Source organism: Pseudomonas sp. EA_15y_Pfl1_P101 (assembly GCF_963970835.1).
GTDB classification, from domain to species: Bacteria; Pseudomonadota; Gammaproteobacteria; order Pseudomonadales; family Pseudomonadaceae; genus Aquipseudomonas; species Aquipseudomonas tritici.
Genome location: NZ_CAXAPA010000004.1, coordinates 230,687 through 338,455 on the forward strand (window position 1 = coordinate 230,687; position 107,769 = coordinate 338,455).

At 57.5% G+C, this 107,769-nt stretch carries 128 protein-coding genes, 1 tRNA gene and 2 pseudogenes (2 of these 131 only partly in view); 72 read left to right on the forward strand and 59 right to left on the reverse strand.

What is annotated here, in order from left to right:
* Both pvdQ and AACY36_RS07830 read left to right on the forward strand, forming a co-directional pair.
* On the forward strand, window positions 1–1,200 hold the 3' portion of the coding sequence (gene pvdQ / locus AACY36_RS07825; RefSeq protein ID WP_339416076.1) for a bifunctional acylase PvdQ. 1,107 nt of this gene lie to the left of the window's left edge; the window shows 1,200 of its 2,307 coding nt (coding positions 1,108–2,307); its start codon lies off the left edge, out of view; it ends in the stop codon at window positions 1,198–1,200.
* Window positions 1,201–1,391: 191 nt separating this feature from the next.
* Window positions 1,392–1,465, forward strand: a tRNA-Cys gene (locus AACY36_RS07830).
* 101 nt (window positions 1,466–1,566) lie between these two features.
* On the opposite strand, the gene AACY36_RS07835 is transcribed toward AACY36_RS07830, so the two are convergent.
* From AACY36_RS07835 to AACY36_RS07865, 7 genes are read right to left on the reverse strand one after another with little or no spacing between them, the layout of a single operon-like run.
* Window positions 1,567–2,616: a phage integrase gene (locus AACY36_RS07835; RefSeq protein WP_339496867.1), complete on the reverse strand. Its 1,050-nt coding sequence runs from the start codon at window positions 2,614–2,616 to the stop codon at window positions 1,567–1,569.
* Between the two features lies 1 nt (window position 2,617).
* Complete coding sequence (locus AACY36_RS07840; RefSeq protein WP_339496868.1) at window positions 2,618–2,860, reverse strand: DUF4224 domain-containing protein; 243 nt, start codon at window positions 2,858–2,860, stop codon at window positions 2,618–2,620.
* A gap of 2 nt (window positions 2,861–2,862) precedes the next feature.
* A complete protein-coding gene (locus AACY36_RS07845; protein WP_339496870.1) occupies window positions 2,863–3,084 on the reverse strand; it encodes a hypothetical protein in 222 nt (73 codons plus the stop codon).
* Between the two features lie 36 nt (window positions 3,085–3,120).
* Entirely contained in the window at window positions 3,121–3,618 is a 498-nt protein-coding gene (locus tag AACY36_RS07850; protein ID WP_339496871.1) for a hypothetical protein, read from the reverse strand.
* A gap of 49 nt (window positions 3,619–3,667) precedes the next feature.
* Window positions 3,668–4,768, reverse strand: coding sequence for a DNA-methyltransferase (locus AACY36_RS07855; RefSeq protein WP_339496872.1), 1,101 nt, complete (start codon window positions 4,766–4,768; stop codon window positions 3,668–3,670).
* Entirely contained in the window at window positions 4,765–5,400 is a 636-nt protein-coding gene (locus tag AACY36_RS07860; RefSeq protein ID WP_339496874.1) for a hypothetical protein, read from the reverse strand. Before AACY36_RS07860 ends, AACY36_RS07855 begins: the two co-directional genes overlap by 4 nt.
* A gap of 49 nt (window positions 5,401–5,449) precedes the next feature.
* Entirely contained in the window at window positions 5,450–6,037 is a 588-nt protein-coding gene (locus AACY36_RS07865) for a hypothetical protein (protein ID WP_339496876.1), read from the reverse strand.
* A gap of 96 nt (window positions 6,038–6,133) precedes the next feature.
* Between AACY36_RS07865 and AACY36_RS07870 the strand changes: the two genes are divergently transcribed.
* On the forward strand, window positions 6,134–6,655 hold the full coding sequence (locus tag AACY36_RS07870) for a hypothetical protein (RefSeq protein WP_339496878.1): 522 nt from the start codon (window positions 6,134–6,136) through the stop codon (window positions 6,653–6,655).
* A 61-nt stretch (window positions 6,656–6,716) separates the two neighbouring features.
* On the opposite strand, the gene AACY36_RS07875 is transcribed toward AACY36_RS07870, so the two are convergent.
* A complete protein-coding gene (locus AACY36_RS07875) occupies window positions 6,717–8,810 on the reverse strand; it encodes a DNA cytosine methyltransferase (RefSeq protein WP_339496879.1) in 2,094 nt (697 codons plus the stop codon).
* 6 nt (window positions 8,811–8,816) lie between these two features.
* Window positions 8,817–9,305 carry an HNH endonuclease gene (locus tag AACY36_RS07880; RefSeq protein WP_339496880.1) on the reverse strand — a complete coding sequence of 163 codons (489 nt, stop codon included), beginning with the start codon at window positions 9,303–9,305 and terminating at the stop codon, window positions 8,817–8,819.
* Window positions 9,306–9,929: 624 nt separating this feature from the next.
* Between AACY36_RS07880 and AACY36_RS07885 the strand changes: the two genes are divergently transcribed.
* The gene (locus AACY36_RS07885) at window positions 9,930–10,238 is read left to right on the forward strand and encodes a hypothetical protein (protein WP_339496882.1); all 309 of its coding nucleotides are present in this window, start codon (window positions 9,930–9,932) and stop codon (window positions 10,236–10,238) included.
* A gap of 36 nt (window positions 10,239–10,274) precedes the next feature.
* Here AACY36_RS07885 and AACY36_RS07890 read toward each other — a convergent pair whose 3' ends face one another.
* Complete coding sequence (locus AACY36_RS07890) at window positions 10,275–10,988, reverse strand: hypothetical protein (protein ID WP_339496884.1); 714 nt, start codon at window positions 10,986–10,988, stop codon at window positions 10,275–10,277.
* 116 nt (window positions 10,989–11,104) lie between these two features.
* Between AACY36_RS07890 and AACY36_RS07895 the strand changes: the two genes are divergently transcribed.
* Entirely contained in the window at window positions 11,105–11,443 is a 339-nt protein-coding gene (locus tag AACY36_RS07895) for a hypothetical protein (protein WP_339496885.1), read from the forward strand.
* A gap of 37 nt (window positions 11,444–11,480) precedes the next feature.
* Here AACY36_RS07895 and AACY36_RS07900 read toward each other — a convergent pair whose 3' ends face one another.
* The 12 genes from AACY36_RS07900 to AACY36_RS07955 all read right to left on the reverse strand — a co-directional run bounded on the left by AACY36_RS07900 (window position 11,481) and on the right by AACY36_RS07955 (window position 18,801).
* Window positions 11,481–11,969 (reverse strand): hypothetical protein, encoded by a 489-nt coding sequence (locus AACY36_RS07900; protein ID WP_339496886.1) that lies wholly within the window; start codon window positions 11,967–11,969, stop codon window positions 11,481–11,483.
* 72 nt (window positions 11,970–12,041) lie between these two features.
* On the reverse strand, window positions 12,042–12,563 hold the full coding sequence (locus tag AACY36_RS07905) for a hypothetical protein (RefSeq protein WP_339496887.1): 522 nt from the start codon (window positions 12,561–12,563) through the stop codon (window positions 12,042–12,044).
* On the reverse strand, window positions 12,560–13,327 hold the full coding sequence (locus AACY36_RS07910) for a lambda exonuclease family protein (protein WP_339496888.1): 768 nt from the start codon (window positions 13,325–13,327) through the stop codon (window positions 12,560–12,562). Before AACY36_RS07910 ends, AACY36_RS07905 begins: the two co-directional genes overlap by 4 nt.
* Window positions 13,324–14,082, reverse strand: a complete 759-nt coding sequence (locus tag AACY36_RS07915) for an ERF family protein (RefSeq protein WP_339496889.1) — start codon at window positions 14,080–14,082, stop codon at window positions 13,324–13,326. Before AACY36_RS07915 ends, AACY36_RS07910 begins: the two co-directional genes overlap by 4 nt.
* 10 nt (window positions 14,083–14,092) lie before the next feature.
* A complete protein-coding gene (locus AACY36_RS07920) occupies window positions 14,093–15,253 on the reverse strand; it encodes a hypothetical protein (RefSeq protein WP_339496890.1) in 1,161 nt (386 codons plus the stop codon).
* A 156-nt stretch (window positions 15,254–15,409) separates the two neighbouring features.
* A complete protein-coding gene (locus tag AACY36_RS07925) occupies window positions 15,410–15,757 on the reverse strand; it encodes a hypothetical protein (RefSeq protein ID WP_339496892.1) in 348 nt (115 codons plus the stop codon).
* Complete coding sequence (locus tag AACY36_RS07930) at window positions 15,750–15,947, reverse strand: hypothetical protein (RefSeq protein WP_339496894.1); 198 nt, start codon at window positions 15,945–15,947, stop codon at window positions 15,750–15,752. The genes AACY36_RS07925 and AACY36_RS07930 overlap by 8 nt, the downstream gene beginning before the upstream one ends.
* Window positions 15,944–16,135 (reverse strand): hypothetical protein, encoded by a 192-nt coding sequence (locus tag AACY36_RS07935; RefSeq protein ID WP_339496895.1) that lies wholly within the window; start codon window positions 16,133–16,135, stop codon window positions 15,944–15,946. Before AACY36_RS07935 ends, AACY36_RS07930 begins: the two co-directional genes overlap by 4 nt.
* Window positions 16,132–16,569 (reverse strand): hypothetical protein, encoded by a 438-nt coding sequence (locus AACY36_RS07940; RefSeq protein ID WP_339496896.1) that lies wholly within the window; start codon window positions 16,567–16,569, stop codon window positions 16,132–16,134. Before AACY36_RS07940 ends, AACY36_RS07935 begins: the two co-directional genes overlap by 4 nt.
* 296 nt (window positions 16,570–16,865) lie before the next feature.
* Window positions 16,866–17,063 carry a hypothetical protein gene (locus AACY36_RS07945; RefSeq protein WP_106804567.1) on the reverse strand — a complete coding sequence of 66 codons (198 nt, stop codon included), beginning with the start codon at window positions 17,061–17,063 and terminating at the stop codon, window positions 16,866–16,868.
* Between the two features lie 526 nt (window positions 17,064–17,589).
* Window positions 17,590–17,850, reverse strand: coding sequence for a hypothetical protein (locus tag AACY36_RS07950; protein ID WP_339418978.1), 261 nt, complete (start codon window positions 17,848–17,850; stop codon window positions 17,590–17,592).
* Between the two features lie 699 nt (window positions 17,851–18,549).
* On the reverse strand, window positions 18,550–18,801 hold the full coding sequence (locus tag AACY36_RS07955) for a DUF1654 domain-containing protein (RefSeq protein WP_339496898.1): 252 nt from the start codon (window positions 18,799–18,801) through the stop codon (window positions 18,550–18,552).
* 290 nt (window positions 18,802–19,091) lie between these two features.
* On the opposite strand from AACY36_RS07955, the gene AACY36_RS07960 reads away from it, so the two are divergent.
* The gene (locus AACY36_RS07960) at window positions 19,092–19,349 is read left to right on the forward strand and encodes a hypothetical protein (RefSeq protein ID WP_339496900.1); all 258 of its coding nucleotides are present in this window, start codon (window positions 19,092–19,094) and stop codon (window positions 19,347–19,349) included.
* Window positions 19,350–19,423: 74 nt separating this feature from the next.
* Here AACY36_RS07960 and AACY36_RS07965 read toward each other — a convergent pair whose 3' ends face one another.
* From AACY36_RS07965 to AACY36_RS07990, 6 genes are all read right to left on the reverse strand, one after another.
* Window positions 19,424–19,642, reverse strand: coding sequence for a hypothetical protein (locus AACY36_RS07965; RefSeq protein WP_339496901.1), 219 nt, complete (start codon window positions 19,640–19,642; stop codon window positions 19,424–19,426).
* A 569-nt stretch (window positions 19,643–20,211) separates the two neighbouring features.
* On the reverse strand, window positions 20,212–20,538 hold the full coding sequence (locus AACY36_RS07970; protein WP_339496903.1) for a DUF2388 domain-containing protein: 327 nt from the start codon (window positions 20,536–20,538) through the stop codon (window positions 20,212–20,214).
* Between the two features lie 104 nt (window positions 20,539–20,642).
* Window positions 20,643–21,512: a DUF7946 domain-containing protein gene (locus AACY36_RS07975; protein WP_339496904.1), complete on the reverse strand. Its 870-nt coding sequence runs from the start codon at window positions 21,510–21,512 to the stop codon at window positions 20,643–20,645.
* Between the two features lie 107 nt (window positions 21,513–21,619).
* Complete coding sequence (locus AACY36_RS07980; protein ID WP_339496905.1) at window positions 21,620–21,841, reverse strand: hypothetical protein; 222 nt, start codon at window positions 21,839–21,841, stop codon at window positions 21,620–21,622.
* A 22-nt stretch (window positions 21,842–21,863) separates the two neighbouring features.
* A complete protein-coding gene (locus tag AACY36_RS07985) occupies window positions 21,864–22,172 on the reverse strand; it encodes a hypothetical protein (protein ID WP_339496906.1) in 309 nt (102 codons plus the stop codon).
* Between the two features lie 92 nt (window positions 22,173–22,264).
* Window positions 22,265–22,924: a LexA family protein gene (locus AACY36_RS07990; protein WP_106578009.1), complete on the reverse strand. Its 660-nt coding sequence runs from the start codon at window positions 22,922–22,924 to the stop codon at window positions 22,265–22,267.
* 109 nt (window positions 22,925–23,033) lie between these two features.
* Here AACY36_RS07990 and AACY36_RS07995 point away from each other — a divergent pair, with 109 nt between their 5' ends.
* The 34 genes from AACY36_RS07995 to AACY36_RS08160 all read left to right on the forward strand — a co-directional run bounded on the left by AACY36_RS07995 (window position 23,034) and on the right by AACY36_RS08160 (window position 42,728).
* Window positions 23,034–23,213 carry a Cro/CI family transcriptional regulator gene (locus AACY36_RS07995; RefSeq protein ID WP_099547985.1) on the forward strand — a complete coding sequence of 60 codons (180 nt, stop codon included), beginning with the start codon at window positions 23,034–23,036 and terminating at the stop codon, window positions 23,211–23,213.
* A 50-nt stretch (window positions 23,214–23,263) separates the two neighbouring features.
* Window positions 23,264–23,878, forward strand: coding sequence for a hypothetical protein (locus tag AACY36_RS08000; RefSeq protein ID WP_339496907.1), 615 nt, complete (start codon window positions 23,264–23,266; stop codon window positions 23,876–23,878).
* Between the two features lie 65 nt (window positions 23,879–23,943).
* A complete protein-coding gene (locus AACY36_RS08005) occupies window positions 23,944–24,801 on the forward strand; it encodes a replication protein (protein WP_339496909.1) in 858 nt (285 codons plus the stop codon).
* Window positions 24,791–25,597: an ATP-binding protein gene (locus AACY36_RS08010; RefSeq protein ID WP_339419002.1), complete on the forward strand. Its 807-nt coding sequence runs from the start codon at window positions 24,791–24,793 to the stop codon at window positions 25,595–25,597. Before AACY36_RS08005 ends, AACY36_RS08010 begins: the two co-directional genes overlap by 11 nt.
* A 1-nt stretch (window position 25,598) precedes the next feature.
* A complete protein-coding gene (locus AACY36_RS08015) occupies window positions 25,599–25,871 on the forward strand; it encodes a hypothetical protein (protein WP_339496910.1) in 273 nt (90 codons plus the stop codon).
* Window positions 25,868–26,104, forward strand: coding sequence for a hypothetical protein (locus tag AACY36_RS08020; protein ID WP_339496912.1), 237 nt, complete (start codon window positions 25,868–25,870; stop codon window positions 26,102–26,104). Before AACY36_RS08015 ends, AACY36_RS08020 begins: the two co-directional genes overlap by 4 nt.
* Window positions 26,097–26,573 carry a hypothetical protein gene (locus AACY36_RS08025; RefSeq protein WP_339496913.1) on the forward strand — a complete coding sequence of 159 codons (477 nt, stop codon included), beginning with the start codon at window positions 26,097–26,099 and terminating at the stop codon, window positions 26,571–26,573. Before AACY36_RS08020 ends, AACY36_RS08025 begins: the two co-directional genes overlap by 8 nt.
* Entirely contained in the window at window positions 26,566–26,769 is a 204-nt protein-coding gene (locus AACY36_RS08030) for a hypothetical protein (protein WP_339437058.1), read from the forward strand. Before AACY36_RS08025 ends, AACY36_RS08030 begins: the two co-directional genes overlap by 8 nt.
* Entirely contained in the window at window positions 26,762–27,232 is a 471-nt protein-coding gene (locus AACY36_RS08035; protein WP_339496914.1) for a hypothetical protein, read from the forward strand. The genes AACY36_RS08030 and AACY36_RS08035 overlap by 8 nt, the downstream gene beginning before the upstream one ends.
* The gene (locus tag AACY36_RS08040; RefSeq protein ID WP_339419013.1) at window positions 27,229–27,507 is read left to right on the forward strand and encodes a hypothetical protein; all 279 of its coding nucleotides are present in this window, start codon (window positions 27,229–27,231) and stop codon (window positions 27,505–27,507) included. Before AACY36_RS08035 ends, AACY36_RS08040 begins: the two co-directional genes overlap by 4 nt.
* Window positions 27,504–28,100, forward strand: a complete 597-nt coding sequence (locus AACY36_RS08045) for a recombination protein NinG (RefSeq protein WP_339496915.1) — start codon at window positions 27,504–27,506, stop codon at window positions 28,098–28,100. The genes AACY36_RS08040 and AACY36_RS08045 overlap by 4 nt, the downstream gene beginning before the upstream one ends.
* Entirely contained in the window at window positions 28,097–28,642 is a 546-nt protein-coding gene (locus tag AACY36_RS08050) for a hypothetical protein (protein WP_339496916.1), read from the forward strand. Before AACY36_RS08045 ends, AACY36_RS08050 begins: the two co-directional genes overlap by 4 nt.
* 138 nt (window positions 28,643–28,780) lie before the next feature.
* Window positions 28,781–29,080, forward strand: a complete 300-nt coding sequence (locus AACY36_RS08055; RefSeq protein ID WP_339496917.1) for a hypothetical protein — start codon at window positions 28,781–28,783, stop codon at window positions 29,078–29,080.
* Between the two features lie 199 nt (window positions 29,081–29,279).
* Complete coding sequence (locus AACY36_RS08060; protein ID WP_339496918.1) at window positions 29,280–30,122, forward strand: hypothetical protein; 843 nt, start codon at window positions 29,280–29,282, stop codon at window positions 30,120–30,122.
* A 119-nt stretch (window positions 30,123–30,241) separates the two neighbouring features.
* Complete coding sequence (locus tag AACY36_RS08065; RefSeq protein ID WP_003218335.1) at window positions 30,242–30,580, forward strand: hypothetical protein; 339 nt, start codon at window positions 30,242–30,244, stop codon at window positions 30,578–30,580.
* Entirely contained in the window at window positions 30,577–30,921 is a 345-nt protein-coding gene (locus AACY36_RS08070; protein WP_099547976.1) for a hypothetical protein, read from the forward strand. The genes AACY36_RS08065 and AACY36_RS08070 overlap by 4 nt, the downstream gene beginning before the upstream one ends.
* Before the next feature lie 56 nt (window positions 30,922–30,977).
* Window positions 30,978–31,421, forward strand: a complete 444-nt coding sequence (locus tag AACY36_RS08075; protein WP_339497002.1) for a crAss001_48 related protein — start codon at window positions 30,978–30,980, stop codon at window positions 31,419–31,421.
* A complete protein-coding gene (locus AACY36_RS08080; RefSeq protein WP_339496995.1) occupies window positions 31,333–31,524 on the forward strand; it encodes a hypothetical protein in 192 nt (63 codons plus the stop codon). Before AACY36_RS08075 ends, AACY36_RS08080 begins: the two co-directional genes overlap by 89 nt.
* 33 nt (window positions 31,525–31,557) lie before the next feature.
* Window positions 31,558–31,980 (forward strand): hypothetical protein, encoded by a 423-nt coding sequence (locus AACY36_RS08085; RefSeq protein WP_339496921.1) that lies wholly within the window; start codon window positions 31,558–31,560, stop codon window positions 31,978–31,980.
* A gap of 12 nt (window positions 31,981–31,992) precedes the next feature.
* Window positions 31,993–32,601 carry a putative metallopeptidase gene (locus AACY36_RS08090; protein WP_339496924.1) on the forward strand — a complete coding sequence of 203 codons (609 nt, stop codon included), beginning with the start codon at window positions 31,993–31,995 and terminating at the stop codon, window positions 32,599–32,601.
* A gap of 31 nt (window positions 32,602–32,632) precedes the next feature.
* Window positions 32,633–33,094, forward strand: a complete 462-nt coding sequence (locus AACY36_RS08095) for a DUF2280 domain-containing protein (RefSeq protein ID WP_332847555.1) — start codon at window positions 32,633–32,635, stop codon at window positions 33,092–33,094.
* Window positions 33,081–34,382 carry a terminase large subunit domain-containing protein gene (locus AACY36_RS08100; protein WP_089042296.1) on the forward strand — a complete coding sequence of 434 codons (1,302 nt, stop codon included), beginning with the start codon at window positions 33,081–33,083 and terminating at the stop codon, window positions 34,380–34,382. Before AACY36_RS08095 ends, AACY36_RS08100 begins: the two co-directional genes overlap by 14 nt.
* A complete protein-coding gene (locus AACY36_RS08105) occupies window positions 34,379–35,797 on the forward strand; it encodes a DUF4055 domain-containing protein (RefSeq protein WP_339496930.1) in 1,419 nt (472 codons plus the stop codon). Before AACY36_RS08100 ends, AACY36_RS08105 begins: the two co-directional genes overlap by 4 nt.
* Window positions 35,772–36,857, forward strand: a complete 1,086-nt coding sequence (locus AACY36_RS08110) for a minor capsid protein (protein ID WP_339496931.1) — start codon at window positions 35,772–35,774, stop codon at window positions 36,855–36,857. Before AACY36_RS08105 ends, AACY36_RS08110 begins: the two co-directional genes overlap by 26 nt.
* A gap of 81 nt (window positions 36,858–36,938) precedes the next feature.
* Window positions 36,939–37,667, forward strand: coding sequence for a hypothetical protein (locus AACY36_RS08115; RefSeq protein ID WP_029295015.1), 729 nt, complete (start codon window positions 36,939–36,941; stop codon window positions 37,665–37,667).
* Between the two features lie 12 nt (window positions 37,668–37,679).
* Entirely contained in the window at window positions 37,680–38,645 is a 966-nt protein-coding gene (locus AACY36_RS08120) for a major capsid protein (RefSeq protein ID WP_017528141.1), read from the forward strand.
* 47 nt (window positions 38,646–38,692) lie between these two features.
* Entirely contained in the window at window positions 38,693–39,277 is a 585-nt protein-coding gene (locus AACY36_RS08125) for a hypothetical protein (RefSeq protein ID WP_339419034.1), read from the forward strand.
* 59 nt (window positions 39,278–39,336) lie between these two features.
* Window positions 39,337–39,840: a DnaT-like ssDNA-binding protein gene (locus tag AACY36_RS08130; protein ID WP_339419035.1), complete on the forward strand. Its 504-nt coding sequence runs from the start codon at window positions 39,337–39,339 to the stop codon at window positions 39,838–39,840.
* Between the two features lie 17 nt (window positions 39,841–39,857).
* Window positions 39,858–40,229 carry a hypothetical protein gene (locus tag AACY36_RS08135; RefSeq protein ID WP_339419037.1) on the forward strand — a complete coding sequence of 124 codons (372 nt, stop codon included), beginning with the start codon at window positions 39,858–39,860 and terminating at the stop codon, window positions 40,227–40,229.
* Between the two features lie 17 nt (window positions 40,230–40,246).
* Window positions 40,247–40,882 carry a hypothetical protein gene (locus tag AACY36_RS08140; RefSeq protein WP_339419122.1) on the forward strand — a complete coding sequence of 212 codons (636 nt, stop codon included), beginning with the start codon at window positions 40,247–40,249 and terminating at the stop codon, window positions 40,880–40,882.
* Window positions 40,879–41,298, forward strand: coding sequence for a phage tail terminator-like protein (locus AACY36_RS08145; RefSeq protein ID WP_339496933.1), 420 nt, complete (start codon window positions 40,879–40,881; stop codon window positions 41,296–41,298). Before AACY36_RS08140 ends, AACY36_RS08145 begins: the two co-directional genes overlap by 4 nt.
* A 72-nt stretch (window positions 41,299–41,370) precedes the next feature.
* Window positions 41,371–42,018: a phage tail protein gene (locus tag AACY36_RS08150; protein WP_339496935.1), complete on the forward strand. Its 648-nt coding sequence runs from the start codon at window positions 41,371–41,373 to the stop codon at window positions 42,016–42,018.
* Window positions 42,019–42,021: 3 nt separating this feature from the next.
* Entirely contained in the window at window positions 42,022–42,402 is a 381-nt protein-coding gene (locus tag AACY36_RS08155; RefSeq protein ID WP_339419042.1) for a phage tail assembly chaperone, read from the forward strand.
* Window positions 42,403–42,449: 47 nt separating this feature from the next.
* Complete coding sequence (locus tag AACY36_RS08160) at window positions 42,450–42,728, forward strand: DUF1799 domain-containing protein (RefSeq protein WP_339496937.1); 279 nt, start codon at window positions 42,450–42,452, stop codon at window positions 42,726–42,728.
* 157 nt (window positions 42,729–42,885) lie between these two features.
* Here the strand turns inward: AACY36_RS08160 and AACY36_RS08165 are convergent, their stop codons facing one another.
* The 5 genes from AACY36_RS08165 to AACY36_RS08185 form a co-directional block, all read right to left on the reverse strand.
* The gene (locus AACY36_RS08165) at window positions 42,886–43,113 is read right to left on the reverse strand and encodes a hypothetical protein (RefSeq protein WP_339419045.1); all 228 of its coding nucleotides are present in this window, start codon (window positions 43,111–43,113) and stop codon (window positions 42,886–42,888) included.
* 141 nt (window positions 43,114–43,254) lie between these two features.
* Entirely contained in the window at window positions 43,255–46,317 is a 3,063-nt protein-coding gene (locus tag AACY36_RS08170; RefSeq protein ID WP_339419046.1) for a metallophosphoesterase, read from the reverse strand.
* Between the two features lie 238 nt (window positions 46,318–46,555).
* On the reverse strand, window positions 46,556–46,843 hold the full coding sequence (locus AACY36_RS08175) for a hypothetical protein (protein ID WP_339419048.1): 288 nt from the start codon (window positions 46,841–46,843) through the stop codon (window positions 46,556–46,558).
* Between the two features lie 251 nt (window positions 46,844–47,094).
* Complete coding sequence (locus AACY36_RS08180) at window positions 47,095–47,562, reverse strand: hypothetical protein (protein WP_339419050.1); 468 nt, start codon at window positions 47,560–47,562, stop codon at window positions 47,095–47,097.
* A gap of 157 nt (window positions 47,563–47,719) precedes the next feature.
* Window positions 47,720–48,172 (reverse strand): helix-turn-helix domain-containing protein, encoded by a 453-nt coding sequence (locus AACY36_RS08185; protein ID WP_339419052.1) that lies wholly within the window; start codon window positions 48,170–48,172, stop codon window positions 47,720–47,722.
* A 379-nt stretch (window positions 48,173–48,551) separates the two neighbouring features.
* Here AACY36_RS08185 and AACY36_RS08190 point away from each other — a divergent pair, with 379 nt between their 5' ends.
* The 18 genes from AACY36_RS08190 to AACY36_RS08275 all read left to right on the forward strand — a co-directional run bounded on the left by AACY36_RS08190 (window position 48,552) and on the right by AACY36_RS08275 (window position 65,502).
* On the forward strand, window positions 48,552–49,430 hold the full coding sequence (locus AACY36_RS08190) for a BRO family protein (RefSeq protein ID WP_339419056.1): 879 nt from the start codon (window positions 48,552–48,554) through the stop codon (window positions 49,428–49,430).
* A complete protein-coding gene (locus AACY36_RS08195; protein WP_339419058.1) occupies window positions 49,427–49,645 on the forward strand; it encodes a hypothetical protein in 219 nt (72 codons plus the stop codon). Before AACY36_RS08190 ends, AACY36_RS08195 begins: the two co-directional genes overlap by 4 nt.
* Entirely contained in the window at window positions 49,642–50,217 is a 576-nt protein-coding gene (locus AACY36_RS08200) for a hypothetical protein (protein WP_339419059.1), read from the forward strand. Before AACY36_RS08195 ends, AACY36_RS08200 begins: the two co-directional genes overlap by 4 nt.
* Window positions 50,210–50,668, forward strand: a complete 459-nt coding sequence (locus AACY36_RS08205; RefSeq protein ID WP_339419061.1) for a hypothetical protein — start codon at window positions 50,210–50,212, stop codon at window positions 50,666–50,668. The genes AACY36_RS08200 and AACY36_RS08205 overlap by 8 nt, the downstream gene beginning before the upstream one ends.
* 231 nt (window positions 50,669–50,899) lie before the next feature.
* Entirely contained in the window at window positions 50,900–51,307 is a 408-nt protein-coding gene (locus AACY36_RS08210; RefSeq protein ID WP_339419062.1) for a hypothetical protein, read from the forward strand.
* 70 nt (window positions 51,308–51,377) lie between these two features.
* Window positions 51,378–54,614, forward strand: a complete 3,237-nt coding sequence (locus AACY36_RS08215) for a phage tail tape measure protein (protein ID WP_339496938.1) — start codon at window positions 51,378–51,380, stop codon at window positions 54,612–54,614.
* A 2-nt stretch (window positions 54,615–54,616) separates the two neighbouring features.
* Complete coding sequence (locus AACY36_RS08220; protein ID WP_339419065.1) at window positions 54,617–54,955, forward strand: phage tail protein; 339 nt, start codon at window positions 54,617–54,619, stop codon at window positions 54,953–54,955.
* A 10-nt stretch (window positions 54,956–54,965) separates the two neighbouring features.
* On the forward strand, window positions 54,966–55,715 hold the full coding sequence (locus AACY36_RS08225) for a phage minor tail protein L (protein ID WP_339419067.1): 750 nt from the start codon (window positions 54,966–54,968) through the stop codon (window positions 55,713–55,715).
* Window positions 55,716–55,718: 3 nt separating this feature from the next.
* Window positions 55,719–56,474, forward strand: coding sequence for a C40 family peptidase (locus AACY36_RS08230; RefSeq protein WP_339496940.1), 756 nt, complete (start codon window positions 55,719–55,721; stop codon window positions 56,472–56,474).
* The gene (locus AACY36_RS08235; protein ID WP_339496941.1) at window positions 56,471–57,049 is read left to right on the forward strand and encodes a tail assembly protein; all 579 of its coding nucleotides are present in this window, start codon (window positions 56,471–56,473) and stop codon (window positions 57,047–57,049) included. Before AACY36_RS08230 ends, AACY36_RS08235 begins: the two co-directional genes overlap by 4 nt.
* Before the next feature lie 57 nt (window positions 57,050–57,106).
* Window positions 57,107–60,661, forward strand: coding sequence for a host specificity protein J (locus AACY36_RS08240; protein ID WP_339496942.1), 3,555 nt, complete (start codon window positions 57,107–57,109; stop codon window positions 60,659–60,661).
* 823 nt (window positions 60,662–61,484) lie between these two features.
* On the forward strand, window positions 61,485–61,652 hold the full coding sequence (locus tag AACY36_RS08245) for a hypothetical protein (protein ID WP_339496944.1): 168 nt from the start codon (window positions 61,485–61,487) through the stop codon (window positions 61,650–61,652).
* A gap of 108 nt (window positions 61,653–61,760) precedes the next feature.
* Window positions 61,761–62,588: a hypothetical protein gene (locus tag AACY36_RS08250; protein WP_339496946.1), complete on the forward strand. Its 828-nt coding sequence runs from the start codon at window positions 61,761–61,763 to the stop codon at window positions 62,586–62,588.
* On the forward strand, window positions 62,588–62,923 hold the full coding sequence (locus AACY36_RS08255; RefSeq protein WP_339496948.1) for a hypothetical protein: 336 nt from the start codon (window positions 62,588–62,590) through the stop codon (window positions 62,921–62,923). Before AACY36_RS08250 ends, AACY36_RS08255 begins: the two co-directional genes overlap by 1 nt.
* The gene (locus AACY36_RS08260) at window positions 62,920–63,285 is read left to right on the forward strand and encodes a phage tail protein (RefSeq protein WP_339496949.1); all 366 of its coding nucleotides are present in this window, start codon (window positions 62,920–62,922) and stop codon (window positions 63,283–63,285) included. Before AACY36_RS08255 ends, AACY36_RS08260 begins: the two co-directional genes overlap by 4 nt.
* Window positions 63,286–63,338: 53 nt before the next feature.
* Window positions 63,339–63,872: a glycoside hydrolase family 19 protein gene (locus AACY36_RS08265; protein ID WP_339496950.1), complete on the forward strand. Its 534-nt coding sequence runs from the start codon at window positions 63,339–63,341 to the stop codon at window positions 63,870–63,872.
* Window positions 63,869–64,372: a lysis system i-spanin subunit Rz gene (locus tag AACY36_RS08270; RefSeq protein ID WP_339496952.1), complete on the forward strand. Its 504-nt coding sequence runs from the start codon at window positions 63,869–63,871 to the stop codon at window positions 64,370–64,372. Before AACY36_RS08265 ends, AACY36_RS08270 begins: the two co-directional genes overlap by 4 nt.
* 176 nt (window positions 64,373–64,548) lie before the next feature.
* Window positions 64,549–65,502: a hypothetical protein gene (locus AACY36_RS08275; protein ID WP_339496954.1), complete on the forward strand. Its 954-nt coding sequence runs from the start codon at window positions 64,549–64,551 to the stop codon at window positions 65,500–65,502.
* 35 nt (window positions 65,503–65,537) lie between these two features.
* On the opposite strand, the gene AACY36_RS08280 is transcribed toward AACY36_RS08275, so the two are convergent.
* The 4 genes from AACY36_RS08280 to AACY36_RS08295 all read right to left on the reverse strand — a co-directional run bounded on the left by AACY36_RS08280 (window position 65,538) and on the right by AACY36_RS08295 (window position 69,373).
* On the reverse strand, window positions 65,538–66,245 hold the full coding sequence (locus AACY36_RS08280) for an SOS response-associated peptidase (RefSeq protein ID WP_339496996.1): 708 nt from the start codon (window positions 66,243–66,245) through the stop codon (window positions 65,538–65,540).
* 28 nt (window positions 66,246–66,273) lie between these two features.
* Window positions 66,274–66,612: a hypothetical protein gene (locus tag AACY36_RS08285; protein WP_339496956.1), complete on the reverse strand. Its 339-nt coding sequence runs from the start codon at window positions 66,610–66,612 to the stop codon at window positions 66,274–66,276.
* Between the two features lie 92 nt (window positions 66,613–66,704).
* Complete coding sequence (locus AACY36_RS08290; RefSeq protein WP_339496957.1) at window positions 66,705–66,914, reverse strand: hypothetical protein; 210 nt, start codon at window positions 66,912–66,914, stop codon at window positions 66,705–66,707.
* A gap of 803 nt (window positions 66,915–67,717) precedes the next feature.
* Window positions 67,718–69,373, reverse strand: coding sequence for a methyl-accepting chemotaxis protein (locus AACY36_RS08295; RefSeq protein ID WP_339416142.1), 1,656 nt, complete (start codon window positions 69,371–69,373; stop codon window positions 67,718–67,720).
* Window positions 69,374–69,992: 619 nt separating this feature from the next.
* Between AACY36_RS08295 and AACY36_RS08300 the strand changes: the two genes are divergently transcribed.
* Entirely contained in the window at window positions 69,993–70,205 is a 213-nt protein-coding gene (locus AACY36_RS08300; RefSeq protein ID WP_339416143.1) for a hypothetical protein, read from the forward strand.
* Window positions 70,206–70,790: 585 nt separating this feature from the next.
* Here the strand turns inward: AACY36_RS08300 and AACY36_RS08305 are convergent.
* The 4 genes from AACY36_RS08305 to AACY36_RS08320 all read right to left on the reverse strand — a co-directional run bounded on the left by AACY36_RS08305 (window position 70,791) and on the right by AACY36_RS08320 (window position 74,796).
* Complete coding sequence (locus AACY36_RS08305) at window positions 70,791–71,333, reverse strand: hypothetical protein (RefSeq protein ID WP_339416144.1); 543 nt, start codon at window positions 71,331–71,333, stop codon at window positions 70,791–70,793.
* A gap of 190 nt (window positions 71,334–71,523) precedes the next feature.
* A complete protein-coding gene (locus AACY36_RS08310) occupies window positions 71,524–72,225 on the reverse strand; it encodes a S1 family peptidase (RefSeq protein ID WP_339416145.1) in 702 nt (233 codons plus the stop codon).
* 327 nt (window positions 72,226–72,552) lie between these two features.
* Window positions 72,553–73,545, reverse strand: a complete 993-nt coding sequence (locus AACY36_RS08315; RefSeq protein WP_339496959.1) for an alpha/beta fold hydrolase — start codon at window positions 73,543–73,545, stop codon at window positions 72,553–72,555.
* A gap of 36 nt (window positions 73,546–73,581) precedes the next feature.
* The gene (locus AACY36_RS08320) at window positions 73,582–74,796 is read right to left on the reverse strand and encodes an MFS transporter (RefSeq protein ID WP_339496960.1); all 1,215 of its coding nucleotides are present in this window, start codon (window positions 74,794–74,796) and stop codon (window positions 73,582–73,584) included.
* A gap of 115 nt (window positions 74,797–74,911) precedes the next feature.
* Between AACY36_RS08320 and AACY36_RS08325 the strand changes: the two genes are divergently transcribed.
* Window positions 74,912–75,529, forward strand: coding sequence for a TetR/AcrR family transcriptional regulator (locus AACY36_RS08325; RefSeq protein WP_310190979.1), 618 nt, complete (start codon window positions 74,912–74,914; stop codon window positions 75,527–75,529).
* Between the two features lie 130 nt (window positions 75,530–75,659).
* Here the strand turns inward: AACY36_RS08325 and tnpC are convergent, their stop codons facing one another.
* The 6 genes and pseudogenes from tnpC to AACY36_RS08355 all read right to left on the reverse strand — a co-directional run.
* Window positions 75,660–77,186 (reverse strand): IS66 family transposase, encoded by a 1,527-nt coding sequence (tnpC, locus tag AACY36_RS08330; protein WP_339427546.1) that lies wholly within the window; start codon window positions 77,184–77,186, stop codon window positions 75,660–75,662.
* 61 nt (window positions 77,187–77,247) lie between these two features.
* Entirely contained in the window at window positions 77,248–77,583 is a 336-nt protein-coding gene (tnpB, locus tag AACY36_RS08335) for an IS66 family insertion sequence element accessory protein TnpB (RefSeq protein WP_157831304.1), read from the reverse strand.
* Window positions 77,580–77,903, reverse strand: a complete 324-nt coding sequence (gene tnpA, locus AACY36_RS08340; RefSeq protein WP_339427545.1) for an IS66-like element accessory protein TnpA — start codon at window positions 77,901–77,903, stop codon at window positions 77,580–77,582. The genes tnpB and tnpA overlap by 4 nt, the downstream gene beginning before the upstream one ends.
* 59 nt (window positions 77,904–77,962) lie before the next feature.
* On the reverse strand, window positions 77,963–78,148 hold the full coding sequence (locus tag AACY36_RS08345; protein WP_339416156.1) for a hypothetical protein: 186 nt from the start codon (window positions 78,146–78,148) through the stop codon (window positions 77,963–77,965).
* 142 nt (window positions 78,149–78,290) lie between these two features.
* Entirely contained in the window at window positions 78,291–78,557 is a 267-nt protein-coding gene (locus AACY36_RS08350; protein ID WP_339416158.1) for a hypothetical protein, read from the reverse strand.
* Between the two features lie 119 nt (window positions 78,558–78,676).
* A pseudogene (locus AACY36_RS08355) lies at window positions 78,677–79,052 on the reverse strand (SDR family oxidoreductase); the annotation flags it as partial.
* A 259-nt stretch (window positions 79,053–79,311) separates the two neighbouring features.
* On the opposite strand from AACY36_RS08355, the gene AACY36_RS08360 reads away from it, so the two are divergent.
* The 4 genes and pseudogenes from AACY36_RS08360 to AACY36_RS08375 form a co-directional block, all read left to right on the forward strand.
* Complete coding sequence (locus tag AACY36_RS08360; protein ID WP_339416160.1) at window positions 79,312–79,458, forward strand: hypothetical protein; 147 nt, start codon at window positions 79,312–79,314, stop codon at window positions 79,456–79,458.
* A 265-nt stretch (window positions 79,459–79,723) separates the two neighbouring features.
* Window positions 79,724–80,332 (forward strand): LysE family translocator, encoded by a 609-nt coding sequence (locus AACY36_RS08365; protein WP_339416162.1) that lies wholly within the window; start codon window positions 79,724–79,726, stop codon window positions 80,330–80,332.
* A gap of 312 nt (window positions 80,333–80,644) precedes the next feature.
* On the forward strand, window positions 80,645–81,652 hold the full coding sequence (locus tag AACY36_RS08370; protein ID WP_445261711.1) for a GlxA family transcriptional regulator: 1,008 nt from the start codon (window positions 80,645–80,647) through the stop codon (window positions 81,650–81,652).
* 34 nt (window positions 81,653–81,686) lie between these two features.
* Window positions 81,687–81,800 (forward strand): annotated as a pseudogene (locus AACY36_RS08375) (ADP-ribosylglycohydrolase family protein); the annotation flags it as partial.
* Window positions 81,801–81,842: 42 nt separating this feature from the next.
* Here AACY36_RS08375 and AACY36_RS08380 read toward each other — a convergent pair.
* The 11 genes from AACY36_RS08380 to AACY36_RS08435 all read right to left on the reverse strand — a co-directional run bounded on the left by AACY36_RS08380 (window position 81,843) and on the right by AACY36_RS08435 (window position 97,937).
* Window positions 81,843–83,771, reverse strand: a complete 1,929-nt coding sequence (locus AACY36_RS08380) for an avidin/streptavidin family protein (protein WP_339416163.1) — start codon at window positions 83,769–83,771, stop codon at window positions 81,843–81,845.
* Window positions 83,772–83,922: 151 nt separating this feature from the next.
* Entirely contained in the window at window positions 83,923–85,281 is a 1,359-nt protein-coding gene (locus tag AACY36_RS08385; RefSeq protein ID WP_339416165.1) for an MFS transporter, read from the reverse strand.
* Between the two features lie 20 nt (window positions 85,282–85,301).
* Window positions 85,302–86,123, reverse strand: a complete 822-nt coding sequence (locus tag AACY36_RS08390; protein ID WP_339416167.1) for an aspartate/glutamate racemase family protein — start codon at window positions 86,121–86,123, stop codon at window positions 85,302–85,304.
* 30 nt (window positions 86,124–86,153) lie between these two features.
* The gene (locus AACY36_RS08395; protein WP_339416169.1) at window positions 86,154–86,900 is read right to left on the reverse strand and encodes a hypothetical protein; all 747 of its coding nucleotides are present in this window, start codon (window positions 86,898–86,900) and stop codon (window positions 86,154–86,156) included.
* Between the two features lie 191 nt (window positions 86,901–87,091).
* Complete coding sequence (locus AACY36_RS08400) at window positions 87,092–88,750, reverse strand: hydantoinase B/oxoprolinase family protein (protein WP_339416171.1); 1,659 nt, start codon at window positions 88,748–88,750, stop codon at window positions 87,092–87,094.
* Window positions 88,751–88,762: 12 nt separating this feature from the next.
* Window positions 88,763–90,841 carry a hydantoinase/oxoprolinase family protein gene (locus AACY36_RS08405; RefSeq protein ID WP_339416173.1) on the reverse strand — a complete coding sequence of 693 codons (2,079 nt, stop codon included), beginning with the start codon at window positions 90,839–90,841 and terminating at the stop codon, window positions 88,763–88,765.
* A 165-nt stretch (window positions 90,842–91,006) separates the two neighbouring features.
* Window positions 91,007–93,649, reverse strand: a complete 2,643-nt coding sequence (locus AACY36_RS08410; protein ID WP_339496962.1) for a LuxR C-terminal-related transcriptional regulator — start codon at window positions 93,647–93,649, stop codon at window positions 91,007–91,009.
* A 222-nt stretch (window positions 93,650–93,871) separates the two neighbouring features.
* On the reverse strand, window positions 93,872–95,776 hold the full coding sequence (locus AACY36_RS08415) for an FAD-dependent oxidoreductase (RefSeq protein WP_445262851.1): 1,905 nt from the start codon (window positions 95,774–95,776) through the stop codon (window positions 93,872–93,874).
* Between the two features lie 61 nt (window positions 95,777–95,837).
* The gene (locus AACY36_RS08425; RefSeq protein ID WP_339416177.1) at window positions 95,838–96,785 is read right to left on the reverse strand and encodes a dihydrodipicolinate synthase family protein; all 948 of its coding nucleotides are present in this window, start codon (window positions 96,783–96,785) and stop codon (window positions 95,838–95,840) included.
* A gap of 42 nt (window positions 96,786–96,827) precedes the next feature.
* Window positions 96,828–97,754, reverse strand: coding sequence for a 4-hydroxyproline epimerase (locus AACY36_RS08430; RefSeq protein WP_339416178.1), 927 nt, complete (start codon window positions 97,752–97,754; stop codon window positions 96,828–96,830).
* A 12-nt stretch (window positions 97,755–97,766) separates the two neighbouring features.
* The gene (locus AACY36_RS08435) at window positions 97,767–97,937 is read right to left on the reverse strand and encodes a hypothetical protein (protein ID WP_339416343.1); all 171 of its coding nucleotides are present in this window, start codon (window positions 97,935–97,937) and stop codon (window positions 97,767–97,769) included.
* Between the two features lie 187 nt (window positions 97,938–98,124).
* On the opposite strand from AACY36_RS08435, the gene AACY36_RS08440 reads away from it, so the two are divergent.
* The 4 genes from AACY36_RS08440 (at window position 98,125) to AACY36_RS08455 (ending at window position 103,246) form a co-directional block, all read left to right on the forward strand.
* Window positions 98,125–98,892, forward strand: coding sequence for an AraC family transcriptional regulator (locus tag AACY36_RS08440; protein ID WP_339416179.1), 768 nt, complete (start codon window positions 98,125–98,127; stop codon window positions 98,890–98,892).
* Window positions 98,893–99,041: 149 nt separating this feature from the next.
* Window positions 99,042–101,105, forward strand: a complete 2,064-nt coding sequence (treS, locus tag AACY36_RS08445) for a maltose alpha-D-glucosyltransferase (RefSeq protein WP_339416180.1) — start codon at window positions 99,042–99,044, stop codon at window positions 101,103–101,105.
* 210 nt (window positions 101,106–101,315) lie between these two features.
* Window positions 101,316–102,095, forward strand: coding sequence for a GNAT family N-acetyltransferase (locus AACY36_RS08450; RefSeq protein WP_339416181.1), 780 nt, complete (start codon window positions 101,316–101,318; stop codon window positions 102,093–102,095).
* 32 nt (window positions 102,096–102,127) lie between these two features.
* Window positions 102,128–103,246, forward strand: a complete 1,119-nt coding sequence (locus tag AACY36_RS08455; protein ID WP_339416183.1) for an acyl-CoA dehydrogenase family protein — start codon at window positions 102,128–102,130, stop codon at window positions 103,244–103,246.
* On the opposite strand, the gene ppk2 is transcribed toward AACY36_RS08455, so the two are convergent.
* Entirely contained in the window at window positions 103,243–104,160 is a 918-nt protein-coding gene (gene ppk2 / locus AACY36_RS08460; protein ID WP_339416184.1) for a polyphosphate kinase 2, read from the reverse strand. The genes AACY36_RS08455 and ppk2 overlap by 4 nt on opposite strands.
* A gap of 184 nt (window positions 104,161–104,344) precedes the next feature.
* Between ppk2 and pstS the strand changes: the two genes are divergently transcribed.
* The 4 genes from pstS to pstB form a co-directional block, all read left to right on the forward strand.
* Window positions 104,345–105,373 carry a phosphate ABC transporter substrate-binding protein PstS gene (gene pstS / locus AACY36_RS08465; RefSeq protein WP_339416185.1) on the forward strand — a complete coding sequence of 343 codons (1,029 nt, stop codon included), beginning with the start codon at window positions 104,345–104,347 and terminating at the stop codon, window positions 105,371–105,373.
* Window positions 105,374–105,447: 74 nt separating this feature from the next.
* Window positions 105,448–106,416, forward strand: a complete 969-nt coding sequence (pstC, locus tag AACY36_RS08470) for a phosphate ABC transporter permease subunit PstC (RefSeq protein WP_339427542.1) — start codon at window positions 105,448–105,450, stop codon at window positions 106,414–106,416.
* On the forward strand, window positions 106,413–107,306 hold the full coding sequence (gene pstA / locus AACY36_RS08475) for a phosphate ABC transporter permease PstA (RefSeq protein ID WP_339416188.1): 894 nt from the start codon (window positions 106,413–106,415) through the stop codon (window positions 107,304–107,306). Before pstC ends, pstA begins: the two co-directional genes overlap by 4 nt.
* Before the next feature lie 76 nt (window positions 107,307–107,382).
* Window positions 107,383–107,769 carry the 5' portion of a phosphate ABC transporter ATP-binding protein PstB gene (gene pstB, locus AACY36_RS08480; RefSeq protein ID WP_339416337.1) on the forward strand. Its footprint extends 375 nt past the window's final position, so 387 of the gene's 762 nt are visible here — the first part of the coding sequence; it begins with the start codon at window positions 107,383–107,385; the stop codon falls past the right edge of the window.

Below are 107,769 nucleotides of genomic sequence, written 5' to 3' on the forward strand. Positions count from 1 at the left end.
AACGACCGCGTGCTGCACCAGTGGTATGCGATGAACCGCGCCAGCAGCCTCAATGAACTGAAAACCTCAGTGCGCACCCTGCAAGGCATCCCGTGGGTCAACACGGTGGCGGCCGATGACCAGGGCCAGAGCCTGTACATGAACCAGTCAGTGGTACCCAACGTCAGCGCGGCCAAACTGTCGCAATGCAGCGACCCTCGCGCCGGCCTGCAACTGATCATGCTCGACGGCGCCCGCAGCGCCTGCGCCTGGGACGTCGACCCACGCGCGGCCCAGGCCGGCATCTTCCCGGCCGACCAACTGCCGCAACTGGAACGCAGCGACTACGTGCAGCATTCCAACGACTCGGCGTGGCTGGTCAACCCCAAGGCGCCACTCACCGGGTTCTCCCCGGTGATCAGCCAAGACCACATCGGCCTCGGCCCCCGCGCGCGCTTCGCGCTACAACGCCTGCAGTCCCTGAATAAACCGATCAGCGTCACCGACCTGCAAAACATGGTGATGGACAACGAGGTGTACCTGGCGGGCCAAGTCATGCCCGACCTGCTCGCGTTCTGCGCCAAACACCTCGGCGCCGACACCACCGCGCTGCAACCGCTGTGCACCAGCCTGAAAAACTGGGACCAGCGCGCCAACCTCGACAGCGGCGTGGGCCTTGTGCACTTCATCAACCTGGTGCAACAGCTGCAGCAAATCCCCGACGCTTGGCGCGTCGCCTTCGACCCGGCCCAGCCTCTCATCACCCCACGTGGCCTGGCCATCGACCGCGCACCCGTCGCCAAAGCCCTGCGAGAAGCGATGCTGACGTCTACCGCCGATGTCGCCAAACTCGGCCTGAGCGCCAACAGCACATGGGGCGATATCCAAGTCTCGGGCCAAACCCCGGTCCATGGCGGCCCGCAAGAATTGGGGGTCTACAATGCCATGCAAACCGTACCCCGCGCCGATGGCAAACGCGAAGTCGTCAGCGGCACCAGCTACCTGCAAATCGTCACCTTTGACGATCAGGGGCCGCATGCCAGGGGCGTACTTGCGTTCTCCGAGTCCAGCAACCCAGCCTCCAAACACAGCAAGGACCAGACCCTAGCGTTCTCCCAGAAAAAACTCAGCCCGCTGCCCTTCACCGAAGCCCAAATCAAGGCTGACCCGCAGTACCAACAGCTGCACATCAAGGAGCAGGGCAGGCACGCAACCCCTTGATGGCAATACGAAATATTTTTGAAATCAAGGGGTTGCACGCACTGGCAAATACGTACATAATGGCGCCCATCGAACGCAATGAGGCATTAAAAACCTCAATGTATTCAATGAGTTAGAGTAGAGGCAGGGTTTTTCAGCCCACTCAATTTTTTATGCGGTGAGTGTTAGTCGTTGAGACACTGATCGTTTGAGGCCGAGTAGCAAAATGGTTATGCAGCGGATTGCAAATCCGCCTACGCCGGTTCGATTCCGACCTCGGCCTCCACTCTTAGAAACCCCGTAGATTAACGTCTACGGGGTTTTTTATTGCCTAGCGAAAAGTGCAGGAGTTCCGAAACTTTAGGGGGGGGGAGTTCCGAAACTATTTCATTTGGATGGCTGGGCGACCGCTCCGATGCGTCGATAGACACGCCTGGTTATCTCCTGTTCTGAGTGGCCGAGGAGCAAACTTGCATCGGCGATATCTGTAATCTCGGACGCGGCTTTGGGGCGGATGTCTTTAAACTGGAATTGCCGAATCTTTTCAGCGTCGCCGTCACGGCCCTCGTTTGCCACAAGAGCTACTGCCTTTTCGCGGGCATCATCCCACCTGTTACGTAACATCTGCTGCGAAACTCGCATCCCCGTCTTGCTGAGCACGAAGTGCTGCGAGATGTGATGCTTGTTCCTGGCGGTGATGTTGTCGATAAGCAGACCCAGGCTGTTTTTCACCCCGTCAGTCTGCATTTGAATCCTCAATCGCTTGCTGGTCTTGCCTTGCTGGACAGTTAAGAAATCTCCTTCAACATCTCCCTTCTTCATTGCGATAACGTCGGCGGGGCGCTGGCCAGTCAAATAGGCCAGGTCCATCGCATCTTTAAGCTCCTGTGGAGCTTGCTCGTAGACCGCCGCCCAGACCATGTCATTCGCGTAATAGTCCCGAACCTTCTCTTTGTTCTTGCGAACCCCAGCGCAGGGATTTTCCCGATCGGTGAAACCCCACTCTCGAGCCATGTTGAATACATGGGACAGCAGAGCAATCTCTCGATTGGCCCGCGTCTTTGCCGTTCTGGCATCGCGATATTGCGCAACCATAGACGGGGTTATCGCATCGATTGGCGCGGCTTCAAAGCCATTGCGCAAGTGCTTCAATTCGGCCTTATTATCTTTCTGTGTCCGCGGTGCCTTCTTCGGGATAATGTCGCGCTCATACCTATCAAAAATCCCCCTCATAATTTTCAGATCAGCCGGCTTTGCCTTTGCTTCCAGTTCTGCCCATTTCAGCCTGGCCTTGTCGAGATCGCCTCCTAGCGAAAGCTCTTTTCCGTTTGCGTCACGGTAGTAATAACCTACCCACACTGTTCCATTCTTGCGAGGGCGCTTGCGTCGAACCATCCCTGGCGGCAAGTCCCTGTTCTCTGTCTTGCGGGGGCGCATATCAGTTCACTCTGGAAAAATCAGGCGTCCAAGCCGGTCTTGCCGGCGGAGGGTTTTGATCGGAGACCGTCGCATTCGCCATGCCCAGTTTCATGCGGGCAAACATGCGACCTACCAGGGGCCGGCCGCCGCGGCTTTCGATGAATACCCAATTGCGGTCCTTCAGCCACTTCCGCTGATGGGCTCTGTGTTTGTAGCCTGTTAGGTCGGCGAGCTCATCGTCCGACAGGATCTCTGCTTCCATGTTTACCTCCCGCCGGACGCCGTGGGCCGAGCTGTCTTGATGATGTGGACGGCCAGCCCGAAGCTGACCAGGAGCCAGCCGCATGTGCCGGCGAAGGCGTAGAGCAATGCCTCGGTGGTGCCGGTGACCACAAGCTCAGGCCCGAGCCAGAAGAACCAGACGAGTGTTCCAGCCAGGTACAGCAAAGCGCCCAGTACAATCAGGGTGAGTTTCATAGCGAACATGGGGTGTCCTTGCCGCACTGGGCGGCTGAAGGTGGGTTATATGGAGAACTTGGCGAGTGCTTCGTCTGCGATCTTCATGGCTGCCTGGGCATCGTTCACATAGGCCGGGTCAAAACCGCCGCACAGGTGGATAGTTGCCTGACATGCGCGCAGGTTCTCGCGGTTCAACTTCAGCGCGGCGATCAACTCTTCCCGCGCCTCGGCTTCACCTCGGCCGATATCCCAGAAGCGCTGACCCCAATGGCCGGCAGGTGGCCGATTGTTTCCCTGCGAACCGAAGGCCATGGCTCCAACAGCGCAGTCGAGCAGGTCGCGCTTGTAGGCGTTGTCGCCGTCGATGCTCAGGCCGTTGCGGCGGAGCGCGTCTAGGGCGTTGTTCAGGTTCGACTCCGGCGAAGGCTGCACCAGGTCAAAGTCTTTCTTGCCTGGGCGGCAGGCCACCACCAGCAGCTCGCAATCGAGCGGCAGGTGCTGCGCCATATCCGAGATCGCTTCGATAGCGGCTTCGCGGAATGCATTCTTTTCTTCGGACATAGGAATACCTCGCCCGCCGCTCACCGGCAGGCATGTAGGGGGATTGGGGTTAGGCTGCTGGGTGTTGCGCTGTGTCGCGGAAGACATCCATCTGCGCCGCGCCGTCGAGCCAGGCGGCCGCGATTCGGCGTTCAGCCATTGCGGCATATTCCGGGTTCAGTTCGCACAGGATCGATTTGCGACCTTCCTGCATAGCGACGACCGCCGTGGTGCCTGCGCCGCCGAATGGGTCAAGCACTACTCCGCCAAGCGGCGCGCCAGCCAGGATGCATGGGCGGATCAGGTCGGGCGGGAAGGTAGCGAAATGGGCACCTTTGAAACTGTGGGTGGGCACCGTCCACACGCTGCGCTTATTTCGTTCCGTTGGCATAACGGCAAGGGCCGAATTCATCGAGTCGTTGTCTTTGATCCGGCCCCGCGCTCTTTCTTCGCCATCGGTTCCGTGACCCCAGCCCACACCGTTTGACTTCCTGGCCACCGCCTTCATGTTGCCGTTGCTCTTCGCACCGCCGTTTGCCCTATCGCTTCCGATCTGCGCGAGAACGTCTTGCGAGAGCCGGTTATGGGTGTTTGGCGAGCAAGGCTCGAGGATTGCCGACTGGTTGTAGTAGTACTTCGGCGACTTGCTCAGGAGAAAGATATATTCGTGGGCTTTGGTGCATCGGTCGCGGACGCTCTCAGGCATCGGGTTCGGCTTGTGCCAGATAATGTCCTGGCGCAGATACCAGCCGTCATCCTGCAGAGCGAAGGCCAAGCGCCAGGGCATGCCCATCAAGTCTTTTTGTTTGAAGCCTTCGTGCGGCTGACGCCTATGCCCTCGTCGCACTGCACCTCTGGTGGATGCGGAGACGATATCGTGCTTGCCGGCTGAACCATTCTGGGCATAGCCCCCGGCGATTGATGCATAGCTGTCACCCATATTCACCCAGGCGGTACCGTCGTCGCGGAGTACTCGACGCACCTCGCGGAAAACCTCAACCAGTCGAGCGATGAATTCAGCCGGCGTTTCCTCCAGGCCGATTTGGCCGTCGACACCGTAATCCCGCAACCCGTAATAGGGTGGGCTGGTGACGCACATCTGGACTGATTTATCTGGCAGCGTCCGCATCGACTCAATGCAGTCGCCGATCAAAACGCGATGCTGTTTCATGGCCTTGGCCCCTTGGATAGTTCATCGGCGGCAATCTCAAAGGCCCTGAGCTTGTCGTACATGCCTTTGACGATTCGGTCATCCAGGCTAAGCGGGTTGAGCAGGTCATCCAGCGCTTGGCCCTTGGCCCGAATCCAGGCTTTGTGCGCATCGATTGCAGATGAGAAAACGCCAAGCGCCTTTCGGTGTCCGCCATTGCTGCACTGCGCGACGTAATTTCCTCTTGCCTTTACGAAGGTCACGCCTATCAGATTCCCATCCTTGCTGGTGCACCTTGTCCAAAACACGTTCACGCTCTTTGGCACAAAGCAGCAGGTGTCCGGAGAGTAGTGGGTGCCGTCACCGAGGATGTCCTTGTCCAGCTCGTTGCCCTTCCAAGGCTGCTGTTCCATCCAGGCCCTGAAAGCCGCAAAGCTTTTCCATTCATCGCAAATCGTTGCCTTTGCATAGGCAGGGTTGCGAGCCCTGAACTTCGCGTTGTGGCACCGCATGAGCATTAATGACCAGCGCCTGTAATAAGGACAGTCGAACTCAACGACTCGACGTCTTACACCGGCGTCCATGCTGGAAGTCCTCGATTGAATCGCGTAGCCGGCGTCGTTGACTCCCCATCCGCAAACCAGTTCGTTCATGGTTTAGGGCCTCGGTAGATGAACACGTAGGCGAACCAGAGGGTGGCGATCATGGCCTCACCCGTGCCGCCGCGATTTCATCGATGAGAGATTGCGGGAGCTGTGCGACATACTCGCCTTCGGACCACGACAAGGGCTCTGACTGGCGGATCATCTCGTTCAGCAGATCGAACGCTGCGAGCAACTGGTCGTCGCGGATCTCGCCGTCCTCCGGCAAGTCATCGCAGAAGTGGTCTGCCGGGTCGATCTGGCTGGGGTAATTTGGTTCGCAGATGCAGAGCTGCAGATCAGCCAGGTCGATATCGCTTTCGATCAGGTAGTCGCGCAGGCTGTCCTCATCGAAGAAGTACTGGTCGCTGTCGAAGAACACCAGCGGCTCCCCTGACCACTCTTTGATGGGCATCTCCGCAAACTTCGCTCGGCGCCTTGCCAGGTGGCATTCCTTGCAGTAGCTGTTCACCTCATAGATTTTATGCTCGGGGTTCACTTCGCAGCGGCGATGAGTCGCACCGGAATAGCGGGCAAGGTCCTCATTGTTGCCGAAAAAACGGCCATCAGCAGAAACCCAGCCGGTTACCGTTTTGAGGCTGGCGGCTTCTGGCGCGTCGTACATGATGATTGGCTTTTGTGCAGTCATGACTTCGTCCTTGCCGCTATAGCGGCAATCTTGGTTAAATGGATCAATAAGTAGCGATTTTGTATGGGCGGGTAATCAGTCTGAAATGGAGGGGCTATGATTTTTGGAGAAGATCGAAGAAAGATAACTAAATTTGTTGATGAGTTTAGGAGTGAGTCAGATCGTGGTTGTGCGGTGCTTGTTCTTTGTGTGTTGGAAGATTTATTGATTGAAACGGTAAAGCATCGCCTACCTGTGTGTAGCAATGAAGAACTACGGTCCATTGCGCCGTTTGGCAGGCTCTCAACCACTGTGAGCAATGCTTTCCTAATAGGCGCTATCTCTAGAAGAGAACGTGATGAGCTTTCTCGCCTGATAAAAATCAGGAACAAATTTGCTCACAAGGCGCTCGAAGGGCTTAGCTTCTCTCATCCTGACATTGTTGATATGTGTAAGAAACTTGAGCTTGCAGATGTGTTTGATGAGTTTAAGTCTGATGTCCCCCGTATTAGATTCAATATTTCTGCTTTGATAGTTTATAGCTCTCTTCACACATCTCTGGGTGCTTTAGATAAGTTAGGTGAGTTAGAAGCCAGAAAGCATGTACTTCAATCCTATTCTGATTTTGAAGAGCAATAATCGACCTCTTCTAATTTGTTGGTGTCTTCTAACCCTGATTCGATCCGGGCGGTTTTATGGCTTATGCGGCGCGCGCCTGGCGCTCTTCGATGCGCCATGGATCGTTGGCGCGTGCCAGCGCTGCCATAGGCGGAGGGCTGACGCTGTTGCCGCACATGTGCACCTGTTGGGTCTTGGTGAATGGCTTGCCGTCGGCACCGTGGCTGATGATGTAGTCGGCGGGGAAGCCCTGGGCCTTGTACAGCTCAGCCGGTTTCAGCATCCGCAGGCAGATGTCGACGATCACGTAGGGCGTGCCCTTCACCATCACGGTGACCATTGCCAGCCGATCCTTGGTAGTGATCGTCGGCGCCGGCGAGTCGCAAGCGCTGATGTTCTCTGTTCCGTAGTAGCTGATCAGGAAGGCAGCGACACGCAGGGCACCTGCTTCGTGCTCAGGCGACAAGGTGAGCGACACCAGCGAGCTCTTGCCACCGCCGCCTGCCGTGATGGTTGGCGCCGGCTCTTCCAGGCCCTGACCAACACTGCCGCCGAATGCCCGCTCTATGAATGCGCTGACCAGCCCGTGGTGCTGGCCGCCGGCGCTGATGGTGTGCAGCGGTTCGTTCACGTCCCGTGCATCGCAGTTTCCCCGCAGGTGCACTAGGTTCGCGACTGCCAGTTGCTGCTGGCTGCCGGTGTTGGTGACCGTCGTCATGGGTTCGTGCATACCCTTGGCGTGCGTGGTGTTGAATCCGCCGTTGGCCTGGATCATCACCGCCGTACTGACGGACTGGCCGCCGCCGCTGGCTGTAACCGTGCCGACCGGGCCGCAGATGTCGTTCACCCCGTGGGAGCGGCGCTTGTTTGCGCCAGAGCCCTCGCCGTGCCCAGCCTGGACGATGCAGGCAGATGCAACCGCACGATGACTGCGTGTCATGAGCGTGCCGATCGGCTGGTCTGCTGATACTGGGTGCCCGGCGTACACCGGCCCGCCAGCTCCCACCAGAATTGAGCTGGTCAGTGCGTGCTTAACGCCGCCAGCGACCACCGTGCCCAGTGGTTGGTCTAGGCCTGGCACTCGTGGCTCTTGCCCTAGGCGTTCGCCGTAACCTGACTGAATCAGCGTGGGGCTGACAACCGAGAAAGCGCCGCCCTTCGGGTAGGAGGTGACGGTACGCAGCGGCTCGTCTGCCGATTGCACCGTCTCGCCTGACCAGTTGGCAATCGGCACAATGAACGGCGCAGGGCTGTCGATGACGAATTTCCTCATGCCCTTGGCGACTCGGCGCAGCGTGGCCTGGGCCAGATCCTTCTTGCGGCCGAAAATGCTTTTCCCCAGGTCGGTGAAGTCAATGCAGTCAGCGGCTGTTTTCCACTTCTGCTGGCCCTTGGCGGGGTTCTTGGCGTGGGTTGGCTCCGGCCACACGATCGGCTGGCCGTCGCACCTGGCGATCATGAACAGGCGTTCCCGGCTGGTCGGCGCGCCGAAGTCGCAGGCCCTGATCACCTTCCACTCAACGTCGTAGCCCATTCCTTCCAGCAGGGCCACAAAGCGGCGCCAGGTCCGGCCGCGCTGCTTAGGGTCGGGCACCAAGAACTGGTTGGATACGGGCACCTGCTCGCCTGGCGCAGCGACCCGGTTGGTTGTCGCTCCCTTCTTGGTAGGGTGCGGAACCTGGTCGAGGGTGACGACGCGGCCGGTGGCCTTGTCGCGCTTGGCGATCAGTCGGCCCCACTGCAGGATCTGTTTCACGTTCTCCAAGCTGATCACCCGGGGCCGCTTCTTGCCTCCCCACTTCAAGCCGATCCACGACAGGTTGCGGATCTCGCGCTTGCGCGGTTGGCCGCCGGCCGCCTGGCTGTGATGGGTGCAATCCGGCGACATGTGGAACCAGCCCACGGCCTTGCCGCCGCATTCGGTGTCAGGATCACCCTCAAACACGTCGGTGGTGAAGTGCTTCGCGCCAGGGTGGTTCACGGTGTGCATGCTGATCGCTTGCGGGCTGTGGTTCTTCGCCACGTTCACCGTGCGGCCCAGGCCCATTTCCAGCCCGGTACCGGCGCCGCCGCCACCACAGAAGAAGTCGACAACGATCTCATCGTCCTGAGGGTTGAAGCCGAGTCCGTATTGGGTTTTGAAATCGAAGGGGTGTTTCTTCTGTTGTGCGGACATAGGGGCTTATCTCCCGTGATTTTCGTGATAGCCGAGACTGTTTTCGAAGGATTTTCTGGCGGCCGCTGCATCAAACTTTGATGAGTAGCGACCGAGGGTTATTTGTTTGCCTGCCAGGTAGCCGAAAGATCGCCATAGGCCTCGCGAATCCCACGAGACACCGGAAATTCCGCTGGAGTTTTTGCAGCTGCGCTTTTGGTTTCTGGCGTTTTCCTCTGGGCTCGCCGCGCGGAGGTTGATCCAGCGGTTGTCAGTCTTCTGGCCGTTGATGTGATCAACGAGCTCGGGCGGGTGCCGGTCGAGCATGTAGACGAATGCGAGTCGGTGCAGGTTGTGGCGCTTCCTGTCGATCATCACCGTCAGATAGCCACTGGAAACCAAGCTCCCGGCTATCGAACCCGCTGGTGTTCGGCTTCTGCTCACCAACCAGTTGAACACACCAGTCTCAGGGGAGTAGGCGAGGATCGACTTCAGGTATTCCGGGGTAATAGGCATGGCTTCGCCTCGCCGGCTGGCGTGATTCGTTGATAGAAGTGATAATCTTTTAGAGTTGGTAGTCGGGGAGAGTGGTAATGGCGGGTAAAAAGCTTGAAGCGTTCCGCAAGTGGTTTACGCCGCGTAAGCGGTTATGGGCAGGCATCGCTTTGCTTGTCACTGCGACATTCGGGCCGCTTTTCTATCCAAGCTTTAATGGTTACTGGGGGTTCATCTTGGGGCCCGGGCTCCTATTACTCTGTAGTACATTGAATCTCGACGCTCACGATAAGCGTTGAGCTCCGTAGGCCGGCACGCGTCATTCGTTGATAGAAGTGAAATTTTTCGAGTTGTTTATCAGGGAGAGTGGCCTTGGCCAGTAAAAAGCTTGAAGCGTTCCGCGAATGGTTCACTCCGCGTAGGAATCTATGGGCAGCAATAGGCCTGTTTGCAATTGCGATTGTGGTGCCACTTGTCTTTCCGGGGACGAGCGTTACTTGGCTCATAGGTCCAGCGAGCGTTTTTTTAATGAGTTGGCTTATTCCCGGTACGAAAGCAAAGCGATAGGGATGCGCCGGCTGGCGCTGTCCAGTGATATGGGGTATTACGGGTGACCGGCATGGAGCCGGATCAAGGAGTAGAGCGATGTACGAAAGGTCTGCTGTTTACTATCAATTTATTAAAGAGTATCCGGACGCTGAATTTCTAGCGGTGCACCACGAAAACGGTCGAATCTCCGAAATCGCACCGGGAAGATTTCGAGGGCAGGCTGAAGAGTTGTTCGTTGGTACCTATGAAGCAGACGGTAGTCGTGTAGGAGAAAGTCGAATTCCTGAAGATATGCTGGTTCTGCCTGAAACCTTGCGTAGTGAGGACCCAATGCACGCCTATCACTTGGGTGCGAGTCAGGCAGTGGGGTACGCAAACAGCCCAATACTGAAAAAACTTTGGTAGTCGCGCCGGCCTTGTAGCGCGACTGGTTAGGGAGTGTCACGCTGCGCTAGCAGTTTCTTTAATAGCCATGATGGCATTTGCGGCGTGGCGCACGTAGTACAGGCGAGCCATCAGGCTTGGGCATGGCTTGCTGATCGTCGACTCCCAGAGGTCGCTGCCACCAATCAGTTCTTCGTGTTCGCGCAGGAAGTCATAGGCCAGCACCACCTCGCTGTCCCGGCCATCGGCGAAGGTCTCGACCTCCTCAACTACGTCAGCCAGGTCAGAGAAAGGAAGGCGCTCGTCTTCCGCTTCCTCGCGCTCGCGCATCCACTCGACCAACTGTTCAGCCTGCTCCAGGGTTGCGCCCTTATCTGGGATATCAGCGAGCCATTCAGGGACTTCATCGCTCGGCAATTCGTAATAAATCCGGCTGGCGACGCACTCGCACACCGTGTCGCGGATCGCGTCGAAGTCGATCACCGCGCGCTTGATGTCGCCGTCCAGCTTCTCATGCAGATAGCCGTCGCTCTGATGGCGCAAGAAGTTGATGCCGTAGCTGGATCCAACGTGGAACACGAGCGGGCCGATATCGCCCATCATGCTCATGCCGAACCGGGTAAAGCAGATGTCGAACCCGTAGCAGCTGCTGCCTGGCCGTGCGCAGCGCCAAACCTCGACGCCGTTATCGTTCACCAGCTGGGTGTATTGGTGCTGGGCCAAGTCTTCTGCCACGCGAGCGGTGAGCGCGGCACTTTCTTGCTCTTTCATGGATTATCTCCAGTCAGGCGCCGCCCTCCGTGACCGGATGCGGCTGTGTATGAAATTTGGTGAAGTAGCGGTTTGATGGCTCTATGATTCGCCACCACCTACAGGGAAAGTTTTAAATGCGTTTTTTACTGGTTACAGCGATAGCTATTGCTATTGCAGGCTGCTCCGGGCCCGGCGTTGTTCCGATGGGCCGCGACACCTACATGATTGCGAAGGACGGTAGCTTCACTACTTTTGGTGGTGGCGCTGTAAAAGCGGAGCTGTACCAAGAAGCCGATGCGTTCTGTGGCAAGAAGGGAAAGCAGTTGATGCCAGTCAAAGAGGCGTCCAGGGATTCGGGGTACGGGCGCTACGCCAATGCTGAGCTGCAGTTCCGATGCCTTGATGCAAATGACCCCGAAATGCGCCGCCCGACCATGGAGTCGGAGCCAACGATGAAAATTAAGGTCGAGTAGCTCCATGCCATCCGCGCTCAAAGAGTAGGACGGGCTATCAGTCGTTCTCACCTTCGTCTTCGGCGTTCATTTGAAGTGATTCGGCAAATCCTGCTTGCCGTAATTTGCGCGCCACGTTTTCTGATACGTCTAAAACGTGGCGCGGAATTTCGAAGAGGAGGGCGGACTTACCGGCGCCCAGCGAGTGCGCATGTGCAATCAGTCGCCAGATGGTCGCCCGGTCTTTCGTCTCGCCCAGTTCGGCAGTCAGCGCTGCCAGTCGGTCACGCATTCCCTGGCGGAAGTAGTGGCGGATGATGTCGGACGGCCCTTTGACTTTCGGCGGCGCCGGCGGCAGATCTTCAGCTTTGGCATTCAGCACCAGCAGCTGCACTGCCTCGCTGACTTCCCCAATCTTATGCCAGAGCATCAGCTCGTCGAGCATCTGCCGGGTGCCATACGGGACCGTGTGCCGCAATTCTTGCTCTCCCAGTTCCTGCCGCTTCTCGGCAAGCCTGGCTGTTCGTTCTTCCTGGGTCACAGCCATGGCCTACCTCTTCTATTCCGCTGGCCGGCAGTGCGAGCCAGGTTTGACGTTTGCGTTGCTGAACTCTCTTCTTCATCGGAAGGCAGGCGCCAGCTTCGGATAGTCGATTCCGTACTCCTTGATCAGCCGATAGAGCAGGGTGGAGCTGATTTTGAGCTGAATGCAGCACTGTTGACGACTGACGCCCGCTGCGATGCACTCGCCTATACGGACAACCAGGAATGCATCCCTGATTGAATCCACCTTGTTCGGCGGGCTTGGCTGTTTCGGTCTGATCGGGAAGGTGATCCCGTACCGGCTGGCAATACCCTTAAGCACGCCCAGGGTGATTCCTTCCTTCTCGCAGATGTCGCGCCGGCTCATGGTTGGGGCCATATTTCGGATTCTCGCCACCTGGCGTTCGATGTCGGTCTTGACTGATGGCCGGTGAAAGGTAGGAGGTTGCTTGAGTGCAGCGAGCACTTCGGGACGAGGTTTGGACTGGCCTGATGTATCGATCTTGCCGCCACGCGCCACATACTCAGCCATCTGTGCGGCAAGTTCTTCCTGGGCCGGGCGCAGCCGTTCTACTTCGTTACGGAGGATGCTGATCATGCTGCTTTACTCCGCAATTTCTCCTCGTAGCCGTCTACCAGCAGCTTGAACTGCCAGAGGTCTTCTTCGAGTTTTTCGATGTAGTCGTCATCGCGCTTGAATTCTTGCAGCCATAGCTGGCGGCCGACAGGTTTCAGGAGAGGGCAGTACATTCCGATATGCCACCACTTGCGACCGGTGATCCACATACAGCCCTGCACCTGGTCTATTACCTCACTGGCGTCATTGTCGATGTGGAACGCGCGAAGCTTGTCAGGGGCCAGGAAGCACTTATATTCGGAGCCGCCGTCGTCGCCGATGAATCCGTCCGCGCTGGCGCCGAACACGCCGTCATCCGTTTTGACCAATCCGACCTGGGTGACGATGAGCCCGGTCTGGATCTCATGCTCCATTCGCGCCTCGGGCTCCAGATCATGCCCCCGGCGCATCTGCCAAGTCTCAAACCCGCCATCCAGTGGTGCGCCACCGATCCGTTCGACGGCCAACTCAAACGCGTAGGTGAGCGCCGCGCCAGATGGCTCGCCAACAGTCTCGCCATCTAGGGCGCGCTGAACGACTTCGGCCTTTGGCCCTGCCTTGTACCCGGCCAACTCCATTGCTTTCGCTTCACCTTTCCCAGCGAGCATGGCGTCGACATATTTTTTCTGCTGTGCGTTCAGCCCGTTCACTTTGGAGCGAGCCGTGCTGAACATACTTGCGGTGATTACCCCGGCGCGGCCTTGCAGCCACTCGGGGGAGCCTTGAGTGCAGCTGACGATAATCATTGGGGCGCCTCCAGCTTTGCCTTGTGGACAGTAACCGCCGTCTTCACTGTGGAATATCCGTTGGTGTCACCTGACGCCTGCAGGACTTTTAGGCTTGCCTGCCAAACATCCTTCAGCTCGTCCGGCGTCGTGGTCTGCCCGACACGCTCAAGGATGTCCGCGACGACTTGGGCACGCATATCCTCTGTTTCGGATCCGTCTGACGACTGCCCGTCGTCGTCTCGGATATCGCCGGTCGTGATATTCAGCAGTGCACACATCACGTAGCGCTTTCCGTAAGTCGTGGACGAACCAACCGCTTGAACGTCGTTGCGGCCTTTTCCGATGTCGGCCGGAAGGGTCATGGTCGTTTGCTCGCGGTGTCCTCCGCGATGCATCAATATTCCCGTGACGCTGATCACCTTGTCCGCGTTTTCCACCTTAAACGTGATGGCGAAACCGTGCTGCTGCATGATCGGCTTAAGGGTGTGGGTGATGTGGTCGAGGGTGGCGTACGAGTTGCCGGTGTGCAGATTTACCGCACCCTCAAACACGGTTGGGATGTTGCACTGCATCTCAGCCATCGCCGCGTTGAATGCTTGCTCGGCATCCTTGGCCTGCATGCGCTCATGCATGGCCAGCAGACGCTCCATCTTCTCGATGTCGCAGGTTGGATCGGCGGCAGCACGGCTGATGACAGCCATGATGCTGTTGTCCGTGGAGATAGGCGCCACAGCCTGGCGCCGCTGTTCGGGAACGATGATTTGGCCGCTCATGCTGGCTTCCTCAGAAGTGGATGGTGATGTTTGGGACTTCGCGGCGCGCGATCTTCAGAACAATGGCTTTGGCCAGTTCCTCGGTGATGTTCATCGACATCAGCGCCTCTTTGGCGGCGCCCATGATCTTCACCTTGTGAGCCTGATCCGCTTCGCGGGCCTTCTGCTGGCGCTGCGCTTCTGCGGCCTCCGCCGTCTGCCGGGCAATCTCCGCCAGTCGCGCCTGCTCTACCGCTTCTTCCTGGCGGCGCACCGCGTCGATGCGTTCTTGCTCGGCGCGCTGCTCAGCGGCAACCCGGTTTGCTTCTGCCTGGGCCGCCGCTGTGCGTGATTGTTCTGCTTGCAGCTCCAGTTGAAGGCGCTGGCGTTCGGCGGCTGCCTCGGCGTCGAGCGCCGCCTGCGCGGCGGCGCGCTGAGTGGCGGCAGCCTGGTCCAGCAGTTCTTGTTCACGTCGTGCGGCAGCTTCGCGCTCGGCCTGAGCCTGCTGTTCGGCCTGGAGCCGGGCTTGTTCGGCGGCGGCTCGGGCAATTTCTGCATCGCGGTCGCGCTGGGCCTGCGCTTCTGCCTCGGCACGCAGCCGGACCAACTCGGCTTGTTCGGCTTCGTACTGTTCGCGCTTTTCCAGCGCAGCCCGCAGCGTTGCCAAGGTATCCGCCTTCAATCGAAGCGCCTCGGCTTCGTACTCGCCCAGCCACTCGCCGTCGATCACGACGCCATCAAAGGCTCCGATGCTGATCTTCAAGTATTCGGAGTCGGCAGCGCTGATGATCTGCGGGTCGAGGCGCAGCTCGCCAACCCATGCTTCGATCTCTCGTTTCTTGGCAGTCTCGGCCTCTTCCCACTCCGTCAGCGGCTGTCTGGTGGCATCGCGCAGGGCATCCATCTTGTTAACGAACTCGCGCAGCTCGGCCTCGACGACCTTCGGCATTTCCTTGAGGCGTTTCAGGTAGTCGCGGCCTGGCTTCTCGACTGCCGTCTTCGACTTACTGACGGTGGCTGCAAGGCTGGCAATGCGGGCGCGGCCTTTAGCGGTTTTTAGGTCTGGCACCTCGCCGGTTACTTCGGCTTTCACCGCCTCGAAGAACTGGCCCAGGCCGCCAGCTACGTAAATAGCCGGCGCGTTGTCGGCGCTGATGTCGTCGATAGTGATGACTTGCTGTTGTGCGGACACGGTGACTCCCTGCCGCGATGCTCGCAGCGATTGAAGGTGTTGGTTATTGAGTGATTCGATCAGCGAGGGCGCTGAGCAACATCAGGAAGGTGAAGAGGGCGAGGACCGGGAAAGAGTCGCGCCAGATGAGTAGGCGCCGGGTGCGCTGGCGGGCAGTCATGACCGCGACTCTCTGATTGCAGCGGCAGCCCTTACTATGGCCCTGCATATCGCAGACTCCGCACGCCCACCCGTCACGTCCTCGCAAGCCTGGCCATCGTCGTGATAAGCCTGAACCCACCCCGTCTGGAAGCCGCGCTCAGTCACCACGTTCATGTCGATGCTTATTCCCAAACGCGCCTGAAGAATCAAAGCGTGGCCGGTATTGAAATCGAGAGGGCTAAAGTAGCCAGACGAAAATGTATGGCTGCTCAAGCACACGTAACCATTCTTGTCGGGGTAATGGCCGTTGCAACGAAGGCCAGCAGCTTCGGCCGCCAAATAGAGCATTTCACGGTCATCCATGACGAACCCTCACCGCGATCCGCCCGCCTTTCATGGTCGGAGCCAAGCGCTGCGGCAGATCCCGCACCAAGTCTTCACGCTTGCGACCGATCAGTTCATTGAAGGGAAGGCCGAAGCCGAGGATGGCGATGCTGCGCTCGATATCGTCGAGTTGCTCATCAGCCAGCGATTTCACGATTGGCGTGGTCATGCAGCCTCCTTGCGGTGCCTGGTGATTTTCAGCAGGCGCTGGCAGTAGTGGGCGAACTCTTCGTTGGTGATGGCGTTGCCGGTGAGTATATTGGTGATCATGTTCAGGACGACTCGCTGGGCGCCGGGCTCGCTGGCTGGGTGCTCCAGGGCCTCGAGCGCCTCATCGATCAGGATGTGAGGGCTCATAGATCGGAATCCACGTCGTCTTCTGCCGCTTCCCGCTCCGCTGCTACTGCGTCGGCGGCGTAGGGCCGGAGTAGGTCCATGGCGATCCTCTCGGCGGCCTCGATAGGGCGGGGCTGGCCGATCAAGTCAGCAGCGTGGCCGCGCGAATCTGCCTGACTGCTCAGGATCGACGACAGGAACAATCGGGCGAGCGAATCACGCTGATCCAAGCCGTCAATCTGGCGCTGATTCAAGATGCCTTGCAGGTAGGTGCAGTACCGGTCGAAGGTCACCACCTGCGGCTGGCCGTGGCGGCGCTTCCACTTGATGTCCATGCCGCACACCAACTGTTCCGCCGAATGTTCAAGCCATTCCTGTTCCGGGCCCGCCTCGCTGATCTCTGGAGGCAACTTAGCGTCGTAACGCTCCTGGCATAATTTCAATACTGCGCTCATGCTGCCTCCGGCCAATGGCGTTCGATGCTCTCTTTTGCGTAAGGCGACAGGCGCCGGTATCCGTCCACCGAGCCGCACCCCGGCATGGTTCCTTCCAGCTCGACGCAGGCGCGGATATCGCAGCGGCGCGAGCAAACCCAGCCGCCGTAATGGCAGCGATGTACCTCACCTTTGGGCTCAGGGTGGTAAGCAAGCCCGCCTTTCCATGAGGGCGAGCCCCGCAACTTGAGGCCGCATCCTCGGCACACCGCTTGAGTTTCAGTACAGTTATGCATGGCGACCTCCAGTGTTTGGGGTTAGGCGGAGACTGCGACCGGAACAGCTTCACGAAAGCGCGATGGGCTCCAGTCGCACGATTCGTCAGCCGGGATATGCCCGAACATCGCGGTGCAGCGCTTGCAATGCACGCAGTCGCCGCAGGTTTTGCCTTCGGGCAAATTCATCTGGTCGGCGTTGTCAGCCGACCTTGGGAATGGCGCTCTTTGCTCGCTCATGACTCTCTCCATTCGTTGGTTCACCCGGTTAGAGGGCGTAAAAAAGCCCAGTCGAAACCGGGCTTTTCCCTCTTTACGTACAAGCCTGCCGGGCGCATGTGGCGTCGGGCAGCTATTGGCTAGTCCATGATGAATACCTCCGCTGTTCGCTCACTAGGGAAGGCAGTGGCCACCTATTGAATGGGTGATGCAGATGGCCGGAGCTGATCCCGGCACGACTATTAGCGGCCTTAGTGACACCGGAGTTTCACCGGGGCGAAGGTTTCAGCCGCTTATTCTTGGACTCGCCGTGGCCATCTGGGCGCTTACTCACTTTACCGGCCACGATTCCCGCGATCCCTCAGGTCTTACACTTGCCCACCAGCCTGGGCATTCATCTGCATCGGACTGCTCTCAGGCTTCCGGTGGAGGTTCTTGAACAATCTCAAGCCTGCCGTGAAAGGTGGAGAGCAGTCCGATGCAGCCTGGTGCTGGGGAGTACCAGGGCGTCGGGCAGTTAACGACAGGCTGTCGTGGCGCTGGTTGTTCAGCCGATGATGATCGGATCTGAAATGAAATCGTTGAGTGCCTTCTGCTGAGCGTCATCACTATCGAGGAAGCGAATCAGGTACGGCATCACCGTATCGACTTTACCGTCAGGGAATTCGACGATCCCTACCGTGTAATTACCTGGGCCGCTTTCAAACTCCTCGTAGCCAGAACCCCAGCCGTGAAACTTGCCTTCGCGATCATCATCAAGCCCTTCGAGTCGCCGCCCGAGGGAGTCATGAATCGTCTTCATCGTCATTACTGGTCGCATCGTCTTGCCCTCGGTTGTTTTCCCGCTGCCCACCGCACTGGATGGGCATCAGTGAAAAGGTCCGTCATGCGGCAGCCTTGCAGTCAGCCGCCGTCATTCGATGGCCGTCTGCGCACTCAACAACACGAACGCCACTGGTTAATCCACGCTCAGCGTTGAGCCTGTTCGCCTCTCGAATGCAGGCGGCCAGGCTCTCGTCCGCAAATACCTGCAGCTCACCACGCCCTGTGATGTGAATTACTTTGTTCATCGTCTTGCCCTCGGTTGTCATCCCAAGCAGCCCTCGCAAGAAGGCTGCTCAGTGATGCTTTCCGCCGTGACCCGCTACTGGCGTCGGTCACCGGCTTGAATCTAATGTCACTCCAGCCGCGGGCCTTTCGGCTTGTTCTCCCGCTGGATAACTGTTCTTGGCGCTTTACGCTGCACGCCCGGGTCAGTTGCCAACCCTCTGAACCGTTTAGGCCGGTTCATCGCTGCCTTTGAATCTGGGCCGGTGGTGATCCGGCAAGGGTGAAGCTGTGCGACTAAAGAGCGGTTCAGGCCGTGAGGCCCTGGCGAGTCCCTGTTGGGTGACTCGATGGAGTGGATTTAAGCAAGCTGAAATTAAAGTGTCAAGCATGCTGAATAAATAAATTCAGATTGCTGAAATTAACGGGCAATTAAAAGCCCGCTCACTGGCGGGCTCATTTAGGAATCGCAGTATTCGCGCCAGCCGATCCTGACGGCGCCGTCATGCAAATGCTCAATCTTGATCCCGGCGGTGTCGCCGATATCCTGGATGACCTGGTGCCAGGCTTCAGGGCTTTCATCGTCGCGCCTGGATACTTCCACCAACTGAATCCTCTGGACCCGAGGAGAGGCGATCAAGCCTTGCAGGCGGCGGCCAACAAGCTCGTAGGAGTTTCGTGGTTTTGATGTGGGGTAGGCTGTCTGGATCATGCTCCGCTCCTTCCGAGTACTGTATGTGTGTACAGTATTTGGGCTGGTATATATTGGCAAGAGGGGAGCAAGAAGTTTCATGCATAAATGCATATTTTTGTCGGCGGAGAGTTTGGGGGGCAGGGTCGCCCCAGGCAAATCGCAGGCTTAGAGAAGCTTGCTCACTGACTGGCCTGGATAGAAAGCCAGTAGCGACCTAAGTGGGATCGTAGTACGGTCCGCCTTCAACAAGTCGCCCGGTCCGTCGCTTGGAAGACCACCGATCGGGACACTCATGGCATGGAGGTCAAATGGACGTTGCTCGACAGATCAAGAAAGAAGAATTGGATGCAGCCCTGGTAGCGTTTGCCCGCTACAAAATCGGAGAGATAAAAATCTTCGACCTGGAGCAGGCAATGAGCTTTGAAGTAGGCGAGGCCCTATCCAGAAGCGGGCTGGTCAGGTTTTCAATTGCGAAGATGGGGTCCGGTCGTTATCGCATCAGCGATGAAGGGGAGAATGCGATCACAGATGCAGGCCGGGATCGCCTCGAGGTGATCCGAGGGTGACGTAGATTTTTGGCGATCGATAGGCAGCAAAAGCCCACTCAATGAGTGGGCTATGAATCAGATCGGGTAGGGCGTCAGTCCGGCCCTTGGGCCTTCAGCTTGGCCAAGCCTTGCTTGATGTGCCCAGCGTTCTCGCCAATCGTCTCCAGCGCTCCACGCACGTTGCTGCCAACCACGGTCTTGCCTTGGCTTTCGGCGAACAAGTTCAGTTCCATAAGTGCAGCCTCCAGGGCGAGTTGGTTATCGTAGAGACGTTCGAGAGTGTCAGGGAGCGAGTATTCGGGGGATGGCATTGCTTGGTCTCCCGTAGAGGGAATGGAAAGCATAGCCGTGGGCAAAAAAATGGCCCGCTTATCTGCGGGCCTAAAGGGAATTCTTCAAAGGAGTAGGTCGACCTTACCCCTCGTTCTGTAAATGCCAGGTGAAAAGGATGTCGCAAAAGCAGAAAGCCCTTAATTGGATGTCTCCCGTAATTGAGCTCGCACTCTGCCATTCATGGCGTACAGCCACCATTGGTCGCCATAGTGCAATCATACTGAATGCGCCCCCTGGAACCTGATACATACTCTCGTATCTCACCATTAGGGGCCCTCAATGAGAGAGGCGCAGCGAAGACTGGCTATGACAGCTTGGAGAGACCTGTTTGCACTTGCCGGAAGTCAGGTGGACGCAGAGGTTAAGTATTTTGGATTGCTGCGGCGCGCTGACGCGATGGAGCTTGCCGAGCTCATCACCCGCGACGAATGGGTAAGACTTGTAAAGGAGGCGGGAACATTACTTGCCAGTACCGCCGAGTGCATGGGCGGACCAGGGTAGGGCAGATACGAGCAGCCCGCCGCGGGGCACGACTAGGAAGTCGCTTTCACCGGGAAGTTGCTATAGCCTGGGCCAACTGCATATCTGACATCAGTGGAGAGCTGTAATTGGTGCGGTAGTACCTGGACGCCTGCTCAAACTCCGCGCCGCGAATCTCGCCGCCTGAACCAATGAAGGCCAGGGCGTCGGTCTTAGCTGACTTGAAAACCTTTGGCGGCTCGGTCGTGAGAGATGTGGTCGCACCAATCAAAATGGTTGGTGCGGAAATTGTGAGAAATATCGCGGCAGCGATAGGGTTGGCGCCATCACCTGATACGGCCTGCGTGCTGACCGATGCCAGCAGGGCGATCGCCAGTGTCTTCCATGAGTCCATTCTTCGATGCTTCCATTGCGTCCAGAGAGCGCCACAATAGCAGTGCAGGGCACTATCCAAAAATAAGAAGCCCGGCGCTTGGCTGGGCCCTCGATTGTTCGGAATCAAGTTTCTGTAATGAATAGCCTGTGCAGCTCCCCGTCCTTGAAGACCGGACGCGCACGCACCTTGAGGCTCGCGTGACTGCCCATAGCTTGTGTGTATGCGTTATTTGGAAAGGACAAGGCGACGTCAGTGATTTTGCCATGAACAGATCCTGAAAAACCTTCGATCTGGACGCGGCACACCCCTGTATCAACGCTAAGGGCGTAAATCCGAGAAATAACATAGTCGCCCGGATCGCCAACAGAAACTTCGCCATTTGATCGAATGGCTAGGGCCTCCGGCTCAGTAATCTCAACTGGATGATCGGAGTCCGCAAATTGCGTGATTTGATCGCAAGACTTACCAATTGGTGCCAAGGCATTCCGCATGGGAGACCTTGCTGCCTCAACCAATAACGGGAGCGTCGCGAGCAATTTCTCAGTCAGCCTTTCAGAGGAGAGATGGGCATTATCGTTTGCCTTGATCAACCCGTTCGCCATCACGTGATTGAGGTCTGAAGACTGCTTAGCTTGCTCCCTTATGACCTCTACCAGCTCTTTCACGTCCGAGTTTCCCGATAGTGCTTTCTTGACATAGGCCAGAACCTGAGCGGTTAACCAGTCGAATGCCTTTTTATAGACATCCGCAAAAGCAGGCATCTGGTGAGTGATGCCTGTAAGTATAACCAGTGTTTGCTCAAAAGATCCTTCTTTAGGAGGTGCTGAGAAGCACCTTATGTCGGACTGTTGGCGTGATGCCAAAACCTCGCCATAAATGCAGTAATGGCTGATGAGTCTATATAGCCTGGATGCTCCATCCACCGACTTCGCATACTGCCCGGCTTCCAGTAAATGGCGGTTGGCGTCTAGCCCCTCGTACTTCATGTTCATGTGCCCGGTAACACCAGTCATCTCATTCCAACCGACCATTGCACATCCCTGAATTTGAAATGACTTATTCCGATTGTGTTATTTCGTTCACGTGTTTCGTCCCGCCTTCACCTCACCCTCACTCCATAGAAGTGGTTCAGCGCTATCAGCTCAACCACAGCCACGAAAACGCAGAGCACAAAGAAACCAGGGCTGAAGACTCGCTTGCGGTTGGATGAACCATCACCCAGCCAGAACGCGCCGGTGTAGCTGGTAAAGACGGCCATGAACGCCAGCCAAGCCCAGACCCCAACCTTGCTCCAGAAGCTCTGATTTCGCCACGCGGTCATTCGCTCACCCTAGGCAGCAGCGTCAGGAAAACCAGCCATACCCAGGACACTTCATGGCTCTGAGGCGATTTCTAAGAGCCCGAGTCTCGGTATATTCAGGATCCGAGGCGCCCAGCTTGGAACGCTGTGCGTATTGCAAAAAATCCTCAGCCTGCTGGCGATCTGCGGCTAGCTTGAAGGTGCGACATTGCTCTATACGCTCAGCTTCCGTAACAGGCATCGGTACTGCGTCGATCTGTTTTTCGTACTCAGTTTTTTCTTTTGGCGTGCTGTAGCAGCCGGAGACAAAAAGCTGCGCGATGACCAGAATCGCTATCCGAAAGACATTCATAACCACATTCCTTTGTGAATGCGAGCGCTAGCCAGCTCGCGATATCTCGATTTTCCAGCAATCCAGGCGATTAGGCATGGCGAGGATGCTGATCAGTAAAACTTCTGCAGCGCCTGCACAACTACGCCAACGATCCGGCAATTTTCGTCGACGGCCTCGATTGGGTAGCTCGGGTTAAGCGGTTTTAGGAACAATCGACCGCCGTCGCTGACCAGCTTCTTGAATGTCGCTTCGTTGCTGTCCGGCAGCTTGGCCACCACCAGCTTACCTGGTGCAACTTCAGCCTCAGTGTCTACCAGGATCAGCGTGCCTTCGGTAATGCTCTGGCCGGCAGGCGCTGTCATCGAGTCACCTTTGACCGTCAGCCAGAACGCCGGGCCTTTGGAGTCGTACTCCGAAAACTCGTAGGTGTCTGAAAAGCCAGTCGGGTAGGGCTCAACAGCCTCGGACCAGGCGCCGGCAGCAACCCAGCTGATTACCGGGTAGCGAAACTTCTGCTCCTGCATATTTGCATCTGCCAAATTTCCAGTCTCACCGCTTTTTCGCTCTGGCCCTCGACCAACTCCAAGCCATTCAGCTTCAAAGCCGGTGGCATCCGCCAAGGCGTATAGATTCTCTGGCCGGAGGCTTTTGCTCTCACCAGTGATCCATTGAGTGACGGCAGAGTTTGCAACACCACATAGCGCTGCAATCTCGCCCTTCTTTTTCCCGCTGAGCTGTATGGCTCGGGCAATACGTTCGTGTCTTTCCATGGACTCAATATTAAGTTAACTGAATTTAAGCATGCAGTAGGCAGAAAACGCCGTTGACTCGATAACTTAAGCATGCTGAAATTGCGTCAGAGTCGAACGAGGATGCGCAATGAATACGCATGAAGTCGCCGAATTCTTCGGCAGCAAGACAAAGCTGGCACTGGCCCTGGGCATCCGCCCGAGCGCAGTGACCATGTGGGGGGAAACCATTCCCGAATCCCGGCAGTACCAGATTCAGGTTCTTTCCAAGGGCAAGTTCAAGGCAACAAAGAAGGCCCAGGCCGCCTGACATCCCTGTCCGCCGTTCCATTGAAGCCAGATTAGAAGAGAGCAGTGCCCATGCAAACGTCCAGTTCCAGACACACCTTACAAACCCGTGATCAGGTGCTGGTCGCCCATGCTCAAAACCAGATCGCGCGCACCAGCTTGAGCCAGGACGACTTCGCCCAGGCGCTGAGCCGCGAACTGCATCTTTCGATACCAGATCGCGCCAAGAAGAAGGAAGTGCCTGATTTTAACTCGCCAGAACTGACAGCCGAAGTCGGCGAGTTCGTGAAGGCGACCAGCCGCTGGCTCAAGCGTGTGCAGCGCTGGCTGAACGGCGATCAGGAAATGCCGTCCTGGCTGGAGGAATCGTGGGTCAACGCCCTTGAGCCTGAATTCCGCGATCACTGCCTGAATGAACTTGCCAGCCGCCACGGCTTAACCGGTGCCCGCCAGATGACCAGCGACCAATGTGCCAACAAGAGCTTTGGTGCGCTGATCCGCGCGCTGGGTGACGTCATCGACACCGGCAGCGAAGTATTTGACGACCAGGTGATGTGCGAGCAGGACCTGCCGCACTTGCCAGCGTTCGCCAAGCAGTGCCGCCAGGTTGAAGCAAAGGCGGGGGAGTTGCGCCGCAAGGCTGAGGCTTTGCTCGCCGGCAAGCCAGCACTGAAATCAATCGCCTGAATTCCAGGCACAAAAAAGCCGACGTACGAGGTCGGCTTCTTCTACAGCTGTAAGCGAGAGAAATCATGCCAAACATTTTGCCGATACACAACCCTCGGGGGTTCACCCGAATGGACAACAATTTGATGGAGTCTCTGGCGACAGTTGATCTGCCAGCAAGAGAGCTTCGCGTTGTGATGGCTATTGCCCGTCAAACGATCGGCTTCCAGGTCGAGACACGCCGCCTGACTGCTGATGACCTGGGCAAGCTGACCAACATGCGCCGCGACGTTACCTCGAAGGCGATCAGCCACTTGCTCGAGCGCAAGATCATCTACCGCGTTGGTGGTAGCCGCGGTGAGATTGGCATTTCGCCCACCCGCGAATGGTCCTTTTACGAAGAAAAGCCAGCAAATCTCACTGAGACCAAAACGTCTCACTCAGCCCAAATCGTCTCACTGAGACCTAATGCGAGTGAGACCAAAACGGCAACTTCCCTTCTTTATACAAAGAAAGAACCCCTATTAACTCTTTCTTCGAAAGAGATTAATCCGCCCCAACCAAAAACCGAGCCACCGAAGCCTGATCGCAAGGCTCCGTTCGGCATGGCCCAGTTGCTGGCCGACAACCCGCACAACGTCCCTGAGCAACTGCTCGCTGACTGGCTGACCCAGCGTAAGGCCAAGCGCGCCGCTGTGACCGCCACCGTCTGGTCAACCGTGAACACCGAGCTGGCCAAGTGCGCCGAGGCCGGGATCACCGCCGACGACGCAATCACGGAAGCGTTGAATTCTGGCTGGCAGGGTTTCAAGGCGTCCTGGGTGATCAAGCGCCTGGCGGAATCTGTACCGGTCCCGGCGCCCCAGTCTCGCCACACCGGCTTCGCTGAACGCGACTACACCGCCGGCCTGATCCAGCGGGAGGACGGTACTTATGCGCTCTGAGAAGACGGTATCCGTCTCGGACGGCGTATTGCCGATCCGCACCCAGCCAGCGGAATGCGAGAAACACGGGAAATTCGACCAGAAGGTCACTGTGATCCTGGGTCGCGAGCTGAAGGGCGGCTGCCCTGAGTGCCTGCGCGCTATTGCCATCGAGCGCGAGGAAAGCGCCAAGGCCGAGAAAGCCTACGAACTGCGCCTGTCCCTGGCCCGCAAGCTGGGGGACGCGCTGATCCCGAAACGTTTCCTGAGTCGCAGCCTGGATAACTACCAGGTCGAGCACGAAGAGCAACGCCGAGCCCTGAAGTTCTGTCGCCACTACGTCGCCACGTTCGACCAGATCCGCGAAGTAGGGCGCTGCATGGTTCTGATCGGCAAGCCCGGTACTGGCAAAACGCACCTAGGCGTAGCTATGGCGAACGAGCTGCTGCACAAAACCCCACGCACGGCCGTGTACCGCACCGTCGGGGCAGTCCTGCAGGCCATCAAGGCAACCTTTGACCGCAAGAGCGAACTATCCGAGTCGGACATCCTGTCCAGTCTGATCAATCCAGACCTGCTGGTGCTGGACGAGATCGGCGTGAGCAAGGAGCAGCCGAGCGACTTCGAGCTGACCACTCTGTTCGCAATCATCAATGGCCGGTACGAACGTGAAGCTCCGACGGTGATCATCTCGAACCTGGGCGCCGGAGAGTTGGGCCGGGCTATGGGAGACCGCTGTGTCGACCGGCTGCGGGAGGGCGGTTTGATCGTCGTTCCGTTCGAATGGGAATCGCAGCGCGGCAAGGAGGGCTTTTGACATGGCAGTTACCAGCATTCGATACAGCACCGCACAGGCCAAACCAAAACCGCAGGCTGGTGACGAGCGCTTCCTGAAGGGCCGTGGCGTCCAGCAAATCCGCCAGCAGCAGTACAGCAAGATGTACCGGGCCTACATGGTCAGCAACGGCCGTCCGGTGTGGGAATGGGTCGACAAGGGCAGCGAGAAAGATCGCACGTCTGAAGCCTGGCTCCAGGCTCGCAAGTTGGAGCGCATGGCATTGATCGCAGAAGCAGCGGAGCAGCGGACATGATCGACAAGATGCGTGAAGAGTTCGAGACCGCTGTTGCTTTGGAAGCTAAAGAGCCCGTGCTGGCGGTGTACCTGAGCCGCCGTGACGACACCTACAGCACCAGCACCCTCCATTTCGCGTGGTGGGCTTGGAAAGCCTCCCGCGCGGCGCTGCTGAAAAAGCAAGTCAAGGAGCAAGAAGAGTTCCTTGACCACCTTGCCGACTTTGAGCACGAGGACACTTTCCATGACTGACCGCACCGAACTGAAGCGGCTGGCCGAGGCTTTCCCGTCCGATCTGGATTGGGATAGCAACACCGAGCCGTTCTTCAATGGCCCATCCGGCGAATCGCTAGGCGGCGGCGCGACTGGTTTTTACTCTGTCTACGGCAAGCCATTCCGTCTTGAGGGTGAGGACTACGACTACGATGGGCCGACCTACGTAGAGGCATGTACCGCTGATTTCGCGAAGTTCATGGTTGCGGCGCGCGAAGGCATCCTGGCCCTGATCGCCGAGAACGATTCGCTTCGAACCAAGCTGATCGCCGAGCAGGATCAGCTTGAAAAGGATGCGGCGCGTTATCGGTGGCTGCGCGACAAAAGCCAGGCGATTAATCAGTTCTACCTGAGCGTGCCGCTCTGGTTTTCCGGTATCCGCTTTCGCAAGGAAGACGTGGACAGCGGCATCGACGCCGCCATGGGCAAGGGGAGCGGTCATGACTGACTTCGACCAATCCGTGCTCGCGTACTACCAAGAGCAGGGCGGAGCTACTGCCTGGATCTGTTCGGGAGCACTGAATGTTCCTCGGGAGGACGTGAGCAAAGCTCTGCAGCGCCTCAAGCGCAAAGGCGTCATGAAAAACAAAGGTCCGTTCTGGGAGTGGAAGGCACCATCGCGCCAGGAGGTCGGTTATGACTGATCGAATCAGCGTCAACTGCCGCTCCATGCTCACTGAGGCCATCACCCGCATGTCCAAGATGTTCGAGGACAAGCACTTTGTGGTGGTGAGCCTGCGCCCTGGCAAGGACCGCACCTTGGACCAGAACCGCCTTTGGTTCGCGATGTACAAGCGCATCGCCGAGATGACCCAGATTGGTGACGCCGCCGACGCCCGCCAGTACTGCAAGTTGCACATCGGCGTGCAGATCCTTTTGAACGAGGATTCCGGGTTCCAGGCTGAGTGGTACCGGGTAATGCGCCACCTCCCGTACGAAACCAAGCTGGACATGATGGGCGAGTGCCACCTGTTCGGACCGGACGGCTTCCCGGTGACCAGTCTTTTCAATCGCGCCCAGGGCATCGCCTACACCGACCGCATCGTCGCGCGCTTTGCTCCGCAGGGCGTCTACTTCTCTGACCTGCTTAGCCAGGAGGCCGCATGAGCCAGAAATTCAGCATGCGCTACATCGCTTGGCAGGCCGCCACTGGACTGCTTGACAGGGACATGTACCTGGAAGCCTGGAAAGGTATCTACCGCCTCGGCTTCGCACTAACCGCGTTCGTGATTCGACTGCTGATGCTTGTCGCTTTTCCGATATCGGTCCCGCTCCTGTGGGGAGTCCTTCGCGTTATGGAGCCGATCAACCAGAAGCGGAGAAAGGCACGTCACGACAAGATTGTGAAAGCTCACCGCCAGCGCTTGGAGGAGGCCGAATGACTATTGAGCGGAAGCAGCCCAAGCCGAAGAAGTGCCGCGTTGCTACGTGCAGGGCCTCATTCGTGCCTTCGCGCATGGGGCAGGCGGTGTGCAGCCCAGCCTGCGCCATGATCGACGCGCCCAGGCATGAGCCGAAGGCCCGTAAGGCCCTGGCCGATATCGAGCGCAAGGACATCAAGGTCCGCAAGGAGAAGCTGAAGTCCCGCGGCGACCACATGCGCGAAGCACAGCAAGCATTCAACGAGTACATCCGCGCCCGGGACCAGGCCGCCGGCCACCTCTGCATATCCAGTGGCAATCCATTGGACTGGAGCGGTAATGCAGTAGATGCCGGTCATTACCGCAGCGTCGGCTCCGCTCCGCACCTGCGCTTCGATGAGCGCAACTGCCACGCACAGAGCAAGCAGGACAACCGGTTCCTCTCCGGCAACGCGGTTGACTATCGGATCGGCCTGATTGCTCGCATCGGCCAGGAGGCGGTCGACGCCCTGGAATCTGACCAGAGCGTGCGCAAGTACACCGTGGATGAGATCAAGGCCATCAAGGCTGAGTACCGGGCAAAGACCAGAGAATTGAAGAGGGCTGCAGCATGACCTATCGCAACGTTGTTTCAGCAGTAGTTCGCGCCCTTGCGGCCGAGACCATTAGTTCCGCCGGCGGCTGCGACTTCGAGCCCAAAGTGCAGTGCGCCAAGCAGAAGGGGGAGATCGTCGGCAAGGAGGCTGCGTTTCTCCAGGACTGCTGGGTGTTCGGTCGGCTGCACAAGTCGCTATCACCGGCACATTGGCGCGCGCTGGTCGCCAAGTTCTCAACGCACACCGAGCGGAAACACGCAGCAATCGCGGAGCTGACCAAGGTTATGCGGTCTCCAGCTCCCGAGCGATTCCTTCACTGCGCTGTCGTCACCTGGGCGCTACCGAAGCTTGCGGGAGCGGACGGGAAGCGGTCTACCAACGTCCTGCCCTCCGGCTGGTATGAGATGGACAACTGGTCCAACGAGCCACACCCGATCAAGACTCAGGAGCGATGGAGACGGGATATTCGTAAGGCACTGGAGAGCAGTGTAGACCTGGCCCTAGTCGAGGCTCAGCACATCCTTGAGCAAGAAGGCCTTGTGATATCAGAAGTCGCTTGACGTACGGTGAGCCAATGAGCCATTATCCACCCATCCTGTCGTACTTGCGCATTTAGGTGATGCAAGCGACAAACAAACCCGGCCACCGCGCCGGGTTTTTTATTGCCCAAAGAAACCCACCGAAAGGAATGCCGAATGATGAAGCGAATGTCCGCTTACCTGGGCCTGGCGCTTGCCGCCTGCTTGTCCTGTTTCTCCATGTCGGCATTCGCCGAGCCGATCGCCAGCGCCTACCATGCTGCCAACCGAATCGCCTATGTCATCGGTGAGCCTCAGGGTGTCGCCATGCAGCGACTGGAACTGACCCTCGCCATGTGGCGAACGGGTAGCCAGGCCACTGATGAGAGTTTGGCCTCCAATCTGCGCGCATCCAGCAACCACTTCGTAATGGCCTCGGCTAAGCCTGCTCCCGATGGCGTTGGCTTAGTCCCCTGCTGAATACGCCTGGAAGCAACAGAAAAAGCCCGGACATAAGCGCCGGGCTTTTTTGTACCTCCGAGGAAAACCGCTACCCAAGTGGATGTTTTCCCGGATGTATTTCCCCAAGCCCTCAGAGCCTCTGACTTGTCACGCTGATGAGGGACCTATTCAGGGTCTCTGCACATGCGGGGGCTTTTCTCGTTATGAGGCACAGCAAATGTCCCGCACGATTCAATCCGCCGACTACGTGCCGGGCGTTTCCGGCTGGAAGCTAAATACCCTCACCGGTGAGTTCGAGATTAACTCTTGCACCCTCGGCAGCGCGGCCAATGCGCCCGAGCGCCAGATGGTGTCGGTCGAAGTGGCCAGCTGGAGCAAGTACGACTTGCCCAAGAACGCCGCCAACCTGCTCCAGTTCATGCAGGCCGAGCTGCAGAAGGTCCCCGAGCAGTATCGCCATGCCGCCGAATTCGAAGAGTTCGATGCGAGCTACGGCGATGAGTCGTTCAATTCCCGCCTGTTCCTGAGCTACGCCCGACTCGAAACCGAGGAAGAGCTGGCCGATCGCCTGGAGAAGGCTAAGGTTGCCGGCACACGGGTCAGCATCAAGAACGGCTTGACGACTGTAATTCACGATGGCGTTGTACGGTACAAGATCGGCAAGCTGGACCAGCCAGATCCTGAACAGCCTAAGCCCTTCAAGGTTGATGGCGACCAGGTCTACATCAGCGAGGCCGCGATCAACGATGCCACCATCCGCAAGGATTTCGTCGCCAACTGGCTGCTGCGGGTGAAGGGGTGCGCTGACGGTCACCCGTACGCCGCAGGGTTCTGTTTGGGTTATCCGTCGCAGGTTCTGGTTTTGGCTGATCGATTCGCCATTAACGGGCGTAGCGCCTCGGACATCCTTCAGGACATTGCCGTCAAGATCGGCGAGACCAAGCTTGGCCAGGATCTGAAAGAGCAGGGTGAACTGCTGGGCTCTAATCTCGCTGACCAGATCAAGGCAGTGATCCGCAAGGAACTCATGCCTGGCGGTCTGCTGCACCGCTCGCGATAACTTCCGGCTCGCCACTGTGCGGGCCTTTTCGTTTTCGGCCCCGTCACACCCATTGCTCCGAGCTGGGAGTGCTGTGTGAGCCGATTCAATTTCCAAACATGCCCCACGGAGTCGAGCGCATGGAGTATTTACAGCGCCTGCTCGACAAGATCGACAGGTTCGAATTATTGATCGCGGGCCTCGTTGGGGCTGTGATCGCCAGCTGGTGGCACAAGGACGACTTGAACGACTGGCGTGCCTGGATGATCTTTCTCATCACCGGTATGGCCTGCTCGATCTACCTCACGAGCATGGTCAGCACCTACCTCGGTGTGACCGAGCCGAAGATCGTCGCTGGCATCGGCTTCCTATTGGGAGCATTCGGCGGTTCGCTCCTGGCGGCCATCAATCGAGCCATTAAATCCGCTGACCTCTGGGCGCTCATTCGCCAGCGGTTCGGGGGAGGCAATCCACCATGAATCTTGAACTGATCAACTCCATCGCCTGCGGCCTTATCGCGCTGTGGGCAGCCTGGTGCGTACTGAGCGGGAAGGTGAGGGACGGCATTCTCGGGAAGCTGATCTACTCGGCCATCGCCATCAGTGGTTTCGTCGTTATGGCGCGTAGTCAGAACATTTTCTTCGGCCCGACCAGCGCCGGCCTGACGTTGCATGTGTCCCTGGCCCTGGCCGGAGCCCGGCATGTCTTCATGGTCACGTACTGGCAGCCGGTAAAAGCCTGGCTGTGCCGGACGCTGAACTGCGAGCACTGCATGAGCTGTGACAAGGCACCTGGTGGTGTCGAGCGCCGGGGCAAGTAATCCGCGCCACGTTTTCGAATGCGCCAAATCGTGGCGCGCAATCATGAGGAATCGGCATGTCCCAAGAATACATTGGTACCAAGCAGATCACTGGCTGGCCATTCCCGAAAGACGGGGAGGAAGGCTACAAGGTTCAGTATGAAGACGGCTACACCAGTTGGAGCCCGAAGGATGTCTTCGAGAAGGCCTACATCGGGATCGGCCAAGTTAAGCAGCTTCCGCCGCACGTCCAGCGGATGATCGGCGAGAAGGCGCAGAATGATGATCGCCTGGCCAAGCTGAGCGCCTTCATCAAAACTCCGGGCTTCCGCGAACTGAGCGCCAAGTCGCAAGAGTTACTGACGACTCAAGCCGGCGCCATGGGTGAGCTATCCGAAATTCTGGCTGAGCGTATCGCTCTCCGAGGCGTACATGAGCAACGTCACCCGCCTGCGTCACGCGTTACCGTTGGGCTCGGACATCAACGCAGCGGTAAGCGATCTCGACAAGGCCATTGCTGATGCCGTGGACGCCGCCAAGGCTGCCGGTTTGCCTCAGGGCCTGATCGTCAGCCTGCTCCACGGTCACGCCCATGCACAGACACACCAGATGGTGGCACGGTAACATCCCTATTCCATCAATAGGGAGAGTGCAGCAATGGCTGAAGATCCAAGAGTGACAGCGCTAGATGATCACTACTACAAAGGAAACCTGAGCTTTGACCAGTTCGTATTGGGTGCAACCTTGGCGGCGTCTGCCTACCTGGCGCAGACGCAGAAATACGCGAACTTCGGCTGGAATGAGCCAACTCTTCTGCTCCTCCCGCTCGTAGTGCTGGTCATATCGGCCTGGCTCGGCTTCAAGCGCATCGAGATAACGATCCATCTCCTCAAGATGAATGCTCGGTATCTAGAGCTATGCAGTACCTATCCAGATCGAGACTTCACCAAGCAGCTCGCGGCCGCCAAACAAATTGGTGATGAGACTGGTTTTTTCTACCGATGGCGTAACCGGGCAATATTCGCTGCCTTTGCCTCCCATATTGGGGTGAGGTTGGCGTCAACCTATCCAATATTCTGAGGGCGGATGACGATGAGCAGACCAATGCCGCCGGCCGATCTGCTCGAGTCACTGTGTCTCAATCTACTTCCTGCGCCTGAAGTGTGGGAATGGCTCCAAGCCGAGATCCTTTCCGAAACCGGCAGCATTCACAACGAAGACCATGCCCATCTACTGGATGCAGACATCCGTGTCATGTGGGCGTCGTCCAGCTTCGAGAAGCAGGGCAGAACAGTCCTTGGCCAGGCCGAACAGGTAGCGTTCCGCGCAGGCGGATGGCAGAAAGCCCGGATGGAGCAACAGATGCGTGATTGGTTCGGCGATGTGCCGGCCTTCATCATCACGTTGGCTGCTGACTACTGCTCCCAGTGCAGCGACCTTGAGTTCTGCGCCCTGATCGAACACGAGCTTTACCACCTGGCTCACGCGACCGACAAGTACGGTCAACCAGCATTCACCCAAGACGGTGCACCGAAGATCAAGCTGCAGGGCCACGACGTCGAAGAGTTCGTCGGTGTGGTCCGCCGCTATGGTCCAAGCGCTGACGTTCAGGTGCTGGTGGATGCTGCAAACAAACCCGCTGAGGTGGGGAAAATGAACATATCGAGGGCTTGCGGAACCTGTCTGCTCAAGCTGGCCTGATTCTTGACAGGCTCTAGACGGATGAGAACCTATGGCGAACCTGAAAAATGAGGTGAAGAGCTTCATCGTTCAGGCGTTGGCGTGCTTTGACACACCGTCCCAGGTAGTGGAGGCCGTCAAGAACGAATACGGGATTGCGGTGAGCCGTCAGCAGGTGGAGACGCACGACCCAACCAAGTCTGCCGGGAAGGGGCTTGCCGTGAAGTGGGTGACCCTGTTCCAGGACACCCGTAAGCGATTCCGTGAAGAGACGGCAGAAATCCCGATCGCCAACCGCGCGTTCCGCCTTCGCGCCATGAATCGGTCTTTCGAGAGAGCTGATAGCTCGAAGAACATACCGCTCGCCATGCAGATCCTTGAGCAGGCCGCAAAGGAAACCGGCGATATGTTCGTCAACCGGTCCAGGAAGGAAGAGGCTGGCGACGAACCGGTGATCCCGACCCGTATCCAGGTCGACGTGGTGGATGCGAGGAAGCCGAATGCCGAGCCTTAACGTTCCGCAGGCTCAGTTCCTCACGCTGCCCCACAAGTTTCGTGCGTTCGTTGCCGGGTTCGGTTCAGGCAAGACCTGGGTGGGATGCTCGGCACTGAGCAAACACTTCATGGAATGGCCCGGCGTCAACGCTGGGTACTTCGCGCCGACCTACCCGCAGATCCGCGACATCTTCTATCCGACCATGGATGAAGTGGCCTACGACTGGGGGCTGAAGACCAAAATCAACCAGGCGAACCACGAGGTTCACATCTACAGCGGCCGGCAGTATCGCGGCACTGTGATCTGTCGGTCGATGGAGAAGCCGCAGACCATTGTAGGCTTCAAGATCGGTCATGCCCTGGTGGATGAGCTGGACGTTCTGACCGCGGTCAAGGCGCAGCAGGCCTGGCGCAAGATCATTGCCCGGATGCGGTACAACCTGCCCGGGCTGAAGAACGGGGTGGACGTCACCACAACGCCGGAAGGCTTCAAGTTCGTCTTCCTGCAGTTCGTGAAGCAGCTTCGCGACAAGCCGTCACTCAAAGAGATGTACGGCCTGGTGCAGGCCAGCACGTTCGACAACGAGCTGAACTTGCCGGATGACTACATCGCCTCGCTGATGGAGTCGTATCCGCCACAGTTGATCATGGCGTACCTCAAAGGCCAGTTCGTCAACCTGACGTCCGGCACGATCTACACGGCGTATGACCGCAAGCTCAATGGATGTTTCGACACCGTGCAGCCAGGCGAGCCGCTGTTCATCGGAATGGACTTCAACGTCGGCAAGATGGCCGCGATCACACACGTCAAGCGTGACCAAGGGCTGCCCAGGGCGGTGGACGAGCTCATCGACGGCTACGACACGCCCGACATGATCCGCCGCATCAAAGAGCGCTACTGGCAGCACGACGGCAACGACTTTAAGAAGACGTGCGAAATCAGGATCTATCCGGATGCCTCGGGCGATTCGCGCAAGTCGGTGAACGCAAGCATCACCGACCTTGCCATGCTCAAGCAGGCTGGGTTCGCGGTCATCGCTCCAGCGGCAAACCCGCCGGTGAAGGACCGAATCAACGCAATGAACGCCGTCTTCTGCAATGCGCAGGGCGAGCGCCGCTACCTGGTCAACCCGTTCACATGCCCAACCTACGCCGACGGCCTGGAGCAGCAGGTGTGGGGGGCGAACGGGGAGCCAGACAAAACCGCCGGCATCGATCACGCGAACGACGCTGGCGGCTACTTCATCCACCGCGAGTACCCGATCATCAAACCGGTCACCGCTATCAAAATGGGATACGCCCGATGAGCAACGACGTCTCCTTCAAGCGGGCGGAATACACAGCAGTGCTGGACCGCTGGGCGACCGTTCGCGACGTCTGCGCGGGCCAGCACCGCGTTGTCGATCGGCTGCCGTACATCAACGCGCACGACAAGTCGCCTGAGAATCAGGACCGGAATCGGGCTTACCGTGAGCGCGCAGTGTTCAAGAACGCCACAGGCCACACCCGAAACGGTTTGCTTGGCCTGGCCTTCCACAAAGACCCGACGCTGACCGTTCCGGCGAAGCTGGAATACCTGCAAGACAACGCCAACGGCTCCGGGGTGAGCATCTATCAGCACTCCCAGGGCACGCTGGAAAAGGTGCTTGAGGCTGGCCGCCATGGCTTGTATGTCGACTATCACCAGGACGACGGTATCGGCGGGCATGCGGTGATCCTCACCTACTGCGCCGAAGAAATCATCAACTGGCGCACTGGTATGGTGAACGGTCACAGCGTGCTGACGCTGGTGGTGCTGAAGGAATCACCGGAAATCCCTGATGGCTTCGGCTTCAAGACGGTTGAGCAGTACCGGGAGCTGGCCTTGGAGGAAGACGGCTTCGTTTGTCGAGTATGGCGCCGTTCAGGGCCAGAGACTGGCGGGCCACTGGCGGTTACCGAAGAATTCCGCCCGACAGGTGCCGGCGGCCGACTGAGGGAGATCCCGTTTACCTTTGTTGGTGCACAGAACAACGACCCGAGCATTGACGAGTCGCCTCTCTACGACATCGCCATGATAAACCTGGGCCACTACCGGAACAGCGCTGACTACGAAGACAGCGTGTTCTGGTGCGGCCAGGCCCAGCCGTGGATCAGTGGGCTCGACGAGTCCTGGCGCGACTGGATGGAGAAAAACGGTATCTACGTTGGCTCCAGGGCCCCGATGATGCTGCCCGTTGGGGGCGCATTCGGGTACGCGCAGCCCACGCCCAACACCCTGGTCAAGGAGGCCATGGCCGACAAAAACCAGATGATGATCGAGCTGGGCGCGCGGATGGTGGTTGCATCACTTGCGACCAAGACCGCTACAGAGTCCCGCGGCGATCAGTCGGCGTCGACGTCAGTTCTTGCCGGGTGCGTGGCGAACGTCAGCGAAGCCTACACACGGGCCATCATGTGGTGCTGCGCCTACATGGGCATCACCGACAAGAAGGTCGCCTATCAGGTGAACCAGGAGTTCGTCGAACTCTCGGCTGATCCGCAGATGATCACAGCCTTGGTTGGCTTGTGGCAGAACGGCGGATTCGCCAAGGCTGACTTGCGGGCTTACCTGCGCAAGCTTGGGCTGATCGCACCAGAGCGCACGGACAAACAGATCGACGGCGAGCTGGAAGAGCAGGGCGATGGCCTTGGGCTGGATGACGAGGGCAAAGTAGATGGCAGCGAACCAGGCAATACTTGACGCGACCATCCGGCACGCCGTCTTCCTCGAAAAGCTCAAGGCTGGAGAGGTGGGCAAGTTCGCCCCTTTTCTCAAAGAGATTGACCGTTCGATTCGGGATCGGCTCACCCAATCGGACCTGACCGAGTACAACGTCAAGCGCCTTGAAGCGTTGCTGAAGGAAGTAGATAGCCTACTGTTGGGCATCTTCGATCGTTACAGCGCGCAACTGAACCTCGACCTGGTGGGCATCGCCAACTACGAGGCTGAGTTCGAGGCGACCAGCCTTGCCAGGTCGGCACCGGTTGGCGTTTCGCTGGATGTCGTCGCGCCGACGGCTGCCGCGATCCGCACAGCCGTGCTAACGAATCCACTCAGCGTGCGCGGTACCGGCGGCGGGAAGCTGCTGAAGGCTTTCATCAAGGGCTGGACTAGCGCCGAGCGTGAGCGTGTCACCGGAACTATCCGGCAGGGCTTCTTCGAAGGACAGACGAACTTCCAGATCATCAAGAACATTCGAGGCACCAAGGCCGCAGGGTACAAGGACGGGATTCTCGCTACCACCAATCGCAATGCCAGCACGGTCGTACACACCGCGATTCAGCATGTGTCGTCCCAGGCACGGATGGAGGTGGCCAAGGCCAACGCGGACATCGTTGAGGATATCCAGATAGTCGCAACGCTGGACAGCAAGACCAGCCAGCAATGCCGCTCAATGGACAAACGTAAGTTTCCAGTGGATTCCGGCCCAAGGCCGCCGTTTCATCCGAATTGTCGAACCACCTTCATTCTGCTGACCAAGCTAAGCGCGATGTTCGCCAAGGGCGCAACGCGTGCCTCGGTGGGCGCAGACGGCGGCCAGCAGGTGAGTGCCGACCTTGATTACTACCACTGGCTCCAGCAGCAGCCGGCTTCGTTCCAGGACGTCGCCATCGGCCCCGTTCGAGCCAAACTGTTCCGGGAGGGCGGGCTGACCGTCGAGCGCTTCGCCGAGCTGCAGCTTGATCGCAACTTTGCGCCGCTGACTCTGGTGCAGATGAAGGGGCTGGAGCCGCTGGCCTTCGAGCGAGCAGGGATCTAACCGAACAAATTCAATCAGCCGCCTCCGGGCGGTTTTTTATTGCCTGCAAAGCGGGCGAACAAACCCAAGGGGTGCATCAACGTGGCAGAAGAAAACGAAATCGACCTGGAAAACCCGGCAATCAAGGCCGCTATCGCGACTGCCGTTGAAGCATCTGTTTCCGGCTTGAAAACCAAGAACTCGGAACTGCTGGGCAAGCTGAAGGAAACCTCCGGCAAACTGACTCAGTTTGAAACCCAGTTTGAAGGCATCGACATCGATGCTGTGAAAGGCCTGCTCAGTCGTGCGGGCCAGGACGAAGAAACCAAGCTGCTGACAGAGGGCAAGGTCGACGAGGTCTTCAATCGCCGTACTGAGCGCCTGCGCGGCGACTACGACAAACAGTTGAAAGCCATCAGCGAGCGTGCCGAAAAGGCTGAATCCTTCGCGGCCAAGTTCCAGGGCAAAGTCCTGGGCGACTCGGTGCGCGGTGCAGCACTGAAGGCTGGTGCGCTCCCTGAAGCGACAGATGACATCATCCTGCGCGCCAAAGGCGTGTTCACCCTTAACGAAGATGGCGATGCGGTCGCCGTTGATGAATCTGGCCAGGTCATCCTCGGTAAAGACGGCAAGACCCCTCTGACTCCGCTCGAATGGGCGGAATCTTTGCGTGAAAGCGCACCTCATCTGTGGCCAAGGGCTTCAGGGACATTTGCCCCGGGCGGGGGCGGCGGCAAGGCTGCATTCAAGCGCTCCGAAATGACGTCCGAGCAGAAGCGCGATTTCCAGCGCAAGCACGGCCAAACCGCATACCTCGCATTGCCCAAGTAAGGGGAAAGACCCATGGCTACAACTGTCAACAGCGACCTGATCATCTATAACGATGAGGCGCAAACTGCATACCTGGAGCGTGTCCAGGACAACCTGGATGTGTTCAACGCATCGTCCAACGGCGCGATGGTGCTCGACAACGAGCTGATCGAAGGCGACTTCCGCAAGCGCGCCCTCTACAAACTGAACGGCTCCCTGGAACACCGCGACGTCAACTCTGAGGGCAAGGTAACTGCCAAGAAGATCAGCGCCGGCGAAGCTGTCGGCGTCAAGGCTCCCTGGAAGTACGGCCCGTACCAGACCACCGAAGAGGCGTTCAAGCGCCGCGGTCGTCCGGTCGAGGAGTTCTCCCAGATCGTCGGTGCCGACGTTGCTGACGCGACCCTGGAAGGCTTCATCCAGTACGCAACTGCTGGCCTTCGTGCCGCCATCGGCTCCAACGCTGACATGGTGGTTTCGGCCAACATCGAAACCGACGGCAAGAAGACGCTGACCCGCGGCATGCGCAAGTTCGGCGACAAGTTCGGCCGGATCGCTCTGTGGGTCATGCACTCCAGCGCTTACTTCGACATCGTCGACGAAGCGATCACCAACAAGATCTACGAAGAGGCCGGTGTCGTGATCTACGGCGGCCTGCCGGGCACGCTGGGCAAGCCTGTACTGGTGACCGACACCGCGCCGGCGGACGTGATTTTTGGCCTGCTGCCAAACGCAGTGACCATTACCGAGTCGCAGGCCCCAGGCTTCCGTTCCTACGAAGTGAACGACGAAGAGAACCTGAGCATTGGCTACCGCGCTGAAGGCACCGTGAACATCGATGTGCTGGGTTACAGCTGGAAAGCCACCACTGGCGGTTCCAACCCAACCCTGGCTGCGGTCGGTTCCGCTGCCAATTGGGTCAAGCACGCGGGCAGTAACAAGGTCACCGCTGGCGTGATGATCCAGCTGACTGCAACGCCTCCTGCAACTGGCGGCTAAGCCAAAAACTCAACGCGCGGTCAGCGATGGCCGCCTTGGAGAAACACATGGAATTGACTTACAGCAACCAGCTCAACGGCTTCGACCCGGAGAAGCGCTACCGCAATCCGGAACACTTCGATAAGCCTGAAGCCGGTGTTACCAGCGTGCTGGTGATTGGCGATTGGCCAAACGTGGTCGACGCTTATGAAGCGGCCGGTATTGACGTGTCGGTGAGGGAGGCTAAGCGTGTGCAGATGGTTGGTGTCACCAACCAGGCCGAACTCGAAAAAGTCATTGCGGCTTTGCGTGCTGAGCATGGATCGATCGAGATCCTGATTGGCGGCATGGAAGCTGGCGAGATTCACCGTCCCGAGTCAGGCGAACTGGCGTTGCGCTTGTTTGATCTGCTCGGAACCATCCATACCTCGGTTGGCACTCTGACCACTGAACGCGACGGCCTGCTCTCTACCGTTAAGGCGCTGCGTGAAGAGTTGGAGGTGCTGAAGACGGCGACCATTGCACCGCCGGCTGACGAGGCGAGTGAAATCGTGGCGTTGAAAGCGAAGCTGGACGAAGCCAAAGTGCCGTACCGGGCAAACGCATCGAAAGAATCCCTGGAAAGGCTCGTCGCTGAGCTGGCCAAGGAGTGATACTGCTGGCTGCCGGTGACCCGGCGGCCAATCTTCAAACCATTCCAGCGAGTTGACGCATGACACTCATTATCGAGGATGGGACTGGCAAGCCTGACTCCGAAAGCTACGCGAGCGCCGAGGACCTGGCCTTGTATGCTGCGAAATTCGGCACGGTCATCCCCGCCGGTGTTCCCGCGCAGGAAGCGTTGCTGCGCCGGGCCGCCTTGGTGATGGATGGCATGACCTGGAAGGGTCGCAAGTCGAATAGCGAGCAGGCCCTGTCCTGGCCGCGCCGGGAAGTGCTGCTGGATCGCGAGATCAAGCCGGACAACTATCTGCCAGCGCGCATTCAGTACGGGCAGATGGCCCTGGCCGCCGAGATACATCAGGACGACATCGACCCAATCGACAAGCGCAAGGGTGCTGTGACACTTGAGCGCGTCGAGGGCGCGGTCACTCGCGAGTACGCGACGATCTCCAACACAAGCAATCGGCTATTGCCTGCTGCACCGGATCGTCCGAGTGCAACGCAGTTTGCCGACTACCTAAAAAAGCGCGGTCTCTTTGCGGTGCGCGCATAGCTTCAACGGAGACCACCATGGCCACCTTCTACGACGAAATGGCCGTGATGGCTCTGGAGATGATCACAGAGTTCGGCCAGCCCGTGACGATCAGCAAGACGGAGCCGGGCGAGTACGACCCGGAGACGGGCGGCGAAGCGCCAGGTGCCACCGTCGAGCAGATCGCCCAAGGCATCCTGCTCGACTTCACCGGCCAAGAATTCCAGAACAACAGCCTCATCAAACAGGGCGACAAGAAGCTCAAGATCGCCGCGCAGGGATTGGCCTGGGTGCCTGGTCTGCTCGACAAAGTGGTTGCTCAGGGTCGTACTTGGTCAATCGTGCCGCCGCTGAAAGAGGTCAACCCTGCCGGTACGCCGATCCTGTATGAGTTGCAGGTGCGGTCGTGACGAACAAGTACGCGAGCATGAACGGTAGCTTCGCCGAGAACATTCGCGACTTCGCCGAGCGGGCGAAAGGTGGCATAGAGGCGACCATCCGCGAGATCGTTATCGAGATCGGTAGCAGCGTGATCCGGATGTCTCCCGTGGGTAGCCCGGAGATCTGGGCTGCGAACGTCATACACCGCCAGGCTAACAAGCGATCCGCCGACGACTATGACTTCAAGGTCGCGGTGCGTAACACGATCATCAACCTCAATGAATCGAACTTCACCAAAGCCGGCAAACTGCGAAAGGGTATTAAGTACGCCAAGCCCCTGACCAAGACCGAGCGCGACCAGAACTTCAACGTGAACGGTTTGGTGGCAGGCAAGGGCTACGTCGGCGGGCGGTTTCGCGGGAACTGGCAGTTTTCGATTGATGCACCTGCGGACGGCGTACTTGATCAGGTCGATGTCAGTGGTAACGTCAGCATCGCTGTGCTCAAGGCGCAGGTTCAATCCCTGACAGCAGGGCAAACGGCCTACATAGTGAATAACCTGCCCTACGCAATCCCGCTTGAGTACGGGCACTCGACCCAAGCACCCGGCGGCATGGTCCGGATCACCCTGGCCCGCTTCCAGCAGATCGTCGACGAAGCCACAAGGAACAACCAGGTATGAGCCACGCCATTATCGCTTCAATTTACGAGGCCAAGCTGATTGCCTGGAGCAAGGCGCGGACGGAGCCGATCAAGGTGGTGTTCGAGAATGTCCAATATGATCCGGCGGACGGCGAGACCTATCTGCGGGCGTTCATGCTCCCAGGCGACACCGCAAGCAGCACACTTGCCGGCGACCACCGCGTTTTCATCGGCGTCTACCAGGTCAGCATTGTGGCTCCGGCGAACACCGGGAAGACAAAGACGAACCCACCGGTAGCTGAGCTGACCGCACTGTTTCCGCTGTACGCGAGAGACACGAAGGCAGGCGTCACCGTCGTTACGATGTCGCCAGTTGATCCTGGTCCGGGCATTCCTGATCCGCCCACATATACCGTGCCGGTGTCGTTCGAGTATCGAGCTGACATCGCCACCTGAATACGCCCGTTGGGCAAACCCCGAAACCCGCCTCTGTGCGGGTTTTGTCATTTCTGAAAAGAGGAAACACCCATGCAAATGCCCAACGGCGCCACTCTTGAGATCGCGTCCATCTACGGCACGGCGATCCCATTCACCGCTCTGACCAACGCCAATCCAGCCGTCGCGACTGCTGCTGCGCACGGCTTGGCCGAGGGCGACGTCATTGCCGTGAATTCTGGCTGGACCCGACTGGATGGTCGCGGCGTTCGAGTTGGGGAGATCGCCAGCGGAACGTTCGCGATGGAGAGCGTCAATACGACCAGCATCCAACAGTATCCCGCGGGCTCGGGGATTGGTTCCGTTCGCGAGGTAACAGCCTTCACCGAGATCTCGCAGATTACTGAGATGAATTCCAGTGGTGGTGATCAGCAGTTCCTAACCTTCGGCTTCCTGGCTGACGATGATGATCGCCAGATGCCGACCACCAAGAACCCAATCACGCTGACCTTCACAGTCGCTGATGATCCGTCCAAACCTTACGTGGCGGTGTGTGAAACTGCTGACGACGACAAGCAGGCTCGCTTGCTGCGCCTGAACCTGCCGGGCGGCAGCAGCATCATCTACAACGGCTACGTGTCCATCACGTCGACCCCGACCATGTCCCGTAACAACCTGATGACCCGTGTTATCAGCCTGGCGCTGACCGGCCGCCCAACCCGTTACGCGGCTGCGGTGTAACCCATGGCTAAGTTCAAGTTGATTCAGAAACCGACCTTCAAAGCGCCGGTGATGATCCAGCGTGCCGGCTACAACGCCGAGAAGGTGGAATTCGAGTTCAAGTACCTGGACCGCACCGCGCTTGCCGAGCTGTATACCGGCTGGAACGAGCGGCACGACGAGCTGAGTAAGCTGGTCGGCGACATGGACCTCAAAGCTTTCACCGCCGCCCAGATCTCCCTTCAAGCAGACCAGCTGCTGGATGTGGTTGTGGGCTGGGACATCGAAGAGGAGTTCACGCCTGAAAATGTGCGCATCCTCGTCAACTCGATCAACTCCGCCCCGAAGGCGGTGCTGAATGCTTACGCAGAGGCCTTCAACGAGGCCCGCCTGGGAAACTCCTAAGCGCCTCCCGCGCGCTGTATGAGCCAGGGCCGTCAGATGCAGATCTGATGGCCTTCGGCTTGTCTCGCCAGGACATCCCCGACAAGGAAGTCGGCATCTGGCCCGACAACTGGGACGCCTTCAAGGTCTTCGAGGCCATGAGCACCCAGTGGCGCACGGGCGCGTGCGGCGCGACTGGCATGGACTACAGCGTTCTCTCCGGGGTGATTCGGATGTGCGGCCTACCGATCAGCCAGCGACAAACCATTTTCAGTGACTTCCGGCGAATGGAGGCTGAAGCCCTGCAGGTGATGGCTGAGCAGCGGGAGAGTGCGAGGGGCGCCTGATCCTCAGGCACAAAGACGTAAAACAACCTACATGACGCGGCATGGCCGCAGGAGAAGCGCGTGAGCGGAAATCCAGCTAAGCACGATATCGGAATTGAAAGTGAGTGCACTGAAAGGGCTGCGGCAGACGTTCGCCTATCAGCCCAGACAAACAGTTTCAGTCAGAAGCGCCCTTTACCCGAGAAATGTCATCGACATAACTCTGCAGCTTAAGATTGAAAATTTCCTTGCTCTCTGCCAGCGGGTAATCGCCGGACATATGAGATTTGAGCCTTGCTACGTAAAGCTCCTCGTCAAGAACCCCGGCATGCTTCAGGCTTGCAGCCAGGCAGCGAAAAGCCAGATCAAGAGCCACAATTTCACTTTGAGTTACGATTTTTGTCACATTGACCTCCAGGTCATAAACGCGCCGATATTGGCGCAACTCCAGTCCTTGGGTTTGCAGGCGAAGGACTGGGGTAATCCGTGATTCGCTTAATATGCTTACTTTTCAGATGATCGATCTGCATTAGAATTAAAATATCGATTATTTAAAGTTCAGCGCTCTTTTATAAATTTTACTGGTCACTGTGTCGTCGCACTTATTGATTTGACACTCCTTCATAAGCTCTATTGCTTTTTCTCGGTCGTTCATTGTGTCAAGTTGATACGCTGCTTCATCATTATAAATAAATGCGTTTCTAATTCCTGCGCTTATTAGTTGCTTGCGCAAGATTGAAGCTTCTGGCCCACGGCCGAGTTTTTGTAAAGCTTTACACCGGATAATAGCTGAGTGTGTATTTGAGATGCCTGCCGTGACGGCTAAATCAAGTATTTTTAACGCGCTTTCAGGGTCTTCATGATTGAGGAGTGTATGGTTGGCTTCTTCATTATAGTAGGCAGGATTAGTGCTTCCAGACCTTATGGCTTCTAAGCGCTGGATTGATGCAGTATCCTCATCTATAACTAGCTGGATACAACTGTTTTGAATGGATTGTACATAGTTATCTATCGCTCTTGGATAATTGTGTTTGTAGGTTTCGAGCATGGCTAGGAAGTCGTTCGCGCTTTTCTTTCCGCGCGAAAGCATCGCTTTTCCTAAGTTTGCCAAATAGGGAGCATAACTCGGGCTTAGTGATAATGACCGTTCAAAAGATTTCAAAGTATCATCACTTTCGAGGCCTTCCGTTTTTTGCTGGCATTCACCTAAAAAGCGCCAAGCTTTGTGATCTAGAGGCCAAACATTGACTAGTAGCTGTAATATTTCCTGTTGCCGTTGTACCGATTCATTTGTTTCTCTACGTGAATTGTATACGCTCCATAATCCCTTTTTCGTCCAGCCAATATCCTGCCCGGTTAAATGTTCGATCCAGCTATCAATTTCTCCCAGTTCTCCCGAGCACAATAAGTGGTAGAAGGCTTCGTTGGCTCTTTGGAAGTTCAGAAGTTCTTTTTGTCTACCTATCTGTTTCTGCCAGCATTTTGCTATAAGGGAGTGCGACGAAGAAACTTCTGCTGGTATGGTTTTTTCATAGTCGTCCTGTATGTCGACGTCGGTCAAGCCTAGTTGCTTTTGTCGAACCCAACTAGAAACAAATCCGTGTAGAAAATGGTCTTTATTGCTATCAATTGGCAGTAAGCCAAGCTTTCGTAATTTCTGCCAGCCGTTAGTTGAACCCACGCCATCTTCAAGGTCGTCGGCATGATCTTGAGGGATCGCGTACCTGTATAGAGCCAAAATTTTTATAAGTTTTTTGCTGGCATCGTTAAGAACTTCATCGTAAATAACTGAGAGCAATCTTTCGTCTAATCGATCAATAACCTTGTGGCGCTGAATTAAATAAACTTCTAAGGGGGAGACGTTTTGTTCTTTTGCAATGATAGAAAGTAGCTCAGCTGCCAGAGTGTGTGCCGTACCGCCATGACCACCTCCAAGCCATTGGTAGATAGCGTTGAGGTCACTGCTTTTGTACTTCCACTTTTCTTCCATGCCCTTAGGTGTTGTAGCATTGAAAAACTCAGCTAATGCGTGTTTGGTTAACCCAGGTACCTCTACTAATGGACAGCTGCGACCAAAGTAGTCCAGCTGAGGCTTCTCGTTCAACTCGTATACAAAAATCCAATTAGGAAAGGCTTCGATTAAAGCATCTAGCAGTACTGCTAAATCAGCGTTTCGCCAATTACCCTCATCCGTAAGTAGGTGCGCGTTATTGAGCCAAATAAAAGATTTCTCAGCGCTTGGATATAGCGATTTGAGTTCTTCGATCTGTTGGTTCAACGTTCCTGTTGGAGGCTGAAGTTCCTCGCTACGGTTCTGTAAAACGTCAACGAGACGACGGAATAGCTCGTTTGTCGTCATTTGGCGTCCACAATGGATATCAACAAAACGCATGTCTTTGAAAGTCGGTTGTTTATGTAGCTCTTTTATAAGTGTTGTTTTGCCGTTTCCACTTATTCCGTAAAGAGCAAGATTGTTTCTGTGGGTCAGCTTTTCGCATATGGCTGTTAATAAATCAGCTCTACCAAATAATCTTTGGTTTGAAATATTGGTTCGTGTCGGTTGTTTTTGAGCGCTTTTATTGACTTGGGTTTCGACCGTTTTGCGCTGGTCATCAGTAGTATCTGGCGGTCTCGCGCTAGTCGTAAAATGCCATTTCGCATCGGGTGCTAGTTGAGGGACTGGACGGATAACCCAGCCTTCCCGGTAACCAAAGAGATGTACGCAGCAACCGCCATCATTTTTGTTAAACGTTACCAAGTTAACACCAAACTCTTCTGGTGAGCCTGCACCTACCGCTCCTGCAGCCAAGACAGTACAATTCATAGATGGCTTGACCCAAGCTGAGTGCGTATGTCCGTGCAAAAGAAAATCTAAGCTCTTACTTGATTGTTCTTCAGCATATTGGCGCTCGCTCTCGTTTAGCCAGTCGAAGGGGTGATGGATGAGTCCTATCTTTATGTTCGATTCGTGGAGCTCTTTCTCCATGTGTTTGAATTGCCATTTAGCGGCCAGCCAGATGTGTCGATCATCTTCAGGACCTGCACAACTCCAGGCAGAGTTAAACCCCGCAACGCCTACTCTATATCCATTTATATCTACGGTCTTTGCATAGATGTGGTTCTTTTGGTTGTGTAATTCAGGTCGATATTTTTTTATAAACTCTCCGTAATTTTGTAGGCGTTCCATAGCTGATCTATGGTCGCGGCTATTGTCGGCAAACCGTTGGTTGATTGCGCTCACATGCTCGCGAGAGCTTCCCGCCATTTCTACTAACCTAGCCTGTTGATCGTCGGATATCTCTCGGCGGTTGACGTCGTGATTGCCTGGAACCAAAAATAGTCTGTCCGCGCTAAGTTCACAGCAGGCAAGTAGTTCGTTGAAGAAGGTTATAGCTGTGTCATATTGCTGACTCATAGGTGCGTCCTTTGACTCACCAAATGCTATATCTCCTGTGCAGAAAACTAAGTCAGGCTTAGGAAGGTCTTTGGAGAATCGCGAACGTAAATAAGATATAAGTTCATTCTGAATGCCCTCGTCGCGCCACCCCGTTTTGGGATGGAAGTGAATATCTGAAAGGTGAAGCCAAGTTAACTTATTATCTATGATCATATTGGTCTGTCGCGAATTGAATTTTTAGGTCGGAAGCTAAGAGATATGCGATATTCTTAGCGCCTGAATAGATGGGATTCTTATTCTCTATAGCGTCAGAGATATTCACCCCGATGTGCTGTTTCAAGTAGCTCCAGCGGGCTGACAAATTGAAGGGAGTTTCCACCACGACATTCAACGCTCCTTGCTAGCTTGTCCGGCAGACGATTTTGAAAGCCCGGCGGGCCGGGCTTTGATTTTAGTCGGACGCTGACTCCAGGGTGCCAAGCTCTCCTTGCGCCCATACTCTGTGGGCTTCGGATGAGTGCCCGTTGGTCTCGTCGAAGCCAAGCGCAGCAGCTGAGTGCCAGCGGACACCGATTGCTTTCTCTTTAGCGTAACTGTTGAGGCGCTCGTCATTGTCGAGGTCCTCGACCAAGCCCCGAATGGCAGAAAATAGCGACGCACGTTCAAAGATTGTTTTTGCGTTCTTGAGTTCGTCGACAAGCATTCGGAGAGATTCGATGCGGGCTTTGATATGGCTCATCGGTCGCTCCAGTAAATGATAGTCACTTGGACACGTGCGTCTTTAGTTTTGTCGCCATCAAGGATTTTGATGGGGTGGCTAGGTGGTGTGACGTTTACAGAAACAAGGTTTTCCTCTGTCACGCCAAACTCACCCGCGCGCTCATTGAACTCGCTGAGGATCTCTTGAACGCTCAGTCCGACTGTTTCGATAGACCTTAATTTCCGCATACAAATTTCCTTATCGATGGTGGATTCAGGCAGGAGGGAACGCTACCGCTTTCGCTGGACGCACTTATCAAGCAGGGGGCCGGCGCCGCTATGTTTGGCTATGAAGTAGCCGTGGGAATGTCCCTGACGTCCCTTGCCTGTGGTCATGGCCTCGACGGCCTCAAGTTTGTTGTTGTAGGTGCCCGGCCCTTCGTAGATCCGCCGAACATCCATGAGGAAATTCAAGTAGTCGTTGAAAGCCAGGTCAAGCTGCCCGATGTCAGACCCGGTATGGATGCTGTCGATGTTTCCATTCTGATCCAAAGTGACAAACGTCCCGGCCGGGAAGTACAGGTCGCACTTCAGCTTTTCAATTCGCCGAAACTCTTTGTCGCCGTATTTGCAGAGGGTGCCTACCAGGCCGAGGTTAGCCAGTGTGTTGGCGGCAAACGCCCTGGGTACGAAGCACACTGTGACTGACGAAAAGGCGCTGGCGTTATCGGGTTCTGGCACTGGCTCTTTGGATGACATCTGACTCTCCTTGTCGGACAAATCACTTCTTTGGGTAGCGCTGCGAGGCTTGGGCCGAGTTTGGGGCACTCGATCCGGTTGTCCCGATCATCGTGATGACTGGGGGGGTGTTGACAGTGGCAATACCCCCCTCTTACGGCTAAATTTAAGTCAGTGTTTAGTTCAGCGGTGGTAGCGAATCGTACTCAGCAGCAATTTCGGCAACGATCTCATCAAGACTATTCGTTCTACCCTCATCTCGTGAGCGGGCATGGCTCAATGTAGCGGCCAGTATGACCTCAAGAGAAACACCTCGGCGACTAGCGTCTGCTTGCAACTCCTCCACCAATGATCTAGGAAGCGTGAACATTGTGCTTGGGTGGCCGTCGGTGAGCATTTCAAGCTCAACAGTCTCAGGTTCATCCTCAGAGTTTTCCAGCTCTGACACGTCTACTTTAAGGGCTTTTGCCAACTTAACGAGCGCAGTCATGCGTGGTGTGGACGTACCCATCTCATAACGGCCAATTTGCGGAACGCTTAAACCGCTTGCCTTTGCAAGATCGCGCTGGGTCATTCCTGCGTCTGCGCGAAGGCGGACGAGGCGGGAAGGAAAGCCTTTTGGGTGATGCATGCTCATTCCACAGTTTTGTATAGAAAGCATGATGTTCGGGAAATATGCTTCCCGCAAGAAAATGATGGTAAATGATGTTGACTGGGATGCGGGAGTGATGCTTAATGATGTCAAATGATGAGTAAAGAGGTTAAATGATGGCGACTAAAAGGGCGCGATATCCGCTGAGCTTAGAGTTGGCAGTTAAGGGTTTGGCGGAGCTTGAAGCAAAGAAAAACCGTCGTAGCTTGAATGCAGAGCTTGGCCTGCTGATTGAGGAGGGATTGAGGTGGCGAGAATCACAAAGCAAACAGGCAGTAGCCTAGAAACGAAGAAGCCCCAGTGCGGGAACACTGAGGCTTCGGGAATCAACGCAGTCAACGGTCAGGAAAACAACGTCATGGCGAATAATAGCACAAACGTAATCTCGTTCAATTTCGGAAAGCAGCAAGTCCGCACTTTACTGATCGAAGGCCAGCCTTGGTTCGTAGCCGCAGACGTGTGCGCCTCTCTCGCAATCGGCAACGTATCTCTCGCCGTGAATGGTCGTGCGGACCGCGACACCGACGGACTTGACGAGGACGAGAAGGGTATTGCCACTGTCAATACTCACTCCGGCGCCCAGGAAATGCTTGTCGTAAACGAGTCCGGCCTTTACGCGCTGATTTTCAAAAGCCGTAAGGCAGAGGCCAAACGTTTCAAAAAGTGGGTTACCGCAGAGGTTCTTCCAGCCATCCGCAAACAGGGGAGCTACGAAGACTCAAGCAACAAAATGAAGACGCTGATGGACGATCTGGTCGACATGACCGAGACATGTACCCTCAAAGGCTTGGCGCGCCACAAGGTGGCACATCTTCCAGCCTCCATTCAGCGCAGTGCTTCCGCTCGTATTTATTCGGCGGTGCATACACGCTTCAACGTACCGCGCCTTGAGTTGATCCCTGCAAGCCAGTTCGAGTCGGCGTGTAATTTCATCGCGGCCTACGCAGTCCTTGAGGGTGAATTCATTCCGAAGGGGCAGGGCAAGTCCTTCGATATCCCGGAGAAGCTTGGCGAGTGTGAGCGATATCTCGTCAGTGCTGACCATCACGGCAATCGACAGGTCGCGCCCGTGCCAATGGGTGCATTCGTTTTGACCCGGCAGCAGTTCATGCAGGCAATGCTCGTGGACAGGGATATGTACGTCTCCACGGCGGAAATGTTCGAGTTTGTAGCGCTGGCGACCGAAAATCTTCGCTGCCGGTTCCTTTCCCAGGCTGCCCGGAGGGACGCAGCATGAACTTCACCCTCAAAGCTGGCGGTCGCGCCCTGATCCTGATGCCGGAGCGGCCGAGCTTGGTCGGTCGCTCCGGCCAACTGATCCGCAAGGTCGAAGAAAACTGGCTGATGATGGTCGAGGGCAAGCGCTACTCGGTCAGCGAGAAAAGCCTGATGCCTCTGGACGGCTTCAATCCTGGCGCAGCGGCGTCGGTTGAGTGGAGGAAAACCGCATGAGCATGGAACTCGTCACTCTGAGAATTACCGGAACCTCGCCGCTGATGATGCACAGCGACAAGCTGGCCAACCCTTTGAACCCTGCAACCAAAACTCATAAAGAGTTGACCGGGAAGCGCAAGAAGACGGACGACGATCACCTCGCCATTGCTCGCTCCGAGTTCATTGCTGGCGCTTACTACGACGAAAAGCTCGGCTTCTATGTTCCGGGTGCCAACTTCGACGCGACGTTTCTGGCCGGCGCGAAGCTCCAGAAGCTGGGAGTTCTATGGAAGCGAGGCGCCGTGGTAATGAGCGATAAAGTAAAAATCGAGTTTTCCGGCCCCTCAACACCAGAGTCCCTTTGGGAGGATCAGCGATTTGTTGATTGTCGCGGCGTAAAGGTTGGTCAATCCAAGATCATCCGTTACCGGCCGATATTTCTTGAGTGGGGCGCTGAGCTGGAGGTCGCAATCAACGCTGACGTGATAAACATCGAAGATGCCAAAAAAGCTATTACTGATTCCGGTCTGCTGATAGGTGTTTGCGAATACCGTCCACGCTTTGGTCGTTTCGGGGTGGAGTATGTCTGAGCTAACGAAACACCCAAGCTACAAACAAGCTGTCGACGACTTCCTCAAGGAGTTCAAGTACGGTGATTTGGTCGGGCATGAGTGGCTGGAGGCTCGTTTCGGCATGCCGTCAATGACCGATTCGAAATCGATGACTGTTGAGAAGTTTCGCGAGCGTCAGTTCGAGTGGCTGGCGAACGTCGAGGCATTCAAGTCGGACTTACTCAAGCATCACCAGGTCTGCCTTCAGTCAGTGAGAGGGCGCGGTTACCGCTGGGTGCCGCCTCATGAGCAGACAGAAGTTGCGGTAAGTGAGCTGGGCCGGAATGTCAGGAAGGCTTTTCGCGGGAGCGGAGAAAAGCTTAGGAATCTGAGGATAACGGAGCTTACCGATGATCAGCGACGGGCAAACCTTGACGCTGTCGCAAAGTTTTCCGCGCTGCAAGGCATGACGCGGAAGGCCTTGGCCTAATAGCAGCGTAATGTCCTTTCGATGAGAGGGCATTGCGGTGCGAAGGCACCCAAGGTAAGGCTTGGTGCGACATGATACGGCGGGGTAAGGTCTGGCTCGGCTTGGTTCGTTATGGGCTGTAAACAGCGTAATGCCTCCTCATTGAGGAGGTATTGCAGTGTTCGCTAGCTTTCTACTATGCAACAAAACCGTGTGATACATTTTCGCCATCATTGATAGCGGAGATGGGTGATGTTCAAAAGGATGTGTTTTGCTGGACTTATTTGCATTGCAGCCCCTGCTTTGCTCCAAGGCTGCGCGCCTATTCCGACGCAGCAGGAAATCAACTCTGCTGATTACGGCTACCCGATATCCCAGGATGATGCGGTAAGCCAAGCAAAAAGCGCATTCGGCCTGTACTTGAAGGATCCCGAGTCCGCCAGATACTCTTTCGGGTCAGTCTACAAAGGTTATTTTGTAGGAAGTGCCTTCGAAGGGAGAAAGCTTCAAGCAGGTTACTTGCTTGACGTGACTGTTAATGCAAAGAACAGCTATGGCGGGTACGTTGGCGCAAAGCCTTACAAATTCCTGTTTCGTAATGGGAAAATTGCAGGTGCTTGGGAAGTAGGATCTAGCGGTATTTTCGTGAAAATTATGTGACGGCTAATTGCCGGCACAGCACACCCAAAACAGACCCGCCCAGGCGGGTTTTTTTATGCCCGGAGAAAACATGGCCACCAACTTCACTTCCTTGGGCATTGAGGTAAATTCCTCGCAGGCCGTTAACGCTGCCGGCGACTTGGATAAGTTGGTCGACTCGGCAGAAGGTGCTGAGAAGGCGATAGTCGATCTGGGTAAAGCTGGTGACGGCTTGGCCAACACCGGAAAGAAGATCACTCAAGCTGAAAGTGAGGTGACCCAGGGCGTCGACAAGTCCACTGCCGCGATAGACCGCAAATCTGGTGCAAGCCGCAAAGCCGCCGACAGCGCGGTGGCTGAGATCAATGTTATCAGCCAGCTCGACAGGGCAATGACCGGCAACATTACCAGCATGGAGTCGCTGATTCAGGCTGAAGGTCTGCTTGAGCGCGCCCGCAAGGGCGGGCTGGTCACCATTGAAGAGCAGGCGAAGTACCAAGAGCAGTTGGGCAAGGCTTTCGACAAGATCGAGAAGGCCGAAGCTAAGGAGCTAGCTCAAAAGCAGCGCCTCATTGAGGCAGAAAACCGACAAATTGAAGCCTTGAAGCGGACGGTCAATGGGATCGACCCAGTGACCGCTAAGCTGGCCAAGCTCGAGTCGCAGGAGAAGGCTGCGCACGAAGCGTTCCGTGTTGGAGCAATTGATGTCGAGGCCTACAACGCCGCCCTAGCGAAGGTCGGCAAAGATCGAGCGGGCGTTACCGAGGTAGGCGGCACCTTCGAGAAGCTGAAGCTGGGAACCCGACAAGCCCAAGAAAATGTTATGCAGCTCAGCAATGCTATTCAGTCGGGCGATTGGGGTAGTGGAGCGCGTGCAATTGCGCAGTTGGGCGCCGGTGCGGGCGCATCTATGAGCAGCATGCTTGCCATCGCTGCGCCAATTGGAATTGTCACCGCCGCCATAGGCGGTTTGGCATACGCCTACTACAAGGGCAGCGAAGAGCAGGACCGCTACAACAAATCGCTGATCCTTACCGGCAGTTACGCGGGGACGACATCCTCAGCCCTTGGGGCAATGGCGGGCAAGATTGGCGACACTGTTGGCACTACTGGGACGGCAGCGGAGGTTCTTGCGCGACTGGCTGGCTCTGGCAAGATCGTGAGCAGCAGCTTCGAGCATATCGCGGTTGCAGCCCTGTCATTCGAGAAAGCTACCGGCAAAGCAGCGTCCGAAACCGTCGATGAGTTCGTCAAGTTGGCGGACGATCCTGTGAAGGCAGTCGTTGCACTCAATGACAAGTACAACTTCCTCACCGCCGCGACTTACACCCAGATTCGTGCCTTGCAAGAGCAAGGTGACACCCTGGGGGCTCAGCAGTTGGCAGAGACAGCCTACGCCGATGCTCTGATTGTACGTGCCGACACCATCACCAGTAACTTGGGCACAGTAGAAAGCGCATGGAATGCAGTCAAGGGGGCCGCCAAAGACGCCTGGGACGCAGTGCTTGATATTGGGAGGGAAGATACATTTGATCAAAAGTTCGAAAAGCTTGCGGACCGCCTGAACACGCTGCGCAACGCCAAATCGAACCCGGTGATCCTGGGCGACAACCCAGACATGATGATGCTCAGTCGTGGTGAATCGGGCGCCCAAAGCGACATCACCGCCATGCTGCAGAAGGAAGTGGATGACCAGGCAGAAGCTCGACGGAAAATGTTTCAGGGCCAAGATATCCAAGCGGGTACGAAGGCCTATGAAACGCTGCAAAACAACCTAGACGCCACCGCCTCAAAGTCCACGAAGCTGACCAAGGCGCTCGAGGAAAATCAAAGGCGTATCACTTCAGCGCGACAGGCAGGCTACACGTTCACTGCTGCAGAGGAGGCAGCTCTAGAAAAACAGACTCGAGACAAGTTTAAGGATACAAAAACCGCTGCTACCCAGCTCGATCTGACCGCATTCAACAGCGCCAAAAACAACCTGGCTGACATCGTAAACGACTACAAAAACGCCCAGAAGGAACTGGAAGCGGCGCAGAAGGCAGGCTTGGTATCGCAGGGCGACTACGCCACGCGCAGCGCCGCCCTGATCAAGCAGGAAAGCGTGGATGTGGCAGCCGCCTACGGTGCCGAGATCAGCGCGCTTGAGGCGACCAAGGCCAAGAAGTCCACCAGCGCCGCCCAGGGCATCCAGCTTGACCAGAAGATCGCCGACGCACGGCAAGGGATGGTCAAGGCACAGAAGGATGCAGACAGCCAGCTGGCGGTTATCGCTACAAACGAGAAGGCTCGACTGGAGCAGCTGACGGCCGCCTCGGAGGCGTACGTCAACCAGCTAGAGCGTCAGCGTGCAGCGCTTGCGGCTGCAGGCTCCCGCGCAGCAAATGGGCTTGGGCTCGGCAACCGCCAAGCAGGTCTTCAAGCCAATCTCGACGCAACCGCGGACAAGTTCAACGACGAGCGCGCCAAACTTCTGGATCGCCGCAAGACCGCACCTGACAAGTACAGCCAGGAAGACTACATGCGCGACCTTGGCAGCCTGGAGGATGCGGAAAGGAAGTACCGCGACACCGTTGTCGACAACTACGACAAGATGTCTGAAGCGCAAGGTGAATGGCGAAACGGGGCTACGTCCGCTTTCGAGGATTACCTTCAATCAGCCAACGATGTCGCCGGCCAGACAAAGAGGCTCTTCGCTAACGCCTTCGGAAATATGGAGGACGCCCTTGTGAGCTTTGCGATAAATGGCAAGGCCACATTCGCAGATTTCACTAAAGCAATCTTGGCTGATATAGCGCGAATTGCCATTAGGCAGGCAGCCTCTGGGCTTTTTTCGAGCTTGGCGGGTAGCGCCTTGGGTGCTTATTTCGGCGGCGGCGCGGCAGCTGCCGGCGCGGGGAGCTTTGGCTCAAGCATCGGCACAGCCATCACCGCCAACGCCAAGGGCGGCGTGTACGACTCACCGAGCCTGTCGAGCTTCAGCAACCAGGTGCACGACAAGCCGCAGATGTTCGCCTTTGCGAAGGGCGCGGGCATCTTCGCTGAGGCCGGGCCTGAGGCAATCATGCCGTTGACCAGGACGGCCGGTGGTGAACTTGGTGTGCGCGCGCTGGGCGGCGGCGGTGGCGGGGCGGGCGGTGGAAACACCTACAACTTCCCCGTCTCGGTATCCGTGCAAACGGCCGGCGACGGCGGCAATGCAACTCAGGAAGACACCACCCAGGCGGGTAGAAACATCCAGCAGGCCACCAAAGCGGAAGCTGAGGCAGCCATCGCGCGGGGTGTACAGCCTGGTGGCGCTATCTGGCGAGCCATCAACGGGAGGTAACCATGGCGATTGAAACGTTCACCTGGCCCACCCAGAACGGAGAAGCGCCCGATATCACTTATCGGGTGCGCACCTCTCAGTTCGGGGACGGCTACAAGCAAGAGGTCGGGGACGGGATCAACAACAAAGTCGATTCCTACCCGATCACCCACACGGGCGGACAGGCAAGAGCGCTGGAAATTATGGCGTTCTTCGACCGGCACCAGGGCGCCAAGGCCTTCCTGTGGACCACGCCATTGGGCCAGCTTGGCCTGTTCACCTGCAAGAACCCAACCCCAACGCCCATGGGCGGGGGCGTATTCAAAGTGACAGCGACGTTCGAGCGCGCTTTCCACCCGTAAAGGTCAATCCATGTCGCTGATCAATGCTATCCAGACTCTTGAGCCTGGTAACGAAATCATGCTGTTCGAACTGGACGGCAGCGATTACGGCGCCGATGTCTTGCGCTTCCATGGCCATGCGATACCGCACACACCTGCCGAACTGATCGCCGCCGGCGTCGACGCCGACCAGTTACCGGCTAAGTCGATCTGGTGGAAGGGCGAAGAATACGGCGCCTGGCCCATGCAGTACGAGGGCAGCGAGGCGAACGGCGACGGCACGGCGGTACGGCCAAAGCTGTCGGTCGGCAACGTCAACGGGCGAATCACCGCACTTTGCCTGGCATTCGAGGATCTGCTCGAGTTCAAACTGACCATCCGCAACACGCTCGCCGAGTTTCTCGACGCGGTGAACTTCGAGGGCGGCAACCCCACGGCCGATCCCACCCAGGAATCGATCGAGGTCTGGTATGTCGACCAGAAGACCAACGAGGACGGCGAGACGGTCAGTTGGGACTTGGCCAGCCCGGGCGACGTCGGCGGCGAAACGATTGGGCGGCAGATGACCACCCTGTGCCACTGGTGCCTCACCGGTGGCTACCGAGGTCCAAACTGTGGCTACACCGGCCCCTACGTCACAAAGGACGGGGTTGTCACAGATGACCCGGAACTCGACGAGTGCGACGGAACGCTTGGCAAAGGCTGCGACCCACGCTTCGGCGTAGGAAACCCCGCCTCATTCGGTGGATTTCCAGCTGTGTCACTTATTGCTCGGAGCTGAAAAATGCGCAAACACATCATTGCGGCCATCCAGTCGCATGCAGCGGCCGAGTACCCGAAAGAGTGCTGCGGGCTGGTACTGGCCGTGGGCCGGGCGCAGAAGTATTTTCCGTGCCGGAATATCGCCACGGAGCCGAGCGAAGAGTTCCGGCTCGATCCCGAGGACTACGCCGCGGCGGAAGACCTGGGCGAGGTGATCGGCATTGTCCATTCACACCCGGACGCAACCAGCAGGCCTTCACCGCACGATCTGGCCATGTGCGAGGCGACGGCGCTGCCCTGGCATATCCTGTCCTGGCCCGAGGGCGACATGCGCACGATTACGCCCTCTGGCGCCGTGCCGCTGCTCAAGCGACCATTTGTTCATGGTGTGTGGGACTGTTGGGCTGTATGCGAAGAGTGGTACCAGCGCGAGTGGGGCCTTAAGTTCGAGAACTTCAAGCGGGCTGATGGCTGGTGGGAGAGCGCAGACAGCGCCAGCTTGTATGAGGCGAACTACGCCGCCGCTGGTTTCGAGCAAGTGGATAGTCCGCGACGTGGCGACATGCTTGTGATGGAGGTAGGCCGCACGGCGCATCCAAACCATGCAGGGATATACCTGGGCACTGACGCAACACTGCCAGGCGAAGATTCAGGCGTGTTCGGTCCTGGACCCTTCGTCCTGCATCACCTGTACGGCCGGCCATCAGAAGTAATCGTCTATGGCGGCCCGTGGCTTCAGCGAACCCGCTTAATTCTTCGACACAAGGAGGCCCGATGAGCGCCATCGCCTATTCGCCGATGACCACCATCAAACTGTCCGGCTCGCTGGCCCAGAAGTTCGGCCGGCTGCATCGGCGCCAGGTCGCATCGGGCGACACGTGGGAAGTTTTCCGGGCGCTTAAGGCCACCATTGACGGATTTGAGGCAGAGATCCGCCGCCTTGATCGACTGGGCCTTCGCTTTGCCATCTTCCGCAACCGAAAAAACGTCGGGGCGGAAGAGTTTGCCATGGGCGGGGCCAGGGAGATAAGGATCGTTCCAGTGATCGAGGGCAGCAAGCGCGGCGGCATTTTGCAGATTGTGTTGGGCGTGGTGCTGATCGCAGCGAGCTACTTCGGCGCACCGACAGCGCCCGCGGGTATCGCTCTGCTGGCCGGCGGCGTTATCCAGATGCTCAGCCCACAGGCCGCCGGCCTCAAGCAGAGCGCATCCCCAGAAAACATGCCCAGCTACGCATTCGGCAGCGCGAAGAACACTACGGCCAGCGGCAACCCTGTCCCTATCTGCATCGGGGAGCGCCGTTGGGGCGGGGCGATTATCTCGGCATCGATCTACGCCGAAGACAAGACATAACCACGACGCATCGAGCAAGCCGCCCAAGAGGCGGTTTTTTATTGCCTGGAGGAAAGTATGGGCGCAGCACAGAAGCTGGATATTCACGGTGCCAAAGGTGGTGAGAGCAGGCCGAAGTCTCCGGTAGAGGCGCCCGACAGCCTGCGCTCCACCAACGTGGCCAAGATCCTGATCGCCGTGGGCGAGGGTGAGTTCGACGGCACCCCAACCGCGCGCGACATCTTCCTCGATAACACCCCTATCCAGGATGCCAGCGGAAACTACAACTTCGCCAACGTGAAGTGGGACTGGCGCCCGGGCTCGGTTGATCAGACCTACATTCCAGGCATCCCGTCTGTCGATAATGAGACCTCGCTGAATATCGAGCTGCGCAGCGGCACGCCGTGGGTTCAGTCAATGACCAATCTACAGCTGTCGGCAGCACGCATCCGCCTGGCCACGCCTCGACTGGCAAGCCAGGACAGTGAAGGAAACATCGGTGGTTACAGCATTCAATACGCGGTCGATGTGGCTACCGACGGAGGGGCGTATCAGGAGGTATTGGTTGGAGCCATTACAGGCAAGGCCACCACCCGCTACGAAAAGTCCATGCGTATCGATCTCCCACCGGCGAATAGTGGCTGGCTGATTCGGGTTCGCCGCATCACCCCAAACCAGAACACCGACAAGATCTCAGACAGCCTGTTCATCGCCGGCTACACCCAGGTGATCGACGCAAAGCTGCGCTACCCCAACACTGCGTTGTTGTTCGTCGAGTTCGACGCCGAGCAGTTCACCAATATCCCGGCCGTGACCGTGAAGTGCAAAGCGCGCCGCTGGCAGGTTCCGAGCAACTACGACCCTGTGGCGCGGACATACACCGGGGCCTGGGATGGCACGATGAAGGAGGCCTGGACCAATAATCCGGCCTGGGTCACCTACGGCATTTGCACCCAAGACCGGTTCGGCCTGGGCCGCCGCATCAAGCCATGGATGGTGGACAAGTGGGAGCTTTACCGCATCGCGCAGTACTGCGACCAGATGGTGCCGAATGGTGCTGACGGCGTTGAACCGCGCTTCCTGTGCGACATGAACCTGCAGGGCAAGGCTGATGCATGGTCCTTGCTGCGCGACATCGCCGGCATTTACCGCGGTATGACGTATTGGGCCCAGGGCCAGCTGGTCATGCAGGCTGATATGCCGCGCGCGCAGGACATGGACTACGTCTTCACCAGATCAAACGTTATCGACGGGAAGATTTCCTACGGTAGCGCATCGGCGAAGACCCGCTTCACGCGCTGCCTGGTCAGCTACGACAACCCGCTGAACAACTACGACACCGACGTCACCGTGTATTCCGATTTGCCGCTCCAGCGCCGCCTGGGCGACAAGCCGACGGAGATCAGCGCCATCGGCTGCACCCGTGTGTCTGAGGCTCAGCGTCGGGCTAAGTGGCTGGTTTTGAGCAACAATCAGGACAGGACGATCAGCTTCAGGACTGGCATGGAAGGCCGCATTCCGCTGCCTGGGTTCATCATCCCTGTCGCCGACTCGCTGCTGGCGGGTCGGGAGATCGGCGGGCGCATTGCAGCGGCGGCTGGGAAGGTCATCACGTTGGACCGCGACACTCTTGCCAAGGCAGGCGACCGGCTGGTGATAAACCTTCCAAATGGGCGCGCAGAGGGGCGCACCGTGGAAAGCGTGAGCGGCCGCAACGTAACCGTGACCGTTGCTTACAGCGAGGCGCCGGCCGCACAGCTTCAATGGGCAATTGATGCTGACGACCTGGCAATCCCTCTATATAGGGTGATGAGGACCGCACGGACGCCAGAAGGCGATTACGACATCAGCGCACTGCAGTACGAGCCGAGCAAGTTCCCAAGCATCGACACCGGCGCTCGCCTGGAAGAGCGCCCCATTAGCGTGATTCCGATCACCGTGGTACCGGCTCCGGCGAGCGTCGATATCACGTCGAACTACTCCGTGGACCAGGGCCTGGCCATCAGTACCATGAACATCTCATGGCCCGCCGTGGCTGGCGCTGTCGCGTATGACGTGGAGTGGCGCAAGGACAGCGGCAACTGGATCAAGCTGCAGCGCACGGGATCGACGAGCGTGGATGTCACCGGCATTTACTCGGGCGCCTACCTGGCCCGGGTGCGATCGGTGAGCGCCTTCGAGATATCTTCGATCTGGAAGAGCTCCAACCTGACCAACTTGGTAGGGAAGGTTGGCTTGCCGCCGGCGGTGGCGTTCCTGACTGCCACCAGCGAGCTGTTCGGCATCGGTTTGAAAGTTGGTTTCCCACCAGGTGCAGAAGATACTCAGCGGACGGAGTTTTGGTATGGACAGGCCAATGACCTGTCGGCGGCTACCAAGCTGACCGATCTGGCGTATCCTCAAGCGGATTACAGCATGCAGGCCCTACAGGCAGGCGCGCAGTTCTTCTTCTGGGCGCGCCTTGTGGATCGCACTGGCAACGTGGGACCGTTCTATCCGGTTGTAAACGGGGTGATGGGCCAGGCCAGTTCGGATGCTGGTCCAATCCTTACCATGCTGGCTGGGAAGGTCAGCAAGACGGAACTGGGCGAGGACTTGCTCAGTGAACTCGAAGGCCTTCAGGACCAGATCGACAGCCTCGACGGGCTTGGCGCCTACGTTCCTGCCCAGGTTTACCTGAAAGGGCAGATGGTGGTGGCGGGCGACCGCATCTACCAGGCGAAGGTTGAGGTTCCGGCCAACAACCCGCCGCCGAATATCAATTACTGGCTGGACGTAGGGCAGTCGCTGGAAACAGCCGATGGGCTGGCGCAGCAGGTCAGCACCAATACCACCGATATTTCCAAGATCGATGGTGTGGTCGCTGCGCAGGCCGGTACCACAAATGCGTTGCGCGCTGCGGCGCGTGATGACAGCGGTAGCGGCGCTAAGGCTGACGCCTTGAAGGGCTGGGCCAGCACCGCAGCAATCTCCGTTCAAGAAAAGGTCATCGCATCAAACGAAGAGGCTTCTGCGCAGCGCGTCACAACCTTGGATTCAAAGGTTAACCAGAACGCTGCCAACGTGACGCTTCTGGAAAGCACGGTAGCCAACAATAAAGAGGCGTCGGCGCAGCAAGTAGCCCAGGTCAGCGCGGAGGTTTCCAGCAACAAGTCAATTATCCAGCAGACGACGTCAGCACTGGCGAATACCAACGACAAGCTGTCGACGCTCTGGTCGGTGAAGATGGAGACCGCAGCGGGCGGCCAGAAGTATGCAGCCTCGTTCGGCCTTGGCCTTCAGGTTGATCCGTCCGGGGTTTCGTCTCAGTTCGTGGTCAGGGCTGACACGTTCATGCTTATGAACCTGGCGAACGGTGTGCCGGTTTCGCCGTTCGCTGTGACTGGTGGGCAGACGTTCATCAGGTCTGCCTTCATCGAGGACGGCAGCATCAGCATGCTCAAGATCGGGCAGGCACTGCAATCTGACAACTACGTCGCCGGCGTCCAGGGATGGCGCCTTGATAAATCGGGCAACCTGGAGTTCAACGGGCCAGCACCTGGTGGTGGGCGCCTGACGATGACCAATCGCGCGATCAAGGTTTACGACGAAAACGGAGTTAAGAGGGTCCAGCTTGGAGATCTAACAGCATGAACTTTGGAGTGAGAATTTGGGGGGCTACGGGCTTCCTTGAAATGGATGAGAACTCGTTCACTGTGAGGCTCGCCTATACTTCCCTTATTCAGAAAGCCGCGGGCGAAGATAGAACCAGGTTTATATCAATACCAGGGATATCGCCTGCCACGCACAGCGCGGTGTGTTTCCCTGTTAATTTTTATGATCCTGCAAATCAAACCTATAACAATATTCAATACATCCCAATTGTTTCTGCCGGGGGTGTGACTATTTATTTTGGTCAGCCCGGCACAAACGCAAGCGCTCCCAATGGCATAGGCCTGCAAAGGCTTATGGTTATGAGGTATCGCTAATGAACTTCGGATTGACCTTCGTAAATAATAATGATGTGGTCACGCTAGACTCTGAGTTTGCAAGACTTGTGGTACTTCACAAAGGAAGTTTTACAAATGGCGGGACTGGAGCTAGCGTTTCATTTCCGTCAGTCATAACTTCATCTGAGCCACCACTTGTGTTTGCAAGGCCGAGTTCATCGTGCACAATGTGCTTCTGCTTAATAAATGGGTCACCCGGAGCATGGACTGGATTTTCGTTCAGGGGGCTCGTTGGCCAAGTTTACTCGGGTAGCTACTTCGCTGCAGCCTTTAAGGCTTCACCTGTTGGAGCTTACGGGCTGGGGCTGTGGGATGGAGCAGCAACACTTTTATTTGATAGTTCTAATCCTTGTGCACAGTTCACGAAGACTATTACGTCATGGAGTTATCTTGGCTCGTCGTCGACAGGCCAAGGGACGCTCATGCTTAGCTGGACTGCTTACACCCCGCTTAACACTGGTGAGTTCATGTTGATTAATAACATCGCTATGGATGTTGCAGGCAGTACGTCTAGGCAAGGTAACCAGTATGCTGTCTGGCAATATGAAAATAATAGAATGGTCATGCAAGTAGTTGGGGTTGATATTCAAACAACACTATATACGCCAGTCGTTTGGGCTAAGCCAGTTTCCTAAAGTCTTGTGATCCATATATAGCCGCCTTGAGCGGTATTTTATTGTTTGGAGAAAACTATGGTTTGGCAAAGAACCGGGACAGTCGCTGTCCAGAACGGAAGCACGACAGTGACCGGGACCAACGTGGATTTCGCTGCTTCTTCCAGAAATGGCGACTCCTTCGTCGGCCCAGATGGCGCAACCTACGAGGTTGCAAACGTAGCCAGCGCTACGGTGATCTCCATCCTGCCTGCATATAAGGGGCCGACAGTCAGCGGAGCGGCCTACGCCATCATGCCTGTGCAGGGCTACGACAAGCTGCTTTCTGACGCTTTCAACGCCCTGGTAAATCAATTCGGCGCCAAACTCGCAGCGCTTGGGACCACTGGCAACTATGACATTTTGCCATTGGGCAAAGGAGGAACCGGCGGCACCAATCAAATTACTGCTCGCGATTCGCTTGGTTTGGGGGCCGTAGCTGTAGAGAACGTACTGCCATTGAACAAGGGCGGCACCGGCGGCAGCACCCAAGCTCTCGCGCGCAACGGCCTCGGGCTGAGTAATTCGGCGATCGCTCCAATTATCGGTGCTGTGTCCCAGTCCGGCGGGGCCCCGACAGGGGCTTTGATGGAATACGTCTCAAGCGCTAACGGTGAAGCTTGGAAGTTTGCTTGTGGGTTGATGATATGTACCAGATCGAGGTCATACGGACTTGTGATTGGTGACTTCACTATTTACGGGAGCATTTGGTACTACTACGGCAATTGGACGTTTCCCGTGTTTTTCGCGGCGCCCCCAGTGGTGACTGGCGGGGCGCGAGGGGCTGGCCGAGTCAATGGCTTGAACGCCGATGCGAACACCACCGTCTCCGCATGTAACTTTTTTGTTATCGACTACACAAGCCCCGCAGCTACCACGGTTTCTGAAAAGTTAGTTGCAATTGGGAGGTGGTTCTAATGGTTATAAATCTTTCTCCGCAACAACGGAGCGATACGCTCACCGTCGTCAGGGCCGGTGACGCATTGATCGTGAACGGTGAAACCTTTGATTTTTCCGCAATGGGCGATGGCGACACGCTGCCGCGCGCGGCAATCCAATCTAAGTGGTTCGACGGCGATGCTGAGAAAAAAGACGGTGAGCTCATCCTGACATTGTTGTTCCCGATGCCTTGGAACTACAGCCCTGAACAGGCGTTCCCGGTACCGCTGGAGAACGTGCCCGACGGACCTGTTGTTTTTCCAGGCCCTTTGCCGCAGCGCGCAACGGAAGCTCCACCCGAGGAAGAGCAATGAATATCGACTGGTTCCAACTCATAACCAGGGCAATGAAGGACGCCGCCACACATGCGGCCCAACTGGCTGCGGCCAAAGCTGAGTTATCAACCAAGAACACGAAAGCACTTGGGCAGATATCCCGCATCCAGGCCCGAATCGACACGATCAACTTCGGAATCGACATCGGCGAAGCGACCGAAGAGGACGAAGCAGAGCAGAGCGCGCTACTGATCAACCTCAAGGCATGGAAGGCCTACAAGTTCGCTCTTGGAAAAGTAACGAGCCAGCAGACCTGGTATTCCGCGCCTGTGTGGCCCATTGAGCCCGCAGTGCCGGTAATTTTGGCTGATCCACAGGGCGTGTCCGGCGACCTGATTTAACATCACATATGCATCTGCCCGCCACGAGCGGGCTTTTTTGCCTGGAGAAAAGCATGCCCATTACCGAGCAGCAGTTGCTGCGGATTCTCCCGAACGCCGGCCGCCAAGCCGGCGTTTTTGTTCCTGCCCTGAACACGGCCATGAACCGTTACGGCATTGTCGGCTCGCTTCGGGCTGCCGCATTCATCGCCCAGGTCGGACACGAGTCTGGACAGTTGAGGTGGGTGCGCGAGATATGGGGACCCACGGCGCAGCAGGCCGGGTACGAGGGTCGCGCTGATCTGGGCAACACTGTGCCGGGTGACGGCTCAAAGTACCGTGGACGGGGCATGATCCAGATCACCGGCCGGGCGAACTATGCGGCGTGCGGTGAAGCGCTCGGCTTGGACCTGGTCAATCAACCCGCACTGCTGGAGCAGCCGCAGCACGCCGCGATGTCAGCGGCCTGGTTCTGGTCTACCCGTGGGTTAAACACGCTGGCGGACCAGGGGCAGTTCGTGAAGATCACCCGGCGCATCAATGGTGGGCTCACCGGCCAGGATCACCGCCAGGCGCTGTACGACAAGGCATTGAAGGTGCTGGCATGACGCCCGGTCAGATCCTGGCCGCGATCCTGCTGGCGCTCGCCATCGGCTTTGGCGGTGCCTGGAAGATTCAGGACTGGCGCATGGGCGAGCGTCTGGCCGTGCAGGCCGGCTTGCACCAAGCGGACCTGACAGCGATCAGCAATGCCGCCGAGGCCCAAGCCCGCACAGAGCAAGACAAGCGCTTGGCCACCGAGCAGAAGCTCGCCATCCAAGACCAACAACACACCAAGGAATTATCCGATGCCCAGCGCAACCAGGCTCGCCTGCGCGATCGCCTTGCCACTTCTGATTTGCGGCTGTCAGTCCTTCTTGCCGAGGATCCAGCCAGTAGCTGCAACGTGTCTGCCGCCCCCGGCGCCGCCGGCGTGGTTCATGCAGCCCGTCGAGCCCAACTTGACCCAGCGCATGCGCAACGAATTGTCGCCATCACCGGTGACGGAGACCAAGGATTGATAGCGTTACGTGCGTGCCAAGCTTATGTGTTGACGATTACCAGGTGACGTGCAAACCGAAAGTAATATGTAGGTAGATCGACCTGCATCGCTGAGGAGGCAGGTCTACGTCTATATAAAAATATTATCAATCTCCACTGTAATATTTAACCTAGGAGTATTAAGCTAGCTAGCAAAACCTTGCAGGCTTGACAGGCTATTAAATATAAAAATAGGAGTGTGGAATGGAGCATTCGATCTTAAAGGACTTGCCAGCACTTCACGCTACTTTTATTGGTCTCGGTGGTTCATTGTTTGGTGTCTACGCTCTACTTTCAACTGAGCGGAATTACGAGGCAGAAGAGCAGCGGGAGCTGGATTTACAAGAGCTTATAAAGCTTACTCAATATATTGACAGGATTAACATTTCCAACAACTATTTTCAGGAGGGGGGAGAGCCTGACTGGAAGGCTATCTGGAGTATGCGACACAAATTGCTGCGAGATAATGGTAGTTTAGACAATATCAAAAATTTATTTGATTTTTTTAGCGCACTAAGCAACCTTTTATTAAAATATCGTTTTGGTGATTTGCGCAGTAATGAGGGGTTTTTTAAATTACTGCCAGGTGATGGCCCGCATTGCAGCGGTATTATGTACGTACTAGATACAATGTCCGTTTTTATAAATAATAATAAAAGTTTTTTGTTGGCTTTAGCCCGTCAATGTGATGAATGTAGGGTTAATTACTCCAAGGTGGGAGCGGATGCAGCCATGGAGTCACTTCAGAGAGGAGAAGTTCCGAGACGAGCTGAGAGTTATGAAGGTCGCTATGGGATGCTAAATGTTGAATATTCCAATACGTTGAACGGGTTCGTCGATCTCATTAATGCATATCGCGCTCTAGTTCCAAGGCTGCAAACCTCTCTTGTTAAGTGTGACGTTTGGAATAAAAGGCTTCCACTTAAGCGATATGCTATGGTCGCATTATTTTCAGTAGCAGGCCTTATGCTTTTGGGTATAATACTGCCATTGATATTGTTTTATATTTCAGAGCAGAATTTGGGTGTCTGCGAAAAGTATGGTTTGTGCTGGAATATCTGGTATGAGTATTCGGTGCTTGGTATAACTTTTTTGCCGTACTTTATTTTCATTGGGTTTGTTGTCAATAAGGTTCGAAAAATTAAGGGTAGAATATGAGATGTAATACTTTTTGATGATATCGAACCATCAGGCTAAAGCTTTAATTCACGAGCATTAGGAGCGATGACTGGCTCAATGAGCTCAGGCCCTTTATTTCTCACGTTGCCCACAGCCGTATCGACCTTGAACCACTCGAACACCTCAGAAGGTTCCCCCTGGTGCAGCACCATCTGCTCGGCTCGCTCCTTGGGCGTGGCTGGGTCCAACCATTCCCGGGCTAGGTCCGGCGTCAGCACCACTGGCCTCCGGTCGTGAATGTCCACCATGCCGCCGGCGCTATCGGCGGTGATGATTACGAAGCCGTCATTCTCCCCAGGCCCATCATCAGCATCGGGCAGGTGCCCAATGGCTGCACAGAATATCGGTTCTCCGTCTCTCCGCCGGATCAGGTATGGCTGTTTCTTTGGTCCGCCTTCATCGACCCATTCAAACCAGCTGTCTATGGGGGTGATGGCTCGGTGCGGCCAGATCGCCCTGAAGAACGGGCCGTGGGCCACCTTTTCAACGCGCGCATTGATCGGCGCGGCGCGATCCTTGGCCCAGTGCGGCCGCCATCCCCAGCGCACCAGATCGGCGCGCAGCAGGTCGCCCTGCAGGTGGAGCAGGGCGACTTGGGTCGTCGGGGCGACGTTGTAGCGCTCGAGCGGCAATTCACCGGCGGAGTTCGCCAGTGCATTGGGCATGCTCAGCGCTGCAACGAAGTCATGAATGCCGCTGTACTGGGAAAGTCTTCCACACATGGCCGGGCCCTCAATCTGAAACCTGAGCTTAGACGATGGTTTTTGGTCGAGTGATGAGGCCATCGAGCAGCTCTTTCAGCTGATCAGCGCGTTTCTTGTCAGCTCTTGATGAGGTCGTCAGGTCGTTGATCTGTTTGCGCATGGCGGCGGCTTCAGTACTTCTCTCGGCGAGGTATCCCCGGAACTGCGTCTTGACCGCCTCGGCCTCAGCCAGCATCTGCACCAATCCGTGAATGTCCTCCCTCGCTTTGCGCAGTTGCAGGTTCAGTTCCTGAATCTCGTTCTCCAGGAGGCGGGCGTGCTGTTTATGCATTTCGAGAGGCGAGGGGATGCCAAGCCACCCGCAGGTGTCTTCATCGATGTTCATGGGAGGTATTCCGAATGCTGTATGTGTATGCAGTATTCGAGATTTGATTAAGCGGAACGCTTGAGGCGACGAACTGCAGGTTTACCCGACGATCAGTCAGGCGCCGTGATGACGGCCAGGGTCAGCTTGATGAACTCTTCGTTCTCGTCGATGGTGTGCAGAGCGCCGCGCACGTTCTCAGCCACATCAGCGGAGCCACGCTGCTCAACCCAGTTCGATAGCTCCATGATGGAAGCCTCAAGGGCGAGCTGGTTTTCGTACAGTTTTGAGAGCAGGGAAGGGAGTAGGTCTGAGTTGGGCATAGCTGTTCCTCCTTAGATTGAACAGCGTAGCAGGCAATGAAATAGGGTATTTGATTTGAGTCGGCAGAACGCCGAAGGAGGGGTAAAAACCGTTCCGAAACAAAAAGGAAGAACCGCATTCTACGCGGTCTCCAGGGCATAAAATTATTCGGGGTTTCGGAAATGAATAAGGCTATAAGCCGCAGCCCGCTTGCGTTTCACGTACGGATTGCAAATCCGCCTACGCCGGTTCGATTCCGACCTCGGCCTCCACTCTTAGAAGCCCTGTAGATTAACGTCTACGGGGTTTTTTATTGTCTGCGGTTTGGTCATCACTTCCGCAATTTTTCGGATCGCTTCCGCATCCCTACCTTTTTTCGGGAAATTTAAGACGCCGTTATCGTTATGCCTCTCCCGATTGGACGTGGGATTGTGATCGATACTACGGAGCCTGAGCGGCTACTAATGGCCGATTCTGTTGAAAAAGTCGGCTTCGAATTCCACGGCAGAAAAGTAAGCGCCTGAGATTGAAATCTGAAATATGGGCAGAAGGTTCAGGGCTCGAATTTGACGTAGCAGCGTGCACCAGGGGTGTTTTCAACCATCAATATTCGAGCGTTTTGGGAAACCGACTTTTTCAACAGAATCGGCCAAAAGCAGACGCTCAAAAATGGCAGGTATTGCAAAAATGGGGTCAGACCCTAGGGTTGCTAGGGAAATGGCCCCCGATGTTGTGGCAGGACTCTGACCATTACCTGCGTCCTGCGTCTAACTGGGGGGCATTTCTCGCAGCAACGCGGCTCGCGATGAAACGGCAACAGACCCTAGAGCTGAAAGCGCGAGATGTTCTCTCGCAATGTGACGCTGGTGCGTGCCAGTCCTTCGCTTTCCTGCTGAGCGCTGCGGAAGGCTGCAGCGGATTGCTCGGCGCTTTCGCTGACGGTCACGATGCCCCGGCTGATCTGCTCGGCAACGGTACTCTGCTGTTCGGCGGCAGCGGCGATTTGGTGGTTCATGCCGTTGATCCGCTCGATCATGGTTACGATCGTGCTTACCGCGTCACCGGCCTCGGAAACGCCGGACACCGACTGCGCACTGGAGCTCTTGCAGCGTTGCATATGCTGCGAGGTCTCGTCGGCAATTTTCTGCAGACTGGCGATCAGCCCTTCAATCTCTGAGGTGGCCTTCTGGGTACGCTGTGCCAGGCTGCGCACCTCGTCGGCTACCACCGCGAAGCCGCGTCCGGCCTCGCCAGCACGAGCAGCTTCGATGGCCGCATTGAGGGCCAACAGGTTGGTCTGGTCGGCCACCGACTTGATCACTTCAAGCACGCCGCCGATATTGCCGGTTTCATTCTTCAGCCGGCCCATGGCCATGTTGGACTGTTCGATTGTCTCGGCCAGCTCGCCGATCATGTTGACAGCATCTTTGGCCTTCTGCTGGCTGTAGAGGGCCGCGCTATCGGCCTCGCTGGCGGCACTGGCAGCGGATTCGGCGTTGCGCGCGACATCCTGCACGGTGGCGGCCATTTGGTGAACGGCGGTGACGATCTGCTCGACCTCGCACTGTGCCATGGCCACGCTTTCGGCGTTTCTCAGGCTCGATTGGCTAAGCTCCTGGCTGGATTCGGCTACGGTCTGTGAGGACAGGTTTATCCCCTTGGCCATGTCCCGCAGGTTCTCCTGCATACTCAGCAGGGCGGCCATGATGCTGGCTTGTGGTGGCTCAATCGTGCGCTCGCTAGCGCGCAAATCGCCCTTGGCAACCCGTTGGGCGAGCTGGTTGAGTTCACTCGGTTCGGCACCCAGCGCGCGCAGCAGGTTGCGGCTGATGACGTAGCCCAGTACCGCTGCTAGTAAGACGGCCAGCGCAGTAATGGCGAGCAGAAGGTCGCGTTGTGACAGATAGTGTGCGTCATTTTCGCTGACCTGCAGGTCTGCCTTCTGGTTGGTGTAGCGCAGGTATTCGCCAATTGCCTGGGTCAGCTCGGCCAGTAAGGGTGTGCACTGCTCGCTGACCATGCGCAGGGCCTCATCGTTTTCACCCTTGAACAGGTGTTCGGCAATGGTGTGCGCTACCGGTTTGTAGCGGCTCTCGACTTGCTCGAAGGTTGAAAACAGTTCACGTTCTTTGGGCGACACATCATCATGGTTATCAATTGCCTGGCGTAGCGCGGCGAGGCTGCTGGCCACCATTTGTTCGTTGGCGGCAATAGCACCCCGCTGCTGTCCTCTCGCGGTGATATTGCTGTTCAAGGCGATGTTACGCAGGGCAATCGCGCGCTGGGCGGCGGCGTCGTTCAGTGTGTTGGCCAGGCGGGTGCGTGCATCAACGCCATTAATGTAGAGGAAAAAGTCCTTATTGCTGTTAGCCAGGGCGTACAGCGAGATAGCGGCGATCAGCAACATAAACGCTAGCAGGCTGGCATAGCCGGCATAGAGACTGGTCCGTGTAGAGAGTCGCGGAGTCTGCGATGGCATGATGAACCTGCGTAATGGGAGGGGCAATTGGGGTCACCTGCAAGGGTATGTATTCGCCCTTGGTCCGCATCCTGCGCAGGTATTCTTTTGTTCGACAGCAACGAGTAGCGGCGTCATTTCCTGGCTGGTTTAGTCTTGTACAAGTTTTTATGTTTGTACAAGTCTTGTACAACCATATCGGCGTGATGTCGTCATGACATCATGCAATCCAGATGAACGGTCGGTAACCTTCGGTTGCTGGCAGGCGCGAGAAATAGAGGCCTGGCTATCGGGCTGACTACTGTTTGGCGGCGATACAGCCCAAGGCCATCTTTGGGCCGATAGAATCCTGAGAGCGCTGTAAAAATGCGTAGCGCTATTTCTGTACAGGTATTTTGTATGGGAGAGCGCTAGGGCGTGCTAATTGTGGGCAGGCTTTTCGCTAGGGGCTGTTGCCGTTTCATCGCGAGCCTCGTTGCTGCGAGAAATGGGTCCCGGTTATGGGGGGCGAGTTCATTATCGGATCTCCATGCGCGATGGCGGGGCAGGTTTGCCCAACGTGCGGCGAGGGGGTTATGCAAATGGCGAGCGATGGCGTTGACCGCCCCACTTGCGGGACATTCATGCCGGCTGGAAGAGCATGAGAGGGACTAGCGGATTGATCAGTGTCTCGACCCGAGCGATCTACGCCATTACCTCGCCGATGCTGGCGTGGATGGTGGAGGAAAAATACATCGAGCCGCACGTGGCTGAGCAGAACAATCTGTCTGTGCAAGATCTTCTGCGCACCAGCAATGATTTGAATCAGTTGGCGATAGGACTTAAACAGGAAGTGCGTTGGTTTCGCTTGTAACGGAGAGTCAGAAATTGTTGTTCGGTTTGAGTCGCAGCTAATTCCCTAGATTGAATCGCCGATCACCGGCAGGCCCGTAGCGGGATTGTAGTTACTTGCTCCGATATCTGCTGTTACAGCCGGGCACGGTTGGTATGGAAAGCTGATCTTTCCAGAGGCTATTGAGATCAGTTCAGACTAGTGTCTGCACGGACGCAGGTCGGCGGGCATCGCGGACCTCGGCGAGGTTGAGGCTGGGCAGCCGGTCGTGGGGCACTCAAGTCAATCCGTTTCACGGGGAGTCCGGGTCATTTCCGGGCGGTGGGCGGATTGATTTGAACTGCTGATTCCTCCAGGTGCCGAAATAGCACCATCCAGAGGACATAGCAATGACTGAAGAAAAGAAGAAAGAACCTGAACAACAAACTCCAGCGCACTCCACCGAGGAAGAGCGCGAGCGCCTGAAGGACTTCAACAAAAACGGCATTCCGCCCGGCACTTGCTGAGTATTACGCGATCCGTGCCGTAAGGCGTGAGAGGACGGCGGATGTAAATCCGCCTCCTACTCGATCTGTGATTTGGGATCGTGCGCGCAACCGTGATCCTTTACGGAACAAGGCTATCGTCGAAGTCTTCACGCTCGATGGTTGTGTAGGCCTGCTCGCGAATGCCGCCTTCGGAATAGGTGCATAGTCGACTTGTCGCTTTTTTACCCGGCAGACGCACGACGATGCCCTCGCTGAATTCGGTGTCGTTAGGTTCTCCTGGGGTAGAGTTTGTGCGCACCGTGCGGTCGAAAACGGCGTAGGTTACGCCATGATTGGTGAAGCGCAGATGTGCCTCGGCGCCACCTGAGTAGCCCGTAGAGCTGAGCCAGAAATGACCGTTTGGTGGACTCAGCTTCTGGGGGTAGCTCAATTCAATTTTGCCGGGCGTACCAAATCGATATTGCACGTGGCCTGTTGTCGCTGAGAAGCCTGGCGATGCGCACACCGAAATCATCTTTGGGCCGGAGTTGCATCCGAATAATAGTGTTTCTTGCGTCGAACATAGAAAGCGCTGTTCCGACGTCGCAGCGAGCGAGTCGAGCGCTATGGCACTCATGGTCAGGAAGCAAAGGCCCTTTAGCATCGTGACTTTAATTCCCATGAGGGTTCCCGTTTTATTCGATGAAAATTCATCCGTATTTGTTTGTGTTGTCGCAAATGCAGGATTTTGGGTGCAGATATCGGAAGTGTGTCGCAGTCTACAGGCCCGTGTAACCGTAGTGCCCCCACACCTACACATCCGCCAAAAATCATCCAGTCATGGCGATTCACTCATTGTTTCGCGAATAAAGTCAGCGATCTTCGGGTGGGACAAGCGTGCAATCAAGACGCTTTGACTGACGACGCCGAGTTGCAAATCCTCTTTTGGGATGTTTGGTGAATACAGGGCCACCGGAGTCGCCGCTGTCCGGTATCAAGCCATCAGCCCCCACACAGAAAGTGTTTTGCAGGTTCACGTTTGGCGCGAGTGATGTGCACAGTGCGTCCGTCATTCTGGGCAAGTGTGCGCGCTGCAGATGGTCCGGCTGTGCGTCGGGGGCTGGGTTGCGCGCCGTGTTTCCCCAGCCGAGGGCGGTGGGGCGCTTGATGCGATCTTCAAGCCCTTCTTCGCGTGTTACCAGCGTGATGGCCTGGATGTCGGTGATGTCGCGATCGAGTTTGAGTAGCGCGACATCAAGGGTCAGCGAGCGCAGGAATTCAGGGTGAAGGGCGATTTGTTGTACGCCGACGGTATGCCCCTGCAGTGTATTGCTCAACTGGGTGCGCCCGAGGATCACCTCGACGTCAGCCGGTTGCGTGTTCACCAGGCAATGGGCCGCGGTCAGTACCCATCGAGGTGCTACCAAGGCCGCGCCATAACCGTGACGCTCCAGCGACGTCGTGCCTGCCGCTTTGAATTGGAGCGAAGCCATAAACGGAGTAAGCGTCCGGTAGATACACCTTGACCACACCATTTTCCCCTCAGTGACCTCCGTAAGCCTAGGGTTGCTCATCGCCGCCTCGTACGTAAGGTGATTGTGGCAAGCGGAGCATGCAGGCGCGAGACTGGAAGCCGGAAGGGTCAAGACAGCGGCGAAGTGGTGGTTTGGTTCACGACACCCGTGCGGGGGCGTGAGCGTCAACCTCGATTCATGGAATCATTTCAACCGCCGTCGTCGCAGCTAGATCCCCAGATAATCTCTGAGATCGGCCATCGCTTACAGTGTCATAAACGACAGCCACGTCAGAGTCTGCGCGCAGAAATCAGGTTGCCGCGGTGTCCGGAAGCGTGCCGACACGATCCATCCCTTTTACACTACCGGAAACTGCGACATCTTCTCTCAGGGCCGAGCCAGGAAGGAAGAGATCAATGGGTTGAGCGCTGATGCACACTCCTCTGGAACCCAGTGGCCGCAACCTGGCAAAACGTGCGATTCAACGTTGGTGGCGTAGCGGCGGATGTTTTCGGGCTGCTGGGCCCCGAATCCGCCATTACCACCACCGCCAACCGCGAGGACAGGCAGTGTTAATTTGGTCGCTACCAACTTCTCGTTCTGCGCGATCGATTGTGGCAGCGCGCGATAGTATTCAAACGCGTGGTGGAAGGTCTGGGGCTTAGAGTATGACCGCACGTAACGGTCTACCAGTTCATCAGTGAACACCGCTTGGTTACCGGCATGGTGACGAATGAAATGCGTCAGGAACAACCGCTCGTTTCCTTTGACCATTGCGTCAGCCAACTGACCTGAGGCTGCGAAGAAACTGTGGTGCCATCCCGGTGCTTCTCCGGTCGCGACAAAGGCTGGCAGCGAATAGAGCGTGTCGTCAGGAATTGTCGCTTCGATGAAAGCGGCCTTCACAATATCTTCTGGATGGCGGGCCACCATTGGATAGCTATTCCAGATACCAATGTCGTGGGCGACGAGATAGAAGGGCTTGTTCGCACTAATCCGCTTGGCTAGCTTGTGGAGATACTCAGAGATATCCACGCCAGTGAAGGTAGTCTGCGGCGGCGCTGACAGGCCAAGACCTGGTAGATCGACTGCTACGACCGTATAGCGTTCCGCGAGTTGCGGCATGAGGTTATTCCACTCATACCATGTCTGGCCGAAGCCGTGGACAAGCAGCACTAGGGGGCCTTTGCCGCCACTTACGAAATGCAGCTTCACACCGTCAACAGTTTCGTAGGCGCTGGTAAAACCTTCGGGTATCGGAAACTCCGCCTGTGTGGCGCTGACAGCTGGAGGCAGCGCAGGATTGATCTGTGTTGCGTGGGCCTGAGTTGCACCCATAGCGAGCGCAGCAACGGCTAGTGCAATTGCATGGAGCTTCATGTTTTTCACCTGGTGGGACGATAAATGATTGGGCAATCAGCGATTTTGTTGAGCGCGACTACCGGGAGGAAATGCGTAGCGCCGTGCTGCTAGTGCTATTACAAAAGCGAGGAATGCGAGGATGGCCACAGTGGGCGGCAGCGTGGACGTACCACCTTGAGTGAGGAGCGCTCCGCCAACAGCTCCGCCAGCCGCGATCGCCATGTTCCACGCAGTGGTTACCATTGCCTGGGCCAAGTCCACGCCATCGCCGGCGGCATCAGCTGATGCAGTCTGCATCATGGCGCCCGCTCCACCAAAACCCAGTCCCCAGACAACGGCGCCCAGATAGACCGCGATACTGTGTTCTCCAGCGATACTCAAGAACGCAGCGGTTAAAGCGAATGAGCCGATCGCTGCAAGCACCATCAGACGGAGCATCCGGTCAACCCAACGCCCGACTACCCATATGCCAACAAGCGAACTGATTCCGAACGCCAGCAGGACTAGATCGACCCGCGACTGCGACGCTGTTGAGAACGGCGCGATGTAGGTGTAGAGAATGTTGTGGGCAGTCATCCAGGCCAGGATGACAAGCAGGATCGGTATGACGCCCTTCGTTCTGATGACGCCAGTGAGCGAGGGACGGTTGTTGCCTGTTCGGCCAGGAGCATCGGGGACTTTCACGATGATCCAACCGATCAACATGACAGCAAGTGCCGATAGAATCAGAAACGATCCGCGCCACCCCACCAGGCTTCCCAGGAACGTCCCCAACGGCACACCCAGCGACAGCGCCAGGGGCACACCCACCATCGCGACCGCCATTGCCGCCCCTGTCTGTTCGGGACGTACGATGCTACGTGCGTAGCCTGCAAGTATTCCCCACGCTAAACCTGCCGCACATCCTGCTATGAACCGTGCGATCAGCACGACACCGATTGACTCAGCCATCGCGGTCAACGTGTTGCCGATAACAAAGCAGATGATCGTTGCAAGCAGGACAGGCCTGCGGCGCAAGCCTTGCGTGAGACTCGTGAGTGGGATTGCAGCCAACAGCGATCCAAGTGCGTAAACAGCGACAAGCTGCCCCGCAATAGCCTCAGTGATCTGAAGTCCAGAGGCGATGCTGGGCAACAAACCGGCGGGTAATGTCTCGGTGACGATGCATAGAAAGCCAGCGGCCGCTAGGCCAGCCAGTGCCGCGATGGGTAGTCCGGAGATCGTGGTAGGAGCCTCATCGGACAGACTCTGTGATGGGGAGGGCTGCATGATTTTCCTTGCGATTGGCGTACGGGCTGCCGTGTAGAGCGCCACCTGACGACGTGGATATTTACGTTAGTAGTCACTATAGTATTCACAAACCCCAAAGTAAACGGTTTCTGTAATGGTCATTAACGTAAATAAGAGATCCCGCGGGCGACCGCGTCAATTTGTCCTTGAGGACGCCATCCAGGTCGGGCTGCATCTGTTCCACGAGCATGGCTATGAGAATGTCAGCGTCGCATCGCTGACCGAAGCGATTGGGATCACGCCGCCGAGCTTCTATACGGCCTTCGGCAGCAAGGGTGCGTTTTTCAACGATGCTTTGAGGCATTACTCCGCGACTGTTGTGCCACTCGACACCTTTTTGATCCCAGACAAATCACCGCAGACTGTACTTAGGGACATGCTTAGGGCTGCGGCACATGCATACGCCGCTCATCCGAACCGCCGAGGTTGTTTTATTCTGGAGCATGCGAAGGCCGGAGCCACTGAGTCGGGAATAGCTGCTAAGCAAATCGCAGACGAGAATCGTGCAAAAGTGATGGCGTTTCTCGAAGCATCTGGCATCTCCGCTGCTAGCCACGTCGTAGACTATGTCTCCGTGACCATGCTTGGCCTGTCGGCTGCGGCGAAGGAGGGTTGGGAGGAAGAGAGGCTGAATGCAGTTGTGGAGACCGCCGCGGTAGGCCTCGGCAAAATAATAGGCAGCGCCAAGGATATACCTGAAGAATCTTCCTGAGACTTCCACGCACGAGGCTTTAACTCCTGAAGTCATGACGCCGGCCTCGCTGGCGTCGTCCGGCTATTGCCTGGTTTCTCTCTACACCCGCACGCCTTCCTGGCCAACCCAATGTATGAGTCTTGCGCGATTAATCCGATTGCCACGTATGCGGCAGCAACTGATCGATTTCACTCGCCCGCTGCGTCGGCAACCGCGTCAGCACATCCTTGAGATATGCATACGGATCATGCCCATTCATACGTGCAGACTGAATCAGACTCATGATCGCCGCCGCGCGTTTCCCACTGCGAAGCGACCCTGCAAACAACCAGTTGGAACGCCCCAGTGCCCACGGCCGGATCTGATTCTCGACCGAATTATTGTCTATGGGCACAGCCCCATCCTCCAGATAGCGCGTCAGCGCTATCCAGCGTTTAAGACTGTAATCAAAGGCTTTCGCCGTCGCTGATCCGTTGGGCACAAGATCGCGCTGGGTCAACATCCATTCGTGCAGTGCTTTGGCCAATGGTGCTGCTTTTTCTTGTCGTATTCGCCAGCGATCCTCGTCACTCATGTCTCGCGCTTGGCGCTCAACTTCGTACAAGCCACCAATCGAGTGCAGTGCTTGTTCTGCCAACTGGCTTTTATTCGCTGCGTGCAGATCGAAAAACTTACGGCGAGCGTGGGCCATGCAGCCAATTTCGGTCATGCCCTTCTCGAATCCGGCTTTGTAGCCAGCAAAGTCATCGCACACCAGCTTGCCGTTCCATGAGCCGAGGAAGTTTCGCGCATGCTCACCGGCGCGGCTCGGACTGAAGTCATAGACCACAGCCTTTAGCGCTGAAAACGGTGTGGTGCAGTAAGCCCATACATAAGCTCGGTGCGTTTTCTTCTGTCCGGGCGCAAGCATTTGCACCGGCGTCTCATCGGCGTGGACAACTTGCTGCGCCAGAACGGCTTCTCGCAAGGCATCAACCAGCGGCTGAAGCTGTACACCGGTTTGCCCAACCCATTGAGCCAGTGTGGAGCGCGGTATCGCCAAACCGGCGCGGCCGAACATTTTCTCCTGCCGATACAGCGGCAAATGATCAGCGAACTTCGCCACCATCACATGAGCCAGCAGACCTGCGGTCGGGATGCCCTTGTCGATCACTTGGGCCGGTACCGGTGCCTGGATCAGCGTTTCACACCGGCGGCAGGCCCATTTCCCACGTACGTGTTGCTCGACGGTGAACACGCCCGGCGTGTAATCGAGCTTCTCGCTGACGTCTTCGCCGATGCGCTGGAGCTGGCAACCGCAAGTGCACTGGGTGTTTTCTGGTTCGTGATGAATGACGGTACGTGGAAACTGCTGCGGCAGCGGTGCGCGCTTTGGTTTTTGGCGCACCTCTTTTGGAGCCGGAGCCGGCTGGAGTGCCGTCAGCTCAGCGTCGATAGCCTCAAGATCAGTGTTAAGCAGATCGTCGAGCAAGCTGCCTTGCTCAGGGCTGATCTGCTCGCTGCGCTTGGCAAACCTGTGCCGCTTGAGGATCGCGATCTCGTGAGTCAGCTGTTCGATGATGGTTTGATCGCGATGGATCTTTCTGCCCATGGTGTCGACCTTCGACATCAACTGCGCAGCGAGCGCGCGCAGTTGGTCGGGGGTCATTTGGTCAAGGTTGGGCAAGGAAGTCATGCCGTGGATTTTACCAAAGCAGACCGCCTACGGCAGCAGGCTCAGACGCTAATTACACTTTTTAAAGGATCGTGATTGCACCGCCAGCCCCAACGCGCTGCCACGGCAGACCAAGCACCAAGGCTTGAAGTTGTTCAGTATCCAGTTCCAGCTCGCTACCTTGTCGAGTGCCTGGCCAGTGAAATTTGCCTTGATTCAACCGCCGAGCTGCTAACCAAACCCCAATCCCGTCGTGTACCAGCACTTTCATCCGGTTGGCCCGTCGATTGGCAAACAAATAAGCGCAGTGCGGCTTCGCCGCACCAAATACCGTAATGACTCTGGCCAAAGCAGTCTCGGTACCGGCGCGCATATCCATGGGCTCAGTAGCGAGCCAAATGGCGTCGATGCGGATCATTGAGCAAGCTCACGGATAAAACGGGCACACCCCACAGGGTCTGTAGATGGCCACTTCACGGTGAGGTTCTGCTGGCCGAAAGGCACCTCGATGGTGACGAACATTTGCTGATCGGGCAGTGGTAGGGATGGTAGTTTGATCGGAACGAAAGCGGGCAACGCCAGCGCCTGGCAATCACGATAAACAGGTAACCACTTTCGAACCAAGTTGGCGTTGATGCCGTGGCGCTGGGCTACGCTGGCTAGCGACACGCCGGGTTGCAGGCATTCCTGGACGATCTGGGCTTTAAGGGGTTTGGGGTAAGAGGTTCTTTGGCGCATGGCGATCCTGATGATTAGGGCAATGGTGTCCACGTATTTTTAAGTGGAGAACATCGCCCTTATTGCAGGGGATTGGTAGGTGACTTCGCCGGGCGCTTACTAAACGGATAGCGCCCATCCTGCGCATCCGCGCCGCCCACGATGGCGAAAGCGGCCATTGGAACGATCAGCAGGGCGACGACACAGGCTTTTTGCAGGAAGCGGGTTATCGGTTGTAATACGGAGTAACAGCTGCTGTCGAACATAGCGACCTCTTTAAAGGCTATTGAGAAGAGGTCAAGTAGCCCATGGGCGATGGCACCTGCAAAATGAGAAGAGGGCTAAAAAGTTGAGCGATGTTTCTGTGGTTGGATAGCGAAACCTCGACAGTCCTCCCGCTGCCTATGGTCACAACTGCATCGGGCTATCGTCAGTCCTGACGATCCTCTTGTCTTTGGCCTCATTCGAATAGGCGCCAATTTTTTCCTGTTGCGCGGCCAGCAGTGCGCATATTTTCATCAGCGTCACGGCCTCATCCGGCGTCCTGCCGCTGGCCGCCATAGCGGTCAACTCAACCACCGACCAGCCAATAACTGCCGCCGCATCTTCCAGGTCGTAAAACAATTCCTGCTGGGCAGTCCTGGGACCATCGAGCCCTTGTATCAAGTCGTCCACTCAGCCCTCCAGCTGCTTCAGTTCAAAACCCATGGCGTTCATCCCGATTTATGCCAAGTTCGTGTGCTCGACGAGGCAATGTGTCTTCCACACCAAGCATGTGTAAAGAGGTCACTTGCCCCAGTCACATCCAGAAACGTCCAAGTAATAAACGACGCCTCTGCACCGGCCAACCACAGCACGGCCCGCGCCACCTCTTCGGGCTCTCCTCCACGGCCCATCGGGATGCTGTCCTTCACGCGATCGACGCGGCCAGGTTCTCCGCCGCAGGCGTGCATTTCTGTGTAGATGTGCCCCGGGCGTACGCAGTTGATGTGTATGCCTTCGCGCGCGACTTCCTTGGACAGCCAGCCCGATGGTGAACGTCTCCAGGGCGCCTTTTGACGCTGCGTAGTCCACATACTCATTCGGGCTGCCGAGGCGGGCGGCGCCCGAGGATACGTTGATCACACTGCCGCCTTTGACGATGCGACGAAACGACATGCGTTTGACGGCTTACTGCGCGCAACAGCGCATTCCAGCTTGCGTGCAAGAGGGCGGCGAAGAGAATGAGTAACACAATAGGAAAAGGCGTGCGCCATGTTAAGCAACACAGTGGCCAGACGGAAGTCGGTTGTTACTCATGACGTGACGCCACGTTGTACCGTCACGCATACAAACCCTACCATCAGGTTACACGATAGCCGTGACGCACTTCCTCTTGCACTGTCCTATCAAACGAGAAGTTAATCTCGTCAAGTAAGAGAGTGATCTCATGAAGTTGAAGTGTCTAACCAAGGCGGCTGTTGTCGTCGCGCTGTTGTCGAGCTTGTCGGGCTGCTGGATATTCATGCCGCCGGGTGGTGGCGGCGGTGGTCACGGTGGCGGACATGGTCAGGGCGGTGGCCCAGGCCCGCGTTAAATCATTAGCGCCGCAGGCAAGTCATGAACAATGGCTAGCCTGTTTTTTTGCCTGCGATAAACCCCAGGCAAAGAAAAGCCCGCGTGGGGCGCGCGGGCTAAAAGGATGTTCATTAGGAGCTGGGTCCACCATAGGGGGTCATCTGTGAAAGGTTTGTGAAAACGTTGGCAAAAAAGTGTATGCCTCAATCGTGCCGTTGCTGTACGGGGCAGGGTGCGCCATAACTCTTTAATGTCGCAGGCATACCCCCGTTGGATGCCGCATCATGTACATGTCTACCAGTCTGTTGTCAGCGTTCGTGCTGTTCGCCTTCGTGTCTTCGATCACGCCAGGGCCCAATAACACCATGTTGCTCGCCTCGGGCGTGAATTTCGGGTTCCGTCGGTCGATGCCCCATGCGTTGGGGATCAGCATCGGGTTCATGGTGCTGGTGATCGCGGTGGGCCTTGGCTTGGGCGAAGTGTTCAAGGTGTTTCCATCGGCTTATACGCTGTTGCGCTACGTGGGCGCGGCGTACCTGCTGTACCTGGCGTGGAAAATCGCGACGGCGGGCGGCCTATCCGACAGCAACGATGAGCAGGGCAAGCCCATGACTTTCCTCGGCGCGGCGGCGTTCCAGTGGGTGAACCCCAAGGCCTGGATCATGGCGCTCGGGGCCATCACCACCTATACGCCGGCTGAAGGCTATGTCACCAATGTGCTGGTGATTGCGCTGGTGTTCGCTGTGGTCAACTTGCCCAGCGTGTGCGTGTGGGTCGGCTGTGGCAGCGGCTTGCGCAGTGTATTGCGTGAGCCGCGCTGGCTAAGACTGTTCAACGGGTCGATGGCCGGCTTGCTGGTGTTGTCGCTGTACCCGATGCTGTTTGCCGGCTGAGTGTCAGACCGGCGAGATGGTCGCCAGCAAGCCAATGCCGATGGTCAACACCAAAAAGCCGAACAGGAAAAGTGCCATCTTGGCCATAAGGCCTCCGAAGAGTGGGTTGGGAATGGGGCCATTGTCCGCCTCACCCGCACTTCAATACAGGCGCAGATAGCAAAGAAAAAACCGTATCAGATGGCTCGCCCCCTGTTCTGCCACGGGCTTTGAGCGTTTGCGGTTTTCTCAAGATCAGTGCCTGAGACAGCCATCGCGTTTCCCCCTAAGATGACACCCACTGCATCAACAATAAGAGTGGGCCAACCCTCGATGGAAAGACGTCAATTCAGCGGAGGCATGAAAGGCAAGAACCTGCGCTACCTCAATGAAACCCGGCAGCCAGCGTCGGTGACCCGTGTCGGCTTCTTGCTGCTTGAGCACTTTTCCCTGCCCGCATTCACCCAGACCCTCGACACCCTCGTCACCGCCAACCTGCTGCGTCCGGAATTATTCGCTTCGCGCACCTTCGGCTGGGACGCTGGCGAAGTCAACAGCGACCTGGGCCTGGTGATCCGCCCCGACGCACGTCTCGACATGGCGGCCCTGCAAGACCTGGCGTTGCTGGTGATCTGCGGCGGTTTTCGCACTGAACTCAAGGCGAGCGAAGACTTCATCCACCTGCTGCGCAGCGCTGCCGAACACGGCGTCGGCCTCGCCGGCCTGTGGAACGGCGCCTGGTTCCTCGGTCGCGCCGGCCTGCTGCAAGGCTATCGTTGCGCCATTCACCCCGAACATCGCCCGGCCCTGGCGGAAGTGTCCAAGGCTGCCCACGTCACCAGCGAACCCTACGTGATCGACCGCGACCGCCTCACCGCGTCAAGCCCTTCCGGCGCCTTCCATATGGCGCTGGACTGGATCAAGGGCCTGCACGACAAAGCCCTGGTCGAAGGTATCGAAGACATCCTGGCCTTCGAAGAATCCCGCTACCGGCGTATCAAACCCACCGAAAACGTCAGCGTCAGCGCGCCCTTGCGTGAAGTCGTAAAACTCATGGACGCCAACCTCGAAGAGCCCCTGGAACTCGACCAGTTGGCCGTCTACGCCGGCCGCTCCCGCCGCCAGCTTGAGCGGTTGTTCAAGGAACAACTGGGCACCACGCCGCAGCGTTACTACATGGAACTGCGTGTCACCGAAGCGCGCCGGTTGCTGCAACACACCGAGTTGTCTCAAGTGGAGGTGCTGGTGGCGTGCGGGTTTGTCTCACCGAGCCATTTCAGCAAGTGCTATAGCTCGTATTTCGGATATCGCCCCTCCAAGGAGAGGCGGTTGGTCAAGTAGAGTTACGCCTGACTCCTTTTTTCAAGGAAGAGCTATGTCTCTTACACGTTTGGACCGTTACCGCGGCAGCTTGCTGGGCCTGGCGTGCGGTGATGCAGTGGGCACTACCGTTGAATTCATGCCGCGCGGCACATTCACGCCGCTCACTCGCCACAACAGCCGGTGCGCCTGCTTTCCTGACATCATGCGCCTAAGCGGTCCGCAAAAGACGTAAAGATGAAATTTGTGTCGCCAGGTAAGCATGCGCAGGGGCAACGGCTGAGCTGGTCAGTACCAACAAGCTCAACGTGTCAGCCATCAAATCCAAGGTTCCGCAGAGCGTACAGACCGTATTGTCCCGAGTAAGGGTGGCGGTAAGGCTCACGGATTGGAGCGAGAGTTTGCACTTCAGCGTATTGATATCAGTAAACCCGGCGACCTCGGCGCTGGTCTCCTGACATTTGAAAGAGCCCCGGACGATACCAAAGCGTTGCTTGCTGTCGCTGTACACACTCAACACTAAGGAGGTCCCATCGGCTGTGACCCAATGGCCTGCCAGGGTATTTTTGACGGGAAAGGGTTCGATGCGCGTACTCGGCCTGGTCTGCACTTGCTGTTCAGCCCGCGTATACACCAACTTGTCGATATAGCTGCCCTGGCGTGCCAGCTCCGGAAAGTCGCTGGTCGCGACTAACACGTGGTTCAATGTGAGCACGTTGCCTTTCTCCGTCACACTCAGTTGGCCACTTAAGCCCGAGGCCCAGTTCCAACTGGGATCCTTTGTTTCGTCACCAAGGTCATGCCATTCAATGGCCAATGCCAGTGGCTGGTTTGTAGTGCGGGTTGCACCCGTGCCCGATACGCATCCAGTGATCGAGTACTCACCCGTTGAACCGGTCGATGATCGATAGGTGCCTGTGACCTGCCGCCCCGAAACTTGCAGGGTCATTACCGAGCCATAGTCGTTCCGCCAGGTTCCGGCAACTGTGAATGTTTCGCTAGCCGGGCCCGGCAGGGTGAGTTTTCCATTCAGCAGCGCTCTTGCATCAGGCGCAAAAGGCTTCGACGAAGACCGCGTGATGATCTGCGGACCATCAGGACGATTGAATAGCCAGATCCCCACTGGGGCCAGCGAGTAAACCTCGCGGCTGCATTTCACCACTTGATACTCATAGACGGTGTAGCAGTAATCCATGACCACCGATCCCACCACTACCAGGTCAGTCAGGCCCAATGGAGCGAACTGAGGGAGTATGTGGCCTTGTTGTGGACCCGCTTCGATCAGGCATTCATAGAGTTCGCTGCCCAGGGTCATTTGGCCGTCTGCAAATTCCAACAGGATGTCAGGCTGGTTGCTGTGGGAGATACGGGCCAGTGTTTCGCGCATGAGCGCAGAGTCACCTTTGAACTGCGATGAGCCAGAGTCGAGGGCAAACTTGATATTGGAGCGCAGGTGTTCTGAACCGACTGAATATGACTTCAACTCGGTTGACCAGATGTATTCCACTCCGGGCAATGCGCTATAGACGGACCAAGGCAAGAACAGATGCGGACCCTGGGCTTTAGATGAGTCGACAGCGCCCATTCGACAGTCGCCGCTTCTCCTCTGGGCATCCCAATCAAACGCAACGAAGGGGTGGGCAGGGTCGAGTTGACCTTCGCGCATCAACGTCTGGAGCACAAATGAGCTGCGACCCTCCACATAGGCGCTGCTGCACGGAAGGCCTAAGCCACCATCCCAGTTCAACTGCTTGAATTGGTTAACTTCGTAAGCCGCTGCCAGAAACAGTTGGCTGTTAAAGTGCGCGTCGTTAGGTAGGGTGAGCACGTCCGACGCTGACTCCACCTGCATCGTGCCCCATGGCCCAAAACTGTAAGGTCGACGCAGGCAATCGGTAAAAGCAAAGGTGCTGGAAGCCTGGATGTCAAAACGGCCACCTGCAAAATGCTTGCATTGGTCGGTGGAACAAAGCGTTGAGGTGACCCAGCTCATATTTGTGCCTGAGTCGAGGGAGAACTTGAGCGATTGAGCAGGGGTACCCAGTTTGATTGTGCAATACCAGGGCGATGCCCCATTGTTCTGAAAGGGCCCCCGTTGTATGGGGAACACCAGGGTGTTCTGTAGTGGTTCACTGTTCATGAAGACTCCATCCTTGAGGGGAATGCAGGGCTACTGGAAAAGTGCGGGAGCCCTGCAGTTTGCGACTTCATATTCATCCTGGCTTTCCTGTCGGTGACTGCCAGTGGTAGCCGATGAGAGCGGTCGGATTTGACGATCGGGCACGCCAGCTTCAACGCAACGCTTCGCCCTCGGTTTCGGGAATGAACACGACGAGTATTACCGTCACCATCAGGAATGCATTAATGATGGTGGTCGTCAGGTTGAACGATGACCCGTAGGCAATCAGCGCTCCGATCAGCGAAGGTGCCAGTACGTTTGCCACCCGTTGCGCGAAAATGGCCCATCCGTAACCCACTGTTCGAAGTGGCGTGGGGTACAATTCGCCGATCCAGGCGCCCCACACGCCCCAAGCCCCCAGGCTGAAAAATGCCAGGGCAAAGTTGCTCAGGTAGAGCATCTCCAGCGTATGGGCATTAGCGAAGCCGTAACCGGCCAGTACTGATGCGCCGATAAAGCCGACGATGATTTTTTTACGTCCCAACCGTCTCGTCAGGTACGACGCGGCCATATACCCCGGAATCATGCACAGTGCAGACAGTGCAATAAAACCGTAGCTCTGAGGCAGGCTCAACCCGCGCTGCTGGAGTAACGTGGGCAGCCAGGTCTGTAAGCCCCAATACCCCCAGGAAAACGTGAAGTTGACGGTAATCTGCAGGAGGCTGACTTTGAGCAGTGGGCGGCGGAACAACTCCCGTTGGTGGCCTGACACGCTACGGTCTACTTGCAACGTCTGATCTTCGGGAATTTGCACCCTGCCACGGCTCAGCGTATTGATCGTTGCCCTAGCGTCAGCCTGCCGATTCATAGAGGCCAGCCAATAGGGTGACTCCGGGACCCAGCGTGCCACCGCAATCGCCCACAGACCGCCAAGTGAACTCAATACGATAACTGCGCGCCATCCATAGGGGAGCAGCCACACGGTGGCGCCTAATGCCAGCAGCATTCCAATAGGCCAGCCAGAAGCGAGATACACTGTCAACGCACCGCGATAGCGAACCGGTAACAGCTCCTGGAAGTGGGCAAATGTCACCACCATCATGCCTACTGCAGCGACCCCGGATAGCAATCGCAGGGCATAAAGCGTTGAGTAGTCAGGCGCAAACGCGCTCCCCAGAGAGATCAACCCGTAAGTGCCCAGGCTCCAGATAATTGCACGCTTACGGCCGATACGTTCGGCGACTTTTCCCCAAGGCAGCGCCCCCACCAGCATCCCAATGAACATCGCGCTGATCAGGTGGCCCACGGCAAGTGCGTCCAGGGAAAACTGCGCCGCAATCAGTGGTGCGGTATAGACGATGATCATCATCTCCCAGGCTTCAATCGCGAATACAAAAAACAATACCAGGCAGCATTGCAGGTGGGTGCGGGTCAGGGGGAAGCCCCTGAAAACATCCCCGACTTCGCGAGTGCTCGCACTGGCATCGGGTATCGGTTGGGCAGGGTGGAGCGTCGAGGGTATATCACTCATGGTGGCTATCCTTTTCGAAGTCAGGCTTTTACACGGTTGCCGATTGGCGCAGCGCCCTGGAATAAACCGAAGCGTTGGATTTCGGCCTCAGGAGGCGGCTCACAGCTGCCTACACGGCTTGGTCGCCAACCAAATCTGCGTTTCATGCCGGCCATGGATTCGGCCACTTTGAAGGCCGCTACCACGGGGTCTATCACCGGTACGCCGACCTCACGCTGCACTTCCTCGAAAAATCCAAATTCGATGGTGCAGCCCAGGATGATGGCCTCGGCACCGTCGTCTTCCACTGCACGATGAGCCTGTTCGATGATCTTGCGCCGGGTCACAACGTGATCCAGCTGGAACTCATCCACGCCCATCCCCAGCGGCCTTAACGAAGCCAACCGGTCACCCGCGCCATAACCCTGGACACGGGTACGCATCTGCTCGATCCACTTGGTGCGCCCAACAATGATCGAAAACCGATTAGCCAGGTGTTCTACCACTTGCAAACTCGCCTGGCAGGGCGCCACCACCAGCGTTTCTCCGGAGATTTCCCGTGCATCTTCCAGTGCTGGGTCGTAAAAACACCCGAGTACCAAGGCGTCCACGCCCTCCTGTGCACAATCGCGCGCAATGCGCACCGTGCGCTCATAGGTGAGAGCCTCATAAGCACGGTACTCCAAGTGTGTCGGGCTATAGGGCATGTCAAACGACACCACTTCAACCTGGGTGGAAGGCTGCTTGATGCTGTGCAACAGATGGGCGATGGGCTCGTCAAACGTCGGGCACCCAATGGGGTTGAGCCAACGCACGGTGACCGGCATATCTTGCGGCGCGATGTTGAAGTCAGAACTGTCCATACGGTATTCCTTGATAGAGGCTCAGAGGCCTTAGAAGAATTTCACCAGGACCATGGTCAAGCTATTGGAATAGGGCAGGTTGTCGCTGTGGTAGTAATCGAAGTTCAGGTTCGCCGAAACGTAGAACTTTTGTTTAGCGAAGCCGGTGTAGGTCATCGCGGGGCCGATCTTGCCTTCACGGGATTCCTTGAAGTCCGACGCCGAGCGGTTGTTGATGTGGTAGGAGTGATGCAGACCGAGCCATAAATCATCGGTCACCAAATAGCCGGCGGCGATGTCCGCCATCCAGAAGCTGATACCGCCACGCAGGTTTACGGGATCGCCATCGCCAATGTCGGTGCTATGGCGGTTGCGCGATGCGTAGTGGATACCGATCGGCGTAAACGTCGCAGCGAAGCGCCCTACGCGTAGGTAGTTGGCAACGCTGAAGCTGGCGCCATATCGGTTGGCAAAAGCGCCGTACCCCGTCCCCTCATCGTTACCGTTGGGGAACTCCAGCGAGAGCGTCGGGTTGACCCAGAACGTGGTGAAATCATCAGCGCCGTACGCGCTGGTGGGCTCGACCACGTTGTAGTAATAGGCCAGGCCCAGGTTTGGAGAGGCAACTCCCCATGCACCATTGTTGCGTGAGGCATTGCTGCCGGTATAGCCGGCGTCGGCACCGACCCAGAACTGCAGCTGATCGCGCTGTGTTCCGGTAACGCCGGTCTCGGAGAAGTACGCCAGTACCGTGTTGCTGCCTGCGCGCACGTCGCCGTTTGTGGTACGAGTGAACACGGGGAACGATTCCAGGGCCCACTTCCCAGGTTCGCCAGGTTGGGCGAAACCGATGAATTGTTCGCCTTGTGCCGGGGCTGTGAATCCCAAAACCAAGGCAAGCGTAGGCCCTACCCATAAACGAGATGAGTGCTGAGTCTTCATGATGGCGCTCTCTTTTTGTTGTTGTTTTGGACGGCTGAGCGTCAGTGTCAGATCGTCAGCCCGTACACGGATTGCGCGGTTTCGGCATCGACATAACCGTTCTTCACGTCTGCGCGCACTGCGTGAGGGTCACGTTGGCGGGCGGGGCCATAACCGCCGCCGGCACCGGTACGCACCCTGACCAGATCACCGGCATCCAAGGCGACACCGCTGGCCATGCTGTAGCGTTGGCATTCGCCATCGCTTCTGACGACTTCTACATAGTTGGGCGTACCGTCTCCGCCTTGCTCCAGGCCCCAGGGCGGAATGACCGAGCGGGTGTAGCCGCAGGTCATGAAGCTGCCATCGGCGCGAATCCGATAATCGATACAAATGCCGCGACCGCCCCGGTACTGGCCATGCCCACCGGGCTCGTCATTCAGGGCGAGCTGTTCGACATACAGCCCATAGCGGGCTTCGCACACCTCAACGGGGCAGTTGTAGGTTTCTCCATGCAGCCCGGAATACACGGCGTTGTTGCCATCGCGACCAGGCTCGGCGCCCCAGCCGCCGATCTCCGGTTCCACGAGGGTGAACATGCGCCCGGTGTCGGGGTGAACGCCGCCAATGATCGTGGCGCACACCGAAGCGAAATTGCCGGCGGGCAAACGGTCCGCAAACTGTTGAGCCAGGCAGCACAGGATCAGGTCGTGAACCCGAATCAGGTTCTCGAAATAGAAGCCTTCGGCAGCGGGCAGTTGGGCATCGAACAATGACCCCGGACGGGTCAGTACCCTGAGGGGGCGAAAGGTGCCGCCATTGGTGATTCCTTGCGGTGCAGTGAGCGCCTTGAACGCCATTTGCGCCGCTACGACTGCTCCGTCACGGCTAAGGTTTGTGGGCCCCAGGCATTGGTCGGGATTGTCGCGCAGATCGATTACCAGCTCGGTTTCGCGGATGTCTATCCGCACCTTGAACACGCTGCCGTCGTCTTGCAGCTCTTCGAGGTTGAACTGCCCTGCGGGTAATGCTGCCAGTGCCTTGAGCGACACTTTTTCGCCCAGGTCCATGAAGTCTTTCATCGCCAATAAAAACAGGGCGCAGCCGTACTTGTCGTTCAGTTCGTGCAAGCGCGTCGCACCGTTACGTACTGCCGCTACGCCGGCCCACAGGTCACCCTCCATGAAGTCCGGCATGCGTGTGTTGGCGCGCAAAATCTGTAATACCGAGCGGATCGGCTGGCCTTTGCTGATCAGCTTGACCGACGCCAGGCGCAGGCCTTCCTGGAAAATATCCGTGGCGTCCGTGGACAGCGATCCCGGTACTCGGCCGCCTACATCATTCCAATGGGCGATGTTGGCGGTCCAGGCAACCAACTGGCCGTCTGCAAATACGGGCATGGCCAGCACTACATCGTTGAGGTGTGTCACGGCGCCATCATGGGGGTCGTTGCTGATGAAAACGTCGCCGTCTTCAATGTCTTGGGGCAGAGGGTGATGCAGTAGGATCTTTTTTACCGCTTTGTCCAGTACCCCCACAAAAGCCGGAATGCCTGCGCCGGAGCTGGCGATCTCGCCCTGGGCATCGGTGATGCCGGTGCCCATGTCCAGCACTTCATAGATCACCGGGCTCATGGCGGCATTGCGCATTGAGGTGAACATCTCGTCGGCGATCGCCTGGAGCGAGTTCTGGATGATGTCTCGGGTGAAAATGTCGAGCGTAGTCATGGCAATGTTCCTTCAGCCGTTGATCATGATGTGCAGGTTGCCAAGGCGATCCACGTGCACGCGATTGCCGGGATGTACCACCACGGTGGTTCCGGCATCCTCGACGATGGCCGGACCGGAAAAGGTCATCAGTGGCTCAAGCAAGTCGTAGTCGTAGAGGAGCGCTTCATGGATGCCCTCCTGCGCGTAGTCCACCCGCCGCAGGCCTTTACAGGCCTCGCTGACCAGTCGACCAGTGATTGGCAGCGCCGTGGGTTGTAACTTGCCAATCTGGGCGGCAGCGACCAGGTGAAAGCCGATGATTTCCAGCGGGGCTTGCAGTTGGTAGGTGTAGTGCTGCTCGTAAACGCTGTGGAAGCGTTGTTCGATGGCTGCCCAGTCTGCGTCCAGGCGCTCTTGTGGGTTGAGCAACACCTCCACGGAATGCTCCTGGTTCTGGTAGCGCAATTTGCAATGCACTTGAAGCTCAACCTGCTGTGGGGGAATCGCTTCTGTGACGAATTGCTCGCGAGCGGCGCACATCAGCTCTTCGAGAAACTGTTGGGCTTGGTCAAGATTGTTGGAGTCTGCGGTTTCAACGAAGCGGTTGATAAACAGGTCACGGCGCAAGTCCGACAGGGTCATGCCCCAGGCAGAGAACACCGAGGCGCTTCGCGGCACGATGACTTTCTTTACGCCCAGTTCCTGGGCCAGGGCCACGGCATGCATCGCGCCTCCGCCGCCAAATGCCATCAACGTCAGCTCCCGTGGGTCGTGGCCTCGGCTCAACGAAACCAGTTTCAACGCATTGACCATGTTGTCGTTGGCCAGACGCACGATGCCGCGCGCCACCTCATCCACCGGTAACTGCAGGCGTTGGCAGAGCTCGTTCAGGCCCTGCTCCACTGCCGACAGGTCAGCTACCACATTGCCACCGCAGAAGTATTCCGGGTTGATACGCCCAAGCATCAAGTTGGCATCGGTCGTCGTGATCTGCGTCCCACCGTTGCCATAGGCCGCTGGGCCCGGCATGGCGCCGGCAGATTGAGGGCCGACGTGCAACTTCTCGAAATCGTCGACCCAGGCGATGGAGCCTCCGCCATTGCCAATTTCCACCAGGTCGACCACCGGCACCATGATTGGGTACCCCGCGTTGATCCGGTTACGCTCGATCCAGTAATCGGTCTTGATCGACACTTGCCCGTTGCGGATCAACGCGCATTTTGCGGTGGTCCCGCCAATATCCAGACCCAGCACATTGGGCTCGTCGATCAGTCGTCCCAGTTCGGCGGCCGCCCAGAATCCACTGGCCGGGCCGGATTCGACCATGGTGATCGGAATATCCCTGGCGTGCTCCACACTGTCGACACCGCAGTTGGATTGCATGATGTACAAGGGCGCCTTATAGCCACCTTCGCGCAACCCGCTCGCCAAGTCGTCGAGGTAGCGTGCAGCAATGGGCTGCACGTAGGCTGACAGCACGGTGGTGCTGGAGCGTTCGTACTCGCGCCATTCGCGGGTTATCTGATGGGAGGCCACCACCGAAACTTCTGGCCAGAGCTCACGCACATGCGCCAGTACCGCTTGCTCGTGTGCGGGGTTGGCGTAGGCGTGCAGCAGGCAGATTGCGACAGCCTCTACCTGGTCTGCGCGGAAGGCCTCAAGGATCCCGGCGATCTGCGAGAGGTCCAGAGGCTCACGCTCCTGTCCGTTGGTGTGCAGGCGCCCGGATATTTCGCGGCGCAGATAGCGGGGTACAAACGGCGCGGGCTTGACCCATTTGAGATTGAAATAATCGGGACGATTGGCCCGGGCGATTTCCAGTACATCGCGAAAGCCCTGGGTAGTGATCAACCCAGTCTTGACACCGCGTCGTTCGGTCAGCGCATTGATCACCACGGTGGTGCCGTGCGCCAGGAAGTCCACGGTGCCCAGGTCGATTTCGGCTTTACGGATAACGTTAAGCACACCCTGTGCAAAGTTCGGCGGGGTGGTGTCGACTTTGGCGGTGCGAATCCTCTGCTCTCCGGTGGCTGGGTCGTTTTCGAAATACACGAGGTCGGTGAAAGTACCGCCGACGTCGGTGGCCACGCGCACTGTTTTGCCGTCCATACCCACTGGGCATCTCCTGCTGTTTTTATGATTTTTTGACCAGGAGAGCGCCTCTCGCTGGTGTTGAGAAAGGCTAGGGCGCGCCGTCCACGGACGGCTACGCGCAGCGCGGGTAGGTGAGGGGGGAAGCAGCGTAGGGACTACCCGTGTGGGTAGGTTGGTGGCTTAACGCGAGGGGCCTACCAGTCCCAAACGCAATGCGGCCGCCATGGCTGCGGTCCGGCTATCCACGCCGAACTTGGCAAATATGTGTTTGAGGTGGAATTTCACGGTGTTCTCGGAAATATCCATACCTTGGGCAATCGCTTTATTCGATTGGCCTTCGGCAAGCAAGGAGAGGATTTGCGTTTCTTTTGCGCTGAATGGCATGCGCGGACGAACAGGGTGGGCACGCCAACCGCGCAGGCGGGTGATGATTGCAGCGAGGCGGGTATTGAGATCGGCGCTGGCTTCCAACGCTGGCAGCAAACATGGCCCGGCCTCCATTAACAGGCCTGGCAATGCCTGGGCAGGGACCGATGCGAGTGTCGCGTTGTGCTCAATCGGGTGGCCTTTGCCATATGCCGCCAAAGTCATTATATGCAGGCGCCAGGCAGGTAAATGCAAACCGCGCTGTTGCAGTGATCGAGCACCGTGCACGAGGCGATTGAGTGCCGCACTGGAGGTGCCCGTGGCGAACTGCAACCTGGCCAGCGCCAGTATCGCCGCCTCCTGATTGCGCCAATCGTCGGGACTATCTGCAGCACTTTCCAAGTGGGCGGTGCGCGATTCATGGCGTGCCTGTGACAGGAATCCCGCTTGTACCAAGAGGTCCACACGCCAAGCGCTGACCAGCCGTGTCAATCGTTGCCAATTGCGCGCCGTGGCGAGTTGCGCGACATGCTCCAACTCAAGCAGCGCTGGTTGCATGCCTTGGGACCGCAGTACCGTGCGCCATGCCACGTCGGCGGTGGCCGCGGCGATATCCAGCCAACCGTCTGTGTGGTTCAGCGAGGCCCAGCCGTCGCGAAACCAAGGTATCACTTCGGCCCAGGTGCCTTGCCAATACAGGTGTTGTGCCTTGAGACACCCCACCAAAGCCCTCACAGAGCTTTCGTTACCGAACTGGTCGACGGCAATCGATAAAGCGTTTTCGACCATCTGCGCTGATGCTGGAATATCGCCCGCCAACGCCAGGACTTGTGCTTCATGGATCCGGCAATAGTTCTCGCCCCGCGGGCTCGCAATCAGGCGCATCTTGATGTGCGCTGAACGAATGATCTGTAGCGCCAATGCCAGTTGGCCTTGGGTCAACGCCTGCAAGGCATTGACGCATTCAAGCGTGCCGGTAGCCAGCAGGTTATCGTCTGGGATGCCATCGTAGTGGGGCAGTTCGAAGCAGTCTACATAGGCGCAAGCGAGGGTCCGAACGACATAGAAATCGCCCGCCAAACGTCGATCGTTTTGAACACGTCCCTGGACAAGATCGAGGAGTTGGCCGGCGAGCGCGTGCTCGCCGAGCTTGGCGTGCAAGTACGCCTGGAGCAGTAGCAGGTCCGGTTCAGTACCCAGGGTTCGCTCGTCAAACTGCTGCAGCAGGCTTTGGGCGTACCGGATGCCGTTGTAGAGCACCACTTGCCAGCTTCCTGCGCGAACCACCAGATCCACCGCCAACCGCGTATCACGCGCACGCAGTGCATAAACGATCGCTTGAATCCAATCCTTTTCCTGGGCCAGCCATTGGGCTGCGCCATAGTGAATATCCCGTGCTGCACTCGCATCAATGCTCTGCTTGAGAAAGTCCTGAAGCAGGCGGTGATGGCGAAACCACTGACGGCCGGCATCCAGCGGTACCAATAGAGCGTCAAGGTGGGTCAGTTGCATCAATAACCGTGCACTGTCGCTGCGCCCACGCACCGCATCAGCCAGTTCGGCGTTGAAGCGCTCCAGCAGCGCCATGTCGCGCAAAAAAGCCTGGCATTCTGCTGACAGGCGTTGCACCACCTGCCCAGTCAGGTAGTCGGCGATATCGGCGACGCGTCCAGAGAACGCGGTGAGACCGTACAGCGAAGCATCGCCACTGGCCCGCCACAGGCGCGCCAGCTGCACGGCCACCGCCCACCCCTCCGTTCTTTCATGCAAGTACGTGAGTTCTGCGGGGAGGATATCGGGCCCCAGTATGGCTGCGGTTTCTGCCTGCGTTAGCATCAGTGCGTGTGCGGACACTTCATGCACCCAGCCATTGGCTTTCCACTGAGTCAAGGGCCAGCCAGGGCGGATGCGCGCAGCGACTATCCACTCCAGCCAGGGGGTCGCCTGTTCAAGCAGCGCCTGTACGAGGGTGTCGAGTTGAGGATTGGCTGCTGCATGGTAGTCGTCAAGGAACAGCGTGACCTGGCTGTTTTCCCTGGCAAGTGCGTGGAGCAGGGCGGTGATCGTGCGTTGCGGTTGGGCATCCAGCGCTTGGTCTTGCGCAAGCCGCGTCAGGTGCCCGAGATCAAGGCCCGCACGGTCTAGCGTAAGGATCAAATAGGAGAGGAAGCGATTGGGATCGCTGTCGGCCTCATCCAATGAAAGCCAGGCAGTGACTGGCGACGTCGTTGCTGATAGCAGGGTTTGGCGCCATTGCATCAACAACGTTGTCTTGCCGTAGCCGGCCGGGGCGACCACCAGAACCAACGGACCTTTGGTTCGCGTACTAAAAGCGTCCAGCAGTGATTGCCGAGGCAAAGCTGTCAGCAGCGTCAACGGTGGCGTCAGTTTGCCAACCCAACACCAAGCGCTGAGTGTGGCGATAGAAAGCTGTTTTTTCACGGTGGCGGGTCTCATGCGGGAGGGTCCGCTTCTGATTAAACAGCTGAGTTTTCCTGGGCGGCGCGCTGAATCGTCACGCGATGTTTATGGAGCCAGATATGTACGAGTCAGGTCCTTGCGTTCGTATAAATGGGCTGCACCACTGTAACCTGTAACCCGCATTCCAGAGGGATTGAGTTAAGCGATAGAACATATCTTGCGTGCCTTGTAGGATCCCTCTGATTTTGGGGTCATCAATCAAAATCGGCTCAGAGCGTAAGGCATGGGCGTTGGTACAAGGGTTGATGACGCCAACCCCCCAACGATCTCCGCCGTCACCGCCGCCTGCGTCAACCCCAAATGCTGATGCCCAAACGCAAGCAGCACCTTCCCGTCGCAGACCCGGTCAATCACCGGCAGCGAATCCGGCAACGACGGCCGGAATCCCATCCACGGCGTTGCACCTTCCGCACTCAGGTCCTGCCTAAACAACCCTTTACTCAACCGATGCAACTGCCAGGCGCGCTCCATATTCGCCGGGCGGTCGAGGCCGGCGAATTCCACAGTGCCGGCCAGTCGCAGGCCGTCGGCCATAGGCGTCAGGATGAATTTGCGTTCCAGGGAGGTGACGGCAAACGGCAGGCGCTGCTGTTCGTGAGGCAGCATGAGGTGATAGCCGCGCTCGGTGTCCAGCGGGACTTTTTTACCGGTCAGTGCGGCGGTGAGTTTGGCTGAGTGGGCACCGCAGGCGACCAGCACCTGCCGTGCGGTCAGCGGGCCTTGGTCGGTGGTGAGTGAGACGCCGTGTTGTTCCAAGCGTCCATCCAGCACCTGGCGCTTCAGGAATTGCACGCCACTGGCCTTGGCTGCCTGGACCAGCTCGCACACCACTTGGTAGGGGTCAAGGAAGTGCCCGGTGCTGGGAAAGAACAGCCCGCCTCGGATGTTGTCGCTCAACTGCGGTGCAGCCTGGCGTATCGCGTCGCCGGACCAGAATGCGACGGGCACCTGTTGCGCTTGCATACGCTGCTGCAAGGCATCCAGGGCGTCCCGTGAATCCGCCCGTTCAAACACCAGCAGTGAGCCCTCTTCGCGCAACAACTCCGGGCGCCCGATGCTGTGCAGCAGGCGCTGCCAAGCGCCCTGGCTGCCCTCGTTCAGCGCGCGGATACCCGCGACCGTGCGCTGATAGCTGGCCGGGCGCAGGTTCAATAACAGGCGCAGGAACCAGGGCAGGGCGCGCGGCAGGTATTTCCAATCCAGGCGCAGCGGGCCCATGGGGTCGAGCAGCATGCCGGGCAAGCGTTTGAGGATCGACAGGTCGGCAATCGGAAACACCTGTTCGGTCGCCAGGTGCCCGGCGTTGCCATAGGACGCGCCCATGCCGGGTTCCTGCTGGTCGACCACTACCACGTGCCGGCCCTGACGCGCCAGTTGCAGTGCACAGGCGACGCCGATAATGCCGGCGCCGACCACTACGATATCGGGATCGGACATGGTCTGCGCTGCACAGTTCGGCAGTCGATCAGCCGCCCTGCGGATGAAGCGATCCAGATCCGGCCCTTGTACCGCGATCACCAGCCCTGGGTTGGTACAAAATTGTCCGGCCCCCTGGGTCAAGGAACTCACAAAACCCTGGGCCAGTGCCTCACTCCGAGCCGCCAGCGCTGCCGGGAACAGGTACACCGGGTTGATCGAGCTCATTTCCGCATACACCGGAATCGGCTCGGGCCGCGCCTGCGCCACCGCCCGGCCCACCACCCCACTGGTGTCCGGGTGAGCACCATGGGCCTTGACCACTACCGGACAACCGGCGGCCAGTGCCGAAGCGGTGTCGCCACCGGCCACGGAAAACGCCAGCGGAAAGTTACTTGCACCAAACACGGCCACCGGGCCCAACGCGATGTGGCGCTGACGCAGGTCTGGCCGAGGCAGTGGCTGACGCTGCGGCTGCGCGGTATCTACCCGCACATCCAGCCATTCCCCGGCACGCACGGTGCGGGCAAAGGTGCGCAGTTGCCCGCAGGTGCGGCCGCGTTCGCCGTCGCCGCCCAGGTAGGCGGGCTCCAGGGCTGCGTGGGTGGCGGGATTGATCGCCCGGATCGCTTCGCGATTGCCGCAAATGAGTTGCTGACCGATCAGCATCTTGCCCGTCAGAGTCATGGAATCGTCCTGGAAAAAAGTGGGCTTGGCCGCTGCGAGAACCACAGCGGCGCGCAAGGGGTCAGGCGACGTTCTGTTCTGCTGACCAGTTGGCGTACCACTGGCGGAACAGCGCGTACTGGTGCTCGGCGTAACGGCGCTGGGCGTCGCTGAGGGCGTCGGTCTCGTTGAAGTGCAGCGCGTAGCCCTGGTCGCCGTTGAGCACCATCAGGTGCTTGTAATACAGCACCAGGTCGCAGCCTTCATCGAACGATGACAGCACTGCCAGCGCGGCTTCCAGTTCACGGGCCTGTCGGCGCGCCTTGGCATCGCCCTTGGCGGCTTTTTTGCTCAGCGCCACCAGTTGCAGAACTTCCCGAGGCAGTGCATTGCCGATACCGGTGATGGCGCCGGTCGCGTTGCAGTTGACGAAGCCGTGCACCACCTGGGTGTCTACGCCAACCATCAGCGTCACGTTATCGTCCTGGGAGGTGATGTGTTCGGCTGCGTAGCGCAGGTCGGCAGCGCCACCGAATTCCTTGAAGCCGATCAGGTTCGGGTGTTCGCGGCGCAGTTCGAAGAACAGGTCGGCGCGGGTGGCGAAGCCGTAGTACGGGCTGTTGTAGATCACCGCCGGCAGGTTGGGCGCAGCCTTGAGGATTGCCGAGAAGTGCGCCTTTTGCGCGGCGGCGCAGGCGCCTCGGGACAGTACGCGCGGGATCACCATCAGGCCATGGGCGCCGACTTTGGCGGCGTGGGCCGCATGCGCTACCGCTTCACGGCTGTTCACTGCGCCAGTGCCAACGATGGTCGGCACGCCCGCCGTCACCAGGCGTGCCACGCCTTCCTGGCGTTCCGCTTCGGTCAGCAGCGGCCAGTCGCCCATGGAGCCGCAGTACACCACGGCGCTCATGCCGATATCGATCAACTCGCGGCCCTTGGCGACCAAGGCGTCGAAGTCCGGTTTGCGCTCAGCGGTGCACGGGGTCATCAGGGCGGGGATGCAGCCGGTGAAAATGTTGTCGCTCATTGTTCTAACTCCTGAAGTCGATCAGTTGAATACGGTCGGGGCTTATATGCCCCAGGCAAAAGGGTCGCGCTCGTCGATCAGCAAGGTGCTGTCGGCGGTCATGTAGGCGCTGCCGGTGATGAAGGGGCGGATGCGCTCGCCGTCCCATTCGTAGCGAGCGTCGAATTGGCTGCCGGTGATGCTGGCTTGAGTCCAGGTTTCACCGGGCGCGAGTTTTCCATCGGCGGCCAGGCAGGCCAGCTTGGCGCTGGTACCGGTGCCGCAGGGTGAGCGGTCGTAAGCTTTGCCGGGGCATATCACGAAGTTGCGGCTGTCGGCCAGGTCGTCGTCGGCGAACAGTTCGATATGGTCGATCAGCGCGCCGCCTTCACCGTGGATGCCCTGGTCTTCAAGGGCCTTGAGCATTGCCCAGGTGTAATCGGTCAGCGCGTCGACGTTGTCCATCTGCAACAGCTGGCCGTGCTGCGACACCAGGAAAAACCAGTTGCCGCCCCAGGCGATATCGCCGTAGACCACGCCATGGCCCGGCACGTCCACCGGCACCTGTTGGCGAAAACGGTAGGCGGGCACGTTGCGCAGGGTCACGCTGCCGTCCTCGTGCAACGTTGCCGCAACCGGGCCGACCGGTGTGTCGATGGTATGTACGCCGGGCTGGATGCGACCCAAGTGATGCAGGGAGGCGACCAGGCCGATGGTGCCGTGGCCGCACATGCCGAGGTAGCCGGCGTTGTTGAAGAAGATCACCCCACAGACCGCGCCGGGGGTGACGGGCTCGCAGTACAGCGCACCGACCAGTACGTCATTGCCACGCGGCTCCAGCAGGCAGGCGCGGCGCCATTGATCGTGCTCGGTACGCAGGTGCCCCCGTTGTTCAGCGATGGTGTCGCCGTTCAGCGCAGGGAAGCCGCTCATCACTAGGCGCGTCGGTTCGCCGCCAGTGTGGGAGTCGATCACATGCAATCGCTTCATAAAACGCTCCAATCAATGGGTGGCTGGGGTCAGCGCGGCGACGGTGACAGGGGCGACCGCGCCGGCCGACACCGCCATCTCGATGCCCGACAGGCGAAACGGCGCGAAACCCTGGACCTGGAAGTTCGCTGGCTTGAAGAAGGTGAACAGCACGACAATTTTGAACTTGCCTTGACCTGACATAGCGTCGCCTTCTTGTGAGTTATTGGATAGGTATGCAGTGGCCCTACAATGAACTCATGGACGGCGGCACTATTGATGTTTTTTGCCCGCATCGGTGACGAAATCAGCACAGTTTGCACCGCTCGACAGCGCCCAGGGCATCGGGCAATCTGCTACGCATCGAGGCAATTTGCGTGGGGCGACAGTCATGATGCAGAGCGCGTTTGTGACCCTTTGCCAAGGGAGCGAGGCGAGTCGCCCCCACACTATCGAGCAATTATTGGCCGGTGTGATGCAGCTATTGCCGATGCTGGATGTGATCCCCAATGCGGCGATTTTCATCAAGGACACCCACGCCCGTTACGTCCTCGCCAACCGCACCCTGGTGCAACGCTGCGGCCTCAAACACCTGCAACCCCTGCTGGGCAAGACCAGCGCTGAAGTCTTCCCCGCGCAGTTGGGACCGGGTTACACCGAACAGGACCGGCGCGTGCTGGAGCAGGGCTTGGTGCTGGGGGACCAGCTTGAATTGCACCTGTACGGCACCCGAGAACCCGGCTGGTGTTTGACCCACAAGTGGCCTTTATACAACCACGCGGGCGAGATCATTGGCCTGGCGGGTATCTCCGTAGACCTGCAAACCGCCAGCGAAAGTCACCCGACCTACCAACGCCTGGCTGCCGTGGACGCGCATATCCGCGCGCACTTCAACCGCCGCGTCACGCTGGGTGAACTGACACGCATCGCCGGGATTTCTGTCGCGCAGCTGGAGCGTTACTGCAAACGCGTGTTCCACCTGACACCTCGGCAAATGATCCAGAAAGTGCGACTGGAGCACGCCCATCGGTTGCTGCATACCGACATGCCGATTACCGAAGTCGCGTTGCAGTGCGGGTATACCGACCACAGCGCGTTCACCCGGCAGTTCAAGGCCTCGACAGGGTTTACGCCGAAGCAGTACAGGGAAACCTGCTAAGTCTCCAGACGGTGCTTTTCTGTGAGTGGCTTGCCTGCCAAGCAGAGAATTCGCTCAAGTGGGCAGGGGGCTAAGCCCAATGCAACGAATGGCCCACACAACCCTCATATGTTCACGAGTAATGCTTCACGACGACAGGTAACAGGCTTATGACGGCGGCTGAAAACAACCATGTGAACTGGCTGGTGGAACAATCGATGCTGCACGCGGCACGCCAGCGCGCCAAGCTCTATTCGGGGCAGGGGCGGTTGTGGCAGCAGCCTTACGCACAGACCCGGCCCCGTGATGCCACGGCTTTGTCGTCGGTGTGGTTCACCGCCTACCCGGCCTCGATTGTGACCCGCGAGGGTGGCACGGTGCTGGAGGCGCTGGGGGATGAGGCGCTGTGGCACGCCCTGTCGAAGATCGGCATTCAAGGTATACACAACGGCCCGCTGAAGAAGTCTGGCGGACTGAGCGGTACCGAGCACACGCCGACCATTGATGGCAATTTCGACCGTATCAGCTTTGAAATCGACCCTGAATTGGGCACCGAAGCGCAGTTACAGGCGTTGACGCGCATGGCGGCGGCGCACAATGCGGTGATCATCGACGATGTGATCCCTTCCCACACCGGCAAGGGCGCGGACTTTCGCCTGGCCGAGATGGCGTACGAGGACTATCCCGGCCTTTTCCACATGGTGGAAATCCGCGAAGAAGACTGGCCGTTGCTGCCCGACGTGGTCGAGGGGCGCGATGCGCAGAACCTCAGCCCAGTGCAGGTCGATGCGTTGCGTGACAAACACTACATCGTCGGCCAGTTGCAGCGGGTGATTTTCTTCGAACCCGGCGTCAAGGAAACCGACTGGAGTGCAACCAATGTCGTGCTGGGCGTGGATGGCAAGCCGCGTCGCTGGGTGTACCTGCATTACTTCAAGGAAGGCCAGCCTTCGCTGAATTGGCTGGACCCGACCTTTGCCGCGCAGCAGATGATCATCGGCGATGCGCTGCATGCCATTGACGTGATGGGCGCAAAGATCCTGCGCCTGGACGCCAACGGCTTCCTCGGTGTAGAGCGCAAGCTGGATGGCACGGCGTGGTCCGAGAGCCATCCGCTGTCGATCACCGGCAACCAGTTGTTGGGCGGCGCGATCCGCAAGGCAGGCGGTTTCAGCTTCCAGGAGCTGAACCTCACTGTGGATGACATCGCCTCCATGTCCCATGGCGGTGCCGACCTGTCCTATGACTTCATTACCCGCCCGGCGTACCAGCATGCGCTGTTGATGGGCGACGCCGAGTTTCTGCGCTTGATGCTGCGAGAGATGCACCACCAGGGCATCGACCCCGGCTCGCTGATCCACGCGTTGCAGAACCACGATGAACTGACCCTGGAACTGGTGCATTTCTGGACCTTGCATGCCCATGACACCTTCCTTTACCAGGGCCAGACCTTTCCCGGCAATATCCTGCGCGAGCACATTCGCGAGCAGATGTACGAACGCCTGGCCGGCGAGCATGCGCCGTACAACCTCAAGTTCGTGACCAATGGCGTGTCGTGCACCACCGCCAGCATCATCACGGCGGCGCTGGGGATTCGTGACCTCGACGCGATTACCCCGGCGGACATCCAGCAGATCCGCCAGATCCATCTGCTGCTGGTGATGTACAACGCGATGCAGCCTGGGGTGTTTGCCTTGTCCGGCTGGGACCTGGTCGGCGCGCTGCCGCTGGCGGCCGAAGAAGTCGAGCATCTGATGCGCGATGGCGATACGCGCTGGATTCATCGCGGTGCGTATGACCTGGTGGATTTGAACCCCGAGGCGCAGCTGTCTGCCGGCCAAATGCCGCGTTCGAAAAGCCTTTACGGCAGCTTGAACAGTCAGCTGCAGGACCCCGAGTCCTTCGCTTCACAACTGCAGAAAATCCTCGCGGTACGCCGCGCCTACGATATCGCTGCCAGTCGCCAGATCCAGGTGCCGGAAGTCGAAAACCCGGGGCTGCTGGTGATGGTTCACGAACTGCCGGCCGGTAAAGGCACGCAAATCACCGCGCTGAACTTCGGCGCCACGCCGATCACCGAAACCCTGCATTTGCCTGATATTGCTGCCGGGATGGTGGTGGATATCATCAATGAGCGGGTTGAGGGGGATCTGACGGCGGAGGGGGAGTTCACCATCACCCTGGACGCATATGAGGGGTTGGCGCTGCGGGTGGTCAGCAGTTCACCCCTCTAACGTGGCCGCATCGTGTAGTCAGCGGGCTTGCCCAGCGCCGGCAAGCCCGCTCACCACAACAGTGCGAGCAAGTGATGTTAACTATAAGGGAAGGGCGTTAACAGATCGCGAACGCTTTCAGAGTTTCCTTACCGTGCCTATATAAAACTGCATGTTAGTGTCTTGCTTACTACGTGCTGGTTAATAGCGCGGTGACTCAAAGGAACAGGAATGCGATCTCAGCCGGTCTCCCGTGATGAACATTCAGTTGCACCCGAGCAACGTGCACAGTTAGTGGTCAGTCTCGCCACGACTCAAGATGAAGTACGTGAAGTGCAACGTCTGCGTCATCGTGTGTTCACCGACACGTTTAAACTGTCCACACTGGCAAGCCCCGAGGCGTTAAACGCCGATGAGTTCGATGACTATTGCGACCACCTGCTGGTTCGCGACACCCGGACTTCGGCTGTGGTGGGCGCCTATCGCCTGATGGGCCCGGCAGCGGCGCAAAGCATGGGGCACTATTACTCGGAGAGAGAATTCGATCTCAGTGGATTAAAGTCTTTACGCCCCAGAACCGTTGAAGCCATGCATGCGTGTGTTCACCCCGAGTACCGCAGTGGCAGTGTGATCATGATGCTGTGGTCAGGCTTGGCGCGTTATATGGAGCGTGCGGGCTGCGACCATTTGATGGGGTGCGCGAGCGTGAGCCTGTCCGGTGGGGGCCACAATGCGGCAGCGTTGTACCGCAGTTTCACTCCGGAAAATCTGGCGCCTGCCGACTATCGGGTACTCCCCTACATACCCTTTCCTATTGATGCGTTCGAGCCTGGGCATATACCGCGCATGCCACCGTTGCTCAAAGGTTATTTACGCAGCGGTGGCTGGGTATGTGGTGCGCCTGCGTGGGATAAAGAATTTAACGTTGCGGACTTCTTTATGTTATTGCCGCTGTCGAAGTTGGACAGTCGTTATGCACGGCATTACTTGAAGCCGCCACAGTCGTTTTGAGGCTCGGTTGATAGTTTAAGGGTTTAATGAATATGGTATTGAAAGAAGAAAGAGCTGCCGCGTTAATCTGTATTCCCGAGTTAGTGCCTGTTCTCGAAGCCGCCTCACTAATTGAACTTGAGCGGGGAGCGTCCAAACAACTGGCGACGCTGTTTCGTACGTTGGGTGCTCCCGGGCTATCCATTGCCCGAGCATTGGGCGGTGGGGGTGTCAGCGCGGCGAACCTGGCACAGGTCCATACGTGGGTCGGCGCGCATTGTCCTTCCCTGGCGGTGATGATGACGATGCATCACCATACCGTTGCCGGCATGATGGCGGCGAATCAGTTTTTCCCCGACATTCAAGGGCTGTTAAGCGTGATTGCACGCGACAGCCTGCTGGTCGCCTCGGGATTTTCCGAGGGGCGGGCGCACGCCAATATCCTGGAATCCACGTTATCCGTTGAGAAGACAGCGGCGGGCTACGTGGTAAGCGGCAGCAAAAAGCCGTGCACGATGACGCATCACTTCGACGCGATCACGTTTGGCGTCAACTACCTCGACCCTGAAGGTAAAACCCATATCGGCATCGGTATGGGGCTGGCGGGTGACCCGAATATCCAACGCAAAAAGTTCTGGTCGGTACAGCACTTGCAGGCAGCCGACAGCCATGAAGTGATCTTCAATAATCTGCTGGTGCCAGAGTCGATGATGTACTTCAGCAAAGCCGTCGATAATCAGTTGGACGATGTTCAACAGGGTACCGGTGAACACCTGTTTGCCATCTGGTTCCAGTTGCTTGTCTCGGCGTCGTATCTGGGCATGGCGTCTGCATTGGCATCCAGGGCATTGTCATCCAACAAAGGCTCGCAGGATGATCGCGCGATGTTGCTGATTGATCTGCAGGGCGCCTCCATGGCTGTGCGCGGCCTGGCGGTGTCGATCGATCAGAACCGCTTTCTGCGCGCTGACCTGGCGCGCGCGCAGGCCACCCGGTTTGCCGTGCAGGAGGCGATCAATCGCATCAGCACGCGTGCGTTCGAAATCCTCGGAGGCATGGCGTTCATGTCATCCGAGGAGGTCGCTTACCTGTTGGTTGCAACGCGGGTACTGGCATTTCACCCCACGTCCAGGCTTGCCAGTGTGCCGTTCTTGTGTGAGCAACTGAGCTAGTACCGTTGTGGCACGATGAGTTCCGGTGGCGTCGGGCTGCGCGAATAATCTTCCTGGCGCACACGCCGCGGCAGTTCGATCACCGGCAGCTCGACTTCTTCATACGGCATCTGCCCGAGCAAGTGATGGATGCAGTTGAGCCGCGCTTTCTTCTTGTCATCGGCCTGCACCACCCACCACGGGGCTTCGGCGATGTGGGTGCGTTCGAGCATGACTTCCTTGGCTTTGGTATAGGCTTCCCAGCGCCGACGCGACTCCAGGTCCATGGGGCTGAGTTTCCACTGCTTGAGCGGGTCATGAATGCGGCTGAGAAAGCGCAGGTGCTGTTCCTGGTCAGAAATCGAAAACCAGTACTTGATCAGTTGGATACCGGAGCGGGCGAGCATGCGCTCGAACTCCGGTACGGTGCGGAAGAACTCTTCGTATTGTTCGTCGTTGCAAAACCCCATGACTTGCTCGACACCCGCGCGGTTGTACCAGCTGCGGTCGAACAGCACGATTTCGCCGGCCGCCGGCAAATGTGAAACATAACGCTGGAAGTACCACTGGGTCTGTTCGCGGTCATTCGGCGCAGGCAAGGCGGCAACCCGGCAAACCCTGGGGTTCAGGCGCTGGGTGATGCGTTTGATCACGCCACCTTTGCCGGCGGCATCACGCCCTTCGAATAGAATCACCACCTTGTGGCCGGTTTTCACCACCCAGCTCTGCAATTTCACCAGTTCGCCCTGCAGGCGGAACAGTTCGCTGAAATAAATCCTGCGGGCTGCTTTTTCGCAGCTCTCACCGACGTGCTCGTCGAACAGCGCATTCAGGTCATGGCCATCTTCGGCTAATTCCAGTTCCAGCTCTTCATCACTGTGATCAAGCAGTTCACGGTGGATGCGCTGCATCAAGGCGTCTTCTACTGAGGACATGGGCCGAACTCGCGTGGTGGGAGATGGCAAAGTCATAGACGCAATTTGTTACGAGCCAATTACACCAAAATGCGTTATTGCGGCGGGAGAGGGGGACAACAAGGCGTTTTGCCATTCCGCATTCATAAAACCGTAACAAGAATGTTGCAGAGTGCGTGAGCCCGTAATCACAAGGATTTTCTGAATGAAACGTCTGATGAAGTCTGCTGCACTCGCCGTCGCGGTTTCTCTTAGCGCCACCTCGGTATTTGCCGCCGAAAGCGTCCGCCTGACAGGTTCTGGTGCAAGTTTCCCGGCCCCTATCTACCTCACCTGGTTCAAGGACTTCAGCAAGAAGACCGAAGGTGTCACGGTTGACTACCAGTCCAAGGGCAGCGGTGCGGGCGTACAGGACTTCCTGAACAAGACCGTCGATTTCGCCGCCAGTGACTCGGCAATGAAAGACGAAGACATTGCCAAGGTGGCCGAAGGCGTGCAGCTGCTGCCGATGACCGCGGGTGAGATCGTGTTGGCGTTCAACCTGCCGGGCAATCCTAAAGAACTCAAGTTGCCGCGCGATGTTTACTCCAACATCTTCTTGGGCAAGATCACCAAGTGGAACGATCCGAAGATCGTCGCCGCCAACCCAGGCCTGAAACTGCCTGACATGCCGATCACCGTCGTTGTGCGTGCAGACTCCAGCGGCACCACCGCTGTGTTCACCAAGCACTTGTCTGCGATCAACCCTGAGTTCCAGAAGGACTTGGGCGAAGGCAACACGGTCAACTGGCCAGCCAGCGACAAATTCATCAAATCGCCGAAAAACGATGGCGTAACCGCTACCGTTCGCCAGACTCCAGGCGCAATCGGCTACATCGAATACGGCTTCGCCAAACTGGCAAAGGTTGACTTCGCCCAGTTGCAGAACAAGGCCGGTAAATACGTAGTACCTAACGCCGAAAGCGGTGCAGAAGCCCTGGCTGCGGTGAAGATGCCGGAAAGCCTGGTGGCCTGGCTGCCAGATCCGGATGGCGCCAAGTCCTACCCGATCACTTCCTACACCTGGATGATCTTCCGCAAGAAAAACGAGAGCCCGGCCAAAGCCAAGGCCATGCGTGAAATGGTCGAGTACAGCCTGACCGAAGGCCAAAAAATTGCCGATTCGATGGGCTACATCCCGCTGCCGCCATCGGTTGTCGATCAAGTTCGCAAAGCTTCCGCCAACATTCAGTAAGGCTTGCCAGACCACCCCCGGCATGGGCTGTCAGCCATGCCGGGCGTGTTCCCCTCTTGTTCCGGAATTAGCCAATGAACTCACCTTTTGTCGTACCGGTTAACCCGGACTCTGCGTGCCAGCCACCTTCTAAGAAGGACTTCCTGGTTGACCGCACCTTCCGTGCGCTTGCACGCATAGGCGTAGTGCTGGTGCTGGCGCTGGTTTTTGCGCTGGTGTTCGAAGTAGGGCGCAAGGCACTTCCCGGCATGGAAAAGCACGGTTTTGATGTGCTGTTTGGCAGTGTCTGGGACGTAAATCAAGGTAAATACGGCATTCTGCCAGCTATTTGGGGCACGCTTTACAGTGCCTTCATCGCGTTGCTGATCGCAGGTTTTTTCGGCGTCAGCATGGCGATTTTCCTAACCCAGGATTTTTTACCGGCCAAGCTGGCGGCGGTGTTTCGCACCATCGTTGAACTGCTCGCCGCGATCCCCAGCGTCGTTTACGGCCTTTGGGGCATTTATGTGGTGATCCCGGCCATCCGCCCGCTGACGGCGTGGCTGAATACCGAACTCGGCTGGATTCCTTTTTTCGGCACTTCCTTGAGCGGGCCGGGCCTGTTACCGGCAGCACTGGTACTGGCCATCATGATTCTGCCGACCATCGCCGCCGTTTCCCAGGACGCCCTCACGGCTGTGCCGATGAAAACCAAGCAAGCTGCCTACGGCATGGGCACCACCCACTGGGAAGCGATTCTCAAGGTGATGGTGCCATCTGCCGCCACCGGCATCTTTGGTTCCCTGGTACTGGGCCTCGGCCGCGCATTGGGTGAAACCATGGCGCTGGCCATGCTGGTCGGCAACGCGAACAACATCTCCCTTTCTCTGTTTGCACCGGCCAATACGCTGGCGGCCTTGTTGGCGCTGAACTTCCCCGAAGCCGGGCCGAACGAGATCGAAGTGTTGATGTACGCCGCACTGGTGCTGATGTTCATCACGCTGCTGGTGAACATCATCGGCTCGATGATCATGCTCTACGCCCAGCGGGGTACTAAGCAATGACTGACCTTTCTTCTCCTATCACCGCCATGCCGAGCCTGCAGCGCCGGTTCGAAGGTCGTGCGTTGCGCAGCTTGGTGTTGACCACCTTGGTGTGGTTCGGCGCATTGCTGGCGAGTGTGCCGCTGATTTCCGTGCTCTACATGCTGATCACCCGCGGCGGCGCTCGCCTGAGCCTGGAAGTGTTCACTGAGCTGCCACCGACTGGGTTCGAGACCGGCGGTGGCTTCGGCAACGCGATGGCAGGTACGTTCGTCATGGTTGGTATCGCTGCCGCGATCGCGGTGCCAGTCGGCATCATGGCGGCGATTTTCCTGGCGGAACTGGGCCCGGACAGCAAGCTGGCGAACGCCTCACGCTTTGCCGCAAAAATGCTCACCGGCTTGCCTTCGATCCTGGCGGGTGTGTTTGCCTACGCGCTGGTGGTGATGACCACCGGGACTTACTCGGCACCGGCGGGTGGCGTTGCGCTGGCCGTGCTGATGCTGCCAATCGTGGTACTGACGGCTGAAGAGTCGATGAGGATGGTGCCCAAGATCATGAAGGATGCCGCCTACGGTATGGGCTGCACCCGTTCGCAGGTGATCTGGAAAATCGTCTTGCCCACCGGCATGCCAGCGATCCTTACCGGCGTTATGCTCGCCGTGGCCCGCGCCGCCGGCGAAACCGCGCCGCTGTTGTTCACTGCGCTGTTCAGCAACTACTGGATCTACCACGACGGCAGCCTGGCGGTGATGAACCCGACGGCCTCCCTTGCCGTGCTTATCTACAACTTCTCCGGCATGCCCTTCGACAACCAGCTTGAGCTCGCATGGGCGGCCTCGTTGGTGCTGGTGATGATCGTGCTGGTCGTGAATATCGTGAGCCGTATTTTCGGCAAGCCCAAGTATTAAGAACGGGAGCACCTGTATTTTGAACGTATCATCTGCGCAAATAGCCGCTCCGTTTATCACCCAGGCGCCTGTGGTCATGGACTGCAAGCTGGACAAGATTTTCTACGGCAACTTCATGGCGGTGCGTGATAGCCATGTGCCGATCGAGAAAAACAAGATCACTGGCTTTATCGGCCCGTCCGGCTGTGGCAAATCAACCGTGTTGCGTAGCCTCAACCGCATGAACGACCTGGTTAAGGGCTTCCGCTTCGAAGGCCACGTGCATTTCCTGGGCCAGGACGTGTATGGCAAGGGCGTTGACCCGGTGGTCGTGCGCCGCTACATCGGCATGGTGTTCCAACAGCCGAACCCGTTCTCGATGAGCATTTTCGACAACGTAGCCTTTGGCCTGCGCCTCAACCGCTACAAGGGCGACATCGGCGACCGCGTCAAGCACGCGCTGCAAGGCGCTGCCTTGTGGGAT

What these genes read in the sequence shown, in the direction of transcription:
- AACY36_RS07835 (WP_339496867.1), bottom strand. Translation starts at nt 2,616, where the DNA reads ATGCGCCCCCGCAAGACAGAGAACAGGGACTTGCCGCCAGGGATGGTT.
- AACY36_RS07840 (WP_339496868.1), bottom strand. Translation starts at nt 2,860, where the DNA reads ATGGAAGCAGAGATCCTGTCGGACGATGAGCTCGCCGACCTAACAGGC.
- AACY36_RS07845 (WP_339496870.1), bottom strand. Translation starts at nt 3,084, where the DNA reads ATGTTCGCTATGAAACTCACCCTGATTGTACTGGGCGCTTTGCTGTAC.
- AACY36_RS07850 (WP_339496871.1), bottom strand. Translation starts at nt 3,618, where the DNA reads ATGTCCGAAGAAAAGAATGCATTCCGCGAAGCCGCTATCGAAGCGATC.
- AACY36_RS07855 (WP_339496872.1), bottom strand. Translation starts at nt 4,768, where the DNA reads ATGAAACAGCATCGCGTTTTGATCGGCGACTGCATTGAGTCGATGCGG.
- AACY36_RS07860 (WP_339496874.1), bottom strand. Translation starts at nt 5,400, where the DNA reads ATGAACGAACTGGTTTGCGGATGGGGAGTCAACGACGCCGGCTACGCG.
- AACY36_RS07865 (WP_339496876.1), bottom strand. Translation starts at nt 6,037, where the DNA reads ATGACTGCACAAAAGCCAATCATCATGTACGACGCGCCAGAAGCCGCC.
- AACY36_RS07870 (WP_339496878.1), top strand. Translation starts at nt 6,134, where the DNA reads ATGATTTTTGGAGAAGATCGAAGAAAGATAACTAAATTTGTTGATGAG.
- AACY36_RS07875 (WP_339496879.1), bottom strand. Translation starts at nt 8,810, where the DNA reads ATGTCCGCACAACAGAAGAAACACCCCTTCGATTTCAAAACCCAATAC.
- AACY36_RS07880 (WP_339496880.1), bottom strand. Translation starts at nt 9,305, where the DNA reads ATGCCTATTACCCCGGAATACCTGAAGTCGATCCTCGCCTACTCCCCT.
- AACY36_RS07885 (WP_339496882.1), top strand. Translation starts at nt 9,930, where the DNA reads ATGTACGAAAGGTCTGCTGTTTACTATCAATTTATTAAAGAGTATCCG.
- AACY36_RS07890 (WP_339496884.1), bottom strand. Translation starts at nt 10,988, where the DNA reads ATGAAAGAGCAAGAAAGTGCCGCGCTCACCGCTCGCGTGGCAGAAGAC.
- AACY36_RS07895 (WP_339496885.1), top strand. Translation starts at nt 11,105, where the DNA reads ATGCGTTTTTTACTGGTTACAGCGATAGCTATTGCTATTGCAGGCTGC.
- AACY36_RS07900 (WP_339496886.1), bottom strand. Translation starts at nt 11,969, where the DNA reads ATGGCTGTGACCCAGGAAGAACGAACAGCCAGGCTTGCCGAGAAGCGG.
- AACY36_RS07905 (WP_339496887.1), bottom strand. Translation starts at nt 12,563, where the DNA reads ATGATCAGCATCCTCCGTAACGAAGTAGAACGGCTGCGCCCGGCCCAG.
- AACY36_RS07910 (WP_339496888.1), bottom strand. Translation starts at nt 13,327, where the DNA reads ATGATTATCGTCAGCTGCACTCAAGGCTCCCCCGAGTGGCTGCAAGGC.
- AACY36_RS07915 (WP_339496889.1), bottom strand. Translation starts at nt 14,082, where the DNA reads ATGAGCGGCCAAATCATCGTTCCCGAACAGCGGCGCCAGGCTGTGGCG.
- AACY36_RS07925 (WP_339496892.1), bottom strand. Translation starts at nt 15,757, where the DNA reads ATGGATGACCGTGAAATGCTCTATTTGGCGGCCGAAGCTGCTGGCCTT.
- AACY36_RS07930 (WP_339496894.1), bottom strand. Translation starts at nt 15,947, where the DNA reads ATGACCACGCCAATCGTGAAATCGCTGGCTGATGAGCAACTCGACGAT.
- AACY36_RS07935 (WP_339496895.1), bottom strand. Translation starts at nt 16,135, where the DNA reads ATGAGCCCTCACATCCTGATCGATGAGGCGCTCGAGGCCCTGGAGCAC.
- AACY36_RS07940 (WP_339496896.1), bottom strand. Translation starts at nt 16,569, where the DNA reads ATGAGCGCAGTATTGAAATTATGCCAGGAGCGTTACGACGCTAAGTTG.
- AACY36_RS07945 (WP_106804567.1), bottom strand. Translation starts at nt 17,063, where the DNA reads ATGAGCGAGCAAAGAGCGCCATTCCCAAGGTCGGCTGACAACGCCGAC.
- AACY36_RS07950 (WP_339418978.1), bottom strand. Translation starts at nt 17,850, where the DNA reads ATGACGATGAAGACGATTCATGACTCCCTCGGGCGGCGACTCGAAGGG.
- AACY36_RS07955 (WP_339496898.1), bottom strand. Translation starts at nt 18,801, where the DNA reads ATGATCCAGACAGCCTACCCCACATCAAAACCACGAAACTCCTACGAG.
- AACY36_RS07960 (WP_339496900.1), top strand. Translation starts at nt 19,092, where the DNA reads ATGGACGTTGCTCGACAGATCAAGAAAGAAGAATTGGATGCAGCCCTG.
- AACY36_RS07965 (WP_339496901.1), bottom strand. Translation starts at nt 19,642, where the DNA reads ATGCCATCCCCCGAATACTCGCTCCCTGACACTCTCGAACGTCTCTAC.
- AACY36_RS07970 (WP_339496903.1), bottom strand. Translation starts at nt 20,538, where the DNA reads ATGGACTCATGGAAGACACTGGCGATCGCCCTGCTGGCATCGGTCAGC.
- AACY36_RS07975 (WP_339496904.1), bottom strand. Translation starts at nt 21,512, where the DNA reads ATGAACATGAAGTACGAGGGGCTAGACGCCAACCGCCATTTACTGGAA.
- AACY36_RS07980 (WP_339496905.1), bottom strand. Translation starts at nt 21,841, where the DNA reads ATGACCGCGTGGCGAAATCAGAGCTTCTGGAGCAAGGTTGGGGTCTGG.
- AACY36_RS07985 (WP_339496906.1), bottom strand. Translation starts at nt 22,172, where the DNA reads ATGAATGTCTTTCGGATAGCGATTCTGGTCATCGCGCAGCTTTTTGTC.
- AACY36_RS07990 (WP_106578009.1), bottom strand. Translation starts at nt 22,924, where the DNA reads ATGGAAAGACACGAACGTATTGCCCGAGCCATACAGCTCAGCGGGAAA.
- AACY36_RS07995 (WP_099547985.1), top strand. Translation starts at nt 23,034, where the DNA reads ATGAATACGCATGAAGTCGCCGAATTCTTCGGCAGCAAGACAAAGCTG.
- AACY36_RS08000 (WP_339496907.1), top strand. Translation starts at nt 23,264, where the DNA reads ATGCAAACGTCCAGTTCCAGACACACCTTACAAACCCGTGATCAGGTG.
- AACY36_RS08005 (WP_339496909.1), top strand. Translation starts at nt 23,944, where the DNA reads ATGCCAAACATTTTGCCGATACACAACCCTCGGGGGTTCACCCGAATG.
- AACY36_RS08010 (WP_339419002.1), top strand. Translation starts at nt 24,791, where the DNA reads ATGCGCTCTGAGAAGACGGTATCCGTCTCGGACGGCGTATTGCCGATC.
- AACY36_RS08015 (WP_339496910.1), top strand. Translation starts at nt 25,599, where the DNA reads ATGGCAGTTACCAGCATTCGATACAGCACCGCACAGGCCAAACCAAAA.
- AACY36_RS08020 (WP_339496912.1), top strand. Translation starts at nt 25,868, where the DNA reads ATGATCGACAAGATGCGTGAAGAGTTCGAGACCGCTGTTGCTTTGGAA.
- AACY36_RS08025 (WP_339496913.1), top strand. Translation starts at nt 26,097, where the DNA reads ATGACTGACCGCACCGAACTGAAGCGGCTGGCCGAGGCTTTCCCGTCC.
- AACY36_RS08030 (WP_339437058.1), top strand. Translation starts at nt 26,566, where the DNA reads ATGACTGACTTCGACCAATCCGTGCTCGCGTACTACCAAGAGCAGGGC.
- AACY36_RS08035 (WP_339496914.1), top strand. Translation starts at nt 26,762, where the DNA reads ATGACTGATCGAATCAGCGTCAACTGCCGCTCCATGCTCACTGAGGCC.
- AACY36_RS08040 (WP_339419013.1), top strand. Translation starts at nt 27,229, where the DNA reads ATGAGCCAGAAATTCAGCATGCGCTACATCGCTTGGCAGGCCGCCACT.
- AACY36_RS08045 (WP_339496915.1), top strand. Translation starts at nt 27,504, where the DNA reads ATGACTATTGAGCGGAAGCAGCCCAAGCCGAAGAAGTGCCGCGTTGCT.
- AACY36_RS08050 (WP_339496916.1), top strand. Translation starts at nt 28,097, where the DNA reads ATGACCTATCGCAACGTTGTTTCAGCAGTAGTTCGCGCCCTTGCGGCC.
- AACY36_RS08055 (WP_339496917.1), top strand. Translation starts at nt 28,781, where the DNA reads ATGAAGCGAATGTCCGCTTACCTGGGCCTGGCGCTTGCCGCCTGCTTG.
- AACY36_RS08060 (WP_339496918.1), top strand. Translation starts at nt 29,280, where the DNA reads ATGTCCCGCACGATTCAATCCGCCGACTACGTGCCGGGCGTTTCCGGC.
- AACY36_RS08065 (WP_003218335.1), top strand. Translation starts at nt 30,242, where the DNA reads ATGGAGTATTTACAGCGCCTGCTCGACAAGATCGACAGGTTCGAATTA.
- AACY36_RS08070 (WP_099547976.1), top strand. Translation starts at nt 30,577, where the DNA reads ATGAATCTTGAACTGATCAACTCCATCGCCTGCGGCCTTATCGCGCTG.
- AACY36_RS08075 (WP_339497002.1), top strand. Translation starts at nt 30,978, where the DNA reads ATGTCCCAAGAATACATTGGTACCAAGCAGATCACTGGCTGGCCATTC.
- AACY36_RS08080 (WP_339496995.1), top strand. Translation starts at nt 31,333, where the DNA reads ATGAGCAACGTCACCCGCCTGCGTCACGCGTTACCGTTGGGCTCGGAC.
- AACY36_RS08085 (WP_339496921.1), top strand. Translation starts at nt 31,558, where the DNA reads ATGGCTGAAGATCCAAGAGTGACAGCGCTAGATGATCACTACTACAAA.
- AACY36_RS08090 (WP_339496924.1), top strand. Translation starts at nt 31,993, where the DNA reads ATGAGCAGACCAATGCCGCCGGCCGATCTGCTCGAGTCACTGTGTCTC.
- AACY36_RS08095 (WP_332847555.1), top strand. Translation starts at nt 32,633, where the DNA reads ATGGCGAACCTGAAAAATGAGGTGAAGAGCTTCATCGTTCAGGCGTTG.
- AACY36_RS08100 (WP_089042296.1), top strand. Translation starts at nt 33,081, where the DNA reads ATGCCGAGCCTTAACGTTCCGCAGGCTCAGTTCCTCACGCTGCCCCAC.
- AACY36_RS08105 (WP_339496930.1), top strand. Translation starts at nt 34,379, where the DNA reads ATGAGCAACGACGTCTCCTTCAAGCGGGCGGAATACACAGCAGTGCTG.
- AACY36_RS08110 (WP_339496931.1), top strand. Translation starts at nt 35,772, where the DNA reads ATGGCAGCGAACCAGGCAATACTTGACGCGACCATCCGGCACGCCGTC.
- AACY36_RS08120 (WP_017528141.1), top strand. Translation starts at nt 37,680, where the DNA reads ATGGCTACAACTGTCAACAGCGACCTGATCATCTATAACGATGAGGCG.
- AACY36_RS08125 (WP_339419034.1), top strand. Translation starts at nt 38,693, where the DNA reads ATGGAATTGACTTACAGCAACCAGCTCAACGGCTTCGACCCGGAGAAG.
- AACY36_RS08130 (WP_339419035.1), top strand. Translation starts at nt 39,337, where the DNA reads ATGACACTCATTATCGAGGATGGGACTGGCAAGCCTGACTCCGAAAGC.
- AACY36_RS08135 (WP_339419037.1), top strand. Translation starts at nt 39,858, where the DNA reads ATGGCCACCTTCTACGACGAAATGGCCGTGATGGCTCTGGAGATGATC.
- AACY36_RS08140 (WP_339419122.1), top strand. Translation starts at nt 40,247, where the DNA reads ATGAACGGTAGCTTCGCCGAGAACATTCGCGACTTCGCCGAGCGGGCG.
- AACY36_RS08145 (WP_339496933.1), top strand. Translation starts at nt 40,879, where the DNA reads ATGAGCCACGCCATTATCGCTTCAATTTACGAGGCCAAGCTGATTGCC.
- AACY36_RS08150 (WP_339496935.1), top strand. Translation starts at nt 41,371, where the DNA reads ATGCAAATGCCCAACGGCGCCACTCTTGAGATCGCGTCCATCTACGGC.
- AACY36_RS08155 (WP_339419042.1), top strand. Translation starts at nt 42,022, where the DNA reads ATGGCTAAGTTCAAGTTGATTCAGAAACCGACCTTCAAAGCGCCGGTG.
- AACY36_RS08160 (WP_339496937.1), top strand. Translation starts at nt 42,450, where the DNA reads ATGGCCTTCGGCTTGTCTCGCCAGGACATCCCCGACAAGGAAGTCGGC.
- AACY36_RS08170 (WP_339419046.1), bottom strand. Translation starts at nt 46,317, where the DNA reads ATGATCATAGATAATAAGTTAACTTGGCTTCACCTTTCAGATATTCAC.
- AACY36_RS08175 (WP_339419048.1), bottom strand. Translation starts at nt 46,843, where the DNA reads ATGAGCCATATCAAAGCCCGCATCGAATCTCTCCGAATGCTTGTCGAC.
- AACY36_RS08180 (WP_339419050.1), bottom strand. Translation starts at nt 47,562, where the DNA reads ATGTCATCCAAAGAGCCAGTGCCAGAACCCGATAACGCCAGCGCCTTT.
- AACY36_RS08185 (WP_339419052.1), bottom strand. Translation starts at nt 48,172, where the DNA reads ATGCATCACCCAAAAGGCTTTCCTTCCCGCCTCGTCCGCCTTCGCGCA.
- AACY36_RS08190 (WP_339419056.1), top strand. Translation starts at nt 48,552, where the DNA reads ATGGCGAATAATAGCACAAACGTAATCTCGTTCAATTTCGGAAAGCAG.
- AACY36_RS08195 (WP_339419058.1), top strand. Translation starts at nt 49,427, where the DNA reads ATGAACTTCACCCTCAAAGCTGGCGGTCGCGCCCTGATCCTGATGCCG.
- AACY36_RS08200 (WP_339419059.1), top strand. Translation starts at nt 49,642, where the DNA reads ATGAGCATGGAACTCGTCACTCTGAGAATTACCGGAACCTCGCCGCTG.
- AACY36_RS08205 (WP_339419061.1), top strand. Translation starts at nt 50,210, where the DNA reads ATGTCTGAGCTAACGAAACACCCAAGCTACAAACAAGCTGTCGACGAC.
- AACY36_RS08210 (WP_339419062.1), top strand. Translation starts at nt 50,900, where the DNA reads ATGTTCAAAAGGATGTGTTTTGCTGGACTTATTTGCATTGCAGCCCCT.
- AACY36_RS08215 (WP_339496938.1), top strand. Translation starts at nt 51,378, where the DNA reads ATGGCCACCAACTTCACTTCCTTGGGCATTGAGGTAAATTCCTCGCAG.
- AACY36_RS08220 (WP_339419065.1), top strand. Translation starts at nt 54,617, where the DNA reads ATGGCGATTGAAACGTTCACCTGGCCCACCCAGAACGGAGAAGCGCCC.
- AACY36_RS08225 (WP_339419067.1), top strand. Translation starts at nt 54,966, where the DNA reads ATGTCGCTGATCAATGCTATCCAGACTCTTGAGCCTGGTAACGAAATC.
- AACY36_RS08230 (WP_339496940.1), top strand. Translation starts at nt 55,719, where the DNA reads ATGCGCAAACACATCATTGCGGCCATCCAGTCGCATGCAGCGGCCGAG.
- AACY36_RS08235 (WP_339496941.1), top strand. Translation starts at nt 56,471, where the DNA reads ATGAGCGCCATCGCCTATTCGCCGATGACCACCATCAAACTGTCCGGC.
- AACY36_RS08240 (WP_339496942.1), top strand. Translation starts at nt 57,107, where the DNA reads ATGGGCGCAGCACAGAAGCTGGATATTCACGGTGCCAAAGGTGGTGAG.
- AACY36_RS08245 (WP_339496944.1), top strand. Translation starts at nt 61,485, where the DNA reads ATGTTGATTAATAACATCGCTATGGATGTTGCAGGCAGTACGTCTAGG.
- AACY36_RS08255 (WP_339496948.1), top strand. Translation starts at nt 62,588, where the DNA reads ATGGTTATAAATCTTTCTCCGCAACAACGGAGCGATACGCTCACCGTC.
- AACY36_RS08260 (WP_339496949.1), top strand. Translation starts at nt 62,920, where the DNA reads ATGAATATCGACTGGTTCCAACTCATAACCAGGGCAATGAAGGACGCC.
- AACY36_RS08265 (WP_339496950.1), top strand. Translation starts at nt 63,339, where the DNA reads ATGCCCATTACCGAGCAGCAGTTGCTGCGGATTCTCCCGAACGCCGGC.
- AACY36_RS08270 (WP_339496952.1), top strand. Translation starts at nt 63,869, where the DNA reads ATGACGCCCGGTCAGATCCTGGCCGCGATCCTGCTGGCGCTCGCCATC.
- AACY36_RS08275 (WP_339496954.1), top strand. Translation starts at nt 64,549, where the DNA reads ATGGAGCATTCGATCTTAAAGGACTTGCCAGCACTTCACGCTACTTTT.
- AACY36_RS08280 (WP_339496996.1), bottom strand. Translation starts at nt 66,245, where the DNA reads ATGTGTGGAAGACTTTCCCAGTACAGCGGCATTCATGACTTCGTTGCA.
- AACY36_RS08285 (WP_339496956.1), bottom strand. Translation starts at nt 66,612, where the DNA reads ATGAACATCGATGAAGACACCTGCGGGTGGCTTGGCATCCCCTCGCCT.
- AACY36_RS08290 (WP_339496957.1), bottom strand. Translation starts at nt 66,914, where the DNA reads ATGCCCAACTCAGACCTACTCCCTTCCCTGCTCTCAAAACTGTACGAA.
- AACY36_RS08295 (WP_339416142.1), bottom strand. Translation starts at nt 69,373, where the DNA reads ATGCCATCGCAGACTCCGCGACTCTCTACACGGACCAGTCTCTATGCC.
- AACY36_RS08300 (WP_339416143.1), top strand. Translation starts at nt 69,993, where the DNA reads ATGAGAGGGACTAGCGGATTGATCAGTGTCTCGACCCGAGCGATCTAC.
- AACY36_RS08305 (WP_339416144.1), bottom strand. Translation starts at nt 71,333, where the DNA reads ATGGGAATTAAAGTCACGATGCTAAAGGGCCTTTGCTTCCTGACCATG.
- AACY36_RS08310 (WP_339416145.1), bottom strand. Translation starts at nt 72,225, where the DNA reads ATGAGCAACCCTAGGCTTACGGAGGTCACTGAGGGGAAAATGGTGTGG.
- AACY36_RS08315 (WP_339496959.1), bottom strand. Translation starts at nt 73,545, where the DNA reads ATGAAGCTCCATGCAATTGCACTAGCCGTTGCTGCGCTCGCTATGGGT.
- AACY36_RS08320 (WP_339496960.1), bottom strand. Translation starts at nt 74,796, where the DNA reads ATGCAGCCCTCCCCATCACAGAGTCTGTCCGATGAGGCTCCTACCACG.
- AACY36_RS08325 (WP_310190979.1), top strand. Translation starts at nt 74,912, where the DNA reads ATGGTCATTAACGTAAATAAGAGATCCCGCGGGCGACCGCGTCAATTT.
- tnpC (WP_339427546.1), bottom strand. Translation starts at nt 77,186, where the DNA reads ATGACTTCCTTGCCCAACCTTGACCAAATGACCCCCGACCAACTGCGC.
- tnpB (WP_157831304.1), bottom strand. Translation starts at nt 77,583, where the DNA reads ATGATCCGCATCGACGCCATTTGGCTCGCTACTGAGCCCATGGATATG.
- tnpA (WP_339427545.1), bottom strand. Translation starts at nt 77,903, where the DNA reads ATGCGCCAAAGAACCTCTTACCCCAAACCCCTTAAAGCCCAGATCGTC.
- AACY36_RS08345 (WP_339416156.1), bottom strand. Translation starts at nt 78,148, where the DNA reads ATGTTCGACAGCAGCTGTTACTCCGTATTACAACCGATAACCCGCTTC.
- AACY36_RS08360 (WP_339416160.1), top strand. Translation starts at nt 79,312, where the DNA reads ATGAAGTTGAAGTGTCTAACCAAGGCGGCTGTTGTCGTCGCGCTGTTG.
- AACY36_RS08365 (WP_339416162.1), top strand. Translation starts at nt 79,724, where the DNA reads ATGTACATGTCTACCAGTCTGTTGTCAGCGTTCGTGCTGTTCGCCTTC.
- AACY36_RS08370 (WP_445261711.1), top strand. Translation starts at nt 80,645, where the DNA reads ATGGAAAGACGTCAATTCAGCGGAGGCATGAAAGGCAAGAACCTGCGC.
- AACY36_RS08380 (WP_339416163.1), bottom strand. Translation starts at nt 83,771, where the DNA reads ATGAACAGTGAACCACTACAGAACACCCTGGTGTTCCCCATACAACGG.
- AACY36_RS08385 (WP_339416165.1), bottom strand. Translation starts at nt 85,281, where the DNA reads ATGAGTGATATACCCTCGACGCTCCACCCTGCCCAACCGATACCCGAT.
- AACY36_RS08390 (WP_339416167.1), bottom strand. Translation starts at nt 86,123, where the DNA reads ATGGACAGTTCTGACTTCAACATCGCGCCGCAAGATATGCCGGTCACC.
- AACY36_RS08400 (WP_339416171.1), bottom strand. Translation starts at nt 88,750, where the DNA reads ATGACTACGCTCGACATTTTCACCCGAGACATCATCCAGAACTCGCTC.
- AACY36_RS08405 (WP_339416173.1), bottom strand. Translation starts at nt 90,841, where the DNA reads ATGGACGGCAAAACAGTGCGCGTGGCCACCGACGTCGGCGGTACTTTC.
- AACY36_RS08410 (WP_339496962.1), bottom strand. Translation starts at nt 93,649, where the DNA reads ATGAGACCCGCCACCGTGAAAAAACAGCTTTCTATCGCCACACTCAGC.
- AACY36_RS08415 (WP_445262851.1), bottom strand. Translation starts at nt 95,776, where the DNA reads ATGACTCTGACGGGCAAGATGCTGATCGGTCAGCAACTCATTTGCGGC.
- AACY36_RS08425 (WP_339416177.1), bottom strand. Translation starts at nt 96,785, where the DNA reads ATGAGCGACAACATTTTCACCGGCTGCATCCCCGCCCTGATGACCCCG.
- AACY36_RS08430 (WP_339416178.1), bottom strand. Translation starts at nt 97,754, where the DNA reads ATGAAGCGATTGCATGTGATCGACTCCCACACTGGCGGCGAACCGACG.
- AACY36_RS08435 (WP_339416343.1), bottom strand. Translation starts at nt 97,937, where the DNA reads ATGTCAGGTCAAGGCAAGTTCAAAATTGTCGTGCTGTTCACCTTCTTC.
- AACY36_RS08440 (WP_339416179.1), top strand. Translation starts at nt 98,125, where the DNA reads ATGATGCAGAGCGCGTTTGTGACCCTTTGCCAAGGGAGCGAGGCGAGT.
- treS (WP_339416180.1), top strand. Translation starts at nt 99,042, where the DNA reads ATGACGGCGGCTGAAAACAACCATGTGAACTGGCTGGTGGAACAATCG.
- AACY36_RS08450 (WP_339416181.1), top strand. Translation starts at nt 101,316, where the DNA reads ATGCGATCTCAGCCGGTCTCCCGTGATGAACATTCAGTTGCACCCGAG.
- AACY36_RS08455 (WP_339416183.1), top strand. Translation starts at nt 102,128, where the DNA reads ATGGTATTGAAAGAAGAAAGAGCTGCCGCGTTAATCTGTATTCCCGAG.
- ppk2 (WP_339416184.1), bottom strand. Translation starts at nt 104,160, where the DNA reads ATGTCCTCAGTAGAAGACGCCTTGATGCAGCGCATCCACCGTGAACTG.
- pstS (WP_339416185.1), top strand. Translation starts at nt 104,345, where the DNA reads ATGAAACGTCTGATGAAGTCTGCTGCACTCGCCGTCGCGGTTTCTCTT.
- pstC (WP_339427542.1), top strand. Translation starts at nt 105,448, where the DNA reads ATGAACTCACCTTTTGTCGTACCGGTTAACCCGGACTCTGCGTGCCAG.
- pstA (WP_339416188.1), top strand. Translation starts at nt 106,413, where the DNA reads ATGACTGACCTTTCTTCTCCTATCACCGCCATGCCGAGCCTGCAGCGC.